This is a genomic window from Pantoea sp. paga (assembly GCF_007558755.1).
Taxonomy (GTDB): domain Bacteria; phylum Pseudomonadota; class Gammaproteobacteria; order Enterobacterales; family Enterobacteriaceae; genus Pantoea; species Pantoea agglomerans.
Map to the genome: position 1 here is coordinate 1 of NZ_VLTF01000008.1, position 115,343 is coordinate 115,343.

A 115,343-nucleotide genomic window follows, 5' to 3' on the forward strand; every position below is an offset into this window, starting at 1 on the left:
TTGTGAAAGAATCGGTGGAGCGGTAGTTCAGTTGGTTAGAATACCTGCCTGTCACGCAGGGGGTCGCGGGTTCGAGCCCCGTCCGTTCCGCCACCCTATTAGGGGCGTAGTTCAATTGGTAGAGCACCGGTCTCCAAAACCGGGTGTTGGGGGTTCGAGTCCCTCCGCCCCTGCCAGAAAACGATCCTTTGCTTCGGCAAAGGATTTTTTTTTGCCTTTAAAAAAGCAAAAAAGAAAAACCAGCTAAATCTAACTGGCCTCTGATCTTCTCTGCTTACTGTCCTGCCTGCAAATTCAGCTGTTTTGCCTGACCAGAATCGGGAATTTAAGTAACTGACGGATATGTGCCTGCTGATCGCTGTTCTGCAACCAGACAGCATAGAGTGGACGAACGGCTACGGGCGTATCCGGAATCACCATCAACTCACTGTACACACTCTGCCAGAAGTCCGGCAGAAATGCGCACGCTCCGGTGGTATGCAGCAGTTCACGGGTAACATGTGCCGACGTGGTGGTTAGTACCGGCACATCATCAGCTCCGGAGAGATAGCTCTGATGCTGATGAAAATCTGCTCCCCATTCCAGCTTAATATAATCATATTTTTCACGCTTCTCGCTCTGCCGGGCGCAGAAAAGAGCCAGTGAAATATGACCAATCTGCTGACTGGTTAATTCATCCATCTTAGGCGCTTCAGTGGTGATCAGCAGATCCAGCTGGCGCTCATGGAGTTGCTTAACCAGCAGATGTCGTTGTGCCACGCGCGCTTCTAAATGCAGGCTCTCCCGATTCTCGTAGAGCGTCTGTAGCCATGGCGTCAGATAAGCCTCCCATAGTGATGCACTGGCACCTATTGAAAGCTCATGGTGCTGCTGAGTGTGTGAGACCTCCTTCTTCGCCATCATCCAGGTGCTCATCAGGCTTTCAGCATAGGGGAGCAGTCGCTCTCCGGCCGCCGTCAGACGTATGTTATTGCGATGCCGTGTAAAAAGGTTAACGCCAAGCTGATTCTCTAACTGACGGATGCGAAAACTGACAGCAGATTGCGTGAGGTAAAGTGCTTCTGCAGCACGCCCGAAATGGCGAGTTCTGCTCACTTCCAGGAAAGTTTTCAGTAATTCCGTATCCACAGCGTTCTCCCAAAAAATGTTTGTCGTATAGATTTAAATGTTTTGTTTTACACTCTGTCAAGCCTATCTAATACTCCGCGCCATTAACAGCACGGCATTAGAAAATCAGGAGCGTGTAACATGGCGGAAAGCTTCTCAACAGAGAATCGTTTCTTTGATAACAAACATTACCCGCGTGGTTTCTCACGCCACGGTGACTTTACTATTAAAGAAGCTCAGCTTCTTGAACGCCACGGTTTTGCCTTTAATGAGCTGGATTTATCAAAGCGTGAGCCTGCAACCGAAGAAGAACGTTTGTTTATTGAAGTGTGTCGTGGCGTGCGTGAGCCGCAAACGGAAGCTGAACGTGTATGGTCTAAGTATATGACCCGCATTAAGCGTCCTAAACGTTTTCATACGCTGTCTGGCGGTAAACCGCAGATGGACACCGTTGAAGACTTCACCGACAGCGACGATTAACAGAGAAGGGGCGAAAGCCCCTTTTTTTATTGCAGGCTGTTATGCAGATGGATCATTAATCGATCTATCGTGCGATAGCTGACAGCTTCCTGCAGATGATGCCGGGTGATGTCTGCTTCCCCAGCCAGATCGGCCAGGGTACGCGCCACTTTTAAAATCCGCTGCCATGCCCGTACAGATAAACCCAGTTTTTCCAGCACTGACTCCAGCCACTCCGCATCCTCTTTAGCCGGCTGACACCAGCGCATAATCTCTGCATTGTTTAAATGCGCATTTATTTTTCCTGCACGAGCCAGCTGAATGTCACGCGCTGCGACCACCCGATGACGAACCTGCTCAGATGCTTCCGCTTTGGTGCGCTGACCGCTGAGCATGCCGCTGGGGAGTAGCGGCACCTCCAGCGAAAGATCAAAACGATCAAGAAAGGGGCCGGATAGCTTACTGAGATAACGCAGCACCTGCTGCGGTGAGCAGCGGTTATGCTGTCCCTGATAGTGTCCGGTTGGGCTTGGATTCATCGCAGCAATCAGCTGAAACCGGGCCGGGTAGGTAACTTTTGCCCGAGCGCGTGAAATAGCGATGACGCCCGACTCTAATGGTTCGCGCAGGGAGTCCAGCACCTTGCGATCAAATTCCGGTAATTCATCCAGAAACAGCACGCCGTTATGCGCCAGGGAGATCTCACCGGGCCGTGGCAGTGAGCCGCCGCCAATCAGAGCATAGAGAGAGGCGCTGTGGTGAGGTGACCTGAAAGGCCGGGTGCGCCACTGTCGGTGCAGGGTATTGCTGTTCACCAGGCTGGCGATTGCCGCGCACTCCAGTGCTTCCTGATCGCTTAAGGAGGGCATGATGCCGGGCAACCGGGTAGCGAGCATGGTTTTACCGGTGCCAGGGGGCCCGATCAGCAACAGGTTGTGCCCGCCAGCTGCAGTGATCTCCAGTGCTCTGCGTCCCTGTTCCTGACCAATGATATCAGCGAGATCGTCAGCAGGTGCATCGCCCTTATGCTCAGGATATTGGGCTGTTGGTAATGTGAGTTCATTGCGCAGAAAGCCGCACACTTCGCTGAGGTGAGAGGCAACCAGCGACGATCCCTGACGGATTAGTCCGGCATCACACTGATTCTCAGTGGAGAGGACCAGCTGTCGTCCAGCCTGAATGGCTACCATGGCCGCGGGAATGGCGCCTTGTACACCGCACAGTGCGCCGTCGAGTGCCAGCTCACCCAGAAACTCATAGTGCGTCAGTTTGTCGGCAGGAAGCTGCTCAGAGGCGACCAGAATGGCAATCGCCATGGGTAAGTCATACCGCCCGCCCTCTTTGGGTAAATCTGCGGGTGCCAGATTGATGGTGACGCGTTTTGCCGGGAAGGCAAAACCGCTGTTGATAATGGCGCTGCGCACCCGCTCACGCGCCTCTTTCACCGTGGTTTCAGGCAGGCCCACCAGCGTTAACGCAGGCAGTCCGTTACTGATGTGTGCCTCGATAGTCACCAGCGGGGCTTCCACTCCCAGCGCTGCCCGGGTCAGAACTTTTGACAATGACATACTCGCTCCTTGTTACCGTCAGTCTGGTGACAGCATCAAAGGAAAGCCAGGGCATCATCAGCACTGTTCGGGTCATCGCACAACCTGTCAGAAGTTTTTGCACGGCCTGTTAAAACGCTGCGTGTCTGCTCGCAAATTCACCAAAACATTATTACGTCAGTAAAGTGATGAATAATTATCATCATGTAATTATTTCTTTTATTACAAATTGATAGGCCGCGATTTAGCGCAACGCGCTAAAAAAACTCTGTAAAAAAAGTTGTATCATGCCCCCTGACTATGATAACTCTGTAGGCATTACTTCGAACAAGCGAAAGAATTGAACAACACATGAAAGCCCTTCTACAAGTGATTAGCCTGGTCGTGATTAGCGTGGTGGTGGTTATTAACCTACCGTGCGGGGCAACGCTTGGAGAAAGAAAGGCTTAAAAATCAAGCCTCGAATCCGAAAAAACCCCCGCACCGAAAGGTCCGGGGGTTTTTTTTCGACCAGAGGAAATATCAGTAAATCCACAAGGAACAAACAATGAACAGTAGCATAAAATTCTGTTGTTCCGGTCAGGACACAGGAGAATAGCGATGACAGGTGCACAGTGGGTAGTTCAGGCTTTACGCGCGCAGGGTGTTGATACCGTATTCGGTTACCCTGGCGGCGCAATCATGCCGGTATACGACGCGCTCTACGATGGCGGCGTGGAACACCTACTGTGTCGTCACGAGCAGGGCGCTGTGATGGCGGCGATCGGTTATGCGCGCTCAACCGGCAAAACCGGCGTCTGTATCGCCACCTCTGGCCCCGGCGCAACTAACCTGATTACCGGTCTGGCAGATGCCATGATGGATTCGGTTCCGGTGGTTGCCGTAACGGGTCAGGTCTCTTCCGCTTTTATTGGTACCGACGCCTTTCAGGAAATCGACGTACTGGGCTTATCGCTGGCCTGCACCAAACACAGCTTCCTGGTCGAATCGCTGGATGAGCTGCCCGCCATCATGGCAGAAGCCTTTGCGCTGGCGCAGTCGGGCCGTCCGGGTCCGGTACTGGTGGACATTCCTAAAGATATTCAGATTGCGCAGGGAGAACCTGCCCCGCATCTGGTTCCGGTAGAAGAGGGAAATGCGCTGCCGCATCATGCGATTCAGGAAGCACGCGCACTGATGGCGCAGGCCAGAAAACCAATGCTCTATGTTGGTGGAGGCGTTGGCCTGGCACAGGCTGTTCCGGCACTGCGCGCGCTGGCAGAAGAGACCGGCATCCCGGCAGTGGCCACCTTAAAGGGGCTGGGCAGTGTAGACCCCCACAGCGAGGTTTATCTCGGCATGCTGGGGATGCACGGTACTAAAGCCGCCAACCTGGCGGTGCAGAGTTGTGACTTACTGATTGCGGTCGGTGCCCGTTTCGATGACCGCGTGACCGGCAAGCTGGACACCTTTGCTCCCCATGCCAGCGTGATTCATATCGATATCGATCCCGCTGAGTTAAACAAATTACGTCGTGCACACGTCTCTCTGCAGGGTGATCTCAACGAACTGCTGCCCGCCCTGAGTCAGCCTCTGCATATCAACGCCTGGCGTGATGAGATGAAAGCGCTTAAGGCCAGTCACCCATGGCGCTACGACCATCCGGGCGAAGCGATCTATGCACCGCTGTTGCTCAAGCAGCTTTCCGATCGCAAACCGGCCAATACCGTAGTGACCACCGACGTCGGTCAGCATCAGATGTGGACGGCGCAGCACATGGCATTCAGCGCGCCGGAGAACTTCATCACCTCCAGCGGCTTAGGCACCATGGGCTTTGGTTTACCCGCCGCCATCGGTGCGCAGGTTGCACGCCCGGAAGATACGGTTATCTGTGTCTCGGGCGATGGCTCCATCATGATGAACATCCAGGAGCTGGGCACCATCAAGCGCGGCAAGCTGCCGGTCAAAATCGTGCTGCTGGATAACCAGCGTCTGGGCATGGTGCGTCAGTGGCAGCAGCTGTTTTTCGATGGCCGCTACAGTGAAACCAATCTGTCCGACAACCCCGACTTCCTCACGCTGGCCAGCGCTTTCAATATTCCCGGCCAGCGCATTACCCGTAAAGATCAGGTCGACGCCGCCCTTGATGCTCTGCTGAACAGCGAAGGTCCTTACTTCCTGCATGTTGCAATTGATGAGCATGAAAACGTCTGGCCACTGGTACCGCCGGGTGCCAGCAATGCAAACATGATGGAGAAAACTGTATGAACCAGCATCAATTGTCTATCGAAGCCCGTTTCCGCCCTGAAATATTGGAGCGCATTTTACGCGTAGTGCGTCACCGCGGTTTTCAGGTCTGTTCTATGAACATGGCTTCAGTCGCCAACGCAGAAAACATTAATATTGAAATGACCGTTGCCAGTCAGCGCTCCGTCGATTTACTGTCTTCGCAGTTAAGCAAATTGATCGACGTTGCATGCGTTCAGATTCAACAACAGACAACACAACAAATCCGCGCTTAGCCGCGAGAGGGAATAACAATGAGCACGAAGAAAGCAGACTTTATTTGGTTCAATGGCGAGATGGTTAAGTGGGAAGAGGCGAAGGTCAGCGTCATGTCCCACGCGTTGCACTACGGTACGTCGGTATTTGAAGGCGTGCGCTGCTACGACTCTCACAAAGGACCGGTTGTGTTCCGCCATCGCGAACACATGCAACGTCTGCACGACTCCGCCAAAATCTATCGCTTCCCGATTAAAAGCAGCGTTGATGAGCTGATGGAAGCGTGCCGCGAAGTCATCCGCGTGAACAAACTGAAAAGTGCTTATATCCGTCCGCTGGCCTTTGTCGGCGATGTGGGCCTGGGCGTGAACCCGCCAGATGGCTTCACCACCGACGTGATCATTGCGGCGTTCCCGTGGGGCGCATACCTGGGCGCTGAAGCCCTTGAAAACGGCATCGATGCCATGGTCTCCTCATGGAACCGCGTAGCACCGAATACCCTGCCAACCGCCGCTAAAGCGGGCGGTAACTATCTCTCCTCACTGCTGGTGGGCAGCGAAGCCCGTCGTCATGGCTATCAGGAAGGCATTGCGCTGGATACCAATGGCCTGATCTCAGAAGGTGCAGGCGAAAACCTGTTTGAAGTCAAAGATGGCGTGCTCTTTACCCCGCCATTTACCTCTTCAGCACTGCCGGGCATCACCCGCGATGCCATCATCACGCTGGCGCGTGATATGGGCATTGAAGTGCGTGAGCAGACCCTGTCGCGTGAATCTCTCTATCTGGCTGACGAAGTCTTTATGTCTGGCACCGCGGCAGAAATTACACCGGTGCGCAGCGTTGACCGCATTCAGGTTGGCGAAGGCAAACGTGGCCCGGTGACCAAACGCATCCAGGAGGCCTTCTTTGGCCTGTTCACCGGCGAAACCGAAGACAAATGGGGCTGGTTAGATCCGGTTAACCCATAATCAGATACAGCGCGGGCGTCATCTGACGTCCGCGAGCTTATTCTTACTGGAGTAAATAGAGTATGCCTAAGTACCGTTCCGCCACCACCACCCACGGCCGCAATATGGCGGGTGCCCGTGCCTTATGGCGCGCGACAGGAATGACCGACGACGATTTTGGCAAGCCGATTATCGCTGTGGTTAACTCATTCACCCAATTTGTGCCGGGCCACGTTCACCTGCGTGATCTTGGTAAACTTGTCGCCGAGCAGATCGAAGCGGCAGGCGGTGTGGCTAAAGAGTTCAACACCATTGCGGTGGATGACGGTATTGCCATGGGTCATGGCGGCATGCTGTATTCACTGCCGTCGCGTGAGCTGATTGCTGACTCGGTCGAGTACATGGTCAACGCCCACTGTGCCGACGCCATGGTCTGCATCTCTAACTGCGACAAAATCACCCCGGGTATGCTGATGGCGTCATTGCGCCTCAATATTCCGGTGATCTTCGTTTCAGGCGGACCGATGGAAGCGGGTAAAACCAAGCTTTCTGACCAGATCATCAAGCTGGATCTGGTGGATGCGATGATTCAGGGTGCCAACCCGAACGTCAGCGATGCCGACAGCGAGCAGATCGAACGCTCTGCCTGTCCGACCTGCGGCTCCTGCTCCGGTATGTTCACCGCCAACTCAATGAACTGCCTGACTGAAGCACTCGGTCTGTCGCAGCCTGGCAACGGTTCACTGCTGGCTACGCACGCCGATCGCAAAGAGCTGTTCATCAATGCCGGTAAGCGCATCGTAAGCCTGACCAAGCGCTATTACGAGCAGGATGATGTCAACATGCTGCCGCGTAACATCGCGAATAAGGCCGCTTTTGAGAATGCCATGATGCTGGATATCGCCATGGGCGGTTCCACCAACACCGTGCTCCACCTGCTGGCAGCCGCACAGGAAGGCGATATCGACTTTAATATCTCCGACATCGATCGCCTGTCACGCAAAGTGCCTCAGCTCTGTAAAGTGGCGCCAAGTACCCCGAAATACCACATGGAAGATGTGCATCGCGCGGGTGGTGTCTTCGCCATTCTCGGCGAGCTGGATCGTGCCGGCCTGTTCGACAGCAGCGCCCGTAATATCCTGCAGCAGACCATGCGTGAAACGCTGGATCAGTACGACATCATGCTGACCAAAGATCAGGCGGTAAAAGATATGTTCCGCGCGGGTCCGGCGGGTATTCGTACCACCCAGGCGTTCTCACAGAACTGCCGCTGGGACACGCTGGATGATGACCGTGCCGAAGGCTGTATCCGTACCCGTGAAAACGCTTACTCGCAGGATGGCGGTCTGGCCGTGCTCTACGGCAACATCGCAGAAGATGGCTGTATCGTAAAAACCGCAGGCGTAGACAAAGAGATCCTGACCTTCACCGGTCCGGCGAAAGTCTATGAAAGCCAGGATGACGCCGTTGAAGCCATTCTGGGCGGCAAAGTCGTCGCGGGCGATGTGGTCGTCATTCGTTACGAAGGACCAAAAGGCGGGCCGGGCATGCAGGAGATGCTCTATCCGACCACTTATCTGAAATCGATGGGGCTGGGCAAAAGCTGTGCGCTGATCACCGATGGTCGTTTCTCTGGCGGTACGTCGGGCCTCTCTATCGGTCACGCCTCGCCTGAAGCAGCTAACGGCGGCACCATTGCGCTGGTCAAAGATGGCGACACCATCGAAATCGATATCCCTAATCGCGGTATCAAACTCGCCGTACCGGATAACGAACTGCACGCCCGCCGTGAAGAGCAGCAGGCACGTGGCGATGCGGCGTATACGCCGGTCAATCGTCAGCGTGAAGTCTCCTTTGCGCTGCGTGCCTACGCATTACTCGCGACCAGTGCTGACAAAGGCGCCGTCCGCGATAAGAGCAAGCTGGGAGGCTAACGATGGCCGAGTCTCAACCGCTACCCGAGGCGCCGTGTGGCGCCGAGTATTTGCGCGCAGTGTTGCGTTCACCGGTGTATGAAGTGGCACAGGTGACGCCGCTGCAGGTTATGGAAAAAATCTCATCGCGTCTCGGCAACACCATTCTGGTGAAGCGGGAAGATCGCCAGCCAGTGCACAGTTTCAAGGTGCGCGGTGCCTACGCGATGATTGCCGGTCTTAACGAAGAGCAGAAAGCGCGCGGCGTGGTGACGGCGTCAGCCGGCAACCATGCGCAGGGCGTGGCGCTCTCCGCCACTAAGCTGGGCATCAAGTCACTGATTGTGATGCCGCTGGCGACGGCAGACATCAAGGTTGATGCGGTGCGCGCATTTGGCGGTGAGGCTTTCCTGTTCGGGGCCAACTTTGACGAGGCGAAAGCCAAAGCGATAGAACTCTCTGAACAGCGCGGCTACACCTTCGTGCCGCCGTTTGACCATCCGGCCGTCATTGCCGGACAGGGCACGCTGGCGATGGAGCTGCTGCAGCAGGATGCGCATCTCGACCGGGTCTTTGTCCCGGTTGGCGGAGGGGGTCTGGCAGCCGGCGTCGCGGTGCTGATCAAGCAGCTGATGCCGCAAATCAAAGTGATCGCGGTGGAGTCAGAAGATTCAGCCTGCCTGAAAGCAGCGCTGGAGGCGGGTCATCCGGTCGATCTGCCGCGCGTCGGGCTGTTTGCCGAAGGGGTGGCGGTGAAACGGATTGGCAGCGAAACCTTCCGGCTCTGTCAGGAATACATCGATGACATCATCACCGTCGACAGCGATGCGATTTGTGCCGCGATGAAAGATCTGTTTGAAGATGTCCGTGCTGTGGCGGAGCCCTCTGGCGCGCTGGCGCTGGCGGGCATGAAAAAGTATATCCAGCAGCACGGGATCAAAGGCGAGCGGCTGGCGCATGTGTTATCCGGGGCCAACGTCAATTTCCACGGCCTGCGTTACGTTTCTGAGCGCTGCGAGCTGGGCGAACAGCGTGAAGCGCTGCTGGCCGTAACGATCCCGGAACAGCAGGGCAGTTTCCTGCGTTTTTGCCAGACGCTGGGTGGACGGTCGATTACCGAGTTCAACTACCGCTACGCCGATGCGGACAAAGCCTGCATCTTTGTTGGCGTACGACTGACGCGCGGCGTAGAAGAGCGCAGCGAGATCATCAGCGAGCTCACCAGCGGCGGTTATCAGGTGGTCGATCTCTCAGATGATGAAATGGCGAAACTGCACGTGCGTTACATGGTGGGCGGACGTCCTTCTAAACCACTGCGTGAACGCCTCTTCAGCTTTGAATTCCCGGAGGCACCTGGCGCGTTGCTGAAGTTCCTGCAAACGCTGGGCACCCACTGGAATATCTCGCTGTTTCATTACCGCAGCCACGGCACCGATTATGGCCGTGTGCTGGCGGCTTTTGAACTCGGTAGCGATGAGCCACGCTTCGAAGAGCATCTCACCGATCTGGGTTACGACTTTCATGACGAAAGCCAGAACCCGGCATTCCGCTTCTTCCTGTCAGGCAGCTGATTACAGCTGGCTCCAGAAAGCACTGATCAGCGGCTCTCCGAGCCGCTTTTTTTGCACGCAGATGCCGAGTTCGAACGGCGCAACCGAGTCAATATTCTCCAGTAGCAGCACGCGGTTACGCACCGGATCCGGGCTGTTTTCCAGTACCACATCCGGTAAAAGTGCAATACCGCAGCCCAGCGCCACCATCGAAACAATCGCCTCATGACCCGAGACCGTGGCGTAAATCACCGGGTTCGGGATGCGCTGGCGGCGGAACCAGAGATCAATACGTCGCCGTGCCGGTCCCTGCACCGGCAGGATAAACGGAATTTTTGACCAGTCGGGCTGCGGCTGCGTTGCCTGGGTGCGAACGGCGCAGGGCAGTGCGGGTGCGATCAGCACCAGCGGGATCAGCCCCAGTGGCATAAAATCAATGCTGGCGGGCAGCGTCTCAGGACGGCCGGCAATGGCCAGATCGGCATCGCCGGAGTGCACTTTTTCCACCGCATCCGCGGCATCGCCGGTATCCAGTTTGATTTCGACCTGTGGATGTTCAGCGCGAAAGCGGTCCAGGATGGGCGGCAGATGACTGTAGGCCGCCGTCACCGAACAGAACAGGCGCAGCTCACCGCTGAGCGACGGGCCGTTAAGATCCATCACATGGCGCAGTTGCTGATACTGCAACAGTGTCTGCTGGGCAAACTGGCGCAGGCGTTCGCCCGCTTCTGTCAGCGTCACGGTGCGGTTATCGCGCAGAAACAGCGCATGGCCGACATCTTCTTCAAGCCGCTGGATCTGGCGTGACAGCGTGGAAGGACTGACGTGCATAGCACGCGCAGTGCGTCCGAAGTGGCAGCTTTCTGCCAGATGAAGAAACAGTTTCAGATCCCGTAAATCCATGTGCGCGTCGCCTCTGGGTGGTGTTGCATTTATTGCAATGTGACGTTGTTAATATATCAATTTAAGCAACAGAATTCCTGTCATATGATGGGGTCATTCGCGGCGCTGCATGACACGCCGTTCCTGAACAAAAAAAGCAAACACAACCTTACCGGAGTACCCATGGCTAACTATTTCAACACATTGAACCTGCGCAACCAGCTGGCGCAATTAGGCAAGTGCCGTTTCATGGCGCGCGATGAATTCGCGGATGGTGCCAGTTTCCTGAAAGGCAAAAAAGTCGTTATCGTTGGCTGTGGTGCGCAGGGCCTGAATCAGGGTCTGAACATGCGTGATTCCGGTCTGGATGTGGCCTATGCACTGCGTGCTGAAGCAATTGCGGAAAAACGCCCTTCATGGCGCAAAGCGACCGATAACGGTTTCAAAGTGGGCACCTACGAAGAACTGATCCCGCAGGCTGATCTGGTGGTTAACCTGACGCCAGACAAGCAGCACTCCGCTGTAGTTCAGGCTGTTCAGCCGCTGATGAAAGATGGCGCTGCCCTGGGCTACTCGCACGGTTTCAACATCGTTGAAGTGGGCGAAAGCATTCGTAAAGACATCACCGTGGTGATGGTGGCACCGAAGTGTCCGGGTACAGAAGTTCGTGAAGAGTACAAACGTGGCTTTGGTGTACCGACGCTGATCGCGGTCCATCCGGAAAACGATCCAAAAGGCGAAGGCATGGCGATTGCCAAAGCCTGGGCAGCAGCAACTGGCGGCGATCGTGCTGGCGTGCTGGAGTCCTCTTTCGTTGCTGAAGTGAAATCTGACCTGATGGGTGAACAGACTATCCTGTGCGGCATGTTGCAGGCTGGTTCACTGCTCTGCTTCGACAAGCTGGTGGCTGAAGGCACCGACCCGGCTTACGCAGAAAAACTGATCCAGTTCGGCTGGGAAACTATCACCGAATCACTGAAGTTTGGCGGCATCACACTGATGATGGATCGCCTCTCTAATCCAGCCAAACTGCGCGCTTATGCGCTGTCAGAGCAGCTGAAAACCATCATGGCGCCGCTGTTCCAGAAACACATGGATGACATCATCTCCGGCGAATTCTCTTCCGGCATGATGGCGGACTGGGCCAACGATGATAAAAACCTGCTGACCTGGCGTGAAGAGACCGGCCAGACCGCTTTCGAAACCGCCTCACAGTATGAAGGCAAAATCGAAGAGCAGGAGTACTACGACAAAGGTGTGGTGATGGTTGCGATGGTTAAAGCGGGCGTTGAGCTGGCGTTTGAAACCATGGTGGACGCCGGCATCATTGAAGAGTCTGCCTACTACGAATCACTGCATGAGCTGCCGCTGATCGCGAACACCATCGCCCGTAAGCGCCTGTATGAAATGAACGTGGTGATCTCCGATACCGCCGAATATGGTAACTACCTGTTCTCCTTCGCCGCGGTGCCGCTGCTGAAAGAGTTCATGACCACGCTTCAGCCAGGCGATCTGGGTAAAGCGGTTGAAGGCACGCAGGTTGATAACGCGCAGCTGCGTGACGTTAACGAAGCGGTTCGCCAGCACCCGATTGAAACCGTTGGCCGCAAGCTGCGTGGCTACATGACCGACATGAAGCGTATCGCTGTCGCGGGCTAATTACCGTCATCACAGTTTTCAGCAAAACAAACCCCGGCTTGCCGGGGTTTTTTGTTGGTGAACAATGGCTGGACGGTTCTCTGTGAGACCGTGCCTGCACAGGCAACACGGTCAGATCGGAAAGGCGCTTAAGCCAATCCCTGGCCGCTCGGCCCGCGCCGTCCCTGGCGCGGGACGCTTTCCTCTTCTGACCGTGTTCCCTGTGCCCTTAAGCTTCTTCATTGCTGTAAGAATTACCCCGCCTCAGGTTTTATACATTTAAACGCGATTCAGCTTTTTCGAACAGACAACTAATCCACTTCAAACGATGGGAGCATACGCCTGTAGCAAAGCATCGCGTGCCATGGACAAAAACGCCGGGAGCCTTTTTGAACAACGCAAAGCGTTGGCCCGTTTACGGGCGCACCTCAGGGATGAGGTGCGTAATCGCCCGCGCTGAGCCTGCCATGGATGGCGTCTTTTGCGTCTTTGCGAAAGGCGTATGCTCCCTGAGCCTGCCCTTTATTCACTAAATCCAACCCATAAAAAAACCCGGCAGCCGCCGGGTTTTCACTGACCTTCATCCAGCCGGATTAAACGTCATACAGCGTCTGATGACGCGTCTCTTTACAGGCGAGCAATGCAATCAGCGTCAGCACGGCCATCGACGCCAGATAAAGTCCCACCGCCTGCAAACCATAATGCGCATTCAGCCAGGTCGCGATATAAGGCGCAACAGAGGCACCCAGAATCGATGAGAGGTTATAAGAGAACGATGCGCCCGTATAACGCACTTCCGTCGGAAACAGCTCCGGCAGCAGGGCGCCCATCGGACCAAAGGTCAGGCCCATAATGCTCAGACCCAGCAACAGAAACGCCATCACCAGCGCCTGCGATCCGGAACCGAGCATCGCCGGGAACAGGAACGAAAACGCGATAATCATCAGCGTAATGGTAATCATCGTCTTGCGGCGACCAAAACGGTCAGCCAGCAAACCGGCAATCGGCACCATCACTCCAAAGCCAATCACCGCCAGCATCAGCATCCACAACATACTATTACGCGGAATACCCAGACCGGCCGGTGCTGCCGTGGTGCCGTAGCTCATCGAATAGACGGTCATGATATAGAACAGTGTATAGGTCGCCAGCATGATAAAGGTGCCGAGAATGGTGGCGGTCAGATGCTTGCTCAGCAGCGCCGCAATGGGCACCCGAACCTGCTTCTTCTCTTTCTGTACTTTGGCAAACACCGGACTCTCATGCAGCGAAACGCGCACATACAGGCCAATCAGCACCAGTACGGCGGAGAGAATAAACGGCACGCGCCAGCCCCACTGCATAAACTGCTCGTCGGTCAACAGCCACGAAAGCAGCAGAAAAGTGCCGTTAGCGAAGAAAAAGCCAATCGGAGCACCCAACTGAGGGAAGGAGCCATAAAGCGCACGTTTCTTCGCCGGGGCATTTTCCGTCGCCAGCAGCGCCGCGCCACCCCATTCACCACCCAGTCCCAGTCCCTGACCAAAACGCGCCAGCGCCAGCAGCAGCGGAGCCATCACGCCGATGGTTTCATAGCCGGGCAGCAGACCAATCACCACGGTAGAGATCCCCATGGTCAGCAGCGAGGCAACCAGCGTGGCTTTGCGACCCACGCGATCGCCAAAGTGACCAAACACGGCGGAGCCAATCGGACGCGCGATAAAGGCGATAGCAAAGGTGGCCAGCGACTGTAGCGTCGCGACCGTGGCATCACCCTGCGGGAAGAAAATGTGCGGGAAAACAATCACCGCAGCAGTGGCATAAATATAAAAGTCGAAGAACTCGATGGCCGTTCCGACCAGCGAGGCAATCACCACTTTACTGCGTGAGTTAACCGGCGTGGGATCCTGCTGTTTGTCGAGCGTGTCTGTGAGGGAGGCTTGCATAACTGTTTCTTATTTGTAAATACAGACAAAGAATCTTACGCATCTGCCAGAGCGCATTCAATGAAGAAAACCCGCGCCGCGTCTGGCTTCAGCGGGCAAAAAGAGGATAATTTCTGAGGTGCGGCTAATGTCGGGTGATACCGGGGTAATCCGGACGATATCTGGCGGGATACTCTACGAAAGGGCTAAATAAAAGTGACCCCTCAGCTATTCATCCTGTTATCTGGTTAAAAAATAGCCGAGAGGTAATATTTTCCGCTGTTGTTAACGGATTACGATGATTTGTGTCGTGACGCGCTGCCCGCTTCAGGCATTTGTGGGTCGTCTTTATATTTGGCAGTGGCGATCCATGCCGCACAGAATAGCGTCAGACGGGCGAAGAAGTAGAAAAACGCCATCAGGCCGAGCACGGAACCAAAGGCCGCACCGGAAGGCGAGGTCGCCAGCTTGGGCAGCGTCAGCGTCATCACAAACTTGATCACCTCAAAACCGATTGCCGCCAGCAGAGTGCCGCGGAACAGCGCTTTCTTACGCGGCTTATGACGCGGCAGGATCCAGAAAATCCACAGGAACAGCAGATAGTTAGCCATAACGGAAATCGAGGTGGCGATAATGGTCAGGGCAGGCCGTAACCAGTCGACACCGTCCAGCCCCAGTGCGCTGACGATCATTGCCTGCGCAGAACCGGCTACCGAGGTCAGCGACAGCGTAATCACCAGCGCCAGCATCAGACCGGTCAGCGACAGGAAATCGCGGATATAGCGCTTCCAGATCTTCTCTTTGTCATCCGGTTTGCGTTCCCACACGTCGCGCGACTGGGCACGAATCGCTTCGCGCAGGTTACCCATCCAGTTAAGACCGGAGTAGAGCGCCAGCAGTAAACCGGTAATACCCACGGTGGCACGCTGCTGAATGGCGGTATTTACCGTATTCTTCAGCGTGGTGGCCAGCGTCGGGTCGCTGATGCTGCTGACGATTTTGTTGATGATATCGGTCAGCAGATCCGGGTTCGATGCCAGCACAAAACCCACGGCGGCAAACGACACCATCAGAATGGGGATCAGCGATAAAAAAGAGAAATAGGTAATGGCCGCGCCAAACTGGCTGCCTAGCCGATCATTAAAGCGGTCAAGGGCGCGAATAAAATGCGCCACTGCCGGGATCGCCTGAAACCAGGCGGCAAAACGCGACACGCGCACTATCGAATGATCAACCGTCTCGTTGCCGGTTTTAATATCGATAAGTGGTTTTTGCGGCTGCGTATCCTGCGGGTTTTCCTGCTTGTCTGTCATAGACCTTCACTGTCCTGTTTATCATTAAAATCAAAGTATAGCCGCTCAGGTGACGTACTCCTGTAACACCTGACTCAGCCACTCCATAAAAACCCGCACGCGACGCGCCACATTGCGCCGGTGCGGATAGAGCAGGTGGATCGGCATCGGTCTGGCGGGAAAGCGATGCAGCACTTCTACCAGCTCGCCTCTTTCCAGTAATGTCTGAATCCCGGCGGCAGGCACCTGAATAATGCCTAACCCCGCCAGACAGGCGGCGCGATAGGTTTCGGTGCTGTTCACGGTGACCACACCGCCGGTGTGAACATAGTGACACTGCCTGCCATCAAAATATTCAAAACCCGGTGAGGCCTGACCCAGTTGCTGGCTGTAATGCACCATCGCATGCTGCGACAGCTCTTCCAGCCGGATCGGCATGCCGAAACGCGAAAGGTAGCCAGGGCTGGCGCAGTTGATCAAGGTATGGGTACCAATTTTTCGCGCAATCAGGCCAGAATCTTTGAGTTCGCCGACGCGGATTACGCAGTCAAACCCTTCCCGGATCACATCCACCTGACGGTCGCTGCTGCTCAGCTCAATCTCTACGCCGGGGTAGTGCTGCAAAAATTCCGGCAGCCGTGGCAGGATAAAACTGGTGGCCATTGCCACAGACATATCAATCCGGAGTTTACCGCTGAGCGAGGCAGGCTCGTGCTGGAACAGGCTGTCCATATCGTCAATCATCGACAATAAATCAAGACAGCGATCGTAATAGACCAACCCGTCCTGGGTTAGTTGCACCCGGCGCGTGGTGCGATGCAGCAAACGTGTTGCCATTTGATTCTCCAGCGCCTGTATCTGCCGCGAAACGCTGCCTTTGGGGACACCTAAACTCTCTGCTGCGCGGGTAAAACTGCCCATTTCGGCCACCCGCACAAACACCTGCATTGCGTGAATTTTGTCCATGTTGTTCACCGATTGTTGTTTTTATTGAAACAGTGATGCGCATTTAACACTGTTTATAGATCAATAATTCGCGAATATCCTTAACCTGTGTTCAATTTTTCAACAGGTGTGAGAGATGAATCAGAAAGTGGCGTTAATTACCGGTGCAAACCGCGGTTTAGGCCGTAATGGTGCGTTAAAACTGGCGGCCAGGGGGACAGACATTATCCTGACTTACCGCAGCCATGCCGATGAGGCGCAGACGGTAGTGAAGGAGATTGAGGCGCTGGGACGACGTGCAGTGGCGCTGGCGCTGGACGTCGGCGAAACCGGTCAGTTCGATCGCTTTGTCGGCCAGGTGAAAGTGGCACTGCAACAGCAGTGGCAGCGTGAGCGCTTTGACTATTTAGTGAACAACGCCGGACACGGACACTACAAGCCATTTACCGACACTACCGAGGCGGAATTTGATGCGCTGGTTAATGTGCATTTCAAAGGGCCTTACTTCCTGACCCAGAAGCTGCTGCCGCTGATCAACGACGGTGGCCGCATCCTGAATATCTCCAGCGGTCTGACCCGGCTGATCTATCCTGGCTCCTCGACCTATGCGTCGATGAAAGGGGCGATGGAAGTACTGACGCGCTACCAGGCGAAGGAGCTGGGCGAACGACGCATTCGCGTCAACATCCTGGCACCTGGCGCGATAGAGACCGACTTTTGCGGTGGCCGGGTACGCGATACTCCCGAGATTAACAATCAGATTGCCGGGCTCACGGCGCTGGGCCGGGTCGGACTGCCGGATGATATCGGCGACGCCATCAGCGCGATCCTCAGTGACGAAACCGGCTGGATCACCGCTCAGCGTATTGAAGCTTCAGGCGGGCAGGGGATTTAACCGCTGGCGGCATCGCGGAAAGCACCCCGCGACGCCGCCGCCTTTTACAGCGTAATGGTGCCATCGATGACGGTTACCGTATTACCGCCAATCCAGATGGTCTCACCATTAAAGGTTACGTTCACCCGACCGGCACGCTGCAGGGCAGTACCCTGACGCACGCGATAGGAGATGGTATGGCCTGCGGCTGCAAAATACCGCGCCAGACAGGCGTTGGCGCTGCCGGTCACCGGATCTTCGGTCAGGCTGCCATTTTCCACCAGCAGGCCACGCACTTCATACTGTTCATGCTCGCCCGAGGGCAAACGGCCAAAGGGCATCACGCCCGAGACACCCGCATGTTTAATCAGACGCTGCAAATCGCTGACATTGGGCTGCAGCGCCAGCACGGCCTCGGCGCTGACCATCGGCACCAGCAGCCAGCGGATACCCATATCCACCACGGTGGGGCTTTGCGTCAGATCGAACGCATCGGTGTTTAAGGCGTTACCCATCAGCGCATCCTGCCATGGCATCAGGGTGGCAGCAGGTGCGGCAAAGGCCAGTTCGCCCGTCTCATTAATCTTCACCGTCACGTTGCCGACACCACACTCCTGAACGATTTCGCCCGGCGTACGGGTTGGCCAGCCCGCCTCCAGCAGCGCGTGTGCGGTGCCCAGCGTTGGGTGACCGGCAAACGGCAGTTCGCCTTCAACGGTAAAAATACGCACCCGGTAGTCCGCCTCTTCATGTTGTGGCGGCAGCACAAAGGTGGTTTCCGACAGGTTAGTCCAGCGGGCAATCGACGCCAGCTGGCTGTCGCTTAACCCCTGAGCATCCATAATCACCGCCAGCGGATTGCCATTAAAGGCTGCTGAGGTAAACACATCGACTTGCTTAAACGCGACCTTCATGGTGACTCCTTGCGATTGGGTTCAGTGCGGCCTTTTCTCTGCCGGATGATTGCTTATAACAGCTAACAGCGTTATCAATAAGTTAAAGAGTTTACCGGAGACTGTGAATGCTAACGATCCTGGGACGCGCCTCCTCAATCAACGTGCGCAAAGTATTATGGCTGTGTGACGAGCTTGACCTTGATTACCAGCGCGAAGAGTGGGGCGATGGATTCCGCTCAACGCACCTGCCCGAATTCATGGCACTCAACCCCAATGCGATGGTGCCGGTACTGAAAGATGATGACTTTGTGATGTGGGAATCCAACGCCATCCTGCGCTATCTGGCGAACGCCTATGGTGGCGAGTGGCTCTATCCTCATCATCCGCAAACGCGTGCGCCTGTCGATCAGTGGATGGACTGGCAGTCCACCGAACTCAACACTTCATGGCGCTACGCATTTATGTCGCTGGTGCGAAATTCACCGGCTCATCAGGATCCACGTCTGCTGGCCGCGGCCAGCAAAGGCTGGGCACATACCATGAGCATTCTCAATCAGCAGCTGGAAAAAACCGGTCGTTACGTTGCCGGGCGTAATTTCACGCTGGCAGACATTCCGATTGGCCTGGCGGTGAACCGCTGGTTTGAAACCCCGCTCGAACACCCTGATTATCCGGCGGTACGCACCTATTACGAACGCCTGACTGAACGCCGCGGCTATACCGTCTGGGGCCGCAACGGCACACCCTGAGTCTCGCCGCATGCGACTCCCGCCAGTTCACAGGCGATTTCGCCCGCGCGTCTGATTGCCCAGCTGTAGCGCGCATCAAACGGATAGCAGCAGGAGAGGCGCAGTGCATGGTTGTAGCGCTCGCTCAGCGAATAGAGCGCGCCGGGCGTGACGCAAATCTGCTCCTGCAGCAGCCGATCAAACATCTCGGTGGTATTTACGCCGCCCGGTAACTCGACCCAGAAGACGAAGCCACCGCGCGGCAGCGTCGCGCGGGTGCCCTCCGGGAAGTAGCGGGCGATCAGTCCCCGCGCCTCATCCAGATTGGCCGCGTAGCGACGACGCAGCGTGCGCAGATGGTGGTCATAACCGCCGGAAGCAAGAAACTCCGCCAGCGTTTCAGAGAGCAGGGCGGATTCTGCCATCGACGACACCGCTTTCAGTCGGGCAATCGCATCATGAAAACGGCCAGCGGCGGTCCAGCCAATACGGAAATCGGGCGCCACAGTTTTGGTGAAGCTGGTGCAGTAGATCACCCAGCCGTCGCGATCAAAGGCTTTTACCGCGGGCGAGAGCGGCCAGTCGAACTGCAACTCGTCATACAGCCCATCTTCTATCAGCGGAACGTGGTAAGTATTCACTAACTTCGCCAGCCGCTTCTTGTTCTCCAGCGACATGCCGCAGCCCAGCGGGTTTTGCGCGCTCGGCATCGCAATCAGCGCCTTAATTCGCTGCTCCTGAAGCAGCATCTCCAGCGCATCCAGCGACAGCCCATGCTGCGGATCGGTGGGGATTTCCAGCGCCTTAAGGCCCAGTGAAGCCAGCAGCGGGAAGAGGAAAAAGTAGGTTGGCGACTCCAGCCCCACGCAGTCGCCGGGCTGCGTAACCGCCCGCAGCGCCAGCTGAAGCGCTTCCATACAGCCGTGGGTCAGGGTGATCTCATCGGCAGTGAGCGTCTGTCCGGCGTGCAGCGCCCGTCGCGCAATCTCCTCCCGTAAGCGCTCACTACCGGGCGGAAGCGCATAGCGCCCAATCATGTTCGGATGACGGCGCAGCAGTGAGGCGGTAATCCGGGCAATACGCGCCGCAGGAAACAGCTCACTATCCTGGGGGCAGGCCAGGGAAATATTGATGTAGTCGGGATGGTTCTGCGCCGCAAACACCTTATCGATCAGGTCGAGCTTGCCGCTGCTGGGGTCGCGTACCCGGGTTTTATGCTGACCATGACGGGTCACGGCGGGCAACACGCCGCGCACGTAATAGCCCGACTGGGGACGCGCCTCAATCAACCCGCGATCTTCCAGCAACTGCCAGGCATTCAGTACCGTATTGACACTGACCTGATGTGACTGGGCGACGCGGCGGATCGCCGGCAGACGTTTGCCGGGTTTCAGCGTGCCCTGATGGATAGCCTCAGCGAAGCTGTCTGCCAGCTGCTGATAGAGCGGCTGATCGGAAGTGGGAGCAAGGGACACAGTAGCCTCCGGATTGGATGGGTACAATTGCTATTAACGGGAACTGTAACCATAACAATAGTGATTTTGTGTCACTGTTACCATCCCTTTTCCCGCCGTAGCATAGAACTCTGTCTGTTTTCAGGAGAGTCACCATGCTCGATCCCTCTTTCTTCAGTTACGTTACCGTCATGTCGATTACGCCAGGCCCGAACAATCTGCTGCTGGCGACCTCAGGCGTCAATTTCGGCATGCGCCGCACGCTGCCGATGGTGTTTGGCATACTGGTAGGTTGTGCGCTGCAAACGGTGATCGCCGGCGTCGCACTGGAGGTCTTACTGCACTGGATGGCGGCGATTCGCCTGCCGCTGACGCTGGCAGGCTGTGCCTATCTGTTGTGGCTGTCATGGAAGATTTTCCGTGCGGCAGCACCTGAAGTGCGCAGCAAGCCGCAGCCCATGACGCTGCTGGGCGGTGCCTGTTTCCAGGCGATCAATCCCAAAGCCTGGCTGATGGCGACCAATGTGGCGCTGTTGTACAGCGCCAGCAGCGGCGTGCTGACGGTGATGATCGGCTTTATGCTGCTGAACCTGCCCTGCATTCTGATCTGGGCTGCGCTGGGCGATCGCCTGCGCAGCCATCTGCAGATTGCCTGGAAGCGTCAGTTATTTAACAGCCTGATGGCGCTGTCGCTGGTGGCGACTACCATCTGGATGCTGACCGACGCCTTGCTGGCCGCTTAATCGGGTGCACCAGGTGCTGTGGCCGACGGCCATTTCCAGTTCTGCACCTCCGGCACATCTTCACCGTGTTCACGCACATAGCGATGATGCTCAGCGATGCGCTCCTGCAGATCGTCCAGCAGCTCAGGATGCGCATCGGCCAGGCCAGGCACGCGCAGAATCGCCTCCTGCGCCAGATGATAGCGGTCAAGCTCGTTCAGCACCGTCATATCAAATGGCGTGGTGGTGGTTCCCTCTTCATTAAAGCCGCGCACATGGAAGTTGCGGTGGTTAGTTCGCGAATAGGTCAGGCGATGTATCAGCGTCGGATAGCCGTGGAAGGCGAAGATCACCGGTTTATCCGGGGTAAACAGCGCGTCGAATTCCGCATCAGATTTGCCATGCGGATGCTGATCCTGCGGCTGCAGCGCCAGAAGATCGACCACGTTCACCACGCGGATACGCAGTTCGGGCAGCATACCGCGCAGCAGATCCACCGCCGCCATCGTCTCCATGGTCGGCACATCACCGGCACAGGCCATCACCACATCCGGCTCCTCATGCTCTGGCGTGGTGCCCGCCCAGCGCCACTCGCCCATGCCCGCTTCACAATGGGTTACCGCACTCGCCATGTCCAGCCACTGCGGCGCAGGCTGCTTGCCCGCCACAATCACATTGATGCGGTCCCAGGTGCGCAGGCAGTGATCGCCAACCCACAGCAGCGTATTGGCATCGGGCGGCAGATAGATGCGCACAATGTCCGCTTTTTTATTGGCAACGTGATCGATAAAGCCCGGATCCTGATGGCTGTAGCCATTGTGATCCTGTCGCCAGACGTGTGAAGAGAGCAGATAGTTCAGCGACGAGATCGGCTTACGCCAGCCCAGTTTACGCGAGACTTTCAGCCACTTGGCGTGCTGGTTAAACATCGAATCGACGATGTGAATAAAAGCTTCATAACAGTTAAACAGCCCGTGGCGGCCGGTCAGCAGATAGCCCTCAAGCCAGCCCTGACACTGATGCTCACTGAGAATTTCCATCACCCGGCCATCACGCGCCAGCTGTTCATCGTAAGGCTCTGTTCGTTCCAGCCAGGTACGGCTGGTCACGTCGAAGACCGGCGTCAGGCGGTTAGAGGCGGTTTCATCCGGGCCAAACAGGCGGAAATTATCGCGGTTGCGCTGGAACAGCACGCTGAGATAACGGCCCAGATGCTCAGTGGCCTGCGCCATCTGTGCGCCTGGCTCGCTGACATCGCAGGCAAACTCCGCGAGTTCAGGCGCATCCAGCTCACGGCGCAACAGGCCGCCATTGGCATAAGGGGAAGACCCCATGCGTTTATCACCTTCCGGTGCCAGCGCCTGCAGTTCCGGCTTTAAGCGACCCTGTTCATCAAACAGGTCGTCTGGCTGATAACTCCGCATCCACGTCTCAAGGATCTGGCGATGACCTTCATCTTCACGACAGGCCGCGACGGGAACCTGATGCGCCCGCCAGAAATCCTCCACTTTCTTGCCGTCGACCGTTTTGGGGCCGGTCCAGCCTTTGGGGCTGCGCAGGATAATCATTGGCCAGCGCGGCACCCCGGTGGTGGCTTTGCCCTGACGCGCCTCGCGCTGATAAGCAGCGATTTTACTGAAAGCACTATCCAGCGCCTCCGCCATCAGCGGATGCATTTTTTCAGGCTCATGCCCGCAGACGAACAGCGGCTCGTAGCCGTAGCCACTGAACAACTGGTGCAAATCTTCATCGCTGCTGCGACCCAGCAGCGTCGGGTTGGCGATTTTGTAGCCATTGAGATGCAGAATCGGCAGGACCGCGCCGTCACGTTCAGGATTCAGGAACTTAATGCCGTGCCAGCTGGAAGCCAGCGGGCCGGTCTCCGCTTCGCCGTCGCCAATCACGCAGGGTACAACCAGTTCGGGATGATCGAAGGCCGCGCCAAACGCATGGGAGAGCGAATAGCCCAACTCACCGCCTTCATTAATCGAGCCAGGCGTTTCCGGTGCCGCGTGACTGGGAATGCCCCCCGGAAAGGAGAACTGTTTGAACAGACGCTGCATGCCTGCCGCATCCTGAGTGATGTGCGGATAAATCTCGCTGTAGCTGCCCTCAAGCCAGGTATTCGCCACCATACCGGGGCCGCCATGTCCTGGTCCGCAGATGTAGATCATATCCAGGTTTTGCTTCCGGATAACACGGTTGAGGTGGGCATAGATAAAATTCAGGCCTGGCGTGGTGCCCCAGTGACCCAGCAGACGCGGTTTAATGTGTTCCGGCCTGAGTGGCTCACGCAACAGCGGGTTATCCATCAGGTAAATTTGTCCGACGGAGAGGTAGTTTGCTGCCCGCCAGTAGCGGTCGAGCAGCGTGAATTCCGGTGAAGCAGGGGAGTAAGACATGCAGTTTCCTCCTGATCGTGCAGCTAAAAGATGCCTTAACCCTAATAGAGAATGCCCGGATCGACCAGGTAACCGGCCAATAAAAAAGGCCCCGCAGTGCGGAGCCTTTTTATCAATGGCGCTGAATTATTTGCCGACGACGAACGCGGTTTCCCGTCCTTCATCGTTTGCCGCCATCGGAGTGACTGGCGAATAGTCGAGCTGCAGAATCCGGCTGGTTTCGGCTAACACTTTCTCTGTCAGCGCCAAGTCGCCGTTCAGCTTACGTCCCCAGGATGGGATCACCGCACGGATTTTGTTCTGCCATTCCGGCGAAGCCATCTGCTCAGGACAGACCTTGTGCAGCAGCTCCAGCATGATCGGTGCCGCCGTAGAGGCGCCAGGCGATGCACCCAGCAGTGCTGAAATCGAGCCATCCTGTGAGGCGACCACTTCGGTGCCCAGGCGTAACACGGCGCCCTCTTTCTCATCTTTTTTGATGATCTGCACACGTTGACCGGCAGTCACTAAGCGCCAGTCCTCCTGCTTCGCCTGCGGCACATAGGCGCGCAGGGCGTCCATCCGGTCGCGATCGCTTTGCAGCACCTGATCCATCAGGTATTTCACCAGATCAAAACTTTTCAGTCCCACTTTCACCATCGGCAGCATATTGCTGCTGTTCAGTGAGGTGAACATATCCATCAGCGAACCCTGCTTCAGGAACTTAGTCGAGAAGGTGGCGAACGGACCAAACAGCAGCACCTGCTTGCCATCCAGCACGCGGGTGTCGACGTGCGGCACGGACATCGGCGGCGCACCGACGCTGGCTTTGCCATAGACCTTGGCCATGTGCTGCGCGACGACCTGCGGATTTTCCGTTACCAGGAATGAACCGCCCACCGGGAAACCAGCGTAACCGTTGGCTTCCGGAATGCCAGCCTTCTGCAACAGCGGTAACGCTGCGCCGCCAGCACCGATAAATATTCTACCCGCCGTCAGTGTGCGACGCGTGCCGCTGTTCAGACACTGCAGCGTCACCTGCCAGCGACCGTCGGCGAGCTGCTTCAGCTCACGCACTTCCTGACGCAGACGCAGCTGGAAATTCGCTTTCTTCTCTAACGAGGCGATCAGCTGACGGGTGATTTCACCGAAGTTCACGTCGGTGCCCATCTCCGTCCAGGTCGCGGCCACTTTCTGGCTGCGGTCACGGCCATTCATCACCAGCGGGATCCAGCGGGCAATCTGCTGCGGATCTTCGGAGTAGGCCATGCCACGGAACAGGGTGCTTTTCTGCAGCGCCTTAAAGCGCTTGCGCAGGAAGTCGACATTGTCGTCACCCCAGACAAAGCTCATGTGCGGCGTGCTGTGAATAAAGCTTTTAGGGTTGCGCAGGTTGCCTTTCTGGACCTGATAAGCCCAGAACTGGCGGGAAATCTGGAACGATTCGTTGATCGTTACCGCTTTAGTGATGTCGATGCTGCCATCCGCCTGCTGAGGCGTATAGTTCAGCTCCGCCAGCGCCGCATGACCGGTGCCCGCGTTATTCCAGCCGTTGGACGACTCTTCGGCCACGCTATCCAGCCGCTCCACCATTTCGATGGACCAGTCTGGCTCTAAATCCTGCAGCCACGCGCCGAGGGTAGCGCTCATCACACCTGCGCCAATCAGCAGCACGTCAACGTCTTTGCGCTCCTGCGCGGTAGTAGTGGTGTCCTTTGCCATGGCACTCATCGCGAGCGCAAGGTTTACAGCTGAATTGCACATGAGGCGACATCTCCTCTTCTGTTGACCTGAAGCCCAACAGTTTCGCAGGCGAAATAGTCACGCTTCTTACGAGCGCGTTGCGCTATTTCTCAAAGGTTAAGTCTCAGGTATAGGGTTAAAGCGGTAATAACGCGTTAACTGCACGTTATGCTTTGTCATCCGAATATAACATTCTCGCATCTTAATTAAACATTTGTTTATTTTTTAAATGCAGAAATGATTCAGCATAAGAATTAATCATCAGGGCTGGCAGCGTATTAGGAGTTTTTTAGTGTGAAGTCAGTGGGTTAACAAAAATAGCATGTTGCTGAAAAGCTCCATGCTGGTGCAACGCCGGAATGGATATGAACCGTGCGGAATTATTTAATTCGCTGAAATTTAGCGATTTATTATGCACTAAGGAATAACGGGAATCGGGAGCAGAGCGCCTGAGAGGCCGCTTGTGTAAAAATAATGTTACATTTTTGTGAGTCTGAAAATGCGTGCACACCGGCGCACGCATCGGATTCACTTATGACAGACTGGCGCTGGCGGGCAACTTTTTCAGACTTATCGCCATGCGGTTGTAGGTGTTCATCAGACCAATCGCGATGTTCAGATCGACAATCTCTTTTTCACTGAAGTGCGCTTTCAGTGCGGTATAGCGGTCGTCTGGCGCACCCTGCTGAGCAATCAGGGTCAGGCATTCAGCCCAGTGCAGGGCAGCCTTCTCTTTATCACTGAACAGCGTACCGGATTCCTGCCAGACCGAGGTCAGTACGATCTTATCCCAGCCCATGCCCGCTTTATTCAGCGCTTTGGTATGTAAATCAATACAGTAGGCACAGCCATTAATCTGCGATATGCGCAGGAACAGCAGTTCCAGTAAAGTGAGCGGCAGATCGGTTTGTGCCAGATAGCTGTATACGCCGCCCAGCGCTTTCATGCCCGCCGGTGCTGCACTGTGAAAATCGATACGTTCGCTCATCTTATTGCCTCATTCAGGGTTGATAAGGCGATTTTCAGCCTTTCAATGGAGCAGATAAAGTGCCAAAAAATGAGAGTCTGACTGGTCCATCGCCGCTTTCCACGCTGACACTGCAGCGCGGCGCGTCACGTGGCCTCAGTGAACAACTGCGTCAGCTGATTGAACAGGCGATTGGTGAAGGACGTTTACAACCTGGCGCGCGTCTGCCTTCCTGTCGCGATCTGGCGGCTCAGCTCGGCGTGGCGCGTGGCACCGTTCGCGCCAGTTACGACATGCTGGTTGATGGTCAGTTTCTGCAGGCCAGAGGCGCGGCGGGTACCTTCGTCAGCCCATTACCGCCGTTAAAACCGGTCAGCGCCGATGCTGAACGCCAGCTGCTGGAAGGTGCAGAGGAGTATGAAGCGCCACCGCTGACCTTCCAGATGGGCATTCCTGCCAGCGATGCATTCCCGGCCAAAGTCTGGCTGCGCATTCTGCAGCGTCAGACGCGCCTGCAGGTCAGCAGACCGGCCAGCTATCCCGATCCCCGCGGCAGCTTAGCGTTGCGGCAGGCGCTGGTGGCCTATCTTGCGGTGGCACGCGGCCTGCGCTGTCAGGCGGACCAGATCATTATTACCAGCGGCTATGCTGGCGCAATGGGACTGATTGGGCTGGCGATGAATTTTCAGGGTAAAACAGCATGGCTGGAAGATCCCGGATTCTGGGTGGCGCGTCGCGCGGTTGAAGCGCTGCGCGTCACGCCGGTTGCCGTGCCGGTTGATTCCGAAGGGTTGCAGGTTGAGGCCGGGATTGCCCGCGCGCCGGATGCCGCTTTTGCGCTGGTCACGCCGGGACAGCAGGCGCCGCTTGGTATGACGATGAGCCTGGCACGCCGGCATGCCCTGCTTAACTGGGCCAGCCGCGCGCAGCGCTGGATTATCGAAGATGACTATCTCGGCGAGCTTCAGCCCGGCAATCGCGCCGCGCCGGCACTGGCCGCGCTCGACAGCCAGGGGCGGGTGTTGCACATCGGCACGTTCAGCAAGACGCTGACGCCGCAACTGCGGCTCGGTTTTATGGTGGTGCCACCCGCGCTGACGGCCCGGTTCGGCGAGGTCTGCGCGTTGCTTTCGCCTGCCTCCTCCGGATTGCTGCATAATGCGGTGGCGGAATTTCTGCGGGATGGCCACTTTATGCGGCATCTGCGGCGGATGAAGCGCGTCTATCATGAGCGGCTGGAACTGATGATCGCGGCGCTGCATCCTCACTTTCCTGACCTGCAACGCGCCGGGCTGGCGGTGATTGTTCGTTTACCCGCCGGTTCACCGGATCAGGTGATTGCGCAGCAGGCGGTGGAGTGGGGCATGGCGCCGTCGCCGCTGTCGATCTGGTATCAGCAGGCGGATCAGCGCGGTGCGGGCCTGCTACTGGGGGCGGCACATCTGCCACGTGAAGGTTATGCGCGCAGTGCCGAACGGCTAAAGGCGCTGGTCGATGCGTATCCTGCTGTCAGCCCCTGAACCAGCGACGCCAGACAAAACGGATAACAAAAAACTCCAGTGCGCCCAGCAGCAAAAACCAGACGCAAAACACCACCGTATAGAGCTGATTCAGGTCCTGCAAATGGAACATCTGCAACAGATGCTGCGCCACCGTCACGCTAAAGGCGGGCGCGGGCAGCAGCAGCGCCGAGAGAAAGCCCAGCAGTAAAATGCCACCAGGCACGATCAACGTTTCAAAAGGGTTATTCATAACCGGTATCCCATATTTATCAGCCCGGCATTTTCCGGTAAACGGCGACACGGTTCAATGGTGGCGCGCTGCTTCGTGCGCATCCGGCATGCTGCATGGCCAGAGAAATGGTCAGAAAACGCTTTGCTACCATCGACTTAGCGCGATTCATAGCGGATGATAAGAGTTATAGCCTTTGCTATACTTAAATCCCTGATTTTACTGTCTTTTTATCTTTGGGTTTGCATGATAGACTGCGCCCACTTTTTCATAACTGAACACTTTGTGTGGTGAATTCAGCGTGAATTGCCGCTTTTTCGCCCCAGGTGAATAAATCATGACCTTTATTGCCACTTTAATTCTTGCGCTGGGCATGTCGATGGACGCGTTTGCTGCTGCTCTGGGCAAAGGTGCCACATTGCATCGTCCCGGTTTTAAAGAAGCGCTGCGTACCGGTCTGATTTTCGGCTCAATTGAAGCGCTGACGCCGCTGATTGGCTGGGCGCTTGGCCTGGCCGCCAGCCGTTACATCATGGCGTGGGATCACTGGGTTGCCTTCATTCTGCTGGCGTTTCTGGGTGGCCGCATGATGATGGAAGGCTTCCGTCAGACTGCCGTCGCAGAGCCCTGTGAAGCCCCGCAAAGCCATGGCTTTATGGTACTGGCTACCACCGCGGTAGCGACCAGCCTCGATGCGCTGGCTGTCGGTGTGGGTCTGGCTTTCCTGCAGGTGAACATCATTACTACCGCGCTGACCATTGGTGCAGCCACTACGGTGATGGCGACGACTGGCGTATTAGTCGGGCGCTTTATTGGTCCGGTCCTGGGCAAATGGGCGGAAGTGCTGGGTGGAGTAGTGCTGATAGCCGTCGGCTCCACCATTCTGTTGCAGCATCTCGGCTACACCGCGTAGGGCTTTTGCACATAAAACCGTCATTTTTGTGATCTGGTTCAAATTTATTTGCTGTTAAAACGCACAGGAGCTATACTTTTTCGGTATATGTTCAACTAAATTTGAATCAGGTGTTCCATGAAACGTATTTTTAAACACGTGTTCCGTGCTTACGTTGAGACGTTCAAACACGTACCGCCGGGTGCCATGTACTAAACACCCCGCAAGAAACCCTCGATAATCGCGGTCAGGGATCGACCTGTGATTATCACCTTTTCTGCTTCTGCTGATTTAAACCCGCGCTTTCGCACTTCTGGTGCATCCTGTTTGTTGCTACCCCTCTCCTTCTGATTGCCGTTATGCGCCACTTTGAGCCAGAAACGGACGTTGCTGCAGTGATCTAATCTGCCCGGGAGATTTCCGGATGCCAGACAAAATGGCGGCATACCTTAAACAGGAAACACGCACTTTTAATGGGTCACGGGAGTGCCTGTGCCGAAGCTAAGATTCACGTTTAACACTGATCATTCTTCCTGAATACTTCAGTAAACCATTCGATAAAGACCCGGACCTTAGGCGGAAGATAGCGTCTGTCAGGGTAGAGTATTGAAACCGGTTTCGTCACTGTCGCATAACCCGATAATACTTCCTTCAGCTGGCCTGTTTCGAGGCAGGGCTTTAATGCCGTATATAATGCGTGAAGCATGCCGAGGCCCGCCACGCCACAGGAAAGAAGTACGTCAGAATTGTTAACTCGTACGCTGCTTCCCGGATGCCGTGAAACAATTTCGCCGTTCATAACGAATTTCCATTCCTGAATGTCCCGACTGTGTTCATTAAAAAAATAAATGGCTTTATGGTCTTTAAGGTCATCAGGCGTTAAAGGAGTGCCATATTTATCCAGATAAGAGGGTGCTGCACAGGTGACCATCTGCAGGCTGCCCATTCTGCGCGAAATAAAATTCGAATCAGCAAGCTCACCGAGACGAATAACACAGTCGACACCCTCTGTAATTAAATTGGTCAGGCGATCTGAAGCGGTTAAGACTATTTCAATTTCAGGATATAAAGCCTGAAACTCGCTTAATTGTGGGATCAGGATACTGTGTGCCAGCGCCAGTGGAACATCAATGCGCAGCTGGCCACGAGGTCGCTGATTTGAAGAGTAAGAAGCCATTATATCGCTGGCATCACTCAGCAGCGTTTTAGCCCGCTGATAAATTTCTTCCCCTTCAACGGTCACACTCAGACTGCGCGTGGTGCGGTGCAATAGCTTAACGCCAAGCTTGTCTTCCAGCTGTTGTACGGACTTACTGACCGCAGGGCGATGCAGCTGCAAGGCGTCAGCGGCCCGGGTGAAACTACGGAATTCAACGACGTGAACAAAAATATCCATCAATTCCAGCATGTTCGAGCGCATCATTTAACTCCGCAAAAAATATTCCTGCCGAAATAGTGTATTGCGGATTATATCCCATTCCGATTGTTTCTCCTGCAGTAACACTGAAGTCCTTTTACATGGCTTTTTACGCCCGCCTGCTTTTTTTATCATCACCCTATTCGATGCATACACATGGGAAATGACAAAATGAAAGCATGGTTACTGAAAGATTTTGGCCTTGAAAACTTAAAGCTTGAAGAGGTGGAAACGCCTGTACCCGGTCCGGGTGAACTTCTGGTTAAAGTTGGCGCGGTGTCTCTGAACTTCAGGGATAAGGCAATAGTAGAGGGCTTCTATGAGCCTCATCTGGTTCCAAAGCCACTGATTCCTGTCTCGGATGCCACGGGCACCGTTGTTGCCACGGGACAGGGTGTATCCCGTTTTAGCACGGGTGATCGCGTTAACTCGCATCTCTATTCACGCTGGTTAGAGGGTGAACCTGCAGCCGATGAGCCAGCATGGTGTATTGGAATGCCGTTACCCGGCGGGCTGGCTGAGTACATGATCATTCATGAGGACAGCGCAGTTAAAGCGCCTGACAGCATGACAGATGAAGAAGCCTCTACACTTCCCATCGCTGCACTTACGGCATGGTACTCGCTAATGGATATCGGCAATCTGCAACCTGGTCAGACCGTGCTCGTACAGGGAACCGGTGGTGTATCGGTCTTCGCTGCTCAGATAGCGCATGCCTATGGTGCACGTGTCATTGCCACCTCCAGTAACGATGCAAACCTTGAGCGCATTAAATTACTGGGAGCCGATGAAGGGATTAACTATAAAAAATACCCTGATTGGGAAAGAAAAGTGCTTGAAATGACTGATGGTAAAGGCGCTGACGTAACGATAGATGTCGCCGGGGGCAATGGCATCAATCAGTCAATTGCTGCGACAAAAGTTGCCGGTACGATTGCTCAGGTAGGATTTCTGACCGGCCAGACAGCACAACTTGATTTGATGCCGTTAATTTTCCGTCAGACAAAGATCCGGGGTATTGCGGTTGCACCACGCTCCTCGTTTGATCGGATGAATCCGTTCCTCAATAAACATAATATTAAACCCGTCATTGAACAGGTTTACAGTTTTAATGAGGCGGTTGAAGCCTTCCGGCACCTCTCCCGTGGTGCATTTGGCAAAATCGTCATCCGAATTAGTGACTGATAACGACATTTTATTCCTCAATTCTGGCAGTTTTTACTGACTGCCAGATACTTTTTAATCCCACTCTCACCGCGTTAAACCCCTTCTCAAAGCGTGCTTATATTCCTTCTGCACATCGTCAAAAGGGCCGCTTTTCGTATCACCACGACCGGCAGCGGTGAGTTACTTTTGCGGGTGGATAAGCCGAAAAGTACAGACAATTTTCGCCGGCAAAAACGCTCCTGTCTTAAAGCGCATCGGCCACAAATTCAATAAATGTCCGTACTTTCGAATTCAGTGCCGAACGTTCGGTGACACAGGCATAGATATTCATCGGGAGGGACTCAATGGTGCTCTCGCCACTGTGACCTGACCAGGACAAAGACCTTAACAGACCGCTGTCTATCAGTGGCTGAGCTACAAAGCTTGCCAGACGGGCAATGCCGCCGCCGTTTACGGCTATTCTGGCGATGATATCAATATCATCGCTGATAAAACTGGGGTTGAGTTTTGCATTAACAGGCTGTCCGTTGACCATAAACGTCCATGGCAGAAACCGTCTGTCGGTGGGATAGCGGAAAACCAGGCAGGCGTGCTGGCTAAGTTCTCCAGGCGTCTGAGGCGTGCCAGCGCGATCAAGGTAAGCGGGAGCCGCACAGAATATAAAGGGTAGCGATGCAATTTTTCTGGCGATCAGTTGATCATTCAGCTGTGCTTCGATGCGGATACTGACATCGACGCCTTCCAGGCGATGATCGACGTTGCGATCGGTACTGATCAGTTCAATATCTATATCGGGGAAGGACGCTTTGAAAGCGGGCATAAGGGGAGCCAGAACATACCGACCAAACGCGGCTGTTGTGGCGATACAAAGTGGCCCCTGCGGTTTGGTTTCATTCGCAGCAGCCTGCGAGGCGAGTTCGATATCATGTGGGATGTGACGGACTTTCTCGAAATAGCGTTTACCGTTTTCCGTTAAGGTCATGCTGCGGGTGGTGCGCGATAGCAGTCGCACGCCCAGATGCGCTTCAAGACGGGAAAGACTCTGGCTGACTGCTGCCGGACTCATACCTTTAGCGCGTGCCGCCGCTGCAATACTGCCGTTTTCCACCACGCGGATAAAAGTGCTAATCAACCCTAACACGTCCATCGCATCCTCAACCGTTTATTCGTCACTTTTACTTAATAATGATTAAAGCATAACCGCTCTACAACCCCCCGCATAAGCTTGTTAAGTTAGCCGCAGTTTCGTCCACTTTTGTTAAACAGGATATTCAGATGACTGATGCTGCAACAAAAAAAACCTTACGAACCCGCCTGCCGGTGCGCACGGCGCCTTACATATTTGCGCTTTATATGGCGATCATCATGGCGTTCCTGATGAGTCTGGTCATCACGTTAGCCGAATTCGGAATGGGGCCTCATTACATGACAAATGTGATGAATGCTTACCAGGTCGCCATGCCAGCGGCTTTCTTTTGCATACTGGTTGTCCGTCATGTTGTTATCCGGCTCGTAGGATTGACCGTTCACGGTCACTGAGACAGTCAGCATGCCCATTACGGGCGCCCGGGTGTGATTTAGCCCGCTTCTCGCTCATCGCGGCAGGCGACGGCTGCGCCAGAATGGTGGCGGGTGGCAAACCTCCAGCATTTCAGATGCAGGGTGGGCAGGTCGTTCAGATACTGACCGGTATCAGGATGAAAGATACCGAAGAGCCGGGCGTACGATATGCAGCAGGTAAAGCTCACAGATGAGGAGGGCGAGGAAACCCCTTCATTGGCCGTGCGGAGAGTTTCACGCGATGTGACATTACTGGCTCTGTTTATTGTTAAGCATCAACGTTAAATCAGCACCGTCGTTATGGCGGTATTAGCCTGCTCCTCTTCGCACACCGCGGAGCCTGAAGCTCTCCCTGAGCAGTCAAAATAAAACAGCCATTCAGCCATCTGAGCGTATAAATGGTTAAAATAAATAAACATATACATTGCTAAATTATTATCGCTATGTCTTAATGCGTCATCGGTTTGGAACACAGACCTTATGAAAGCAGTTTTAGTAAAGTAGTCCTCAGTTCAAGTGTTATCCACAGATATCCTTCTTCGAGAGCCTCCTCCTAAGTGCCCAATAAGTAAATCTCTAACTACAGGCCATCTTCGCCGCTCTTAGTGGCTAATCGATTAAGGAAATATCTATGTCTGACAAAATGACTGGTTTAGTAAAATGGTTTAATTCAGATAAAGGTTTTGGCTTTATCACTCCCGATGACGGCAGCAAAGATGTATTCGTACATTTCTCTGCTATCCAGGGTGATAACTACAAAACGCTTGATGAAGGTCAGAAAGTCTCCTTCACCATTGAAAATGGCGCTAAAGGCCCTGCAGCTGGCAACGTCACAGCGCTGTAAGCCGCGCTCATTATCAGCGACGCCTACAATAGCGATGAAGACATAAGTCTGAGCAGATAAGCTCTGCTGATAATAAAATAAACCCGCCCAGTGCGGGTTTTTTATTGCCTGAAATTCGTATTATCTCTGATCCGTTAACCTGCTCCGTGTTTATTCGTCCACCCCGAAGTTAATCCTCTCTTCATAAGCCCTGCCCGTGATGAAATGTGACGTTAAGCCATCGGGCAAAAGCCATAACGCGCCTTTTGAAATCAGCGATGCTCCCCTGAGGCGTATTACTGATTGCCAGCAAATCATCCATTTCTTTTGCTAACGCTGGATATCGGGCATTGAATGTAAAGCGATACTCCTCGGGTGTTTCAGGCCACTGTTTGTCATGTTCACTGCGAAGAATATTGGTTGCTCTGATTGCCTTTCGTGCAGCAGCACGCTGTAGCTGCAACTTTTTATTTTCGTCAGCAGATAACTGCATTTGAGTTATTAATTTTTCCAGCACCGGCAGGAAGTCGCCATTCACTGCTACCGCGATTTCTTTTGAAGGTTTAAATGACTGGAATCGTTGACTCAGGTCCTCTCCGTAAACGCAGACACAGTGATGTTTGAGCCAGTATCCCCAGCTAAGCAGATTATCTGGATGCACTACCTGTTGTAACAGGCCACAATCAAAATCGATTTTACTGACAACAGGATTATTTTTTTCAAGTTTGCGCTGTATTTCAGTAAGTTGCACTTTAGCCACTTCGCCGGGATCAACGCTAAATATGACTGTCATATCCAGATCGGACTTCCCGATTTTTGCCCGGCCTTCAGCCACACTGCCATACAAATAAAGGCTATGTATAAGCTCAGGAAAACTTTGGATTAGCTTTGCCTCGACCTGTGCAACAATATTCCGGAACTCTGGCTGCAATTTATTGGTTTCTGGCAGGGCAATAAAACCGTTGTGATCGATTGCCATCCTTTCTCCCTTTTAATGGCGTCATTCACCGGATTAATTATATCTCTTATGTCCGCTTCTCGCTCACAGCGTACACACATCATTCACTGCCGTCATTGCCTTCCCGCTTACATCAGACATATCCCCCGCCAGAGTTTATCACCCGCAAAGCCAGCGTCTTCTTAGGCGAAACCCCATACTTTTTCACACCATCATGCGGATAACCCGCCTGCTGTCTGATCCCGACCTACACTGAATTATTCTCCCCAAACCAGGAGCAGCGGATGATCCAGAAGCATCGACGAAAACAGGCAGCGATTGTGGCAGGTGTTGGATTGGGTGTGGCGGCCACGTTATGGGGCATGAAACGCTGGCGGCAGCTTAAGGAGACGCCGCCGGTGTCGCCGCACAGTCATCACGCCGGTCTGGCCGGTTATTATCAGCAGATTGGTGACTGGCGCATGTTTACCCGCGTTACGCCTAATGAGGATCAGGGACTGCCGGTCGTGCTGATCCACGGTCTGGTGATGTCGGGCCGGGCGATGGAGCCACTGGCGCTGGCGCTGGGGCGCGACTATCACGTGCTGGTGCCGGATCTGCCCGGTTTTGGCGCCAGCACACTGCCCCCTTCTGCGCCGATCATGTCGGTGGAGCAGCTGGCGGATGCGCTGTGGCTGTGGCTACAGCATAACGGTTTCCAGCGTGCTATCTGGGTCGGCAATTCGTTTGGCTGCCAGATTCTGGCCGCGCTGGCGGTGAAACATCCACAGGCTGTGGCGGGACTGGTGCTGCAGGGGCCGACGGTCGATCGTCATGCACGCAGTCTGCCGCGTCAGCTCTGGCGCGACTGGCGTAATGGCCGGCTGGAATCACGTCGTCCACCGGGCCCACTGGCCCGAATTGATTACGCCAAAGCGGGCCTGCGGCGCGCTTTCGGTACCATGCGCGCCATGATGCGCGACCGCATAGAGCATCGCCTTACTTACATTAACGCACCCACGTTGCTGCTGCGGGGCTCGCGCGATCCCGTCTGTCCGGCCCGCTGGCTGGATGAACTCGCCGCCCTGATGCCGCGCAGCGAACGAGTGACATTACGCGACGGGACGCACACTTTGCACTACGTCTACCCGTGGAGTTTCTGTCACGCCATCCGCCCGTTCCTGGCACGTATCCAGCAGGAGGATCAACATGAGTAAACCACCAAGAGGGATTGCCCGCTTTGACTCTGCTGCCGCCATGCTGCTTGCGCTGGCCAATGCGCTGCACGACCGCCCCTTTGCCAGCCCCAGCCAGTCACCGACGCTGGATCGCCTGTTACCCTCACTGAACCGGCTACCGACCGGGCTGCGTGAGTGGGGCTATGCGCTGGGCGGCATGGCAGAAGGCATCAGCCTGCGCCAGGCGGGTGAACTGGATGTGGAAGGGATCGCCGAATGGATGGTGAGTGAATACCCGCAACAGGATTATCCGGCGGCCTTTATCGGTTCATCGAACGGTGCACTGGTGCATCTGGCGGCGGCGATGGGTGTACCCTGGCTGCCCCAGACTTTTCTTTGCCCGGTGCGGGCCGCGAATAACGATCCCGATGACGCACAGACCAGCTTTGAGCAGGGCAAAGAGATTGCTGCCGCGCTGCTGGCTGCCTGGCCACGGCTGGCGGTGCACCATATGCAGGACCCGAATCAGGATCGGCTGATGCTCGATCAGATGCGCTACTTCCGGCTGAAACTGCGCGAACTGCCGCTGGCCTTCAACGAATTTCTGATGGGAAGTCTGCCCGCCGGATCAACGCTGTTTATCAATCACTGTACCCGACAGTGGCCGGTAACACGCACCAGCGATCGCTCGTTTTTCCAGTTTGGTGCGCTCGGCGGCGCAACCGAAAAAGAGTACTTACAGGGCGGCCCGCGGGTGGCGGAATATCTGGCACGCTATGGCATCGATCGTGAGCGCTGGACGCCGCCCGCCATTACTGACCACGTGCCGGAAGCGGAGTGGGGACTGGATGGTTATCTGATTTCGCCGCTGAAAAAACTGGCGGAGGCTCAGAACTGGAAGCTGATGGAGATTCGTTACGAAGATCCGGAGGCGATGAGCTATGTGGTGGCAGAGATCTACCGCGACTGGTATCTGGCGGCGGGAATTTTACCGACCCGGCTGACGGTGGACAGCTTCCTGCTGATGGACCCGTGGTGCACCATGCATCAGCACGCCATCCCGTTCTGGCTGGTCTTTTGCACCGAGCCTTCGGCCGCGGCCCTGCAACGCTTCCTGGAAAAACAGCCGCCGTTCCGCAACATCGACATGATGCTCTTTTCTCACGGCACCGACAGTATCGGTCTGGCGGAGATTGATCGCTGGCGGGCGCTGCTCTCCCATGCACGTGATGAAGGCGTATTGATTGGCGTGGATGAGGAACGTTTTCCGCGTGATTTCGCAACGTTTGCCCGCTTCGACTCGGCATTGCGTGAACGGGCACCGCTGTTGCCACCACCACCCGCACTGAGCGCGGAGAAGGTGATGACGGGTATTCAGCGTTATGGTGCAAAACATGGGGTCACCCTGACGGCGCTGACGTAGCAGTCGCGCCGTCAGCCGTGATTATTCGCCGTCGGTGATCGGCTGGCGCACCAGCAGCAGGTAGGCGAGTGCGCCAACCAGCGTCACGCAGGCACAAATCATCAGCGCCATGCTGAACGATTTGGTGGTGTCGAGCACCCAGCCGGTGATGACCGGCGCGAACGAGGCGAAGATAAAGCTGGCGAAGTTCTGGATGCTGCCGACAGACGCTGTCATACGGGCGGTGACGTTGGCGTGGATCAATCCCCAGCACGACGTTCCGGCGAAGTGGATACAGAACAGCGCCATCCCAATCAGCGTTACGGCGCTGGTAGTGTCGGTCGCGCGGGTCACCACGGCGGTAAAGCCGGCGGACAGCAGCATCCCGCTGACGATGCAGACTTTGCGGGTTTTCACCGCGTTAAAGCCGCGACGTACCAGCGAGTCGACCACATAGCCATTCAGCAGCATGCCCGCCGCACCGAACAGGAACGGAATCGCCGCCAGCAGGCCGGTACTTTTAAGATCGAGATGATAGGTCGACTGCAGATAGCCCGGCAGCCAGGCGATATAGAGCCAGGCGGTATAGTTGATGCCGCTGAAGCCAATCATCATGCCCCACATGGTGCGCTGCTTAAACAGGCCGCGCCACTCTTTAAAGCTGATCGGCTCTTTACGCGAGGCAACGCTGCCCGCCTGTAAATAGTGGATCTCTTCAGCGCTCAGGGTATTGTTGTCGCGGTCACGGTAGATCATATACCAACCGATGGCGAGGAACATGCCGAGGATACCGATCGTGACAAACATGCCACGCCAGCCCATCACCAGCATCATCGCCGCCAGAATCGGCGGAGCCACCGACAGTCCAATCATCGAAGCCGCATTGAACATCCCCATCGGCATGCCGCGATCTTTAATGTTGAACCAGTCGTTGATCACTTTCACGCCGCACGGGTTCATCGGTGCTTCACCAATGCCGAGGCCGATGCGCACCAGGATGAATTGGGTAAAGTTATGCACCAGGCCAGAGGCGGCCTGAAACAGCGACCAGATAAACATGCCAATGCCGAGCATAATGCGCGGCCCTTTACGATCCAGCAGCGCGCCGCACGGCAGTTGCGCCAGGCCGTAAGCCAGCGAAAAGGCGGAGAGCAGGAAGCCGATTTCGGTGGCGCTCAGCCCCATCTCCTCGCGGATGGTCATATTCGCGACCGACAGCGAGCTGCGATCCAGATAGTTGATGATGGCGGCGAACAGCAACAACAGCATCGCCGTGATCTGGATCTTGCGGATACGCGGTGAACGCACCACGTCGCTACGCATCGGCACGAAATCCTGGTCTGATGGCGTGTCGCCAGCTGCGCTGTCGCGGCCGGTTACTGAAGTCTTTTCCATTGCACTCTCCCGAAACTGGGTACTTATCGTTATGGTGAGAAGGGGTCTGCGCGCAGCGGCAAAAGGCCGCCGTGACGTTGCAGTCGAGACTAAGAGCAAAGGGTTAAGGATGTTGCAAAGATGTTTCTGAATCGTGCGGGAGCTAATGCTTTGTGGTTTTTAATCGGTTTTTAATTGTACTGACCGATTGAGCGCACCATCGAGGTTTTAGCGGTTGCCAGATGGTTATGTAATGCACAGAGTGCGTCGACATCCTGACGGCCAATCAGCGCGGTCAGAATCGCCATATGCTCCTCCAGCGCCACAATATTTCGCTGCTTGAGGTCGCTCTCATCCCACTGATAATGCGAGTGAAAGATCACAGAGATAATCTCCAGCGACTGATTGAAAAACGGGTTGTTGGCGGCGGATAAAATCAGCGAATGCATCTGACGATCCAGCGCGGCAAAGTGGCGATAGTTGCTGGCGATGGTATCGCGCATCGATCGGTGACGATCCAGCAGATCCCGCGCCTGAACCCAGCGCTCGTCGCCTGCGGGCAGATTCAGGAAGCGGCTCAGGGCGTGGGTTTCCAGCATCTCGCGCAGTTCAAACAGCTTCTCGGCGTAATCCTGGGTGAATTTTTTCATCCGCCACTGGCCGCGTCTGACCGGCTCCAGCAGGTCATAGCGCATAAAGCGCAGCAGGAATTCGCGCACCACCACCGGACTGACTTTCACCTGCTGCGCCAGTTGCAGCTCGCTGAAGGTATCGCCGGGCACCAGCTGCCGCTGATTAATCATATTAAAAAACATCTGCTCAAAGTGGCTGGCCTGCTGCTCAATCGGCGGCGTTAACGCGCTAAAACCGTCATCTTCGCGCGGATCGCGCACGATAACCCAGGTTTGATCCACCTTATCCAGCACGCCGCACTGATGCAGATAGTGCAGGGTGTGGCGCACCGTAGTCCGGCTGATATTGAACATTTCCGCCAGTGCCGCCTGGGGCGGCAGCGGTGAACGAATATGGCGCTGAGCGATGCTTTCCAGCATCTGGTTGATGACGTTCTGGCGTAAATTCTGGCTGCGGCTCATCTCACTCTCCGGTTTTTTATGCATTAAAAACCATTCAAAGCCCAAAAAAATCGCGGTGCTTCACACTTCCCGCAAACGAACACCGCAGCGCGTGCAGGATTCGCCATAACTGCCTGCAGGACAACCGGAGAATCACCATGACAACAATGAAAGCACTGGTCATCGCTGAACCACGTAAGATGGTATGGACCACCCGCGATATCCCCACGCCCGCCGCTGGCGAGGTACTGATTAAAATCCTCACCGCGGGAATCTGCGGCACCGACATCCACGCCTGGTCTGGTAATCAGCCATTCTTCAGCTATCCACGGGTGCTGGGCCATGAAATCTGCGCGGAAGTGGTGGCGCCGGGTCAGGACGCCGCGGGCTTTCAGCCGGGCCAGCGGGTGGCGTTAATGCCCTATATCTCCTGCCTGCGCTGTGACGCCTGCCAGAGCGCCAAGACCAACTGCTGTGAGCAGATCTCAGTGATTGGAGTGCATCAGGATGGCGGGTTCTGCGACTACTTAAGCGTGCCAGTCAGCACGCTGCTGGCGGTGGATGATGTCGCGCCGGAAGCGGCTGCGCTGATTGAGCCCTTTGCCATCAGCGCTCATGCGGTGCGTCGTGCCACAATTGTGGCGGATGAGCAGGTGCTGGTGGTGGGTGCCGGACCGATTGGGCTGGGTGTTGCCGCTATCGCCGCCGCCAGCGGCGCGCAGGTGGTGGTGGCGGATACCAGCGAATTTCGTCGCCAGCATGTTGCTGACCAGCTCGGTCTGACGGCACTGAATCCGGCTGATGAAGCGTTTTACAGCGCGCTGCGCGAGCAGTTTGGTGGCCGTCTGGCGCTGAAGGTGATAGACGCCACCGGCAGCCCGGCGGCGATGAACAATGCGGTCAACCTGATGCGACACGGCGGCACTATCGTTTATGTCGGCCTGCACAAAGGTGATCTGGTGATCCCGGACAGTGAATTCCATAAAAAAGAGACGACCCTGATGGGCAGCCGCAACGCCACCCGTGAAGATTTCGACCGGGTGCGTGCGCTGATGGCCAGCGGCCAGCTGCGCGCCGAAATGATGCTGAATCACCATCTGGCCTTCTCCACGCTGGATGAAACCTTCGAGGCGCAAATCATCAACAACCGCGAGCTGATCAAAGGCGTGATTCATTTCGATCGGTAACGCGGGCAGTCGGTTCGCGTGGTTCAGGGCGCAGTGAGGGTCTGAAAGAAGTGCGCCCGCACCGCATCAGCATCCACGCCAAGCGCGATACGCTGGGCGGGCAGGCCGTTAAAGGGATCCTGGCGGGATGCCAGCGCGCTCAGCTTACGCACCGTCTGACCGCAGGCGATGCCCTCCGTGATCACCCGCAGCGGGCTTTCGGTCAGGGTAAATGCCTGCGGCAGAGTGAGCCACGCCACCGCCAGGGTGTCATGCAACGCCATACCCTCGAATCCCTCTTTCTCCAGGCTGTAAGCCAGGTAAGGGCGACAGATCGCACTCAGCACCGGCTGATTCAGACGCTGAACCTCATCGCCGCTGATCAGCACCTTGTGCGTGACATCCAGCGGGATCACCACCACATTCAGCGCCGAGGCGAGCACCTGATCGGCAGCATGCGGATCTTTCCAGATATTAAATTCGCTGAAGGGCGTCACGTTGCCACTGTGCCCGTCGGTGCCAAATGCGCCACCCATGATCACCAGCTCTTTCACCAGCGGAATAATATCCGGCGCCTGATTAATGGCCGTGGCGATATTGGTCAGCGGACCAATCGCCACCAGGGTGATCTGATGCGGCTGCGCCCGCACGCTGTCGATAATAAACTGCACCGCGCCCGGTGCCTGATCGCTGCAGGCATTATCAAACGCATCGCCCAGCCCATCTTCACCGTGCAGTCTGGCGGGCGCAGAGGGTGGCAGTGCCAGTGGTCGTGAACAGCCGCGATAGACCTCCGCGTTAATCGCCATTTTCCCGCAAAACAGTCGGGCGTTTTTCACCGCCTGACCCACCGCCACGTTGCCGAAGACCGTGGTAATCCCCAGCAGATGCTGCGTCCGCGCCGCATAGGCCAGCGCAAAGGCGTCATCCACGCCGATATCGGTATCAAAAATCAGGGTACGCATAGGGTCTCCGCAACAGGCTGTAAACCGTCAGCATTACTCCGTCTGTGGCGTGCGCGTCAAGGTTTTCAGCCATCATGACTTCACTGTTGCCAGCATGAAACGGCCGTCGTATTATCACCGGCTCAAGGTGATGGCGTGCCACCTTTCCCAACCGCCGGTGGGCTTAACACCGGCTGATGACGCCTGACACTCAATCCTTTCGCGGGAGCTGAGGTGTCAGGCGCAGTTTATCTCTGCCTTTCCCCTCAGCCCGGCGTCAATCTGCAATAAGGAGCAAGACATGTTGAAACCGTTATTGGCTGTGATGATCGGCGGCTCTGCCGGCTGTGTACTGCGCTGGCTTTTTGCAATGCGCTTTAATGCGCTCTTTCCCAATCTGCCGCCGGGCACGCTGCTGGTAAATCTGATCGGCGGTCTGATAATCGGCGGCGCGATGGCCTGGTTTGTTCGCCATCCCGACATCGACCCGATCTGGAAACTGCTGATTGTCACCGGACTCTGCGGCGGGCTGACCACCTTCTCCTCTTTCACTGCGGAATTAATGGGGTTGCTACAATCAGGGAACTATCTCTGGGCGATGACCAGTGCGCTGGTGCATGTGATCGGCTCGCTGCTGATGGCGTTTGCCGGTTTCGCACTGGTCACGATGCTGGGCTGATCCGGCTAAGCGGCGCTTGTCATACTCCTTAAGAGGTAGATACTGTTTCAGGTTTTACGCCCGACCATCCCGCATGAACGGGCGCAGAAGCTGAACGTCACCGATTATTCCGGACGATTAAGGAGCCGAGCAATGCGAACTAACCCCACATTCCTTAACCTGGTGCTGTTAAACGGTGAGCCCGGCCAGAAACTTCAGGCGGCGCGTGACGCCGGTTTCGATCAGGTGGAGATCTGGCGCGAGGATGTCGAGGCGTGCGAGGGTGGCGCGGCGGCACTGGCTGAGATCGCTGCCCGGCAGGGACCTGGCTTTACCAATCTCCAGGTGCTGCGTGATTTTACCGGGGCACCCAGCGCGTTGCGCGGACAGAAGCGCGAAGAGCTGCGCCAGTTTATTCAGATTGCCCAGGCGCTGGGCTGCGACACCATTCAGGCGCCGGCCAGCACCCGCGCGGATTGCTGCGCCGACCAGATTGATGATGACCTGCGCTGGATGGCCTCTGAAGCTGCGCGCTACAACATGCGTATTATGTATGAGCCGATGGCCTGGTGCAGCGTGGATAACACGCTGCCACTGGCGTGGCAGCGATTGCAGCGGCTCGATCAGCCCAATATCGGGCTGGTGGTCGATCTGTTTCATATCTGCGCACTGGGTGGCGACGCCTCACAGCTGGACGGCATTCCGGCCGAACGCATTTATGAAGTGCAGCTGTGTGATATGGCCGCCATGCCTGCGCAGGATAAGCAGAGTCTGATGGCGATGGCGAAGCACCAGCGTCTGCTGCCCGGCGATGGCATTATCGACATTGAACGCTTTGTCGATAAGCTCAAAAGCGCGGGCTATCAGGGACCGGTGGGCATTGAAGTCTTTAATGATGCGCTGAAACGCCTGCCGCCTGAGGTCGCTGCCCGTCATGCCTGGCAGGCATTAAAGCGCTGCTGGGGTTAATCCTGTAAGCACTGCCCGATAAACGCGGCGGCATGCATGGCACCCTGAGCGGAGATGGTGTGGCCGGTGGCGGGTTCAAATCGCGCTTCTACCGGCACTAATGCGGCCCTGAGTCGTGCTGCGGCAGATTCGCTCTCCTGCCACGGGATCACCTCATCGGCCTGGCCGTGGATCAGCAGCGCGGGCAGATGAGGCTGTGGCGTCAGTTCACCGTCAACCGCCAGACGACCAGAAAAGGCGACCACGCCCGCCAGCGGATAACGGCCAGATGCCAGCGCATCCAGCGCCATGATCGATCCCTGTGAAAAGCCGACCAGCACCACATCCTGCCAGCGGTCGGCGAAGCCGTGCTGTGCGATAACGTCGCTGAGGGTCGCGTCAAACGCCGCCCGCGCGGCCCGTACCCGACCTGGCCGGTTCTCTGGCGTCACCTCCTCCAGGCTGAACCACTGCCAGCCAAAACCGGCGGCAAAACGTTCGGGCGCATTGGGTGAGGCAAAAATCACATCCGGCAACAGCGTCGCCCAGTGACGGCCAATCGGTGCCAGATCGTCGCCGTTACTGCCTACGCCATGCAGAAAAATCACCAGTGCTTTTGCCATTATTGCTCCTTTATAGGCCGTATTCACTCAGATCCGGGCCTGCCGGAACGATCCCGTTCGGGTTCAGTGCCTTGATCGAGTAGTAACCCTGTTTGATATGATCGATGTTGACCGTCTCACGCACGCCGGAGACTGACAGCATGCTCTTAAGATAGCGATTCAGCAGCGTATAGTCGCGTATCCGGCGCAGGTTGCATTTGAACAGGCCATGATAGGCGACGTCAAAGCGAATCAGGGTGACGAACAGGCGAATATCGGTTTCAGTCAGCCGTTCACCCAGCAGGAAGGTGCGACCATCGCTGAGCAGGGCTTCCAGTTCGTCGAGCTGGCTGAAGACGTCGTTAAAGGCCTGCTGATAGCTGATTGATGTCGTCGCGAACCCGGCGCGGTAAACGCCGTTATTCAGACGCGGATAGAGGCTCTCATTCAGCGCATCAATCTCAGGGCGCAGCGCGGCGGGATAGAGGTCGATGCGGTTATCGGCCAGATCGCCAAAGCCGCTGTTGAACATACGCACAATGTCAGCGGACTCGTTGCTGACGATGGTGCCGGTTTTCTTGTCCCACAAGACCGGCACGGTGGCCCGACCCGTGTAATCGGGCGCGACGCGGGTATAGATTTCATGCAGGTACTGCGCGTTATTCAGCGTGTCCTGCTGTGCGCCGGGGAAACGGCCAAAGCGCCAGCCCTGGGCACCGAGCTGCGGTTCAACCACCGTCACGCTAATCAGCGACTCCAGCCCTTTGAGCTTGCGGGCAATTAACGCGCGCGACGCCCACGGACAGATCAGCGCCACATAGAGATGGTAGCGATCCGCTTCTGCCGCAAATTCAGTGGAGCCATCGCTGCTGATAAAATGCCGGAAACCGGACGTCTGACGGACAAATCCGCCCTGTTTATCGGTCGACTGCACCGGGTGCCAGTCACTACTCCATTTGCCTTCTACTAACATCGCGCGACTCCTCTGTAATGTGAGAAGCAGCTTAACTGATGACTAAACGGCTGATAATCCGGTCATAAAGACAATCATTTCTTCCATTCTGGAATAAATTACGCGGGCGGAAAACGGGTAAAGTGACTCACCAGGAAGTCGATAAGCAGGCGCGCCCGGTGTGCCAGATGACGGGCGGGCGGATAAACCGCAAACAGGCCAAGCGGTGGCGTGTCGAAATTCTCCAGCAGCCGGACAATCTCACCGCGTTGCAGCGCGGGAGCTGCGATAAAACCGGGCAGCCGCGCAATGCCCAGTCCGGCCATCGCGGCCTGCAGGCAGGCTTCGGTGTTGGCGAAGCGCAGACGCCCGCGGACCGGTACGGTGACAATCTCGCTGCTGCCGTCGCCGCCGGCAAACGGCCAGTGCCAGGGATCGCGAAAATTGGTGTCGATGATGCACTGATGCTGGGGCATCTCGCGCCAGTGCTGCGGCGTGCCAAACTGCTCAAGATAGACCGGTGAGGCGGCGATGCGCACATGCACCTCACCCAGCTTGCGCGCGACCAGGCTGCTGTCGCTGAGGGTGCCGATACGGATCGCCATATCAAAACCTTCATCGACGATGTTGACGGACCGGTCTGAAAAGCTGACATCCAGTTCAATCAGCGGATAGCGCCGGGCAAACGCCACCAGCACCTCAGATAACACCACAGTACCAAAGGAGCCGGGTGCGCTGATTTTCAGCCTGCCGGTAGGCGTGGTGGCACTTTCACGCACGCTGGCATCCAGCGTTTCAAACGCATCGAGCAGGTTTTTGACCCGCTCATAATAGCTGCGCCCGACATCGGTGGGCGACAGGGCGCGCGTGCTGCGTTTAAACAGCTGAACGCCGAGCCGCTGCTCCAGCTTTGAAACCAGCTTGGAAGCCTGACTGCTGCTGGTGCCGAGACGTAACGCCGCCGCAGAAAAGCTGCCGGTTTCCAGCACCGTGACAAACATCCGGTCACAATCGAGTCGATCCATGGCGGTGTCCTGTGGAGATAAAGTCGCAGTATAGAAGCTGTGCTCCGCTGATGCAGCCTTCACTTTGCGTGCCTTAACCCTTTCGCTGGCGCGGAAAACCTGCTTGACTGACTCTCTGCCCGACGTTCTCTGGAGTAATTCATGTCGCTGATTCACCTGACGTCACTGGCGGAGATCCCGGCCGCCGAGTGGGATGCGCTGTTGCCTGATGACCAGCCGTTTTTGCGCCACGCCTTTCTGCTCACGTTAGAACAGAGCGGCAGCGTGCGGTCCGAAGCGGGCTGGCAGCCCGATCATCTGCTGTGGCGGGAGGAGGGCGTGACCCGCGCCGCGCTGCCAGGCTACCGCAAACGCCATTCACAGGGCGAGTACGTCTTTGATCACGCCTGGGCGGATGCCAGCCAGCGCGCCGGGATCCGATACTACCCGAAATGGCTGGGCGCGATACCCTTCAGCCCGGTCAGCGGCGCGCGCCTGCTGGGTGAAACCGCTGCCGCGGCGCAACTGCTGTCGGCCCTGCCTGAGAGCCTGTTACAGCAGGGCTTAAGCGGGGCACATATCAACTTTACCGATGCGCAGGCTAACCAGCTGCTGGCCGATCAGCCCGACTGGCTCTCCCGGCTCGGTTGTCAGTATCACTGGCATAACCGTGGCTACCGCGATTTTCAGGATTTCCTGGATTCGCTGATGTCACGCAAGCGCAAACAGCTGCGTAAAGAGCGTGAGCAGGTGATGCAGAGCGGCTTTGAGTTTGACCGCTACCTGGGCTACCAGCTGCGCGAAGATCAGTGGGATTTTGTCTACACCTGTTACGCCAACACCTATGCGGTGCGCGGTCAGCGTCCCTATCTGACGCGTGACTTTTTCAGCCTGCTGGCGGAACGCATGCCGCAGAATATTGTGGTGGTGATCGCCCGTTTACAGCAGCAACCGGCCGCGATGGCGTTTTATCTGCGGGACAGCAACGCGCTCTACGGCCGCTACTGGGGCTGTCTGGCGGAGTTTGACCGGCTGCACTTTGAAACCTGTTTCTATCAGGGAATGGATTTGGCCCTTGATGAGGGGCTGACGCGGTTTGATGCAGGCGCGCAGGGCGAGCACAAGCTGGTGCGCGGCTTCGAGCCGCAGATTACCCACTCCTGGCACTATCTGCTGCATCCCGGCCTGCGTGATGCGGTCGCTGATTTTCTGGTGCAGGAGCGGGAAGGCGTGCGCGGCTGGGCGGAAGAAGCCCGCGACGCCTTACCCTATCGACGCGGCGATTAATCGATGCCGACAAAACCGCCGGTCTGATGCTGCCACAGCCGGGCATAGAGACCGTTTTGCGCCAGCAGTTCGTGATGGCTGCCCATCTCGGCAATGCCGCCTTTATCCAGCACCACCAGCCGATCCATCTTCGCGATGGTCGACAGGCGGTGCGCGATGGCGATAACGGTTTTGCCCTGCATCAGTGACTCCAGGCTCTCCTGAATCGCCGCTTCCACTTCGGAGTCTAGCGCCGAGGTGGCCTCATCCATGATCAGAACCGGCGCATCCTTCAGCAGCACGCGGGCTATCGCCACACGCTGACGCTGACCGCCCGACAGTTTCACGCCGCGCTCTCCCACGTGGGCATCCAGCCCGGTGCGGCCCAGTGAGTCGGAGAGCAGCGGGATAAACTCATCGGCGCGGGCGCGGTGAATCGCAAGCTGCAGCTCCTCTTCGCTGGCGTCGGGACGACCATAAAGCAGGTTTTCACGGATTGAGCGGTGCAGCAGCGAGGTGTCCTGGGTGATCATGCCAATCTGGCTGCGCAGGCTTTCCTGCGTCACAGCGGCGATATCCTGATCGTCGATCACAATCCGCCCCGCGTTCAGGTCATAGAGGCGCAACAGCAGGTTCACCAGCGTCGATTTACCGGCGCCCGAGGGACCAATCAGCCCAATCTTCTCGCCAGGTTTGATGTCGAGATTAAAGCCGTTAATCACCTGACGGCCACCGCCATAATCGAAGCGCACATCCTCAAAACGGATGTTGCCGCGCGTCACCTTAAGCTGCTTTGCCTGCGGTGCATCCTGCACGCTCAGCGGCTGCGCAATGGTTTTCAGGCCATCCTGTACCGTACCAATATTTTCGAAAATGCCGTTGACCACCCACATGATCCAGCCGGACATATTCACCAGGCGGATCACCAGACCGGTCGCCAGCGCAATTGCCCCGACGCTAATCAGCGACTGGCTCCATAACCACAGCGCCAGCCCGGAGGTCGAGACAATCAGCAGGCCGTTCAGCGCTGACAGCGTCAGATCCATGCTGGTGACCATGCGGCCAGCGTTCTGGGTTTTTTCGGTCTGCTCCTGAATCGCCTCACGCGCATACTGCCGTTCCAGATCGCTGTGAGCGAACAGCTTGATGGTGGCGATGTTGGTATAACCATCAACTATGGTGCCCATCAGTTTAGATCGCGACTCTGAGGAGACCACCGAACGCGCTTTGACGCGCGGCACAAAGAAACGCAGCGAGGCGCTGTAGGCCACCATCCACAGAATCAGCGGGATCATCAGCCGCCAGTCGGCACCGGCAAACAGCACCAGCGAGGTTACCGCGTAGATCAGCACGTGCCAGATGGCATCCACCAGCTGCACCGCAGAATCGCGCAGTGAACTGCCGGTCAGCATAATGCGCTGGGCGATGCGACCCGCGAAATCATTCTGGAAGAAATTGAGGCTCTGGCGCAGCACGTAGTTGTGATTCTGCCAGCGGATCATGCTGGTCATGCTCGGGCTGATGCTCTGATGCACCAGCATGTCGTGCAGGGCGATAAAAATCGGCCGCAGAATCAGCGCCACCGCCCCCATCCACAGCAGTATCGGCCAGTTATCCTGAAACAGGCTGGCGGGCGTGGAGTGATTGACCATATCGATAATGCGGCTCAGATAGCTGAACAGCGACACTTCAATCAGGGCTGACACCAGCCCCACTACCAGCAGTGCCGCGAAACTCGGCCAGACCTGCCTCAGATAGTAGAGGTAAAACGACCAGACCGTTGAGGGGGGCGAGTCGGTGGGCGCGTCATGAAATATATTGATAAAACGCTCAAAACGGCGATACAACATAGCGATACTCTTTCCGTCCGGTAAAGAGCTACAGCTTAGTGCATGAACCCCGTTCGGCTAAAAGGAGAAAATATGGAAATCATTATTCGGGCACGGGAACCGCAGGATGCCGCCGCCTATCAGCGACTCTACAGTCATCCCGATGTTTATCCCTGGACGCTGCAGCTGCCGTTTCCCAGCGTTGCCACCTGGGAGAAAAAAATCGCCAGAATGGATGCCGAAGGGTTTATCGCCTTTGTCGCGGAGATCGAGGGCGTGCTGGCCGGTGAGCTGACGCTGTTTGTGGATAATAAGCCGCGCACCCGCCACTGCATCAGCTTTGGGCTGGGTGTGCATCCCGATTACGCCGGTCGCGGCGTCGGTGAGCGCCTGATCCGCACCGCGCTCGACTATTCCCGTAACTGGCTGGGGATTACGCGTATGGAGCTGGAGGTGTTTCACGACAACGAACGGGCGCTGCGGCTCTATGAGCGGCTGGGCTTTGAGCGTGAAGGATTGATGCGCCAGGCCGCCCTGCGCGACGGTCAGCTGCGCGATGTGGTGATGATGGCGAAACTGCTGCACGGAAAGTCATAACCGGAGCGGCAGCGCTGCCGCTCCGCTTTGCATTACGGATTTTTATTGCTGTATTGCTGCATGTTCTGCTGCGTCACCAGTTCAAACGGGATCCACTGGTGGGAATCGACTTTTTCCCCTTTGATCATCTGCTGCGCCACCTCGACCGATTTTTTGCCCTGGCCTACGGCATCCTGGAACACGGTGACGGCCAGTTTGCCGCTTGCCAGGGCTTTCAGGCCATCCGGCGTGGCATCAATGCCGCCCACCAGAATGGTTTTTTTCGGTTTCGCCTGGGCAATTGCCATGGTTGCGCCAATCGCCATTTCGTCGTTGTTGGCGGCGACAATATCGATCTCTTCCCCGTTCGACAGCCAGTTGAGCATTAAATCCATGCCCTCATTACGCGAATAGTTGGCGGTCTGTTTCAGCACCACTTTCATGTCGGGATACTTTGCCACCACCTGCTCGACATCTTTGGTGCGCTGCAGCGCACCCGCATCGCTGAGGTTACCGATGATAATGGCTACCCTGCCACGATAACCCGCCTGCTTCGCCAGCGCTTCCATCTGCAACGTGCCCGATTCGCGTTCGTCAGAGCCGACAAACACCACACCCGGCGGCAGGGTTTTATCGCCCGGAGTGCGGTTAACGTAGACCAGCGGAATGTGAGCCTGCTGCGCCAGCCTGGTCAGGGCAGGGGTGCTGGCGGAGTCGACCGGATCGACGATAATCGCGTCCACCCCGGAACTGATAAAGCTCTGCACCTGATCGGTCTGACGGCCCACGTCGCCGCGTGCATCTTCAAACTGCGCATCCAGCTGACGCGCTTTGGCCTCTTTCTCGATCGACTGGCGGATAATGGTCAGAAAGTTCTGGTCGAAATAGGCCATTGAGACGCCAATTTTCTCTGCCAGCGCCGACGTGGAAAGAGAGAGCAGACAGAGTATTGCCCATGCACGTTTTTTCATTGCAGACTCCCGAGGTTAACTGAGTGGAATAGATTTTTCATTTATTATAAAAATGGACAAAGATTATCATTTGCAGCTTATGGACAGTCGCCGGGTTTGACAACCGACCCTTTTCACTCTTGCTAGCGCTGACACACTTTGCCGTAAAATCGCCGCGTCATAGCTGCCAGCGCCGATGAAATCCTCGACGTGGCGCACACTCTGCGGCAGGCAGCCGCGGCTTTTTGCGCTTTTGTGCAGCATCGCACTGGCCTTTGTGATGGTTGCCAGAAAACCGTTGAATCGGGCCTGACGATCTCAACATCCGCACAATGATCCATAGTTAGCCTCCTATCTATATTTCCTTAAGCGGGAAATCTCAGCGTTATTCCTGAAAAAAACCTCGTGGCGCAACCTGCCGCTTTTTAAGGAATTCAGCTCATGCTTAAAGACCAAACGACTCACCGGACGTCTCATGTGCGCATCTGGATCCTCTGCCTGATCCTCTTTCTGTCGGTTGTGGCTTATGCCGACCGTTCGATCCTCTCGATCTCCGGATCGGCGATCAAAGAGGAGTTCGGCCTGTCAGCGATCCAGCTGGGATTGATCCTCTCTGCTTTCAGCTGGGCCTATGTCATCGGTCAGATCCCCGGCGGGCTGTTTCTTGACCGCTTCGGGGCAAAAAAAGTGTATGGCGTCACGCTGGCGCTCTGGTCAGTCTCGACGCTGGCGATGGGATTCGTTGGCGAGTTCTCCAGCGGCATGACCGGCGCATTGATGCTGATGTTTGGTCTGCGTTTTATGCTGGGATTGATAGAGGCACCCAGCTTTCCCGCCAATGCGCGCGTGGTGATTATGTGGTTCCCTGGCGCAGAGCGGGGACGGGCTTCATCGCTGTTCAGCTCGGCGCAATATTTTGCCGTCGCCATCTTCTCGCCGCTGTCAGGCTGGCTGGTGTCACGCTTTGGCTGGGAGTGGCCGTTCTTTGTGCTGGGCGGCATCGGCCTGCTGGCGGTGTTTGTCTGGGCTGCCTGGATGCGGGAGCCACGCAATCACCCTGGCGTGTCCGAAAGTGAACTGCGCCACATCGTTGACGGTGGTGCGCTGGTGGATATCGACTCGGCGCAGACGCTGAAAGCGCGGCCACCGGTCAGTAAAGCGATGTTCAGAAAGCTGCTCACTAATCGCATGCTCTGGTGCGCCTATCTCGGTCAGTACTGCATCATCGCGCTCAGCTACTTCTTTATTACCTGGTTTCCGATCTATCTGGTGCAGGCGCGCGGCATGAACATCATGGAGGCGGGCTTCGCCACCGTTGCCCCGGCGCTGTTTGGTTTTCTGGGCGGGATCAGCGGCGGCTACCTGTCAGACAAGTTAATCGCCCGGGGCTGGAGCGTCTCCTGGGCGCGTAAAACGCCCTATATCGTCGGCATGCTGATGGCGTCCAGTCTGGTGCTGGCGGCGATCATTCCGGGCAATAGCGGCATTATCGCCATTATGTCCTTCGCCTTTTTCGGTAAAGGCATAGCGGCCGGTGCAGGCACCTGGACGGTGATCAGCGACACCGCACCCAAAGAGGCGGTGGGCCTGGCCGGCTCCATTTTTAACGGCATCGGCAATATTGCCGGTTTCACCACGCCGCTGCTATTCGGCATCATCGTCGGTCTGACCGGCAGCTACAGCATCGGGCTGGCGTTTGTGGCGGCACACTGCGTGGTAGCGGCCCTGCTGTTCCTGCTGGTGATGGGACCGATTGAACGCGTTGGTGAAGAGAGCGATCGCCCGGCATCCTATAACAATCAGGAGAAAGAAGATGGCATTAAAGCAATGTAATGTGCTGATCAAAGGGAAGTTTCTGCCGCCGCAGCTGATAGAGAACATTGAAAAGACGTTTACCGCGTTCCGGCTGTGGGAGGCGGAAGATGAGGCAGCCTTTCTGGCTGAGCAGGGCGCAGATATCGACATGCTGGTCACCAGCGGCAACGCGGTGATGGGCGCACCGGCCGCGCTGATCGCCGCGTTGCCAAACCTGAAAGCCATCTGCAGTAACGGCGTCGGTTATGACAGCATTGATACGGAAGCCGCCCGGTCGCGCGGCATTGTGGTGACCAACACGCCAGAAGTGCTCAATGATTGCGTCGCCGATCTGGGGATGGCGCTGCTGCTGGATGTGGCGCGCCGCATCAGCGAAGCCGATCGCTTCACACGCGCCGGTCACTGGTTGCAGGGCCGCTTTCCGCTGAGCAGCAAAATCGGTGGCAAGGTGTGCGGTATCGTCGGGCTGGGCAATATCGGTCAGGCGGTGGCAAGGCGCGCGCAGGCGTTTGATATGGCGATTCACTATTACAACCCGCGTTCACGCCCCGATGTGCCCTACACCCGTCATGAGAGCCTGGTGGCGCTGGCGCAGCAGGCCGATTTCCTGGTGCTGACCCTGCCGGGCGGTGCCGCGACGCGCCACATTATCAATGCGGAAGTGCTGCAGGCGCTGGGACCACAGGGCTATCTGATTAACATTGCGCGCGGCAGCGTGGTGGATCAGCAGGCGCTGGTGGATGCGCTGGAAACCGGGCAGATCGCCGGTGCCGGGCTGGATGTGTTTGAACAGGAGCCGCAGGTGCCTGACGCACTGCGCCAGCGCGACAATGTAGTGATTACGCCGCATATCGCCAGCAGCACCCGCGAAACCATGGCGGCGATGGCTGACCTGGTCTTTGAGAATATGCTGGCATTTGCCCGTGGTGAGCCGGTGCTGACCCGGGTAGTGTAACCACCGCGGCGTCTTAACTCCCTGCTGAAACAGGGGCGAGGCAGGACGCCTCTCCTCTGACCACTCACCAGACCCTCACCTTCGCACAAAACAGCCTGAAGAAAATTTGTCCGGCTGCCGATATCACCTTACCACCCGCTGATATTAAGGAGTGATAGCGTGATAAAGCTGATTACCATTGATGAATTGCGCCCAGGGATGTTTATCCACAAGCTGGAGGTCTGGTGGATAAAAGACCAGCGCATTCATAATGAGATGCTGATCACCGATCCCCGACAAATTGCCATGCTTCGCACTGAAGGGATCCGCCAGCTCTGGATCGACCTCGATCGATCGGTGCAGGCGCCGATCGCCTCCACGGTCGCGAAGAGAACCATTGGCCGCACCCCGTTTTTCCAGGAACTGGATCAGGCACAGCAGATCTTTTTGCAGGGCAAACCGAAAGTGCTGGCAATGTTCAACGAAGCGCGGCTGGGTAACGGCCTGAAGCTCGATTATATGATGGACCTGGTGGATGAAATCGCCGGATCGATCACGCGTGAACCCTCCGCCATGCTGAGTGTGGCGCGCCTGAAAAATCATGATGATTACACCTACCTGCACTCCATGGCGGTCTGCGGGCTGATGATTGCGCTGGGTAAAAAACTCGGGCTGGATGAGCAGGAACTGCGTCGGGTGGGCATGGGCGGTTTACTGCATGATGTCGGCAAAGCGGCCGTGCCGCTGGCGATCCTGAACAAAGCGGGCAAGCTGACTGAAGAGGAGTTCAGGGTGATGCGTGAGCATCCGGTGGTCGGTGCGCAGATGCTGATAGAAGCTGACGCCGATGACGATCTGCTCGATATCACCCTGCATCATCATGAAAAATATGATGGCAGCGGCTATCCGCACCGCCTGAAAGGCGAGGCGATTTCGTTCTACGCCCGCATGGCGGCGGTGTGTGATGTCTATGATGCCGTGACCTCGACCCGCTCCTATCGCAACGGCTGGACACCTGCTGAAGCGATGCACCAGATGCTGAGCTGGCGCGGCCATTTCGACCCTGCCTTGCTGCACACCTTCGTGCGGACCATCGGCATCTATCCGGTGGGCTCGCTGGTGCGTCTGGCTTCCGGCCGGGTGGCGCTGGTGGTGAAAGCGGGCGAAAAATCGCTGATGCGTCCCTGCGTACATGTCTTCTGGTCGCTGCACGCCCAGCGTGAAGTGAAACCGGAAGAGCTCGACCTCGGCGACAGCTTCTGCACCGACAGCATTGTGGGCGCAGAGGACAGCACGCTGTGGGGTAACGTCGATCTCAATCGTATCTGGGCGCTGGAAGTCGCCTGATTTTTCGCCATTTTTACACTATTTTTACGCCCGCCCGCTGCATTTTAACCCCTTCTTTATACGCCTCCGCGCAAGCTAAGCCATAAATCCAATCCTCTGGAGGTTCCTGTGAGCGTGGGCGTAATAACCGGCATTGTGCTGGTGGTGTTGTTACTGGGCTATCTGATCTATGCCCTGTTAAATGCGGAGGCCTTCTGATGGCGGCCAATGCTTTTTTACTCATCGCATTTTATCTGCTGCTGCTGATGGTGCTGGCGCAGCCGCTCGGACGGGGTCTGGCGTCGTTAGTGGCTGACAAGCCGGTGTTTGCCCGCCTGGAGGCGCCGCTGTGGCGACTGCTGGACGCGCAACAATCGGACATGCGCTGGCCGCACTACCTGCTGGCGATTCTGCTGTTTAATGCGCTGGGTTTCGTGGTGCTGCTGGCAATATTGCTGATGCAGGGCGCGCTGCCGCTGAATCCGCAGCAGCTGCCTGGCCTGAGCTGGCATCTGGCGCTGAACACCGCCGTGAGCTTCGTCACCAACACCAACTGGCAATCCTACAGCGGCGAAAGCACCCTGAGCTATTTCAGTCAGATGGTGGGCCTGACGGTGCAGAATTTCCTCTCAGCCGCGACCGGTATCGCCGTGGCATTTGCGCTGATCCGTGGCTTCGCTAATCGCAGCTCTGCGACCCTGGGTAACGCCTGGCGCGACCTGACGCGCATCACGCTCTATGTCTTACTGCCCATCAGCCTGCTGATGGCGCTGTTCTTTGTCAGCCAGGGCAGCATCCAGAACTTCGCGCCTTATCACAGTTTCTCCACGCTGGAAGGCGTGCAGCAGACGCTGTCGATGGGGCCGGTGGCGTCGCAGGAAGCGATCAAAATGCTGGGCACCAACGGTGGCGGCTTCTTTAACGCCAACTCCTCCCATCCATTTGAAAACCCGACGGTGCTGACTAACCTGGTGCAGATGCTGAGCATCTTCCTGATCCCGGCGGCGCTCTGCTTCGCGTTTGGCGAAAGCGTGCGTGACCGTCGTCAGGGACACATGCTGCTGTGGGCGATGACGCTGATGTTTGTCGCGGCGGTATCGGTCGTCATGTGGGCCGAACTGCAGGGCAACCCGCACTTCCTCCAGCTGGGTGCTGACAGCGCCATCAACATGGAAGGTAAAGAGACGCGCTTTGGCATTCTTAACAGCAGCCTGTTCGCGGTTATCACTACCGCCGCCTCCTGCGGTGCGGTGAATGCCATGCACGACTCCTTTACCGCGCTGGGCGGCATGGTGCCGATGTGGCTGATGCAACTGGGCGAAGTGGTGTTTGGCGGCGTCGGTGCCGGTCTCTACGGCATGCTGCTGTTTGTGCTGCTGGCGGTGTTTATCGCCGGGCTGATGATCGGTCGTACCCCGGAATTCCTCGGTAAAAAAATCGATGTGTGGGAGATGAAGATGACCGCGCTGGCGATTCTGGTCACACCGGCGCTGGTGCTGATCGGTACTGCACTGGCGATGATGACCGACGCCGGACGCAGTGCCATGGCCAATCCCGGCATTCACGGCTTCAGCGAAGTGCTCTACGCGGTCTCCTCGGCGGCCAACAACAACGGCAGCGCCTTTGCCGGACTGAGTGCTAACACGCCGTTCTGGAACCTGCTACTGGCTGCCTGCATGCTGCTGGGCCGCTTCGGCATCATCATTCCGGTGATGGCGATTGCCGGTGCGATGGCGGTGAAAAAAGTGCAACCGGTGGGTAACGGCACGCTGCCAACCCACGGTCCGCTCTTTATCGGACTGCTGATCGGCACGGTGCTGCTGGTGGGTGCACTGACCTTTATTCCTGCTCTGGCGCTGGGCCCGGTGGCTGAGCATCTGCAACTTGTTCAGGGACAATCCTCATGAGTCGTCAACAACAGGCGTTATTTGACGCAGCATTGCTGCGTACCTCGGCCTGGGATGCAGTGAAAAAGCTCGATCCCCGGGTGCAGTTCCGTAACCCGGTGATGTTTGTGGTCTACCTCGGCAGCATTCTGACCTCGCTGCTGGCGCTGGCGATGCTGACCGGCCGGATCAGCGGCAGCGCCAGCTTTACCGGTGCGATTGCGGTCTGGCTCTGGTTCACCGTGCTGTTCGCCAACCTGGCGGAGGCGCTGGCAGAAGGGCGCAGTAAGGCCCAGGCCAGCAGCCTGAAAGGGGTGAAAAAAACCAGCTTTGCCAAAAAACTCTCAGCGGCGCGCTATGGCGCCGAGTGGCAGCAGGTCAGTGCCGATGAGCTGCGCAAAGGCGATGCCGTGCTGGTGGAAGCGGGCGACATCATCCCCTGCGACGGTGAAGTGATGGAGGGCGGTGCCTCGGTGGATGAGAGCGCCATTACCGGTGAGTCTGCACCTGTGATCCGCGAGTCGGGCGGTGACTTCGCCTCCGTCACCGGCGGTACCCGCATTCTCTCTGACTGGCTGGTGATCACCTGTAGCGCCAACCCGGGCGAAACCTTCCTTGACCGGATGATCGCCATGGTGGAAGGCGCGAAACGCCGTAAAACCCCGAATGAGATCGCCCTGACCATCCTGCTGGTGTCACTGACCATCGTGTTCCTGCTGGCGACCGTGACACTCTGGCCGTTCTCGGCATGGGGCGGAACGCCGGTCAGCATCACGGTACTGGTTGCGCTGCTGGTCTGTCTGATCCCGACCACCATCGGCGGCTTACTGTCGGCGATTGGCGTGGCGGGGATGAGCCGGATGCTGGGTGCTAACGTCATTGCGACCAGCGGGCGTGCGGTAGAAGCCGCGGGCGATGTGGATGTGCTGATGCTGGACAAAACCGGCACCATCACGCTGGGTAACCGTCAGGCGACCCAGTTCCTGCCCGCGCCGGGCGTCAGTGAAGAGCAACTGGCCGACGCCGCACAGCTCGCCTCGCTGGCCGATGAGACGCCGGAAGGGCGCAGCATCGTGGTGCTGGCGAAACAGCGATTTAATCTGCGTGAGCGCGATCTCAGCAGCATGGGTGCCAGCTTTATTCCGTTCTCTGCGCAGACCCGCATGAGCGGCGTGAACGTGCAGGATCGACTGATCCGCAAAGGCGCGGTCGATGCGGTACGACGCCACATCGAAGCGAACCATGGCCGTTTCCCGGCCGAGGTCAATGCGCAGGTGGAAGAGGTGGCACGCAGTGGCGGCACGCCGCTGGTGGTGTCAGAGGGCGCGAACGTGCTGGGCGTGGTGGCGCTGAAAGATATCGTCAAAGGCGGCATCAAAGAGCGCTTTGCCGAACTGCGCAAAATGGGTATCAAAACGGTGATGATCACCGGCGATAACCCGCTGACGGCCGCAGCGATTGCAGCGGAAGCGGGCGTGGATGACTTCCTGTCAGAGGCCACGCCGGAAGCCAAGCTGGCGCTGATCCGCCAGTATCAGGCGGAAGGACGTTTAGTGGCGATGACCGGCGACGGCACCAACGATGCGCCTGCACTGGCGCAGGCGGATGTGGCGGTAGCGATGAACTCCGGTACCCAGGCGGCGAAAGAAGCGGGCAACATGGTCGATCTCGACTCGAACCCGACCAAGCTGCTTGAAGTGGTGCACATTGGTAAACAGATGCTGATGACGCGCGGTTCGCTGACCACCTTCAGTATCGCCAACGACGTGGCGAAATATTTCGCCATCATTCCGGCGGCGTTTGCGGCGACCTATCCGCAGCTCAACATGCTTAACGTGATGCACCTGCACTCGCCAGCCAGTGCGATTCTGTCGGCGGTGATCTTTAACGCTCTGGTGATTGTCTTCCTGATCCCGCTGGCCCTGAAAGGCGTCAGCTACCGCCCACTGAGCGCTGCTGCGCTGCTGCGCCGCAACCTGCTGATTTACGGTCTGGGTGGCCTGCTGGTGCCGTTTGTCGGCATCAAAGCGATCGATCTGCTGTTAGTGTTTTCAGGCATGGCCTGAGGAGAGAAAAATGAGTCAGTTACGTCCGGCAATTTTACTGTTGTTGCTGCTTACGCTTGTTACCGGCGTGGTTTATCCTTTGCTCACCACCGGTCTGGCGCAGTGGCTGTTTCCGTCCCAGTCCAGCGGCTCGCTGCTGGAGGAGGATGGCGTGGCGCGCGGATCGGCGCTGATTGGCCAGAACTTTACCCAGCCCAACTATTTCTGGGGCCGCCCTTCAGCCAGTGGCGATAAACCTTATAATCCGCTGGCCTCTGGGGGCAGCAATCTGGCCGCCAGCAACCCGGCGCTGGACAAAGCGGTAGCCGATCGCGTCGCTGCGCTGCGGGCCGCCAATCCGCAGGCACCGGCCGCCGTCCCGGTTGAACTGGTCACCGCTTCAGCCAGCGGGCTGGATCCGGATATTTCGCCACAGGCCGCCCTTTGGCAGGCCCCGCGTATCGCCGCCAGCCGCCAGTTGCCGTTGCCGCAGGTCGAGGCGCTGATTGATAAGATGACGCATCGTCCGCTGCTGCCATTCCTCGGCACACCGACCCTCAACGTGTTGCAGCTGAATATGGCGCTCAACGAACTGTAATGGTGTAAAGGAAGCGATGAACCACGAACCCCAGCGTCCCGATCCCGACGCGCTGCTGCAGGCTAATCGCGAAAGTCATCGCGGGCAGCTGAAAATTTACTTTGGTGCCTGTGCTGGCGTGGGTAAAACCTACGCCATGCTGCAGGAGGCACAGCGGCTGCGTGCGCAGGGTCTGGATGTCTTAATCGGCGTGGTAGAGACCCATGACCGGCCGGAAACCGCACAGCTGCTGACAGGGTTAACTCTGCTGCCGCGTCGCGCAACCGGCCGCTCGCGTCATGCGGAGTTTGATCTTGATGCCGCGCTGGCTCGCCATCCGGCGGTGATCCTGATGGATGAGCTGGCGCACACCAACGTGCAGGGCTCGCGCCATCCCAAGCGCTGGCAGGATATTGAGGAGCTGCTGGAAGCGGGCATCGATGTACTGACCACCGTTAACGTGCAACATCTTGAGAGCCTCAACGATGTGGTGGGCGGCGTCACCGGCATTCAGGTGCGCGAAACCGTGCCCGATCCCTTTTTCGACAGCGCCGACGAAGTGGTGCTGGTCGATCTGCCGCCCGACGATCTGCGGCAGCGGCTGAAAGAGGGCAAAGTCTATATTGGCGACCGCGCGGAACGCGCTATCGAAAACTTTTTCCGCAAAGGTAACCTGTTCGCCCTGCGTGAGCTGGCCCTGCGTCGCACCGCCGATCGGGTGGATGATCAGATGCGCGCCTGGCGCGATCAGCAGGGACGGGAGCGCGTCTGGCACACCCGCGACGCCATTCTGCTCTGCATTGGCGACGACAGCGGCAGTGAAAAGCTGGTGCGCACCGCCGCCCGTCTGGCGGCGCGGCTCGGCAGTGAATGGCACGCGGTCTATGTCGAAACACCCCGGCTGCACCGGCTGCCGGAAGCGCGGCGACGGGCGATTCTGCGCACATTACAGCTGGCGCAGGAGCTGGGCGCGGAAACCGCGACCCTCTCTGAGCCGGATGAAGCCGAAGCGGTACTGGGTTACGCCCGCGCGCACAATCTGGGCAAAATTGTCACGGGTCGTCGCCCGCTGCGTCGCTGGCGGCGTGACAGTTTTGCCGAACGGCTCGGCCAGCTGGGGCCGGATCTCGACCTGCTGGTGGTGGCGCTGGATGAGCCGCTGAAGGATGCGCCGCATCCGCTGCCGGATGGCCGCGTCACCAGCGAAAAATGGCGTATTCAGCTGCGCGGCGTAATGATGGCGCTGGTGCTCTGTATCCTTGTAACCGCCGCCGGACAGTCGGTACTGATCGGTTTCGATCCCGCCAACTGCGTAATGATCTATCTTCTGGCGGTAGTGATCGTGGCGCTGCGCTATGGTCGCTGGCCGTCGGTGATCGCCACGGTGATGAATATCGTCGCCTTTGACCTCTTCTTTGTTGCCCCCACCGGCACGGTGGCGGTCTCCGATCTGCAATATCTGGTCACCTTTGGCGTGATGCTGGCGGTGGGCGTAATCGTCGGCAATCTCACGGCAGGCGTGCGTTATCAGGCGCGGGTGGCGCGCTACCGCGAGCAGCGGGCGCGCCAGCTCTATGAGATGGCGAAATCGCTGGGCAGTGCGTTAACGCCGCAGGATATTGCCGCCACCAGCCAGCGGGTGCTGGATGCCACGTTACAGGCACGCTGCCTGCTGCTGCTGCCGGATGAGCAGGGCGAACTGCAACCGGTGGGCGATGCGTTACCAGCCAGCGAGCCGGATCGCGCGATTGCTAAATGGAGTTACAGCAAAGGCCAGCCTGCGGGTGCGGGCACCGATACCTTACCGGCGGTGCCTTATCAGATCCTGCCGCTGAAAAGTGGCGCACACTGCCGGGGTTTGCTGGTGGTGGAGCCGCAGAACCTCCGTCAGCTGATGATCCCCGAGCAGCAGCGGCTGGTGGAAACCTTTACGGTGCTGATTGCTAACGCACTGGAGCGGATGGCGCTGTCGCATAGCGAGGCGGCGTCCCGGCTCTCGGCGGAGCGTGAACAGCTGCGCAATGCGCTGCTGTCGGCGCTGTCTCACGACCTGCGCACCCCACTGACCGTGCTGTTTGGTCAGGCGGAAATGCTGATGCTCGACCTGGCCAGCGACAACTCAAAATATGTGCCGCAGGCCAGTCAGATCCGCGAGCAGACGCTGAGCACCATCCGGCTGGTGAGCAATATGCTGGATATGGCGCGCATTCAGTCGGGCGGCCTCAACCTGCGTGAGGAGTGGCTGGCGCTGGAAGAGGTGGTCGGCGGGGCGCTGAGCAGCATGGCACCGTCGCTGAAAGGGCATGAGGTCCGGCTCGATCTGCCGGACAACATCGTGCTGATCAAAGGCGACAGCACGCTGCTGGAGCGGGTCTTCACCAACCTGATTGAGAACAGTCTGAAGTATGCCGGTAACAGCGCACCACGTGGTATTCGCGCCTGGCGTGCGGCATCACGGCTGGAGATCTCGGTCTGGGATAGCGGACCGGGCATTGCCGAAGACGATTTAAGCCGGATATTCGATAAATTCTGGCGGGGCGACAAAGAGTCGGCGGTGCCGGGCGTCGGGCTGGGTCTGGCAATCTGTAAAACCATTATCGAGAGCCACGGCGGTCAGATCTGGGCAGAGAACAGGGCCGAAGGCGGCGCGGCATTTCGTCTCTCGCTGCCACTGCCGCCGGTCCCTGAAATTTCTGACGAAGGGCTGAAATAACTTCACAGTTGATCGGTTATACTTCCGGACCTGTTTGATTATTCGTGGGATTGTATGGAACGTTTTACCGAAAACCTGATGTATGCATCGCGCTGGTTGCTGGCCCCGGTTTACATTGGACTTTCGCTGGGATTGCTGGCGCTGACCATTAAATTTTTCCAGGAAATTTTCCACCTGCTGCCCAACATTTTCAGCATTGCGGAAAACGATCTGATCCTGCTGCTGCTGTCGCTGGTGGATATGACGCTGGTTGGCGGCCTGCTTGTGATGGTGATGCTGTCGGGTTATGAGAACTTCATCTCTAAGCTCGATATCGACGAAGATAAAGAGAAGCTGAGCTGGCTGGGCAAGATGGACTCCGGCTCGCTGAAAAACAAAGTCGCCGCCTCCATTGTCGCCATCTCCTCGATTCACCTGCTGCGGGTATTTATGGAAGCGCGCAACGTCGAAAACGACAAGCTGATGTGGTACGTGATTATCCACCTGACCTTTGTGCTCTCCGCCTTTGTGATGGGCTGGCTGGATCAGATGTCGCGCAGCGATAAAAAACCGAAGTAACCTCTCTGGCGGCCCGCTGAGGCGGGCGCCTGCTTTACCCTTTCCGCTCTGTTCTCCCTGAACGACCCGCTGGCTGTGAGGCCGGACGCGTGCCCGCCAGCTGCGGCATCACCTCTTTGATCATGGCAAAAAAGTGTTGCAGCCTGGCCGGGTAGTAACTCGCCCAGGGATAGGTCAGCCACACCGGCAGCGGCGGTGCCTGCCATGCGGGCATCAGCTGAACCAGGCTGCCATCCGCCAGATCTTCCTGCACTGCCCATGACGAGACAATCGCGGCTCCCATCCCAGCCAGTGCCGCTTTGCGCACCGCATATAAACTGTCGCTGCTCAGCCGGGGCGTAATCGCCAGGTTTACCGGCTGGCCGTCGTCAATCTTCTGCAACGCCACTTCGTTACGGTAAAAACTGGTCAGCGCCAGCCACGGCAGATCGCGCAGCTGTTCAACCCGTGCTATCGGCGGCTGCTGCGCCAGCAGGTGCGGGGCGGCCACCACAATACGCGGCACTTCTGCCAGCAGTATCGCCACCACCGAAGGATCGGTTGGCGCGCCGACCTGAATGGCACAGTCCACATTCTCTGCCATAAAGTCGGGCGTGCGGTCATTCAGCATCCACTCAATATTGAGCCGGGGATAACGGTGCAGATAGTCCACCAGCGGGGCGATCAGCTGATCCTGACCAAAGGCGTGTGGGGCGCGAACCCGCAGCGTACCGACCGGGTCATCGCTGGCCCCGGTCAGCTCATCTTCCAGCGCATGCCAGGTCGCCAGCAGCTGCCGCGCCTGGGCGTAGCAGCGCTCGCCATCATCGGTAAGCTTCAGCGCATGGGTGGTGCGCAGGATAAGCTTGAGGCCCAGCCGCTGCTCCAGGGTCTGCAATCGGCGGCTGACGGTGGGTTGCGTCGTGCCGAGCTGCGCGGCGGCGGCGGATAAGCTGCCGCTCTCGACAATACGGATAAACGTCTGCATCAGATCGATGCGATCGCTGCTGTTTGGGTTATTCATACGCACCACGCATAACGGTTTTGCCTGATATCAGTCTACCGCGTATAACCGCAATGCGCTTTAATGGCAGGACGAAATGATGAGGATTACAGCATGTCAGCCATACAGACCCAGACCCAAAATGAACCGCTCTCTGCGCCGCTGGTGTTTACCCTGGCCGCCGGTGCCGGACTCAGCGTCGCGTCGATTTACTACAGCCAGCCGATGCTGGATATCATCAGCAAGCAGTTTAACGCCAGCATCGGCGCGGTCGGCATGGTGCCCATGCTGACCCAGGCGGGCTATGCGCTGGGTATTCTGCTGCTGGCTCCGCTGGGCGATCGCCATGATCGGCGCACCATTATCTTTATCAAAGGCTTAATGCTGGTGGCGGCGCTGCTGCTGTGTGGTTTTTCCGGTGGACTCAGCGCGCTGCTGATTGCCAGTTTTATCACCGGCCTGACCGCCACCGTGGCGCAGGATATTGTGCCCGCTTCGGCGGCGCTGGCCCCGGAACGCAGCCGGGGTAAAACAGTCGGCACGGTGATGACCGGGCTGCTGGTTGGGATCCTGCTGTCGCGGGTGGTCAGCGGAGTGGTGGCGGAGTATTTCGGCTGGCGCACCATGTACATGATCGCCGCACTGGCGGTGCTGCTGATTACGCTGACGCTGTGGCGGGTACTGCCGCGTTTCGCGCCAGGCACCTCGGTGAGCTATCCGCGCCTGTTGCTGTCGCTGGTGCACCTGTGGCGTCACCATCAGACGCTACGTCGTGCCGCACTGGCTCAGGGGCTGCTGTCAGTGGGCTTTAGCGCCTTCTGGTCGACGCTGGCGTTAATGCTCAGCGACCGCTTTCATCTGGACAGTGCCGTGGCCGGGGCGTTTGGTTTAGCCGGTGCGGCGGGCGCCATGGCGGCACCGCTGGCGGGAAGTTTTGCTGACCGCATCGGTCCGGCAAGGGTCACGCAGGCTGGCGCCGCGCTGGTAACGATCTCCTTTGCGCTGATGTTTCTGCTGCCGCTGCTGCCGATGCCGGCCCAGCTGGCGCTGATTGTCCTCTGTACCATCGGCTTCGATTTAGGGGTGCAGGCCACGCTGGTGGCGCATCAGACGCTGGTCTATGGCCTGGCGCCGGAAGCGCGCAGTCGCCTGAATGCGCTGCTGTTTACCGTGGTGTTTATCGGTATGGCCACCGGTGCGGCGCTGGGAAGTCTGGCGCTGGCACACTGGGGCTGGAATGGCGTGGTTGCGCTCTCGACTTTAGCCGGTGCAGCCGCGCTGGCGGTCCGCTTCGCCAGTCGTCACCTGAAAAACTGACACCTCGCCCGTCAAAAAATGTGCCAGGCTTATTCATAAACCCGAAATAATCTGGAGTGTTATGAACTTTTTAGCCTGGACAGCAGCGACGGGCGGCCTCCTGCTGCTGATGTCGCTGGCTTCCGGTTGGATTCACCGGGGGCCAGTCACCTCATTTGGTCTGTTCCTTATCGCGGGCATGCTGTGCGGCCCGTGGGGATTTGATGTTATCCACATCGATATCGTCACCCATTCCGAAGCCGTGGCGCACATCACTGAAATCACCATGGCTGCCTCACTGTTCATCACCGGCCTCAAGCTGCGTCAGCCGCTGCAAAACAACTGCTGGCAAACCGGGCTGAAACTGGCTTTTCCTGCCATGCTGCTGACCGTGGCCGCGATGACCCTGCTGTCGCACTTCCTGGTGGGATTAGACTGGCCGATTGCGCTGGCGTTTGGTGCCATTGTCGCGCCGACCGATCCGGTGCTGGCGAGCTTAATCTCGGTCAACGATGCGCAGGATGATGACTCGCTGCGCGTGGCGATCTCCAGTGAAGCGGGCATGAATGATGGTTCCGCGCTGCCGCTGCTGATGCTGGCGCTGCTGCTGTTTAATGGCGAAAGCCTGAACGTGGCAATGCTGGGGCACTGGGGTGCGGTAGAGGTGCTCTGGGCAATTGGCGGCGGTCTGATCATCGGTTTCGTGCTGGGGCAGTTAATTGGCCTGCTGGCGACCCGACTGCGCAATGCTAATGGCGATGTGGCGCCCAATGATTTCCTGGCGCTGGCGCTGATTGCGCTGAGTTATTCACTGGTGGAGTGGCTGGGTGCCTCCGGCTTCCTGGCTGCCTTCGCCGCCGGGCTGGGATTACGCCGTGCTGAGATGGGCGTGTTCCGTCGCCATCAGCCGGACGATCTCTCTGACGACGAGCGCGTGCTGCCCTCTGAAGCACTGGTGAACCCTAACAAACGCCTGGCGCATCAGGGCGACAACAATATGGTGAAGTCGATCGGGTTTGTAGTAGGCGACGCCCTCTCTTTTGGCGATACTATTGAACGTTTACTGGCGGCTGGCATGATGGTGGTGCTGGGCGTCACGCTGGCGCAGCACTGGAACATCTACGGCGTGCTGATCGGCCTGGTGCTGTTTGTGGTGGTGCGGCCACTGGCCGTCTGGCTGGTGACGCTGCGCGCCGGGCTGCCGCTGGGGCAGCGTTTGCTGATTGGCTGGCTGGGCATCCGCGGCATTGGCAGCCTGAACTATATCGCCTATGCCTGGACGCACGGCATGCAAGGCCCGCAGATGGAAATTATGACCAATATGGCGCTAACGCTGGTGGTCTGCAGCGTGGTGGTCCACGGCACCACCGTGTCACCGTTGCTGAACTGGCGTCAGAAACGCCTTGAAGCCCTTCAGCGTAAGGTTTAACCCGAACTAACAGGAGTTAAGAATGAAAGTAACTCAGATAGTGCTGCTGAGCATGCTCACCACCGGCAGTGCGCTGGCGGCGGACGAGGCTGACACTGAGCAGAATGTCTATGCCAGTCAGCTGTGTCACATTGTCAGCGGCGAGAAAAAGGTCGCCAGCGCGGATCAATATGTCGAACAGATGAAGTCGACTGTGGCGCGCAGTCAGTCGCCGTCGGCGATGAATCAGCCCGAGTTTGATGAAGAGTCCGCGCGTGAAGTGGCCAGTGCCTGGCTGCAGCTGGGTGATGATGAGCGTGCCAAACTGCGCGTCAACGAACAGCAGTGTGAGCAGGCCGTGATGGCGCAGTTCCAGCAGGAAGATTAACCGCATCGGATTAAATAAAAACGCGCCTGCCGGGCTAATGCTGATCAGTTAAGATTAGATTCGTAAAGGCTGTCACGGTCAAACGTGGCAGCTTTTTTTATGTGCGAGCGAGCCGCAAGTGCGGGCCAGCGCACCTCTGCTGCTGTCGGGCCGTCCTCGCGCCGCTCACGCGGTACCTTCGGCTTTGACGTCGTGCCGACGAACCGTTCGGGGATCGGCCCTCCCTGGCCGGCCCCGAATTGTCCACGCTTCCCGGCGTGGACTTCTGGCCCACCGTCACGCCTCAGCGCTGCGGATAGCCCTTTCAGCAGCAGAGGCGCTCAGGCCTCCACTCTCGTGCCCTTTTTAACAATACACACTGAAGTTTCAGAGCAGGCTGGTGCCGGGCAGGGGCAGGCAATCCGCAGCGCTGAACAGAATGAGTCTGCCAGGAGAGCCCGCAGGACGCGGGCGAAAGGCGGGGCGGCACAGGATGTGCCATCCCCGGCGGTCCGTCAGGCAGAGGAATGAAGTGAAGGAACCGCGCAGCGGCGCGAGGACCGCCAGCCCCTGCCCGCCACCAGACTGCGTTATCACCTGTCGCTTAACTGACAGGCATTACGCCTGCCGGGCGCGTTTTTTTATGGCTTTTCAGGGGCCATTGCGTACATAATCGCCAGCCATGGCACCCGACTTGCATCTGTTAATTCTATTGCAGCCTGCCGCAACGGTTTGCTCACTCTTCTGGTATCACATAACAGGCATTATGATTACGCGTCGACGCTTTATTCTCGGCACGGGAGCGCTCGGGCTCTCCATGACCACTGGCAAAATATTTGCCCGCGATGACATTATTCCCCTCTGGCCGGACGATCCGCCCGGCGGCGGCGGCCCATCGGGCCAGTTGCATATTAACAGCACCGGTTCCTGGTCAAATATCGTCAGCCCGGCGATTCAGCGTTTCAAACCGGAAAATCCGAATGGTGAAGCGGTATTAATTGCAGCGGGTGGCGGTTATCGCTGGATCGGCATGGGACGCGAAGCCTGGCCGGTCGCGCGCTGGCTCAATGCCAATGGCTATACCGCCTATGTGCTCAGCTACCGGCTGCCGCATGAGAAGTGGCAGGCGGGGCGGCTGGCACCGCTGCAGGATGCGCAGCGCGCCATCCGGCTGGTGCGATCCTTTGAGCGCAAGGTGCATGTGCTGGGCTTCTCGGCAGGTGGGCATCTGCTGGGCCTGGCGGCGGCGCGACCGGACTTTGAGTCCTATCCGGCCATCGATCCGCTGGATGAAGTGGTGCCCAAAGTCGACAGCGTGGGCCTGATCTATCCGGTTATCACCCTGGAAGCCCCTTATCAGCACACCAATACCCATCTGATGATGGTTGGCAAAAATGCCACGCCGCAGGATGAGGCGAACTGGTCAGTGCAGAACTACGTGACCCGGCAATATCCGCCGACGTTTCTGGCGCAGGCCGAGGACGATCACACCTCAAATCCATTTAATACCGAGCTGATGCGCGACACCTGTCGCCGTAATCGTGTGCCGGTTGAACTGATTCAGATCAGCAAAGGCGGCCATGGCTTTGGTCTTGGCAAGGCGGGCACGCCAGCGGCATTATGGGATCAGGCTTATGTTCGCTGGCTGGATCGCGTGAGCTGAGTTGCACTGGCGCGGTGCACGACTGCACCGGGGGATCCGTTTTCGCCTGCCTGGCGAGAGGTCACCAGATCGAAGGTGGCCCTTTGTCCCGGACCCGGTTAACGCTGCGCTCTCTGTTATCTTAAATCACCCAAATCCAAATCCAAATCCAAATCAAAATCCAAATCCAAATCCAGACCCAGACCCAGACTCTCAATATTGATATCAACGGACTATGCTGTCAGGTCAGGGCGCATTAATAACTCATTCCTATTTATCATGTTAACGAGGGTGTATGGAGCTAAGGGGCACTCACGCTTATTTCTGACTCTGTATACCATGAGATGACAATCCCGTGCTGTTAGTACGGCACAAAATAGCTAAATAAGGAGTCTTTAATAATTATCTTAATAAACATACGGATCTGATTGTTTCTCGGGTAAAGAACATTCCGATCTCATATCTTTTGCCTCTGCTTTCCCGCCATGACTTCGCTTTTTCACCGATATATTGCCAGTTGATACAGATCAAAAATTGGACAGAAATATCATCTCCTATGGATTATAAAAAAACTAATGAAAGCGTTGTAGCGGGCGTGTTCGGATGACGCAATCGTCTTTCAATCCAAAGCGATTCTTCTTTTAAGCTTTATTTTGGCTGATTATGCTACAGATGGTCGTGATAAAACCCGTAAGTTTTGAACTAAAATAAAAATTCCACTTTATTGTCTTCGTTAACTTTAGATGATTTCATAACGGCTACGCATAAGATGAGGTAAATCAGACAACAATTTATCCTGGTTATTTTATTGGTGGCCTCTGATATATCTAAGAAATATTTAAGGTTTTTTTCTGGTGGTGATAAGCAACAACATCTTATTGCATTCTGTAGGATGAATATTAAGGTCAGTCTGCTTCTCCGCCAGAACAAACTTATTTTATTATGACTTTTTCTTAACGATGTGGCGAGGTGGATAGCTTTGATTTTAACACACAACAAAGGGATATATGCGTGACGATCATCCAGACATCGCTATAACAGACCAGGATCAATGCAAAGGCGTGGCCAGGGCTCATTAAAAAGTGATGTATCAATAATGAAGTGATCTTTTTTAAATACCTGAATAAAAGTTACTATCTTTTTTTCATCATTGTTCTGGAGAACATCATGCTACCGGGTAATGAAGTAAATTTTATTGGCTACCTTATTGAAGGGAAGGTGGTTTATTTACACAAGACAAAGCGACTAATTTGTCTGAATGGGTATGGTGAAGATATCATCCTGAGAAAAACCATGTCGCACGTATTAGAGTATCTTTTTGAAAATGCCACCATTGATGTTGTCACGGATTCTGAACTGATGGAGAACGTCTGGGATAGACATGGACTGAGTTCTTCTACGCAGCGGGTCTGGCAGGTTATGTCTAATTTAAAGTCGAAGCTCTTTTTTCTGGGTTTAAGTGATGATGTGATCCTGAGAGTTTCGAAGAAAGGCTATCTTCTCAAAAGCGACAGTGTGGAGAGGTTATTTAGCAGTCGTGTCACTTCAGGTATTCATTAAACACAGAGATAAATACACTAACGACAATCCTGTGAAAATGGACGCCGGGCCTGTGAATATAATCGGTAGTCATTAAATAATTTTATCCATAAATGGATTTAATTACTGTCGGTTCTGTTTTCCGCGGTTAATCAACCTGGCTGTTACTGGGTGTAGAAAATATGAAGAGAAGCGCAGGATTTACATTTCGCGTCAGCGGGCGCATTGATTTTTCCGTTGGGCACAGTTGCAAAAAAAACTGGCCTTAATGGCCAGTTTTTCACAATAGTATTCTGTTTGGGGAATTAACGCATCGTCACGAACTCTTCGGAAGCGGTCGGATGGATTGCCACGGTATTATCGAAGTCCTTTTTAGTGGCACCCATTTTCAGTGCCACGGCGAAGCCCTGTAACATCTCATCCATGCCAAATCCGATACCGTGAATGCCGACAATTTTCTCATCTGCACCGACACAGACCAGCTTCATGCGGCACGGCTGACGATGCTGGGTTACCGCAGTGTACATGGCGGTAAACGACGATTTATAGACCTTCACCTGATCATCACCATACTGTTCGCGCGCCTGCGGCTCGGTCAGTCCCACGGTGCCAATTGGCGGATGGCTGAAGACGACGGTTGGCACGTTGCTGTAATCCAGATGCTCGTCCGGTTTGTTGTTAAACAGACGCTCAGAGAGGCGACGGCCTGCCGCGACCGCGACCGGCGTCAGCTCAACCGCACCGGTGTTGTCGCCCACGGCGTAGATGCCTGACACACTGGTGTTCTGGAATTTATCGACTTTGATATAGCCCTTGTCGTCCAGCGCGACGCCAGCGGCGTCAATATTCAGGGCATCGTTGGCGGGCTCACGGCCAATCGCCCAGACCAGGCAATCCACGTTATATTCGCTGCCGTTTTCCAGCTGCAGCGTCAGGCTACCATCGCCGTTTTTAATCACGGCTTTAGGGATGGATTCGGTGTGCAACGCCGGGCCTTCGGTGTTCATCACTTCGACCAGCGTCTCGGTGAGTAGCGGATCGAAGTTGCGCAGCGGCGCGTGTTTACGGACGAACAGGTGGGTTTCTGAACCCAGCGCATTCACCACGCCCGCCAGCTCAACGGCGATGTAGCCTGCGCCGATGACCGCTGTGCGTTTTGGCAGCGCATCCAGCTCAAAGAAACCGTCGGAATCAATGCCGTACTCCGCACCCGGAATAGAAGGGTGGACCGGACGACCGCCGGTGGCGATCAGAATATGGTTAGCGGTGATAATCTCGCCGTTGACTTCAACGCTGTGCGCATCGACAAAGCGGGCAAAGCCTTTAATCACTTCGACTTTGTTTTTACCCAGCACGTTGTCATAGGAGTTGTGGATGCGATCGATGTAGGCGCTGCGGTTTTTCACCAGCGTGGCCCAGTCGAAGCGATTTACGGTGGTGTCGAAGCCATAATCGGGCCCGTAGAGATGGATCGCTTCGGCGATTTGCGCGGCATGCCACATGATTTTCTTCGGCACGCAGCCCACGTTCACGCAGGTGCCGCCCAGCTCTTTCGCTTCAATCAGGGCGCATTTCTGGCCATACATAGCCGCACGGTTAATTGAGGCGATGCCGCCACTGCCGCCGCCAATGGCGAGATAGTCGAAATGTCGGGTCATTGAAGTATCCATCCGGTTGCATAAAAAATTGGGGTTGAGTGTAACGCTGCGGGTCGAAATGACGCAAAGTTTGCGCCTATGATTGTAATAGGGTTCTGTTTTTTCACTCGCTTACAGGGAAGCATACCATGCACCTTACTTTTCTTGGCACCGGCGGCGGTGCTCCCAGCCTGCAACGTAACGTCACATCTATTGCTTTTACCCGCGCGCTGAGTGGTGAAACCTGGCTGTTCGACTGCGGGGAAGGGACACAATTACAGTTTATGCGCTCCAGCCTCAAACCGGGCAAGCTGGATAAGATTTTTATCACCCATCTGCATGGCGATCATATCTTCGGGCTGCCGGGATTACTCACCAGCCGGTCAATGGCCGGGCTGACCACACCGATGACGGTCTATGGCCCCAGAGGATTAAAAACCTTTGTTGAGACGGCGCTGTCGATCAGCGGTTCCTACACCGACTACCCGCTGACCATCGTTGAGATTGAGGCGGGCTGGACGCTGGACGACGGTGAGTTTCGTATCAGCGCCTGGCCGCTGAGCCATCCGGTAGAGTGTTTTGGTTATCGCATTGAACAGTATGACAAACCCGGCCTGCTGGATGCCGCGCGGCTGAAAGCGGAAGGGGTGCCACGCGGCCCGTGGTTTCAGCAACTGAAGCAGGGTGATTGCGTGACGCTGGAAGATGGGCGGGTAATCAACGGTGTTGACTATCTTGGCCCCGCAACACCCGGCAAAACGCTGGCCATCTTTGGCGATACGGCACCTACTGAAGTCGCGCTGCAACTGGCGGCCAATGTTGACCTGATGGTACATGAAACCACGCTGGAGGCAGCGATGGTGGAAAAAGCCAACGGGCGCGGGCACTCCACCACACTGCAGGCCGCCGAAGTGGCAAAACGCGCCGGGGCAAAACGGCTGATCGCCACCCATTTCAGTTCACGCTATCTGGCAAAAGACATGAGCCGCCTGCTGGCGGAGTGCCAGACGATTTTTCCCTGCACCGAGCTGGCCTGGGATCTGGCGGTTTTTAACCTCTAATGATGCAGTGCGGGATAAGTGAAAAACAGCAGATGGGTCAGGTTAAGGCCAAAATGCAGGGCGGTCGCCAGCCATAAGCGGCCGCTCCAGTGCCACGCCAGCCCATATAACAGCCCGGCCAGGGTGGCGAATATCACCAGCAACAGGCCGCCGCTCAGATGCACCAGACCAAACAGCAGCGCGCTCAGTAACAGCGCCGGGATGCCGCCCACTACCTGCTTTAATCGCTGCTGCAGATAGCCACGAAACAGGGCCTCTTCCGCTAGCGAAACAAAGAACAGGTTGGCGAGCATAAATGGGCCCAGCCAGTCCGGCGTATGTCGCTCCAACGCTAATCCGCCCAATAATAGCGCGCAGTACAGCAGCAGCGGAATGGCGGCGATCAGCGCCAGTGCGACGGGTAGCCGATAGCGTGGTGGCGTGGCAGGCGCGCGAAACAGCGTCGGCAGGCAGGCCAGCAGTACAAAAGGAATAAGCGCTTTATCGAAGTTAAACCCGAAACTGAAAGGCACGCTGCGCGGTCCGGCCTGCACATTCTCTGCCTTAAGGGGGTTGTTAAAGCCTGGAAAAAGATGGAGGAGCAACCCGATGGCGATCAGCACCAGCAGCGCTTCGGTCACTATTTGTCGTCGATGATGGTCACGGTCATAAATACGGAGTGTCACCACAGCAGCGGTGCCGGTAAATAGCAGCAGCGCCGGCCACGCTAACACGTCCTGATAAAAACCCAGCAGTGTGGCGAGCGCCAGTAATAATAATGCCAGCCGTCGGGCCGGTTGCAGCGCGGCCAGCGCGCCAGCCAGTATGATCCACATGGTAAAGACCTGGTACAACGCCGCAGCACCGGTAGTGAGCGGCGTAGAAGACAAAGAGAGTTATTCGGGTACGATCTGGTTAACCGCGTAGTGGCCGGTACCCGCAGGAACCAGTTTCTGGTGCAGCCACGGCAGCAGGGTGTTCATCTGCTGGGCCAGCTTCCACGGCGGGTTAATCACAATCATGCCGGAGGCGGTCATGCCGCGCTGATCGCTGTCCGGACGTGCCGCCAGTTCGATCTGCAGGATATTGCGAATGCCGGTCGCTTCCAGGTCGCGCAGCATATGTTTGATCTGCTGGCGTAAAACCACCGGATACCACAACGCAAAGACGCCGGTGCCAAAACGTTTATGGCCTTCCTGAATCCCTTTCACCACTGCCTGGTAGTCGCTTTTCATCTCATACGGCGGATCGATCAGCACCAGACCGCGACGTGACGGCGGTGGCAGTTTCGATTTTAACTGCTGATAACCGTCGGCACGATCGACGCGGGCGCGGTTATCTTTGCTGAATTCGTTACGCAGCAGCGGATAGTCGCTGGAGTGCAGCTCAGTGAGTTGCAGTTTGTCATCTTCACGCAGCAGATGGCGGGCAATCAGCGGCGACCCCGGGTAGTAGCGCAGCGTGCCGCTACGGTTCAGCGCACGAATCGCATCAAAATAGGGTTGCAGCAATTCCGGCGCATCGGGCTGCTGCCAGATACGTGAGATGCCTTCCAGATATTCACCGGTACGCTCGGCGTGCTCGCCGCTCAACTGGTAGCGACCTGCGCCCGCATGGGTATCCAGGTAGAAAAACGGTTTCTCTTTCTCTTTCAGCGCCGTGATGATCAGACTCAGAACGGTGTGCTTCAGCACGTCGGCGTGGTTGCCAGCATGGAAGCTATGGCGATAACTCAGCATTGTTTATCCTGTTGAATGTATAAGGTTTTAATTGATGGAAAATCAATTTATACCAATTATTACCTCACGTATTACCCACAGAACGACGCACAGCAACCGACGCAGGAAAAGCATGAGAATCCGCGATTATATCAGGGATGACCTGTTGATGTGCCAGAAGCGTGATAACAAATCGGGATTACCGCAAGCCGCTCAGGGCGGGGTGTCTGGTTCCCGGCACGCAGTCACGGAAAGCGACCGCAAATCTTCCCCGACGCGCCAGCCAGCATTACGTGCATGAGATAAAAGCGTGCATCTTCCGTGCTGCTATTCGCGCGTTTCTTCCCCACCTCATCCTGGCTGCCATTGATTTTCGCTACACTAAGCCGCATGTTACTTAGATTGCGTTGCGTGACCCGCTGCGCCCCATACATCTATAAAGGACTGCGCTATGACCAATCCGCTACTGACATCTTTTACGCTCCCTCCTTTTTCTGCCATCAAGCCTGAACATGTGGTGCCTGCCGTGACGGAAGTGCTGAGCCACTGTCGCGCAGAAGTCGAAAAAGTCGTGGCGCAGGGTGCGCCGTATACCTGGGATAATCTGGTTCAGCCACTGGCGGAAACCGACGATCGCCTGAGCCGTATCTTCTCACCGGTCAGCCACCTCAATGCGGTAAAAAACAGCCCGGAGCTGCGTGAAGCCTATGAGCAGACGCTGCCGCTGCTCTCTGAATACAGTACCTGGGTTGGTCAGCACGAAGGTCTCTATCAGGCGTATCGCAACCTCAAAGAGGGCGAGCAATACGCTGCTCTGGATCTGGCGCAGAAGAAAGCGGTCGATAATGCCCTGCGTGATTTCGAACTCTCCGGTATTGGCCTGCCAAAAGATAAACAGCAGCGCTACGGCGAAATCGCTGCGCGCCTCTCTGAACTGGGCTCGGCTTACAGCAACAACGTGCTCGATGCCACCATGGGCTGGAGCAAGCTGATTACCGATGAAAGCGAGCTGGCCGGTATGCCGGAAAGCGCGATGGCGGCGGCGAAAGCACAGGCTGAAGCCAAAGAGCAGGAAGGCTGGCTGCTGACGCTGGATATCCCAAGCTACCTGCCGGTTATGACCTACTGCGACAACGCCGCGCTGCGTGAAGAGATGTATCGCGCCTATGCGACACGCGCCTCCGATCAGGGTCCGAACGCCGGTAAGTGGGATAACGGCCCAATCATGGCGGAAGAACTGGCGCTGCGTCACGAGCTGGCACAGCTGCTGGGCTTCGACTCCTACGCCGATAAATCGCTGGCGACCAAAATGGCGCAAAGCCCGTCCCAGGTAATCGACTTCCTTAATGACCTGGCGGAACGCGCCCGTCCGCAGGGTGAAAAAGAGCTGGAGCAGCTGCGCGCCTTTGCCCGGAAAGAGCACGGCGTGACCGAGCTTAATCCGTGGGATCTCACCTATTACGGTGAAAAGCAGAAGCAGCACCTTTACACCATCAGCGATGAGCAACTGCGCCCTTACTTCCCGGAAGAGCGTGCGGTCGCCGGTCTGTTTGAAGTGGTGAAACGCATTTACGGCATTACGGCGAAGCAGCGTAACGACGTTGAGGTTTACCATCCTGACGTGAAGTTCTTCGATCTGTTCGATGAAACCGGCGAACTGCGCGGCAGCTTCTATCTCGATCTCTACGCCCGCGAACACAAGCGTGGCGGTGCCTGGATGGATGACTGCGTCGGCCAGATGCGTAAAGCCGATGGCAGCCTGCAGAAGCCGGTTGCCTACCTGACCTGTAACTTTAACCGTCCGGTGAAAGGCAAACCTGCGCTCTTCACCCATGACGAAGTGATCACCCTGTTCCATGAGTTTGGTCACGGCCTGCATCACATGCTGACCCGCATTGAAGCGCCTGGTGTCTCCGGTATCAGCGGTGTGCCATGGGATGCAGTGGAACTGCCAAGCCAGTTCATGGAGAACTGGTGCTGGGAACCGGATGCGCTGGCCTTTATCTCGGGCCACTTTGAAACCGGCGAACCGCTGCCGAAAGAGCTGCTGGATAAAATGCTGGCGGCGAAGAACTATCAGGCTGCGCTGTTTATCCTGCGTCAGCTGGAGTTCGGCCTGTTCGATTTCCGCCTGCATACCGAGTTTAATCCGGAGAAAGGCGCACAGATTCTGGAAACCCTGCGCGAAGTGAAAAGCCGCGTGGCCGTGGTTCCGGGTCCGGAATGGGGCCGTTTCCCGCATGCCTTCAGCCACATCTTTGCGGGTGGCTATGCGGCGGGTTACTACAGCTATCTGTGGGCAGACGTGCTGGCGGCGGATGCTTACTCCCGCTTCGAGGAAGAGGGCATCTTCAACCGTGAAACCGGTCAGTCCTTCCTGGATAACATCCTGACGCGTGGCGGTTCAGAAGAGCCGATGGAGCTGTTCAAACGCTTCCGTGGCCGTGAACCGAAGCTCGATGCGATGCTGGAACATTACGGCATTCAGGGATAAGTCGGTTCGTGAAAATCTGTTTGCTCGATGAGTCAGGCGCCGGAGATGGCGCCTTATCACGTTTAGCGCAGCGCTGGCAGCTGGAGCACGATGAAGACGCACTGCTGGCGCTGGTGCAGACCCCGACGCACCTTGAACTGCGCAAGCGTGATGAGCCAAAGCTGGGCGGCATTTTTGTTGATTTCGTCACTGGCGCGATGGCGCATCGCCGTCGCTTTGGCGGTGGACGCGGCGAAGCCGTCGCCAAAGCGGTCGGCATCAAAGGGGGTTATCTGCCGGATGTGGTTGATGCCACCGCCGGGCTGGGACGTGATGCATTTGTGCTGGCGGCGCTGGGCTGCCGGGTGCGAATGCTGGAGCGTCATCCTGTTGTCGCTGCGCTGCTGGAAGATGGATTGCAGCGCGGGTATCAGGATGCGGAAATTGGCCCCTGGCTGCGCGATCGTCTGACGCTGATTCATGCTGCCAGCGCGCAGGCGCTGGGAGATATCACGCCGCCGCCAGATGTGGTCTATCTCGATCCGATGTATCCCCATCGCCAGAAAAGTGCGCTGGTGAAAAAGGAGATGCGGGTATTTCAGTCGCTGGTGGGACCGGATGAAGATGCTGACGCATTACTGGAACCCGCCCGCCGACTGGCGAAGAAACGCATCGTGGTAAAACGGCCAGACTATGCACCGCCGCTGGCGGGTGTTGTGACGCAGGCGGCCGTGGTAACCAAAAGCCATCGCTTTGATATTTACCCACCGCTGGTCGGGACTGTATAGCCAGTAACGGTGCGGTGTGATGCGGTTGCTTCCGGTCCTGATAACCGGCCTGCCGGTTATCAGGCATCATTCAGCGCTTTGCGAAAAATCGTCTGAAGCAAACGGCTGATGATATTACGTTAAATAAAAAAGCATGCCTGAAATATTTCAGACATGCTTTAATTATCCGTATGCATTTTATCGCGTCAATACGGTAGCGCTGACTCTGTATCAGGCAACTAATTTAGTCAGGAAGCCTGAAAATACGCTCAGAATGTTTTTGGCAAAGTCCAGACCGATGGCTTTGTAGGTAAGACCCAGGGTTTCGCCCAAATCAGTGCTTTCCTTGATTGATGCGACGGTGGTGTCGAATAAGCCCGAAACTTCAGTCAGTGCGTTATTGACGTCACCCAGGAATTCAGTCAGGCCTGCGCCGCTAACTGCAGCAATCTCTGTCTGGTTAATTTCTCTCATTTTTAATATCCTTATTGGTTTCTTAAAATCATAATGAACGCTATTTATTTTGCATTATCTGTTGCGGACGCAGCAGATAAGCAGGCGAAAGATAACGGATGAATTAAACTTTTCCTATAGTAAAAATTTGATAAGTTGCGTTTTGCTATCAGTGATTTTTTTCACAATGAAATCATTAGATGAGTCAGTAATGTAGCGATGATTTTGATTTTATGTAGGTAATTTTAGAGTGCAGTTTTATAAGCGGCATTTTATCTGGTATCCGAAGTCAGAGAGCAGTCGTTTATTTGGATTGCATTACTATGGCGAATATCCAGGTAAAAATAATTTAATAAAGATGCATTCGGACGGCGTCAGTGAAGAATTAAAAGGTTAATTATCGGCGCTGAGACTCTCCTGCATCGACGCCGCAAATAAAAAGCCGGCTCTACGCCGGCTTTAATCATTTATACGGCGAAATTACGCCTCGTCTTCATCGCGCAGCGGCACAATCAGCATGTCGATATGCACGGTGTTGATCAGCTGACGGGCTGAGGACATCAGCTTGCTCCAGAAATCCTGATGATGACCACATACCACCAGGTCAACGTCATATTTTCTGATCGCGTCAACCAGTACCTGGCCGAGGTCGCCACTGCCGCTCAGCGTCTCACTGATCGGGTAGCCCGCCGCATCTGACAACCCTTTCAGCGCCGCATGTGTCTCTTCAGAGATACGCTTCTGCATATCCCCTAAGTTGACATCAATCAGGCCGGTGTAGAGGTCGGAGTAATTGACATCAACATGAATCAGGGAAATTCTGGCATCGTACGGACGAGCCAGCGAGACGGCCTTATCCACCAGCAACTGGCTTTCGGGAGAAAGGTCTACTGCAATCAGGATATGTTTATAAGCCATGATAAAACTCCTTTCACGAGATTAAGGATGGCATCCGGTGTTCCTGCCGCGTCACAGCTTAGCGAAATCCCTTGCGCGAGCGGGCGATGAGCGCCACCAAAGTGTCTACCTGCGTTGCAGGTGATGATGTTGTTATGTTCTCAGTATAGCCTTCTCTCACTGTAAATGCTGCCGTTGCCGCCTGGCTTATGAATAAGATCAAGGCTATGACAGATTTACTCGCGCTGAACGAAAATCATCGTTGGAAAAAATGTAAAGATTTCTCCTACACTGAAAAAAGGCGGTCCGATTCGCAGCCGCTCAGGGGGTCGAAAAACTTTGCATTCCGGTGATTCAGTGGCTGGTTATTTCTGCAGGTGGACTCAGTGTCTGACGCTGGGCCTGTTGCTGCGATTCCAGCCGGGAGGGGGAGAATATGATCAGCACTATTGCGCTTTTTTGGGCTCTTTGTGTGGTGTGTATCGTGAATATGGCGCGCTATTTTTCATCTCTGCGCGCACTGCTGGCGGTATTACGCGGTTGTGATCCGCTGCTGTATCAGTATGTCGATGGGGCGGGTTTTTTCACCTCTCATGGTCAGCCAAGCAAGCAGGTGCGGCTGGTCACTTATATCTGGGCAAAGCGCTATCTTGATCATCACGACGATGAGTTTATCCGGCGCTGCGAGCGGGTGCGGGGGCAGTTTATGCTGACCAGTGCGCTGTGTGGACTGGTGGTCATCAGTCTGGTGGCGCTGGCGATCTGGCATTAAAAAAGAGCGACTTGCGTCGTAATGCCAGTCAGTTAAGCGACAGGTGATAACGCAGTCTGGTGCCGGGCAGGGGCTGGCGGTCCTCGCGCCGCTGCGCGGTTCCTTCACTTCATTCCTCTGCCTGACGGACCGCCGGGGATGGCACATCCTGTGCCGCCCCGCCTTTCGCCCGCGTCCTGCGGGCTCTCCTGGCAGACTCATTCTGTTCAGCGCTGCGGATTGCCTGCTCCTGCCCGGCGCTGGCCCGCACTGCGGCTCCCTCGCCCATAAAAAAAGCTGCCACGTTTGACCGTGACAGCCTTTACAAATCTGATCTTAACTGACCAGCATTACGACTTGCGTCGCCCTTTTTTTAGCTGGCATCACACCAGTTTTAAGGCAATCCAGTAGAGCGAACCTGACAGCAGAATACAGACCGGCAGGGTGAAGATCCACGCCATGGCGATGTTCTTGATGGTCCGGCTCTGCAGCCCGCCACCGTCGACCAGCATGGTACCGGCAACCGATGAAGAGAGGATATGCGTGGTGGAGACGGGCATGCCGGTATAGCTGGCGACGCCAATCGACAGCGCTGCTGTCACCTGTGCTGACATTCCCTGTGCATAGGTCATGCCTTTTTTACCAATCTTCTCACCAATGGTGGTGGCAACACGACGCCAGCCAATCATGGTGCCGATGCCCAGCGCCAGCGCGACGGCCACAATAATCCAGATAGGCGCATACTCGATGGTGCCAAGCAGGTCGCTTTTCAGCTTATTGAGGAAGCGTTTGTCATCTGGCGAGGTTTCCTGCAGACGAGCCGCTTTATCGGCGGTATCGGAGATACACAGCAGCAGACGACGCATCTGACCGCGCTGATCAACTGTCAGCTGATCGTAGCTCTGCAGGTTATTCAGCAACACCTGCGCACCCTGTACCGCCTGCAATGCGCGCGCGCTGTCACAGTGGAACTCCTGCGGGCTGCTTGCTGGCACTTCTTCCGGTGTTGGCAGCTTAGGCGGTGCCATCTGGATGATGTGGGTCAGCGAGGCGTTATGCTGCTGATAATACTGCTCCAGGTGATTGACCGCATCGCGGGTTCGCGTGATGTCGTAACCGGAGGCATTCATATTCACCACGAAACCAGCAGGTGCCACGCCAATCAGGACCAGCATGATCAGGCCGATCCCTTTCTGACCGTCGTTTGCACCGTGCGAGTAACTCACGCCAATTGCCGAAACAATCAGGGCGATACGGGTCCAGAACGGCGGCTTTTTCTTGCCATCGATCTTCTCACGGTCAGCAGGCGTCATATGAATACGCGCACGCTTTTTGGTATTGCTCCAGTAGCGACGCAGTATAAAGATTAAGCCGCCCGCCATCACCAGACCGACAATCGGCGACAGGATCAGAGAAAGGAAGATGTTCAGCACTTTCGGGATGTTGAGCGCATCAACTACCGAGGTTCCGCTCATCAGGGCGTTGGTCAGACCGATACCGATAATGGCGCCGATCAGCGTATGGGAGCTGGAGGCCGGCAGACCGAGATACCAGGTGCCGAGGTTCCAGATAATCGCCGCCAGCAGCATAGAAAACACCATGGCGAGACCGTGAGCCGATCCAACATTTAACAACAGATCGGTGGGAAGCATATGAACAATAGCGTAAGCGACACTCAATCCACCGAGCAGCACGCCAAGGAAGTTAAATACACCCGCCATGACCACAGCAAGCTGGGCACGCATGGCACGCGTATAGATGACCGTCGCAACTGCGTTGGCCGTGTCGTGGAAACCGTTGATCGCTTCGTAAAACAATACAAACAGCAGGGCAAGAACCAATAACAGGCTAGTACTGAGGTCTAGACCAGCAAACAGATGTAGCATAAACGTTACGCCATTTTTGGAGGACATGAACGCGGCGCATTATCCGCGACAACGTGCTGTATGGGAAAGGAAAATATAGCGCTAATTTAACCTTTCGATGTAAGGCGTAAGGGTAACTCAGAGAAAAAGGGTTAGATATTAGACAGATACAATATGACACATTTGCGGCATTTTTTTGACGCTGGCGTCTCAGTGAGCAGATCACTACAATCTGCGCCTTTCCAGTTAAGTGAGCGAGTCGTAGTGGAACAGTTTGACGTTATCATCATTGGTGCCGGTGCCGCAGGGCTGTTCTGCGCCGCCCAGGCCGGGCAGCGGGGACGCCGCGTGTTACTGCTGGATAACGGCAAAAAGCCGGGACGTAAAATTCTGATGTCTGGCGGTGGCCGCTGCAACTTCACCAATCTCTACACCGAACCGGCGGCGTATCTGTCGCACAATCCTCATTTCTGTAAATCGGCGCTGGCGCGTTATACCCAGTGGGATTTTATCGATCTGGTTAACCACCACGGGATCGCCTGGCACGAAAAAACCCTGGGCCAGCTCTTCTGCGACGACTCCGCCCAGCAAATTGTCGATCTGCTGCTGGCTGAATGTGACAAGGGCAATGTCACCCTGCGGCTGCGCAGTGAAGTGCTCAGCGTGGCGCGCGATGAAAGCGGTTATACACTGCAACTTAACGGCAGCACGGTTCAGGCGGAGAAGCTGGTCATCGCCAGCGGCGGTCTGTCGATGCCTGGCCTGGGCGCCACGCCGTTTGGCTATAAAATAGCGGAGCAGTTCGGGCTGAGCGTCTTTCCGACGCGGGCGGCGCTGGTGCCCTTTACCCTGCACAAGCCGCTGCTGGAGCAGTTGCAGACGCTGTCAGGCGTCGCGCTGGAGACCACTATCGATGCGCAGGATGGCACCCGCTTCAAAGAGGCAATGCTGTTTACTCACCGCGGCCTCTCCGGCCCGGCGGTGTTACAAATCTCCAGCTACTGGCTACCCGGAGAATTCGTCACCATCGATCTGTCACCTGCCACGCCGCTTGAGGCGTTTCTGACGGCGCAGCGTGAAGCACATCCGAATCTCAGCCTGAAGAACAGCCTGGCGAAAATCCTGCCGAAGCGCCTGGTGGAAGTATTGCAGGCGCTGAAGGTGGTGCCGGATATCACCCTGAAGCAGCTCAACAGTAAACAGCAAACCGAGCTGGCGCAGACGCTGCACGCCTGGCGCATTCAGCCAAACGGTACCGAGGGATATCGAACTGCTGAAGTGACGCTGGGTGGCGTGGATACCACACAGCTCTCCTCGAAAACGATGGAGGCGCGTGCGGTGCCGGGACTTTACTTTATTGGTGAAGTGGCTGATGTCACCGGCTGGCTGGGCGGCTATAACTTCCAGTGGGCGTGGAGTTCCGCCTGGGCCTGCGCCCAGGCGTTGTAAGGCGTTTACCAGCGCTGATGCACGTGTGGTGCGATCTTCTCCTGATAGATCTGCTTCAGCGCCGCCATCGTATCTGCAGAGAGCGCATCGACATCGCTGGCGCGGGCATTGGCTTCAGCCTGTTCGCGGTTTTTCGCGCCAGGGATCACCACGCTGACATCTTCGTTCATCAGTATCCAGCGCAGGGCAAACATCGCCATGGTGGTGTCGCCAGTGACAAAGCGGCGAATCTCTTCAACCGCCTCCAGCGCCACCTCATAAGGCACGCCGGAAAAGGTCTCGCCCTTATCGAACGCTTCGCCATTACGGTTAAAGGTGCGGTGGTCGTCAGCAGCAAACACGCTGTCGGCACGCATTTTACCGGTCAGCAGGCCCGACGCCAGCGGTACACGGGCGATGATCGCCACATCACGGCGTTTCGCTTCACGCAGCAGCAGTTCAGCCGGACGCTGGCGGAAAATGTTGTAGATCAGCTGAATTGACGAGACGTTTGGAAATTCCAGTGCCTTCAGCCCTTCTTCCACTTTCTCAACGGAGACACCGTAGTGACGGATTTTTCCGGCAGCGACCATCTCATCCATCACCGCAAAGACGTCCGGGTTGTAGTAGACCTCGGTCGGCGGGCAATGCAGCTGCACTAAATCCAGCGTGTCGGTTTGCAGGTTCTCGCGTGAACGATCAATAAAGGCGTTGAGGTTTTCAGCATTGTAACCTTCAGCCACGTGTGGCGAGAGGCGACGGCCCAGCTTGGTTGCCACAAACGGACGTTCACCGCCGCGCTGATTCAGCACCTCTGCGATGATTTTTTCGGAACGGCCATCGCCGTAGACATCGGCGGTATCAATAAAGGTAATGCCCGCATCCAGCGCAGCATTCAGCGCGGCTTTGGCATCCTCCATGCTCACTTCCCCCCAGGTTCCGCCAATGGCCCATGCGCCAAAGCCAATTTCGGAGACGCGCTGACCGGTACGGCCTAGTGTTCGTAGTTTCATGCAAACATTCCTCGATGCGTTTCAGACAGGGTGACAGAAAGCGGCTAACCAATGAGCTTAGCGCTTCCTGGCAGAGAGGCGATGTGACGTCGTTGCAGACCTGCACGGTAAAAATGCGATGCTGCTACGCCATGCTGCTGGTTACGTTGAAGATTTCAGCGGAAAACGGCACGGGCAAAGCCACTACCGCTTCGCTAATTAATTGATTTTAAGAAATTTCACCCGAAATTAAACAGGCGAGAGTGTGGATTCGGTCACATACTTCAATTTTCAGGCCAATAAGTGGATCGCCATGTTTAAATTTGTTAAGTCGGTCTTTGCCAGTCCCGAGAAGTTTTTGCAGATCATGACCCGTCAGGATATCAACGACTCAATCGCTGAAGGTGAGCGCATCATTATTGATGAAAACGGCAATATCTCGGTCAACACGCTGAGCGAGGAAGTCCATGAAGATTTTGCCCGCCACGTGAATACGTTAAAGGGAGTGTGAGGTGGGTACCGCAATATTTATGGTGTTGATGGTCAGTGGTTACTGGTACACCAGCCGTGATTTGAACAGCCGCTTTAAAATCCGTCGTTCGTCGGGCTGGGATGTCTATTTCCTGGTCGCGCTTTACGGTTGTATTTTCGTCCTGCAGGGTGTGTTCGCGACCGGCATCGTCTGGTTACTGCTGCTCTGTATCTCCGGCATCGCCAACGCTGTCCAGATGATCCCCGGCGTTCATCTGAAGTGGCAGGTGGAGTTTATGAACTGGAGCTTCCTGGGCATCCAGGCTCCGGTGGTGATCATGCTCGCCTTTGCCATTCTGCTCTGTCTCTATCGCTCAAACTGGGCAGGCAGCGCAAGACTGAACGTCTCCGGTCGTAAAGACCTCTATCAGCGACTGTCACGCTCCAATGGCGTGGAGCAATTATTGTTTCAGTGTATGGAAGAGGGCGAACTGGCGTGGATTACGCTGAAGTCGCGCCGCATCTACATCGGCATGGTTCATGCTTCAACCTTTGAATATGAGAGCACCAAAAACATCGTGCTGATCCCGATGCTGAGCGGATATCGCGACAGCAAGACGCTGAAGCTGGCGGTGGAACATAACTACAGCAAATGGTACGCCGAGCATGGCATCACGCTCGACTCGAAACCCAAAGATGCGATGTCGTTCCGTAAAGTGATCATGGTTGACCAGATTGAGAGTCTGTCACTGTTCGATCCGGCCAGCGCCACGGCGCTTTCAATGGGGCATCCGCAGGAAGTGGAGAAGAGTCAGGGTAATGAAGATGGCGACAGCCCGGATGATGAAAGCCGGGATACCGCGGGTTAATCGAGCCCAATCTGTTTCCCTTAATGACAGGCTTCATCAGGGGAAACAGATTCCACCTCACACCATATTTTCCGCCGTAAACAGCCGAAACGCCACTTTGCCCGCCTGATAGACATCCGGCTGATAGCCGGTTTCGAGATGACTCAGCATCAGATCAATCGCTAAACGGGCATGCTGCTGAGCATGCTGATCCAGGGTAAAGGCCACTTCATCGTTCAGCAGTAGCTGGCGGGTGACATCATAAAGCTCATGGGTAATGTAGGTGCATTTACCCAGTAACTGGTGGGCGCGCAGGGTGTCGCTGACATCACTATTCCCCATGCCGGTGTTATAGACCCCTGCAATCGCCTGCGACGGACGCAGATGGCGGGCCAGCTCACTGCGGATGGTCTCCCGCTGATCCTGACCCGACAGCACTTCACGCAGATGACGCTGCGGCGCGCGTTGCTCCATGGCCTCACGGAATCCCGCGATACGCTGACGATGGGCGCGGTAATCAAAACGGCCACTGACCATCATAATGTCGCCGGGCTGATTCACTGTCTTACTCATCAGCAGTCCGGCTGTGCGTCCCGCCTGATACTGGTCGATGCCGACATGACACAAGCGGTCGGCATCGGGCAGATCGGTGACGATGGTGATCACCGGCACATTGCGGCTGCGGCACAGCGCCAGTGCCCGATAGATGGGCGGCGAGTCATGCGCAAAAACAATGATGCCGTCGCGGTTGCTGCTGCGGGCGATAATGCTTTGCGCCAGCTGCTCAGGCTGCGCTTCGGCCACCAGGGTTTTGTGCAGTTTCAGGCGGCGATAGCCAAGCTGACTGGCAACCTCACTGAAATGGGTGGTGAGCTGCTGAAAAAAGGATGAGCCGTTATTGCTGAGGAACACCTCAATCTGCCACGGATGCTGGTACTCCTCTGGCAGCAGACGCTTCAGCCCCACTTCGCGTGCGGCTTTCAGGACTTTACGGCTGGTCTCCAGGGAGACGCCGCCGCGCTCATTCAGCACCCTATCGACCGTCGCAATCCCGACGCCTGCCATTTTTGCCACCACCTCTAAGGTGAGCTTTTTCATTCAGACTCCATGCGAAAATGGCAAATTGACTGCTGCCTGCCAGACTGTTTATCTCTTCTAACCGGTTAAAAGTAAAAGATAAAGCGATTTAATGATGGAAAGCCATCAACAGCGCTACGCCGTGGGGTTTTACCTGCAGTGCGGTCGCCCGACTAAACAGCACAACTGGCCGCTGCCTGGGCGGATTTACCGTTAAGCTTGTGACGAGACAATCAACGAGGAATAAATATGGCTCAGCAAAAAGAGGTTCTGATTATTGGTGCTTCACGCGGTATCGGTCTGGCGGTGGCGCAGGCCTTTGCCGGTGAGGGCTGGCAGGTTACGGCCACGCATCGCAGTGGCATCCCGGAGCAGGGTAACCGGTCAGACATTCACTGGCATTCGCTGGATATGACTCACTCATCAGCGGTTCAACAGTTTGCCAGCCAGCTCAGTGGCAAATCGTTCGATGCGATTCTGATTAACGCCGGAATTTCCGGGCCTGCGCACCAGAAGGTGTCACAGAGTGACGATCAGGCGCTGGCGCAGCTGTTCCTGACCAATGCGATCGCCCCGGTTCGCAGTGCAGAGATCCTGTTGCCGCTGCTGAAACAGGAAGGCGTGCTGGCGCTGACCTCATCCCAGCTCGGCAGCCTGAATGAAAATCCGGAGGCGCAGATGCCGATTTACTCGGCCAGCAAAGCCGCACTGAATATGCTGAGCCGCACGCTGACTCCGGCAGTGGAAGCGCAGAGCGGGACGCTGCTGACGCTGCATCCCGGTTGGGTGAAAACGGATATGGGCGGCGAGAGTGCGCCCCTGACGGCAGAAGAGAGTGCCGCCGGTATCGTCCAGCAGCTGATCCAGTGGCGCGGTCGCGGTGGTCATCACTACGTCGATTACGCCGGCCAGCAACTGCAGTGGTAGCCTGAAGCGGGGCGGTTACGCCCCGATGTCACGCAGCGCTTTACCCTTCATCAGATTGCGTTCAATGTGCTCCAGCGTCACATGTTTGGTCTCGGGTACCAGCATCAGCGTCAGCACGATAAACACCAGGTTGAGCGCGCCGTAGAACCAGAAGGTGTTAGCATTACCCAGCTGATCCAGCATGGTCAGGAAGGTGGCGCCAACAATCATATTGCCGACCCAGTTAGTGGTGGTTGAGGCGGTAATGCCGAAATCACGCCCTTTCAGCGGCTGAATCTCTGAACAGAGCAGCCAGATCACCGGTCCGGCCGCCATCGCAAAGCCGACGATAAACATCAGCAGCATCGCGACAGCAAAGTATTTGCGGAAATCTGTTTCAACGCCGATATGCAACAGCGTTCCCAGCACGCCCATGCCAACCGCCATCACCAGAAAACTGGTGGTCAGCATCGGCTTGCGACCCCAGCGATCGACAAAGAAGATCGCAATCAGCGTGGCCAGCATATTGACCAGCCCGACAATCACCGTGCCCCACATCTGCTCGCTGGTGCTGGAGAAGCCGGCGATGTTGAAGATTTTAGGCGCGTAATACATCACCACATTCATGCCGGTAAACTGCTGCATAACCTGTAGCAACATACCCAGCCACACCGCGCGGCGGAAATTGCCATTAGAACGGAACAGCGACCAGCCGCGCTGCTTCACCTGCAGGCTTTCCCGGATCTCTTCCAGCTCCTCCCGGGCCTGTTCGCTGCTGTTACGCAGCCGATCCAGCACCCGCTGCGCCTCGTTAAAGCGTCCGTGCGCCGCCAGCCAGCGCGGACTGTTGGGCAGAAACAGCACGCCGATAAACAGGATCACCGCCGGAATGGCGATCACACCGAGCATCCCGCGCCAGTTACCGCTGTAGCTGAACGCGGTGTCGGAGAGATAGGCCACGACAATGCCGGTGGTCAGCATCAGCTGGTACATCGAAATCATTGAGCCACGAATACGTTCAGGCGCAATCTCCGCCAGATAGAGTGGCGCGGTGTAAGAGGCGATTCCCACCGCCAGACCCAGCATCACGCGGGCACAGACCAGCGACTCCACATCCGGTGAGAAGGCCGACCACAGCGAGCCAATGACAAACAGCGTCGCGCCCGCCAGCATACTTTTCTTCCGCCCCAGCTTTGATGACATCCAGCCTGCCGCCAGTGCGCCCAGCGCCGCGCCAAACATCATCGAACTCACTACCCACTCCTGCTGATGGTTAGTGATCTGCAAATCCTTCGCCAGAAACGGTAAGGCACCTGCAATGACGCCGATATCCAGACCAAACAGCAAGCCAGACAGCGCAGCCATAAAACAGACGAACCAGGTAAAGCGGTTCTGTTGATTTCCCGATTTTTTTGCCGCGACCATGCGAGTCTCCTTGCGGGGGGTTAGTGTCAATATTGTTAATGTTATGTAAACATAGCTGATGCTAGTGTGGGGGCGATCACACTTCCGGCTATCACCGGTGTCACACAGCTTTGCCGCGATAAGAAAGCAACAGAGATCAGCGGGTTGGTTCAGGAAAGGAAAACCGCGGCCGGGGCACGATTACACAAAACAGGGTGCGTCAGGTCAGGTTTTGCAACTGCCCGCCTGCGGCATTACACTGCCGCTTTACTGCTATTGATTGAAGGTGCTTATGTCTGAACCTTTCCAGCGTCAGCCGCTGCCTCTGCCGGGCGGTCATAAAAAAGTCCTGCTGCACTCCTGTTGCGCACCCTGCTCGGGTGAGGTGATGGAAGCGATGCTGGCATCCGGCATTGAATACACGATCTATTTCTACAACCCGAATATTCATCCGCTCAAAGAGTATGAGTTGCGTAAAGAGGAGAATATTCGCTTTGCTGAAAAATTTGGTGTGCCGTTTATTGATGCGGACTATGACCGGGATAACTGGTTTGAGCGGGCGCGCGGTTTGGAGTGGTCACCGGAACGGGGTGAACGCTGCACCATGTGCTTTGATATGCGCTTTGAACGTACGGCACTCTATGCCCATGAGAACGGCTTTCCGGTGATGACCAGTTGCCTGGGGATTTCGCGCTGGAAAGATATGAAGCAGATTAACAGCTGCGGAGTCCGCGCAGCGGCGGCGTATCCGGATCTGATGTACTGGGATTTTAACTGGCGTAAAGGCGGTGGATCGTCGCGCATGATTGAAATCAGCAAGCGCGAGAGTTTCTATCAGCAGGAATATTGTGGCTGTGTCTATTCACTGCGCGACACCAATCGTCATCGCGTCACCCAGGGACGTGAGCGTATTCAGATTGGTGTGCAATATTATCAGCCGGATGAATCCTGATTAACCTATATCGCGGAAAGCGTCTGCCGGCGCATATCCGCGCGCTGAGCGCGTAACAGGCCGGACTGTTACGCCACAGCTCTGCTTTATGCTTTCCGCCCGACCGTAACTGCACAGCGCACAGGGATCATCAACGTCGTCCAGCTGCTGCTTTGCCTCGTCCTTCATCAGACGTTTACGGCAGACGCTCGGCGTGCAGCCCATAATCTGCTTAAAAGATCGGGTAAAAGATTGCTGGCTTTCAAAATGGTATTTCAGCGCCAGGCTGATGATGGGCGTGCGGCTGTTTTTTAAATCATGAACACTGGCGTTAAGCTTTTTCTTACGAATATATCGCGCCAGAGTTTCATTATGATAACGGGCAAAAAGTTTCTGTAAATACCACTTAGAGTAACCCGCTTTTTCTGCAATATCATCAACGCTTAAACGCTGATCCAGATTATTATTAATCCACTCAGTGATAGAGACGATCACGCTTTCGTTATATTTATTTTCGTTCATAGAACCCCCTGTTTGATTTAAGAAGATTCTAAAATATTTATCTTAATGTGCTTATTCTTTGCGTAAAGATTTTTCAGGATTTTAATCGTTATCTCTGAAGATATTCATTTGAGGGGCTGTTATTAATAAAAAAGATGAATTGTGATTAATCTGTTGGTAATTGTGGGTGAATGAATAGGTGATTCCGCGGGACAGTAATCAAAACGAGGTGTGGGTCCGCAGCCAGACTCACGGTTTACCCTGCCGGAGTCTCTGTAATCATGGCTATAGCACGGCACATCAATAGATTTTTGGCTGTGACATGCCAGGCTTACGGCTCACCTTTAACCTGGAGACCCCCCGGATGAGCCCGACATACGCGCTGAAAAAACCGCTTGCCGCCTTGCTCACCTCGCTGGCGTTATTTGCTCATGCACCTGCCAGTGCCGCTGGTGTGTATGGCGAACAGCTGGAAGGATTTCAATACCCCTATCCATTGCAGCATTTTGATTTTCAATCCCAGCAGCAACCGCTGCGTATGGGCTATATGGATGTGAAACCGGCGCAACGGGCCAACGGCGAAACCGTGGTGCTGATGCACGGTAAAAACTTCTGTGGCGCGACCTGGGAAGCGACCATTCGCGCACTCAGTCAGCAGGGATATCGCGTGATCGCGCCCGACCAGATTGGCTTCTGCAGCTCGACCAAGCCAGCCAGTTACCAGTACAGTTTTCAGCAGCTGGCAGATAACACCCATCAGCTGCTCGCCCGGCTGGGTGTGAAGAAGGCGGTGATTATGGGTCACTCCACTGGCGGGATGCTGGCAACACGTTATGCGCTGATGTACCCGGAACAGACACAGAAGCTGGTGCTGGTTAACCCGATCGGGCTGGAGGACTGGAAAGCCAAAGGCGCACCGTGGCGATCCGTGGATCAGTGGTATCAGCGCGAACTCAAACTCAGCGCAGAGGGCATTAAGAAGTATGAGCAGCAGACCTACTATGTCGGTCGCTGGAAACCCGAATATGACAAGTGGGTTGATATGCTGGCCGGACTCAACAGTGGGCCGGGCCACGAGAAGGTGGCGTGGAACTCCGCCTTAATCTACGACATGATCTTCACGCAGCCCGTATTTTATGAATTCGGCGATCTGAAAGTGCCCACCACGCTGATGATCGGCACCTCAGACACGACTGCCATCGGCAGTGATATCGCCCCGGCAGAGGTGAAAGCCCGGCTGGGTGATTACGCGGTACTGGGGAAAGAGGTCGCAAAACGCATTCCGGGGGCGCGCTTAATCGAATTCCCCGGTATGGGACACGCGCCGCAAATGGAAGAACCGGCAAAATTTAACCAGACGCTGCTCGACGATCTGGCGCGTCCCTGAACCGTCAGGCGCTGCGGCGCCTGACCTTAGATCGCCACGCGTTTCTGCTTTTTACTGAGGTACATCTGCTCATCGCTGTCGTGCAGCAACTGCTCCAGCGATTGCGGATGCGCCGCGTCAAACTCTACGACGCCGGACGAGAATTGCAGGCGATAACGGCGGTTCAGACTGATTGATTGCTGTTGCAGATAATGGTCAAACTGCATGAGCAGCGCTTCGCTCTGCTGCTGCTGCAGACCATTAAACAGCACCACAAACTCATCGCCGCCCAGACGGGCAAACAGATCCGAATGCTTGAACACCACTTTCATCGCATCGGCAAAGTCCATCAGCGCGCGGTCGCCTTCGCGGTGGCCCAGCGTGTCATTAATCTGCTTAAATTTGTCGAGATCGAGAAAGGTCAGACAGGCGGGCCGTTTTTTCAGCCGGCACTCGTTCAGCACCATCTGTCCCAGCGTCATAAAGCCGCGACGATTAGTGATCTGCGTCAGTTCATCACAGGTGGCAGTCTGAAAGGCGACCAGTTCCGCTTCGGCCATGGCGGCCAGGTCGCGCATCGTGGCCTGATCCTCTTCATTAAACTGACGCGGTTCACGACCAATGATACAGAGGGTACCCATTTTAGCGCCGCCCGGTGCCCGCAGCGGACAGCCGGCATAAAAGCGGATATGCGGTTCGCCGGTAACCAGCGGATTATCATAAAAACGTTCATCTTCTGCGGCATCTTCAACGATCATGATCTCATCCTGCAGGATGGCATGACCGCAAAAGGAGATGTCGCGGGGTGATCCTGCGGGTTCATAGCCCTGAGCGGATTTAAACCACTGATGGTCAGCTTCCAGCAGGCTGACTAACGCGATAGGAACGTCATACAGGCGGCGCGCCAGACGGGTTAAACGATCGAAACGCTCTTCCGCTGGCGTGTTCATTATGTTCAGCGCACGCAACTGCGATAAACGTTGTGCCTCGTCGGCAGCGATTTCAGGTGCTTTCATCACAGAGCCCTTTGTTTTTTAGCTCAAGCCAGGTTCTGGTGTTTGCCTTACGGCGAAGAAGAAGAGCGTGACATAGCCATCACGCTCTTTATAAGGAGGGGATCAGAGCACTTTTTGTTCGGCGAGATCAAGGGCGAAATAGCTGAAAATCAGGTCTGCACCGGCACGTTTAATCGCACCGAGGCTTTCCAGCACCACATTGCGTTCATCAATGGCACCGGCCTGAGCGGCAAATTTGATCATCGCGTATTCACCACTCACCTGATAAGCCGCCAGCGGCAATTCGGTACGTTCACGGATATCACGCAGGATATCCAGATAGGCACCTGCCGGTTTCACCATCAGTGAATCCGCGCCTTGCGCCGCGTCGAGCAGCGATTCACGGATCGCTTCACGGCGATTCATCGGGTTCATCTGGTAGGTTTTACGGTCGCCTTTCAGCGCCGTTCCGGCCGCTTCACGGAACGGGCCGTAAAACGAGGAGGCGAATTTGGTGGAGTAGGACATGATGGCGGTCTGAGTGAAGCCCGCCGCGTCCAGTGCCCGGCGAATCGCCTCAACCTGACCATCCATCGCCGCTGACGGGGCGATGAAATCCGCACCGGCTGCGGCGGCAACGACGGCCTGCTTACCCAGGTTTTCCAGGGTTGCATCGTTATCGACGCCGTGATCACACAACACGCCACAGTGGCCGTGGCTGGTGTATTCACAGAAGCAGGTGTCAGACATCACGATCATTTCTGGCACGGTCTCTTTGCAGATGCGGGACATACGTGCCACCAGACCGTTTTCGTTCCAGGCATCGCTGCCGGTGGCATCGGTGTGGTGCGAAATACCGAAGGTCATCACCGAGCGGATACCCGCTTTGGCTATGCGCTCAATTTCATAGGCGAGACGTTTTTCCGGAATACGCATCACGCCAGGCATCGCCTGAATCGCTTTGTAATCGTCGACTTCTTCTTCAACAAAGATGGGCAGAGCCAGATCGTTCAGGCTCAGGGAGGACTCCTGGAACATTTCACGCATTGAGGCGCTGGCGCGCAATCTTCTTGGGCGCTGGATAAGGGAATAATCAGACATTTTCATTCTTACGCAGGTGAAAAAAGTGACAACAGTTTACTCCCTTTGACCGCGAGGGATGAAGGTTTGTGTGCGGTAAGAGAGGGGGAAAAGAACTCTCCCGCCGGGCGGCGGGAGAGCAGAACGATTACTCGTTGATATCCGGATGCTGCTGCACCAGGTTTTTACGTTTCGCTTCCAGGCGGGAGATCTCTTCGTCGATATCTTCGATTTTGTGCTCGATGTTATCGTGATGTTCCTGCAGGATTTCGCGCGCTTCTTCCATATCAGAAGCCGCCGGTGTCGCGCCTTTCAGGGGCTTGTTGGCAGTTTCTTTCATGTACAGCCCGGTAATCAGACCAATCACTGCCACCACCATCAGATAGTAGGCTGGCATGTAGAGGTTATTGGTCGTTTCTACCAGCCAGGCGGCCAGCGTTGGCGTCAGACCGGCAACCAGTACCGAGATGTTAAACGCACTGGCCAGCGCACTGTAGCGGATGTGCGTTGGGAACATCGCAGGCAGTGAAGAGGCCATCACGCCAGTAAAGGCGTTGAGGATTACCGCCAGCAGCAGCAGACCACCAAAAATCAGTCCCAGTACGCCACTGTTGATCATCATAAAGGCGGGAATCGCGAAGATCATCAGGGCGATACTGCCGATGATAACAAACGGACGACGGCCGAAACGGTCACTCATCATGCCGATCATCGGCTGGACAAACAGCATACCGATCATGATGGCGATGATAATCATCACACCGTGATCTTCGCTGTAGTGCAGGTTATGTGACAGGTAGCTCGGCATGTACGTCAGCAACATGTAGTAGGTGACGTTAGTGGCGATAACCAGACCGACACAGGAGAGCAGGCTGCGCCAGTGTTTGGTCGCAATCTCTTTAAACGATACCTGTGGACCATCCTGCAGGCCTTCGCGGTCGCCCTGTTCCAGTTTGTCCACGTGCTGCTGGAATGCCGGAGTCTCTTCCAGCGCATGACGCAGGTAAAGACCGATAATTCCCAGCGGCAGCGCGACGAAGAACGGCAGACGCCAGCCCCACTCAAGGAAACTCTCTTCTCCGATAATGGAGGAAATCAGCACCACCAGGCCCGCACCGAGCACGAAGCCCGCAATCGAACCAAAGTCGAGCCAGCTTCCCATAAAGCCGCGTTTACGGTCAGGCGAATATTCGGCCACAAAGATTGAGGCACCGGTATATTCACCGCCCACCGAGAAGCCCTGAGCCATCTTCGCTAACAGCAGCAGAACAGGTGCCCAGATGCCGATGGAGGCGTAGGACGGTATCAGGCCGATACAGAAAGTACTGACCGACATGATGATGATGGTGATGGAGAGAATTTTCTGACGACCATATTTGTCGCCAAGCATACCGAAGAACAGTCCACCCAGCGGGCGAATCAGGAAAGGAACAGAGAAAGTGGCGAGCGCCGCAATCATCTGAACGCCCGGCGAAACATCCGGGAAAAAGACTTTACCCAGCGCATAGGCCACAAAGCCGTAAACACCGAAGTCGAACCACTCCATCGCGTTGCCCAGAGAGGCCGCGGTGATGGCTTTACGTAAACGGGTATCATCGATGATAGTCACATCATCGATCCCAATTGGTTTTACACGCTTCCTACGCAATTTCATAGAATTACCCTGTATTGGAACACGAAAGTCCTCAACGGCGCGAGCCGGGTGTGAGTCGTTCAGACCGCTGCGTTGAGAAATTTAAGCATAGCCGTAAATAAGCACTGTTTATGCGCCGGCAGACACAATAATTACTGTTGTGATTATTGCGAACAGCGACAGAGTATACCGTTTTTGTGTGATATCTGTCATGTTTGGGCTACATCCGGCCTGTTTTTACAACAAATAGAGCTGTTTGCAACCGCAAAAAAATTATCACTGAGCGTGACGACCGCCGTTTTTTTCAGCAAATCAGGGGTAAAGAAGGGAAGTTACGGGCCAGGCTGGTACCGGAAGCGGCTATCCGCTGTGCATCACAGGGCGGAGAGCAGAAAGATGAGTGAATGTGGCTCGACTGGCGGTTCAGCTGCCATCTTCTCTGGTTCAGACGTCGGGTTCCTGCCGGGTCTGAAGAGCCGGCTCCCGTTCAATCGGCTGTTCGCCCCGATCGGTCAGCCAGGCAACCAGCGCCGTGTTGTCCATCGGGCGGGCATAATAATAGCCCTGGATATAGACCACACCGCGCCGTTGCAGATAGCTGAACTGTAAGGCGGTCTCAACGCCTTCTCCCAGCACTTCAAGCTCAAGCTCATGGCTGAGCTGGATAATCGCGTCCAGCACCGGCGTTCTGCCTTCAAGGGATTCAATCGCGTTGATAAAGCCGCGATCGATTTTCAGATAATCTATCGTGAAGGTCTGTAAATAGCTCAGCGAACAGTGACCGGTACCAAAATCATCAATCGCGACCTTCATGCCGCAACCACGTAACTGCTCCAGCTTGCGTGCCACCTCCGCGCCATCTTTGATCAGGCTGCGTTCGGTCAGCTCCAGGGTTATCAGGAACTGCTTATCTTTGATCCGTTCGGCAAACTGCAGCATATCGTCGACAAAGTCAGGATGCTGCAGATGATCCGCCGCCACGTTAATGGCCAGGTGGAAATGGGGCTCAACCTGCCACGCCTGCACATCCTCTGCAATTAATTCGAGCAGATGGCGGGTCAGCGGCACAATCATGCCTTCCGCTTCTGCTGCGCCGATAAAAATATCTGGCCGCACGCCTTTACCGTCGGGCGTTGTCCAGCGCAGCAGAGCTTCAGCGCCGCTGCAGCGTTGCAGCCGGTTGTCATAGACCGGCTGATAGTGCGCCCTGAACTGGCCGCTGGTGATGGCCCGGCGAATCTCATCGCGCCATGAAATACGCCGTTTCAGCCAGTTCGCCATCAGCATCATCAGCAGAATAGAGAAGATAGCGGCCATCGGCATGATGATAAACATCACCTGACGCCAGGCCGAGATCAGTTCAGAGGGTGAGGCAATGAGGGTGACAGAGAGCGGATAGCGGTGGGAGAGAGCCTGATAAATCATGGGTTCAAACCAGCTGGACGCGGCGATGTGCGGATCGCCAAACGAGATCGGCGCGCCGCCGCTGAACGTCATGCTGAAATGATAGAGATGGCTGCTGCTGATCGCGCGCATAAAATCGATCAGATACTGGCCATCGATCACTGCCCAGAATCCCTCGCCATCGGGCAGATCGCGCATAAAAATCACTGCCGGCCGATCCGGTACGCCCGTTGTTCCGGCAATTGACAGACTCCACCAGGCTTTTCCGGTAACCGGCGCGTCGCGCATGATCATATCTTTCAGCAGGCCTGGGCGTGAACCATACACCGACGAACAGGCGATGTGATCCTGCTCCATTTTACCAATCGCGCGGAAATAGGGGTTTAGCGAGCCAATGCGCTGCAGCTGGTTTTCAATCTGGCTGCAGGGCTGATGATGAAACTGGCGCAGCACAGTAATCATATCCCAGGCGCTGTCGCTCATTCTTTCAGCCTGAGATAGCAGCGTATTCGCCGCGGTTACCTGCTGCTGATGCACGGTGTGGCGCGCATCCAGGGCGGTGAAAAAAATGCCAATAATCAGAGGCAGCACGCCGGAAATAATAATCACCAGCCTGGCGTAGTCGCGTTTTCGTTTCAGTAGCGGCACCGCTGAATCCTCTGAGTATTATTGGTGTTATGCGGAGGTGCTGATCAGTGGCGCAGCATAGCATCTCTCCGGGCGGTGCAGATTAGCGTTTTTGCGATCAGGAGAACTGACTAAGGTCAATTATCGACCAGACATTGCATTTTTTGACAGGTTGTTTGGTTTTCATTGCTATGCAGCAAAACAATCAGGTGAAAACGGGTGGCAGGCAGGGCAGAAGGCCGATCCGCCGCAGCGGCCAGGAGAGACCCTGGCCCGTCACAGGGCGGGCGCAGGGCAGGACGTTTTACTTAATCGGCAAAATAGATCTGTTTCAGTGCTACTTCAACGCCGCGCAGTTCGGCAAGGCCTTTCAGGCGGCCAATGGCGGAATAACCGGGATTGGTGCGCTTATGCAGATCGTCCAGCATCTGATGGCCGTGATCGGGACGCATGGGAATCGCCCGCAGGTTGCCCGCCCGACGGCGGCGCTGCTCTTCTGCCAGAATAACCTTGATCACGCCGACCATATCGACGTCGCCCGCCAGATGCGCCGCTTCATGGAAGCTGGCCGGGTTTGCCTCGCGTTTCGTGGCGCGCAGATGGATAAAGTTAATGCGGTCGGCATAGGTTTCCGCCATCTCAACCAGCGCGTTGTCGGCACGCACGCCATAGGAGCCGGTACAGAAACAGAAACCGTTGTGCAGACTATCCACGGTTTCTTTCAGCCACTGCATATCTTCCTGCGTAGAAATAATGCGCGGCAGACCCAGAATAGGACGTGGTGGGTCATCCGGATGCACCGCCAGTTTAATGCCCGTTTCCTCCGCAACCGGCACGATGGCGCGCAGGAAGGTCGCCATATGCTCGCGCAGTTTCGCTTTGTCGATGCCGTCATACTGCGACAGCTGCGCCTGAAACTGCTCCAGGGTGTAACCCTCTTCGGCGCCTGGCAGACCGGCGATAATATTGCGCACCAGGGTGCTTTTCTCTTCTGCGCTCATGGCGGCAAAGCGCTGAGCGGCGGCCTGCTGCTCGGCAGCGCTGTAATCCTGTTCCGCTGCCGGACGCTGCAACAGATAAAGCTCGAAGGCCGCAAAAGCGTCGGCGTCGAAGCGCAGCGCTTTTGCGCCATCCGGCAGCGTCCAGGCTAGGTCGGTTCGCGTCCAGTCCAGCACCGGCATGAAGTTGTAGCAGACGGTATCAATGCCGCAGGCAGCCAGATTGCGTATCGACTGCTGATAATTGGCGATATAGCGAAGGTAGTCACCACGCTGGGTTTTAATCGCCTCATGGACCGGGATGCTCTCTACCACCGACCAGACCAGACCTTTTTCCGCCAGCAGTGCCTGACGCGCTTTAATCTCCTCAACCGGCCATACCTCGCCGTTAGGGATATGGTGCAGCGCCGTCACAATGCCGGTCGCGCCCGCCTGACGCGCATCATCCAGTGAGACCGGGTCGTTGGGGCCGTACCATCGCCATGTATGTTCCATTCTTACTCCTCAACTGTGATGTGGCCTAGTGGTCAGGCCGCTGGACCAAGAGTATGATAGTGGACAAAACAGGGCCGTGATCCGGATCGCAGCATGACAAACTGCATCGGTGAAGAGATCGCTTTTAAGTGCAATCAGAGGAGAGGGTGATGACGCTGCCAGTAATAAAAACCGAGCGCCTGTACCGTCAGATCGCCAACGTCATCATGGCCGGTATCACGCGCGGTGACTTTGTGGCAGGTGGGTTGCTGCCACCGGAGCGCGAGCTGGCAAAACAGCTGGGTGTCAGTCGTTCATCAGTGCGTGAAGCATTGATTGCGCTGGAGATGACCGGCTGGGTCGATATCCGCACTGGCAACGGTGTTTACGTCGCCCATCCGCTGCCGCAGGCTGCGGTTCCGCAGGAGAGTGAAACCTGCAGTCTGCAGGATCTGTTGCAGGCGCGTGAAGCTTTTGAGGGGATGCTGGCGGGATTTGCCGCACGTAACGGCACCACTATTCAGCGGGCGGCACTGCTGGCGCTGACCGCTGAACTGCAGCAGTACAATGAAAACGACGCGGCCTTTCTGGAGCAGGACAAGCGCTTCCATCTGCTGATCAGTGAGATGAGCGGCAATGATGTGTTACGCGACCTGCTGGAGCAGTTATGGAACCGGCGCCACAGCCCGCATGTGCAGCGACTGGAGCGCCATTATGCAGATAACAGCTTCGCGCAGGAGATGAACGCTGACCATCAGCAGATCGCCAATGCGATTGTGGCGGGCGATGAAGTGGCTGCACGTCAGGCGATGGAGAGCCATCTGCAGCATGTGCAGCAGCGGCTACTTGGTTAATGCCCGCGCCCGCTTAGGTCGTCCGGTGCCCAGCATAATCGCCAGACGGCTGCCGCCTGGCGTGGTCTCCATCAGAATTTTAGTAATGCTGGTGAGCGGCACCGAGAGCAGCATGCCGACCGGACCGAGCAGCCAGCCCCAGAATACCAGCGACAGAAACACCACCAGTGTCGATAAGCCAAGACCGCGCCCCATCAGGCGCGGCTCCAGCATATTGCCAAACACCATATGAATCGCGGTAAACAGCGCCGCCACCATCGCGGCATCAAACAGGCTGTTCAGTAACAACGCCTGCAGGAAGGGCGGGATACCGGCGATAATCGGGCCGATATTGGGAATAAAGTTGAGGATAAACGCTACGACACCCCATAACAGCGCAAACTTCACATCCAGCAGATAGAGACTCAGCCAGACCGCGATGCCGGTTATCAGACTCACCAGGGTTTTCAACGCCAGATAGTGCGTGACGCCTTTCAGCGCTTTATGCAATCCGGCGATGCGAATTTTCGGATTCACCAGCGCGTTGCGCATTTTATAGGGCAGGTGATGGACCTCAAACAGCATAAACACCACGGTCAGCACCAGCAGCACGGTATTGGTCATCGCGCCGGAAAAGCCGCTCAGCGCCACGGTAGCCAGGTTCATCATGGTATTAGGATCGAAACGCTGTACCAGCGCATCGGTTGAAATATTAAGATGAAAGCCCGCCGCCAGATGTTGCAGCACCGTCATTTTCTGCTCCATGGTGGCGCGCAGTTGCGGATAGAGATCGGAAAACTCGCTCATGGAGCTGGCAATAATGGCACCCAGTAGCACGAGAGCGCAGAAAATCACCGTGATCACCAGCCCAATCGCCAGCCCACGGCGGAAGCCACGACGCATCAGCATCGTCACCAGCGGATTCAGCACAATGGCAAAGAACGCCGCCAGCAGCAGCGGAACCAGAATATCGGACGCTGCCCGAACCCCGGCGAGGATAATGACCAGCATCGCCAGTTTTATCAGAATATTTTGTCCGATCTTTTCCCGTTGCAGCTCGCTCATTCTCTCTCTCATAACGTAATTTGGCTGTTGAAAGTGTAGCTGAAACAAAATTAACAATCTGATTTATCAGAGAAACGGTAAAGCGCGGCGGCAGGTGGATGATGTCATCAACGCCATAGCACTCAGCTATCGCGTCAGAGCCGCAAGTCCCCATTGTTCCGGTGTTTACCCGGCTTTCTGCTGCACGTCCGGGCAGGGGCAGCCATCCGATAACCGTGTCATTAAGATGCGCCAGTGGTGAAAGCGGGTATAGTTAAAGGATAAACCTTATCATTCAGCCAAATACGAGCGCGAGGACTCATGCCTGAACAGCCTTCAGCGGAACCGAACACCCCATCCGGAAACCTGCACATCTCTCTGCTGATCCTCTCTATCGTGGCCTACAACTTTGCCAGCTATCTCACTATCGGTCTGCCGCTGGCGGTATTGCCAGGATGGGTGCATGACCAGCTGGGCTTCAGCGCATTCTGGGCGGGCCTGGTGATCAGCCTGCAATATGTGGCGACGCTGCTGAGCCGCCCACACGCCGGACGCTATGCCGATCTCTGGGGGCCAAAGAAAGTGGTGGTGACCGGCCTGGTGGGCTGTCTGATCAGCGGGCTGTGTATTCTGCTGGCGGCGCTCATCGAATCACCGCTGTTAAGCCTGACGCTGCTCTGCGTGGGCCGCTTGATTCTGGGCGTGGGCCAGAGTTTTACCGGCACCGGCACCTCGTTGTGGGGTGTGTCGCGGGTGGGTTCGCTGCACATTGGCCGGGTCATCTCCTGGAACGGTATCGTCACTTATGGCGCGATGGCGATTGGCGCACCGCTCGGCGTGGTGATATTCCGGGCGGGTGGCCTGCTGTGGCTGTCGCTGGTCATTGTTGCTATCTGCGTGGTGGGCATCGTCTGCGCGGTGCCGCGTCCGGCCGTAAAAGCCAGCCGGGCCAGACCCCTGCCGTTTCGTGCGGTGCTGGGGAAAATCGCCGGTTTTGGTGCGATTCTGGCGATGGGTTCGGCGGGTTTTGGTGTCATCGCCACCTTTATTACCCTGTTCTATCAGGATAAAGGCTGGGAAGGGGCCGCCTTTGCGCTCTCCCTGTTCAGCGGCGCTTTTGTCGGAGCGCGTTTGCTGTTCCCGAATGCGATTAACCGCCACGGCGGTCTGCGGGTCGCCAGCATCTGTCTGGCGGTTGAAGCCGCCGGACTGTTTCTGGTCGCCGCAGCGGGTGATCCCTGGATGGCAAAAGCGGGCGCATTTCTGACCGGTGCCGGGTTCTCGCTGGTATTCCCGGCGCTGGGCGTGGTGGCGGTAAAAGTGGTGCCGCAGCAGAATCAGGGCAGCGCGCTGGCGACCTACACCGCCTTTATGGATCTGTCGCTGGGGATAACCGGGCCACTTGCCGGATTCATCATGACTTATGCGGGGGTCTCACGCGTCTACCTGCTCACGGCGCTGCTGGTCTGCGTCGCTTTTTTCTGCACGCTGCGCATGCAGCGGCGTCAGGCGGTGTTGCCGGCAGCAGACGATTCTTCAGGATAAAAAAATGGCCCAGCAGCGGGCCAGAACGTCTTTTCAGACACAGATAAACCGATTAATGGTGCGCGCAAAGCGCAGAACAGGATTCAGGCCTGCAGCAGTTCAATACTGTTGCGAATCTGGCGTTCAATCTCCGCAGGGGGCCAGTTGCTGAGCTGACTGGAGAAGGGCTCAAAGGCATAAACGCCCTTATAGCCGAGCATCTCCAGCCGCTTCACCTGTACCACGCTCTTCAGTACATCGTTATCACTCAGCATGATGCGTTCTTCATCGGTCAGTTCGGCGATCGGGCGACGATCTTCCACGCCCGAAAGGTGCACCAGACCGATCTGGTTAACATCAATGCCTGCTGGAAACTCCAGTTCAGCCTGCTCATAAAGATGATGATGAAAGGTATCCAGCAACAACTTAAAGGGCACGTCCGCCGCGGCGATCAATTGCTGCGCGTGTACCACCGAACGCAGCGAGCTGACCGGAAAACCCAGCGGCTCCACCAGCCCCTGAATGCCATAGTGGGCAAAGCGCGGAGCCAGCTGCTGCATCGCCGCCTGAGTCTGCTGAGGCGACACGGCAATCCCCTCATTCAGCGGACACATGACCAGCGCCTTTGCACCAATCTGTTGTGCTGTCTGTAACAGTGCTTCGGCCCGGGCCAGTAGCGCGTCATCAATGCGGTTAAACGGATAGAGCGCATTAATGGTGATGATATCAATATGATACCTGTCGGTCAGAGCGCGCAGCTGATCGGTGCTGAGATCGTCAGTGACGCTGCCGCCCGGCATGTCATTACGCAGTTCAACCTTGCTCAGCCCCAGGCGCTGAACCAGCTGAAAAAATGCCTCCAGCGAGAGCCGGGGCGCAATTTTGCGGTTAATACAGAAACGGGTTGGATCGATGGCCATGCGCTGACTCCGGGACAGGAGGATGATGCGACCAAAGAGAACATTTATTTCATTAATAGTGAATAATGAAACACAAATTATTAGATCAGCCTCGCATTAATTTCATATTCCGTTTCAGCCGGATGCATAAAGGCTGGATCGACTTCGCAGTAAAACGCCCAAACCACTCCCAGGCTATTACCCTGCTACGCTAAGGCTGGCCGCTATTAGTGGCCTCCCGTCATCGTAATGCCGCGAGAGACTGAGTGGCGGGAAAAATGCGATCTGTGCCGCTAAAATCAAATTTTCCAAAAATAACCATTTGAAAAATTTGTTCCACTGTAATAGCTTCATAGCACGCTTTCAGGTTTGCCTGGTCAGGCAGTGTGGCAGGTCGCATGGTCCGTCTGCAGGGAACTTAACCATCTAAAGAGGCAACATCATGACAATCATAGGTAACTTTATTGGCGGTAAAACCACTTTCAGCGCCAGCAACGAAACCATTCCTGTTTACGATCCGGCAACCGGCAAAGTGGTACGTGAACTGACGCAAAGTACCGCTGATGAAGTGGCCCAGGCGATTGGTGTCGCGCATGACGCTTTTGCCGCCTGGTCGAAAACCTCGCCGCTGCGTCGCGCCCGCGTTCTGTTCAACTTTAAAGCCCTGATGGAGAAGCACCGTGACGAGCTGGCGGCGCTGATTGTCTCTGAGCACGGCAAAGTCTGGTCTGATGCGCTGGGTGAACTGACACGTGGCATCGAAGTGATTGAGTTTGCCTGCGGGATCCCCCATCTGCTCAAAGGCGAATATTCCCCGAACGTCGGCAGCGGCGTTGACAGCTACTCGCTGATGCAACCGGTCGGCGTCGTGGCGGGCATTACGCCGTTTAACTTCCCGGCGATGGTGCCGCTGTGGATGTTCCCGATAGCCCTGGCCTGCGGTAACACCTTTGTGCTGAAGCCACCGGCTCTGGATCCTTCCGCGGCAGTGCGTATGGCTGAACTGCTGACCGAAGCGGGCCTGCCCGATGGCGTATTCAACGTGGTGCACAGTTCTAATGAAGATGCTGAGCAGCTCTATAAAGATCCGCGTATTGCCGCGGTGAGCTTCGTCGGTTCTTCAGGCGTGGCTGAGCATATCTATAAAACCGCCAGCGCCCACGGCAAGCGGGTACAGGCGTTTGGCGCGGCGAAAAACCACGCTATCGTTATGCCGGATGCCGACCTGGATGCCACCGTCAACGCCATTATGGGCGGTGCGTTTGGCTCTGCTGGTGAACGCTGCATGGCGCTGCCGGTTGTGGTCGCCGTGGGCGATGATACCGCCGACAAGCTGATCGCCCGTCTGACTCCGCTGGTGAACGCGCTGCGTATCGGCCCTGGCATTAATCAGGGCGCTGATGAAAATGAGATGGGACCGGTCGTTTCGGCGGCGCACCAGAAGAAAGTGCTGGGCTACATCGACAAAGGCGAGCAGGAAGGCGCGAAGCTGGTGGTCGATGGTCGTAACGTGCAGGTTGCAGGTCACGCCGAAGGTTACTACGTCGGCGGCACGCTGTTTGATCATGTCACCTCTGAGATGGTGATCTGGCGCGAAGAGATTTTCGGGCCGGTGCTGAGCATCATGCGCGCACCGGACTACGACAGTGCACTGCAACTGGTTAACAGCCATGAATTCGGCAACGGCAGCGCGATTTTCACCAGCAACGGTCACACCGCACGTGAGTTTGTGCAGAACGTTGAAGCGGGTATGGTCGGTGTCAACGTGCCGGTTCCGGTGCCGATGGCGTTCCACAGCTTCGGCGGCTGGAAGCGTTCAGTGTTTGGCGCGCTCAATGTTCATGGGCCGGATGGCGTGCGTTTCTATACCCGCATGAAAACGGCCACCGTACGCTGGCCATCCGGTCAGCAGACCGTGTCTGAATTCAGTATGCCAACCTTAGGCTGATTCATTTCAACGCTGATCCCGGTGCGCGACCGGCAGGATAATCTGCCGGTCGCTTTGTTCGCTGGCATCACGCCCGCGAGCCCACCGCAGCGTCAATCGTGACAGAGAGGAGTATCAGGATGTCTTTACTGTCGAAAGCACAAGCCCCTGACGCGCAGGGTCGTATTCAGCATGTGACGCCTGAGCGCGCCGGCTGGCGTTATGTGGGATTTGATGCCTATTTGCTGAAGAAAGGGGAAACCCTGCGCCTCAGTAGTGGTGATAAAGAGCTATGTCTGGTGCTGGTGGCCGGGCTGGCCTCGGTAAAAACCCGCCATGCTGAGTTTCCCGGTATCGGTCAGCGCATGTCGCCTTTTGAGCGCGTACCGCCTTATTCCGTTTATGTGCCGCATGATGATGAAGTTGAGGTTTACGCTGACAGCGATCTTGAGCTGGCGGTCTGTAATGCGCCCGGTCAGGGGAATCTGCCTGCGCGCCTGATTGCACCAGCCGATGTCGGCGTTGAGCATCGCGGAAAAGGGCGCAACCAGCGCCTGGTTCACAATATCCTGCCTGACAATGAACCGGCTGATAGCCTGCTGGTGGTGGAAGTCTATACCAACGAGGGCGATACCAGCTCTTATCCCAGCCACAAGCACGACCAGGAGGAGAGTGAAAACGAAACCTACCTGGAAGAGACCTACTATCACCGTTTCGATCCGGAACCTGGCTTTGCCATGCAGCGCGTTTACACCGACGACCGTTTCCTGGATGTCTGTATGGCACCTTATAATCGCGACGTGGTGATGGTACCGCGCGGCTATCATCCGGTAGCGACGCTGGCGGGATACAATAACTACTATCTGAACGTGATGGCGGGGCCGGTGCGGCTGTGGAAATTTACCTGGGAAAAAGACCACGCCTGGGTGAACAGCGACAGCTATCCGCGGAAAGCGTAAGTCTTCGCTGAAAAATAAACAGTAATCACGGTTTATAACCCGCGTTCGTATCAGTAAAAAGGGCAGCCTGTCGCGCTGCCCTTTTTTGTGTGTGGAACTCAGCTGGTCTTTGCGTTGTTCAGTGCCAGCGAAACCGCCAGCGTCTGTGCCAGGCAGAGTGAGGCGACCTGCGAACGGAAGCCATCGACCTGCGCTTCACGTACCACAAAGCAGACATCGCTGAAGGCGGCCAGCGGACTGACCTGACTGTCGGTAATGGCAATCTGATGCGCACCGCGTTTGGCACCCATTTCAACCACCTCGACCGCTTCACGTGCATAAGGCGAGTAGCTGATCGCAATCACCACATCTTTCGGGTTTACCAGGCTGAGCTGCTCGGTAAACATCCCGCCCAGGCCATCAATCAGGAAAGCGCGGCGCTCCAGATGACGCAGCGCGTAGACCAGGTAGGAGGCGACGCTGAAAGAGCGGCGCAGTCCGATGACATAGATATTCTCAGCTTCATTCAGCAGCTTCACCGCTTTGTTCAGCTGCTCAGGATTAACCTGCATCGCCAGCTGCTGCAGCGCCTGGCTGTTAACCATGGTAAAGACGTTGAGGATTTCCGCCGGACTTTCAGGCGCACTGGCGCTGTCATCCGTTGAGGTCTGGCGAAACAGGCGAGCGCGCTCGGTATAGTTGACCGTCTCTTCCATCAGGTGCTGACGAAAAACCTGTTTCATTTCGTTGAAGCCGCTGAAGCCAAAAGCATTCGCAAAGCGGATCAGCGTGGACGGTGGCACATCGGCCTGCTGAGCAATCGAGGCGACGGTATCGAAAGCAATACTGTTACTGTTATCAAGGATGTAGCGCGCAACCTGTTTAAGACGCTTGCTCAGCGTTTCGTAGCGGCGACGAATATCGTCCTGCAAGAGAGAAAGTTGGGTGGGATTATTGTTCATCACTTCTGCCCGTATAATTAGAATAATGGCTGCATAATGAGCGCTATATTACCAGATGGATGGAAAATTTCATTTCTTTGCGTCAACGATGCAGTTTATTTCATGGCTTTATGAAATGGTTCACAGATTAGCCTCAGCACCCGAGGCGCGCCTCTGCACAGGTCATAACAGGATGAAAACCGGCGTGGAAAGTAAGTGAGGGGAAGAGGGATGCGAGTAAAAACGCCATCCCGGGTGTGATGGCGTGAGATTGTTGAAAAGTGTGTCCCTTCCAGCTGTAAGACTGTGCAGGCTCAGGTAACACGGTCAGATCGGAAAGTCGCTAAAGCCATCCCTGGCCGCTCGGCCCGCGCCGTCCCTGGCGCGGGACGCTTTCCTCCTCTGACCGTGTTACCTGCGCATTGAGCTTATTCGTTGCGGCAACGTTCACCCTGCTTTGAATGAGTCAGCAGTCTGAGGCTATCCTGGTTGAGACAGCCTCTGGCAGAGCAGCAAATCAGGCGCGGGCAGCGCGCCAGTACTCAATCAGTCGCAGATAGTTGCCTTTAACCGTCTCAATCAACGCCTGATCGTCCAGCTCCCCCTGTAACCACTGGCGGGAAGGCTGACCAAAGATAGTGCGGCCTACCGCAAAACCTTTCACCCAGGGCGCTTTGGCCGCCGCGGCGAAGCCCGCTTTAAGCTTCTCTTCGGGCGCATCCAGACCGAGTAACAGAATGCCGCGACAGTGGGGATCCTGCTGCTCAATCAGACCGCTAATCGCCTGCCAGCTTTCCGCCGACAGCGGTGGCAGTTTCCACCAGTCAGGCTGGATGCCCAGACTGTAGAAATGGCTCAACATATCAAAGTAATACGCTTCGCTCTTATCCGGGTTGTTGTCGGGCAGAATCACTTCCAGCAGCAGCTCATGACCGCTTTTGTTACAGCCGTTCCAGACGTCGAGCACCAGATCATCCTGCTCTTTACGCAGTTCAGCGCTGTCATGCGGATGATAGAAGACCAGACATTTCACCACGTGTTCGGCAGGCCAGTCGATCAGCTGCGAGCCGATGTTGCCATGCTCCAGGCGCAGCGGACGCGAGCTCGGCAGCTCAATCGGGCGGCCAATCCACCAGTTCTTACCGGTGATGGCGTTCAGCGCCTTCTGACCGTAGGTTGTATCCGCCAGAATCCCGCTTTTATTCTCTAATCCTGCCTCTCTGGCAGCCTGCTGAGCAGCTTCCAGCAGCAGCAGTTTCAGTTCCGGAATGCGGCTCTCATCAACGCCCGCTTCCTGCGCCATATCCGCCAGCTGTTTGCGGTGGTCAAAGGCGAAGACATTCAGCTCCGGCCACTGCTGCTTGCGGGTAGTCACGCGGTGCAGATGGTTCAGACGGCTGTCGAGATCGGGACGTTTGACCTCTTTGTCACGACTCAGGAAATCATCCAGTTCCGCTTTGGTTGGCATGGCGGGCGCACAACCGTGGCGTGATACCACCAGCGCTCCGCAGGCGTTGGCGTAACGGCAAGCCTGAGTCCAGCCCTCATCATTCAGCCAGCCGCGCAGCAGGCCAGACATAAAGGCATCGCCCGCGCCCAGCACGTTGAGAACCTCGACGCGAACGCCCGTGTGCAGCTCTGTCTGTTCCCAGCTATCCGGGATCTCACCTTCAAACACCACGCAACCCAGCGGACCACGTTTGCAGACCAGCGTCGCCTGACTCGCCTGACGCACGTTTTTCAGCGCGGTCAGGGTGTCGGTACTGCCACCGGCAATATGAAACTCCTCTTCGGTGCCGACGATCAAATCGAAATAGTGCACCACTTCCTGTAACTGCTGCGTGACCTGTGACGACTCAATGAAACGCGTTTCACCGTCACCCAGAGAGGTCAGTCCCCACAACACCGGGCGGTAATCGATATCCAGCGCCGTGCGCAGGCCGTTGCGGCGGGCGATATCCAGCGCTTTCAGCACCGCTTCGCGGGTCTGAGGATGGGACAAGTGCGTGCCGGTAACCGCCACGGCGCGCGCAGAGGTAATAAAGGCTTCGTCGATATCGTCCGGAACCAGACCCATATCGGCGCAGTTATCGCGGTAGAAAATCAGCGGAAAAGTCTCTTCATCTTTAATGCCGAGGATCACCAGTCCGGTCAGACGCTGCGGATCGGTGATTAGCGCATCGGTGTTACAGCCTACGCGCTGCAACTCTTCACGCAGAAAGCGACCATTATGCTCATCTCCCACCCGCGCCAGCATCGCCGATTTCAGCCCCTGAATCGCGGTGCCATAGGCGACGTTGCCCGACGAGCCGCCCAGATATTTAGCAAAGGAGGTGACATCTTCCAGTCGCGCCCCGATTTGCTGGCCATAAAAATCAACGGCGATGCGCCCGATACAAATCACATCAAGCGGTTTCTGTTGTGTACTCATACCTGTGGTTTCCTTCTGTGATTAGCAGCGCTGGCGGGCGTAAAGACCGACACCAGTTTCGCTCTGCTTCCGGGTCTGTAGGTGTCTGACTGGCTATGAGGGGAGTATGAGGAATAAAAATTCCATATTCAATACGAAATGAAATATCCATCGCAATTTTGTGAACCAGGTAAAACTCCTGATTGCCGCCCGCCTGCGCGACCTCTGCCAGCGTGATGTGCGGTATGTCAGGGTTGTGAAGGGGATCGCAGGAATCCTCATGCCAGTCAGGCAAGCTGCTGCATTGAAATGAATTTTTTCAACAGGCACCACTCTCTGTTAAACGTTCCAGATTTCCCCACTGTAATCGCCCGCCAGACCTGTTGCCGTCATTAAATTTGATCTCACTCGCAAAATGAAATGTTTCTTCTGTAATCGTGTTTTATGAAAAATATATTTGTTTATAATCGCCTCACGTTTCAGTTATTCAGGTCGCCTTTTCCGCCGATGACAACGCCTGGCGTGCTGTCGCGGAAGTCGGGGTCCACCAGCATGTAAGGAAGAATATGGGCACTATCAGACTGACCACGGCACAGGCGCTGGTTAAATTTCTTGATAATCAATTCATTGATGTCGATGGCGTTGAGACGAAGTTCGTAAAAGGCATCTTCGCCATTTTCGGACATGGCAACGTGCTGGGGCTGGGCCAGGCGCTGGAACAGGATAGCGGCGATCTGGTGGTTTATCAGGGCCGTAATGAGCAGGGCATGGCTCATGCTGCCACCGGCTTTGCGCGCCAGTCGCTGCGCCGCCAGATTATCGCCTGCAGTTCATCTGTGGGGCCTGGTGCGGCCAATATGATCACCGCCGCGGCGACCGCGACCGCCAACCGCATTCCTCTGCTGCTGCTGCCAGGCGATGTCTTCGCCACCCGCCAGCCCGATCCGGTGCTGCAACAGATTGAGCAGAGCTACGATCTCAGCATCAGCACCAACGATGCCTTCCGCGCCGTCAGCAAATACTGGGATCGCGTCAGCCGCCCGGAACAGCTGATGTCCGCCTGTATCAACGCCATGCGCGTACTGACCGATCCGGCAGAAACCGGCGCGGTCACGCTGTCGCTGCCGCAGGATGTGCAGGGCGAAGCCTGGGATTACCCGGACTACTTCTTCCAGAAACGGGTGCACCGTCTGGATCGCCGCCTGCCGGTGGCGGCGCAGCTGGCAGATGCCCTGACGCTAATTAACCGTAAGCGCAAGCCGATGATTATCTGCGGCGGCGGAGTGAAATACTCCGAAGCGGGCGAGGCGCTGCGCCAGTTTGCCGAGCGCTATCAGATTCCCTTTGCGGAGACGCAGGCGGGCAAAGGCACGCTGGTCTCTGACCATCCGCTGAATGTCGGCGGCGTGGGCGAAACCGGCTGTCTGGCGGCTAACCTGCTGGCGAAAGAGGCCGATTTAGTGATCGGCATCGGCACCCGCTATACCGACTTCACTACCGCTTCGAAATGGATTTTCCAGCATCCCGATGTCAGCTTCCTGAACATCAACGTCAGTAACTTCGACAGCTACAAGCTCGATGGCGTGCAGCTGCTGGCCGATGCCCGCGAAGGGCTCACCGCGCTCACCGCCGGGCTGGCCTCGCAGCACTACAGCAACGACTGGGGCAACCAGATTGAGCAGGCGCAGAGTCAGCTGCTGAAAGAGACGCAGCGTGTCTACCAGGTGGAATATCACGATGGCGACTTTGTGCCGGAGATTGCGGATCATCTCGACCGCGAAGCGGTGTTCGCCGAGTTTAACCGCCTGACCCAGTCGCTGCTGACACAAAGCAGCGTGCTCGGCACCCTGAATGAGCAACTGCCAAAAGACGCAGTGGTAGTGGCAGCGGCGGGCAGTCTGCCGGGCGACCTGCAGCGCGTCTGGCGCACCAAAGATTACAACGCCTATCACGTTGAATATGGCTACTCCTGCATGGGTTATGAAGTGAATGCCGCGCTGGGTGTGAAGCTGGCGCAGCCGCAGCGCGAGATCTATGCGCTGGTCGGTGATGGCTCCTTTATGATGCTGCACTCAGAGCTGGTCACCTCGATTCAGGAAGGGGCGAAGATCAACGTGGTACTGCTGGATAACATGACCAACGGCTGCATCAATAACCTGCAGATGGAACACGGCATGGACAGCTTTACCACCGAGTTCCGGTTCCGTAATGCGGAAGGCGGCAAGCTGGACGGCGGCTTTATCCCGGTCGATTTTGCCGCTATCGCCGCCGGTTATGGCTGCAAAACCTATCGTGTGACCACGCTGGAGCAGCTCAAGGCGGCGCTGGAAGATGCCCGCACGCAGACGGTTTCCACCCTTATCGACATCAAAGTGCTGCCAAAAACCATGATCCACAAATATTTCAGCTGGTGGCACGTCGGCGTGGCGCAGGCCTCGAAGACCGAACGTTCTCAGGCGGTGGCGGACAAGCTCAACAGCCATCTGGATCAGGCGCGAAAATATTAATTTCAGGGCCGTGCCGCGGCCCGTTTTGCTCTTCTCCGTACGAACCCTACACAGGTGTAATTATGACTTTGAAACTTGGCGTCATCGGTACAGGTGCAATTGGTCAGGAACATATTCGCCGCTGCAGCCATGTGCTGCAGGGTGCACAGGTGGTTGCCGTCTCTGACATTAATGTCGAAGGCGCGCGTGCCGCACTGCAACGCCTGAATATTGAGGCGGAGGTATTCGAAAATGGACACGACGTGATTCAGTCTCCGAATGTTGATGCGGTGCTGGTCACCTCATGGGATCCGACCCATGAAGAGTTCACCTTAGCGGCGATTGCCGCCGGTAAACCGGTGTTCTGTGAGAAGCCGCTGGCGATGAGCGCTGAGGGCTGCCGCCGGGTCGTGGATGCAGAGATTCAGGCGGGTAAACGCCTGGTGCAGGTCGGCTTTATGCGTCCCTACGATGCGGGCTATCGTGCACTGAAAAAAGTGATCACCGATGGCGATATCGGTGAGCCGCTGATGCTGCACTGCGCGCACCGCAACCCGACCGTGCCGGAGAACTACACCACGCCGATGGCGATCACCAACACCCTGATCCACGAGCTGGATGTGCTGCGCTGGCTGACAAACGATGACTATAAAACGGTGCAGGTGGTCTTCCCGCGCGTCACCTCGAAGTCACACAGTCAACTGAAAGATCCGCAGATCGTGCTGTTCGAAACCCAGAAAGGGGTTCGCATCGACGTCGAGATCTTCGTTAACTGCGCTTACGGCTATGACATCCAGTGTGAAGTGGTGGGTGAAGAGGGGATTGCCCGCCTGCCAGAGCCCTCTTCGGTGCAGCTGCGCAAAGAGGCCCGCCTGTCGAACACCATTCTGGTGGACTGGAAAGATCGCTTTATCGAGGCGTATGACGTTGAGCTGCAGGCGTTTATCAACGACATCAAAGCGGGCCAGTTGACCGGTCCTTCTGCCTGGGATGGCTTTGCCGCCTCAGTCGCCGCCGATGCCTGTATCAAAGCGCAGAACAGTGGTGCGATTGAGCCGGTAGAGATGCCGCCACGTCCTGCTTTCTATAACTGATTTAGCTGTCTATGCGGCATGGCCGCTCTCCGCCTGGGAATAAGATAATGAACAAAGAGAATGTAAAACTGGCGATCGCCCCGATCGGCTGGACCAACGATGACATGCCGGATCTCGGCAGTGAGAATACCTTCCAGCAAACCGTCAGTGAGATGGCGCTGGCTGGCTTTACCGGCAGCGAAGTAGGCAGCAAATATCCCCGCGATCCGGCGATCCTGAAACCGATGCTCGACATTCGCGGCATTGAAATCTGCAACGCCTGGTTCAGCACCTTTTTCGCCAACGGCGACAAACAGAAAACCATCGAACAGTTCATCGAGCATATGAACTTCCTGCATGCGATGGGCGCGCGGGTGATCGGCTGTTCTGAGCAGAGTAAAAGTATTCAGGGCACCGGGCTTGCGGTGTTTGAAGAAAAAGCCATTTTCAGCGATGAAGAGTGGCAGTTAACCGCGGAAGGCTACAACGAACTGGCCCGCATCGCGGCGGAAAAGGGGATGCGCGTGACGCTGCATCACCACATGGGCACCGGCATTCAGACTACTGAAGAGATTGACCGGTTTATGGAAATGACCGACGAGCAGGTCGGTTTGCTCTATGACACCGGGCACGTCTACTACTCCGAAGGCTCCCAGCAGAAGATGCTGGCGGTACTGGAGAAATATCTGCCGCGCATCTTCCACGTTCATCTTAAGGATGTGCGTGATGAGGTGGTCGCCGAGGTACGTGAGAACCATCTTTCGTTCCTGGAAGGAGTGAAAAAGGGCACCTTTACCGTACCGGGCGATGGCGTGATCGACTTCAGACCGGTGTTCAAAATCCTGGATGATTACGGCTATAAAGGCTGGATGGTGGTTGAGGCGGAGCAGGATCCGGCACTGGCCAATCCGTTTGAATATGCGGTGAAAGCGCGGAAATATATTCGCGAGAATGCAGGTTTATAAAAAGCCCTTCTGACCGAAGGCTGGCTTCCCCGTGCAGGGAAGCCAGCCGTCTGGTTTACTTCAGCGTAATGCTTTTCACGATGTTGTCAGCATCGCTCTGCGCCTGCTGCTGATTATCACCTGGCAGCGTAATCTGCAGCGTCACCAGTTTGCCATCCACTTTCGCCAGAACCACTGAAGACCATGATGTCTGGTTGTTGGCAGAAATCACCGTATCCAGCTGCTGCGCGGGCTGATCTTTCAGCGTCACAGATTTGTTCGACACCACCTGCAACTGCGGATCGCGGTTACGCTGCTGCTGTTCCATACGCTGCGACAGCACATCCAGACCATCATTGGTCGGGTCACCGGCAATCACAATAATGGCGCGGGCACCGGTTTCATCAGCATAAACGTGCATGTTAGTGGTCTGCGAACCCAGTTTACCGCTTTTATCGGACATGCCTGGTGGCAGCGAGAAGCTCAGTTTGCCATCCATCAGCGTGACGGTTTGCGTCGACTGACTGGCGCTGACGCCGTTGTCATTCGCCGCTTCATCTTTCTTCTGGTCACAGGCCGCTAAGCCGAGTACCAGTAAACCCATTCCTACATATTTCACCAGGTTGCGCATCAGAATCCCTTTTTAAGTTTCCAGTCAGGCATTAATACAACAGGAATCAGGTTGCAAACGCAACCTGATGATTGTCAGAAGATCTTAGCGGATAGTGGTGGAAACCGTATGGGCGCTTAGCCGAAATTTACCTGGCGGGCGGTCTGGCGTTCAGCCATACGCTTCAGCGCTGCGTTGAGCAGTACACCGTAGGCGGGCAGGAAGAAGACCATGCAAATCAGCACTTTGAAGCTGTAATCCACCAGGGCAATCTCAACCCAGTGCTGCGCCATAAACGCATCGGGGCTTTTATAGAAGGCGATAAAGAAGAAGGCCAGCGTATCGCTGACATTCCCCAGGAACATGGCGCAGCCCGGCGCAATCCACCACTGTGGCAGGCGACGCAGACGGTTGAACACGTGAACGTCGAGAATCTGACCCAGCGCGTAAGCCATAAAGCTGGCGCAGGCGATACGGGCAACAAACAGATTCATCACTTCCAGTGCCTGCCAGCCCTGCCATTCACCCTGATAGAACAACGCCGAGACACTGTAAGAGATAAACAGTGCCGGGATCATCACGGCCAGAATAATGCGTCGGGCCAGCGGTGCGCCAAAAATACGCACGGTGAGATCGGTCGCCAGGAAGATAAACGGGAAGCTGAATGCACCCCAGGTGGTGTGGAAGCCAAACACTGAAATGGGCAGCTGAACCAGATAGTTACTTGAAGTGATCACCAGCAGGTGAAATAGCGATAACCAGAAAAGCGCATGCATGCGCTGACGCGAAGAAAATGCGAGCATATTCAACCTTTTTAATGTTGGGGTGAGGGAACCCATTGCGGGACGCCGTTCGGGCAGCGCCTGGCAGTTTTATGAGCAAAAAGCGGCGGCATCTTACCGCGTTGTGCTTTTTATGCAATGGTTAATTTTAGCGCAATCGTTATCGCCTTGCTTCACCGCCAGCACGCGCTAGAATGAGCGCCCCTTACCTGAACCGAGTTGATTATGA

At 56.3% G+C, this 115,343-nt stretch carries 101 protein-coding genes, 2 tRNA genes and 1 riboswitch (1 of these 104 running past the window's edge); of the genes, 58 read left to right on the plus strand and 45 right to left on the minus strand.

The features are described 5' to 3' along the window. The first annotated feature begins 16 nt into the window (after window positions 1-16). Both FOV68_RS18315 and FOV68_RS18320 read left to right on the plus strand, forming a co-directional pair. Window positions 17-93, plus strand: a tRNA-Asp gene (locus FOV68_RS18315). A 7-nt stretch (window positions 94-100) separates the two neighbouring features. Next, window positions 101-176: transfer RNA gene (locus FOV68_RS18320), tRNA-Trp, on the plus strand. Between the two features lie 118 nt (window positions 177-294). On the opposite strand, the gene hdfR is transcribed toward FOV68_RS18320, so the two are convergent. Next, complete coding sequence (gene hdfR / locus FOV68_RS18325; RefSeq protein ID WP_010253571.1) at window positions 295-1,128, minus strand: HTH-type transcriptional regulator HdfR; 834 nt, start codon at window positions 1,126-1,128, stop codon at window positions 295-297. 120 nt (window positions 1,129-1,248) lie between these two features. Here hdfR and FOV68_RS18330 point away from each other — a divergent pair, with 120 nt between their 5' ends. Further along, complete coding sequence (locus tag FOV68_RS18330) at window positions 1,249-1,587, plus strand: DUF413 domain-containing protein (RefSeq protein ID WP_010253568.1); 339 nt, start codon at window positions 1,249-1,251, stop codon at window positions 1,585-1,587. 26 nt (window positions 1,588-1,613) lie between these two features. On the opposite strand, the gene FOV68_RS18335 is transcribed toward FOV68_RS18330, so the two are convergent. Beyond that, complete coding sequence (locus FOV68_RS18335; RefSeq protein WP_039389704.1) at window positions 1,614-3,134, minus strand: YifB family Mg chelatase-like AAA ATPase; 1,521 nt, start codon at window positions 3,132-3,134, stop codon at window positions 1,614-1,616. Between the two features lie 330 nt (window positions 3,135-3,464). Here FOV68_RS18335 and ilvL point away from each other — a divergent pair, with 330 nt between their 5' ends. The 6 genes from ilvL to ilvA all read left to right on the plus strand — a co-directional run bounded on the left by ilvL (window position 3,465) and on the right by ilvA (window position 10,025). Continuing rightward, window positions 3,465-3,563: an ilv operon leader peptide gene (gene ilvL, locus FOV68_RS18340; protein ID WP_072101316.1), complete on the plus strand. Its 99-nt coding sequence runs from the start codon at window positions 3,465-3,467 to the stop codon at window positions 3,561-3,563. Window positions 3,564-3,713: 150 nt separating this feature from the next. Next, on the plus strand, window positions 3,714-5,360 hold the full coding sequence (ilvG, locus tag FOV68_RS18345) for an acetolactate synthase 2 catalytic subunit (protein ID WP_143991318.1): 1,647 nt from the start codon (window positions 3,714-3,716) through the stop codon (window positions 5,358-5,360). After that, the gene (gene ilvM, locus FOV68_RS18350; protein ID WP_008926359.1) at window positions 5,357-5,614 is read left to right on the plus strand and encodes an acetolactate synthase 2 small subunit; all 258 of its coding nucleotides are present in this window, start codon (window positions 5,357-5,359) and stop codon (window positions 5,612-5,614) included. The genes ilvG and ilvM overlap by 4 nt, the downstream gene beginning before the upstream one ends. A gap of 18 nt (window positions 5,615-5,632) precedes the next feature. Further along, window positions 5,633-6,562 carry a branched-chain amino acid transaminase gene (locus FOV68_RS18355; RefSeq protein ID WP_010253558.1) on the plus strand — a complete coding sequence of 310 codons (930 nt, stop codon included), beginning with the start codon at window positions 5,633-5,635 and terminating at the stop codon, window positions 6,560-6,562. A 62-nt stretch (window positions 6,563-6,624) separates the two neighbouring features. Then, window positions 6,625-8,475, plus strand: coding sequence for a dihydroxy-acid dehydratase (gene ilvD, locus FOV68_RS18360; RefSeq protein WP_010253556.1), 1,851 nt, complete (start codon window positions 6,625-6,627; stop codon window positions 8,473-8,475). A gap of 2 nt (window positions 8,476-8,477) precedes the next feature. After that, the gene (gene ilvA / locus FOV68_RS18365; RefSeq protein ID WP_031593765.1) at window positions 8,478-10,025 is read left to right on the plus strand and encodes a threonine ammonia-lyase, biosynthetic; all 1,548 of its coding nucleotides are present in this window, start codon (window positions 8,478-8,480) and stop codon (window positions 10,023-10,025) included. Here ilvA and ilvY read toward each other — a convergent pair whose 3' ends face one another. Beyond that, entirely contained in the window at window positions 10,026-10,907 is an 882-nt protein-coding gene (gene ilvY, locus FOV68_RS18370; RefSeq protein ID WP_008926355.1) for an HTH-type transcriptional activator IlvY, read from the minus strand. A gap of 162 nt (window positions 10,908-11,069) precedes the next feature. Between ilvY and ilvC the strand changes: the two genes are divergently transcribed. Continuing rightward, a complete protein-coding gene (gene ilvC, locus FOV68_RS18375) occupies window positions 11,070-12,545 on the plus strand; it encodes a ketol-acid reductoisomerase (protein WP_010253551.1) in 1,476 nt (491 codons plus the stop codon). Window positions 12,546-13,117: 572 nt separating this feature from the next. Here ilvC and FOV68_RS18380 read toward each other — a convergent pair. The 3 genes from FOV68_RS18380 to FOV68_RS18390 all read right to left on the minus strand — a co-directional run bounded on the left by FOV68_RS18380 (window position 13,118) and on the right by FOV68_RS18390 (window position 16,686). Next, window positions 13,118-14,449, minus strand: coding sequence for an MFS transporter (locus FOV68_RS18380; protein WP_083070528.1), 1,332 nt, complete (start codon window positions 14,447-14,449; stop codon window positions 13,118-13,120). A 272-nt stretch (window positions 14,450-14,721) separates the two neighbouring features. Then, on the minus strand, window positions 14,722-15,741 hold the full coding sequence (yhjD, locus tag FOV68_RS18385; protein WP_064704076.1) for an inner membrane protein YhjD: 1,020 nt from the start codon (window positions 15,739-15,741) through the stop codon (window positions 14,722-14,724). Window positions 15,742-15,786: 45 nt separating this feature from the next. Beyond that, a complete protein-coding gene (locus tag FOV68_RS18390) occupies window positions 15,787-16,686 on the minus strand; it encodes a LysR family transcriptional regulator (protein ID WP_010253546.1) in 900 nt (299 codons plus the stop codon). A gap of 115 nt (window positions 16,687-16,801) precedes the next feature. Here FOV68_RS18390 and FOV68_RS18395 point away from each other — a divergent pair, with 115 nt between their 5' ends. Beyond that, on the plus strand, window positions 16,802-17,560 hold the full coding sequence (locus FOV68_RS18395) for an SDR family NAD(P)-dependent oxidoreductase (protein ID WP_143991319.1): 759 nt from the start codon (window positions 16,802-16,804) through the stop codon (window positions 17,558-17,560). Between the two features lie 44 nt (window positions 17,561-17,604). Here FOV68_RS18395 and FOV68_RS18400 read toward each other — a convergent pair whose 3' ends face one another. Further along, the gene (locus tag FOV68_RS18400; RefSeq protein ID WP_143991320.1) at window positions 17,605-18,453 is read right to left on the minus strand and encodes a PhzF family phenazine biosynthesis protein; all 849 of its coding nucleotides are present in this window, start codon (window positions 18,451-18,453) and stop codon (window positions 17,605-17,607) included. Window positions 18,454-18,560: 107 nt separating this feature from the next. Between FOV68_RS18400 and FOV68_RS18405 the strand changes: the two genes are divergently transcribed. After that, entirely contained in the window at window positions 18,561-19,184 is a 624-nt protein-coding gene (locus tag FOV68_RS18405; RefSeq protein ID WP_064704078.1) for a glutathione S-transferase family protein, read from the plus strand. Here the strand turns inward: FOV68_RS18405 and FOV68_RS18410 are convergent. Continuing rightward, a complete protein-coding gene (locus FOV68_RS18410; protein WP_039389689.1) occupies window positions 19,151-20,638 on the minus strand; it encodes a PLP-dependent aminotransferase family protein in 1,488 nt (495 codons plus the stop codon). The two genes, FOV68_RS18405 and FOV68_RS18410, sit on opposite strands and share 34 nt — an antisense overlap. 134 nt (window positions 20,639-20,772) lie before the next feature. On the opposite strand from FOV68_RS18410, the gene FOV68_RS18415 reads away from it, so the two are divergent. After that, window positions 20,773-21,360 carry a LysE family translocator gene (locus FOV68_RS18415; RefSeq protein WP_031593770.1) on the plus strand — a complete coding sequence of 196 codons (588 nt, stop codon included), beginning with the start codon at window positions 20,773-20,775 and terminating at the stop codon, window positions 21,358-21,360. Here FOV68_RS18415 and FOV68_RS18420 read toward each other — a convergent pair. The 3 genes from FOV68_RS18420 to FOV68_RS18430 all read right to left on the minus strand — a co-directional run bounded on the left by FOV68_RS18420 (window position 21,357) and on the right by FOV68_RS18430 (window position 26,451). Continuing rightward, entirely contained in the window at window positions 21,357-23,741 is a 2,385-nt protein-coding gene (locus FOV68_RS18420; protein ID WP_137230668.1) for a phosphoketolase, read from the minus strand. The two genes, FOV68_RS18415 and FOV68_RS18420, sit on opposite strands and share 4 nt — an antisense overlap. A gap of 126 nt (window positions 23,742-23,867) precedes the next feature. Beyond that, window positions 23,868-25,484 carry a malate dehydrogenase (quinone) gene (mqo, locus tag FOV68_RS18425; RefSeq protein ID WP_143991321.1) on the minus strand — a complete coding sequence of 539 codons (1,617 nt, stop codon included), beginning with the start codon at window positions 25,482-25,484 and terminating at the stop codon, window positions 23,868-23,870. A 511-nt stretch (window positions 25,485-25,995) separates the two neighbouring features. Beyond that, complete coding sequence (locus tag FOV68_RS18430; RefSeq protein WP_039389685.1) at window positions 25,996-26,451, minus strand: carboxymuconolactone decarboxylase family protein; 456 nt, start codon at window positions 26,449-26,451, stop codon at window positions 25,996-25,998. Window positions 26,452-26,510: 59 nt separating this feature from the next. Between FOV68_RS18430 and FOV68_RS18435 the strand changes: the two genes are divergently transcribed. Continuing rightward, on the plus strand, window positions 26,511-27,950 hold the full coding sequence (locus FOV68_RS18435; RefSeq protein ID WP_143991322.1) for a PLP-dependent aminotransferase family protein: 1,440 nt from the start codon (window positions 26,511-26,513) through the stop codon (window positions 27,948-27,950). On the opposite strand, the gene FOV68_RS18440 is transcribed toward FOV68_RS18435, so the two are convergent. Next, entirely contained in the window at window positions 27,940-28,182 is a 243-nt protein-coding gene (locus tag FOV68_RS18440; protein WP_010253517.1) for a DUF1158 domain-containing protein, read from the minus strand. The two genes, FOV68_RS18435 and FOV68_RS18440, sit on opposite strands and share 11 nt — an antisense overlap. A 316-nt stretch (window positions 28,183-28,498) precedes the next feature. Between FOV68_RS18440 and mntP the strand changes: the two genes are divergently transcribed. Together mntP and azuC are read left to right on the plus strand one after the other, a co-directional pair. Beyond that, entirely contained in the window at window positions 28,499-29,074 is a 576-nt protein-coding gene (gene mntP / locus FOV68_RS18445; RefSeq protein ID WP_031593031.1) for a manganese efflux pump MntP, read from the plus strand. A gap of 117 nt (window positions 29,075-29,191) precedes the next feature. After that, window positions 29,192-29,269, plus strand: a complete 78-nt coding sequence (gene azuC / locus FOV68_RS24605; protein ID WP_111534772.1) for a stress response protein AzuC — start codon at window positions 29,192-29,194, stop codon at window positions 29,267-29,269. 298 nt (window positions 29,270-29,567) lie between these two features. Here the strand turns inward: azuC and FOV68_RS18455 are convergent, their stop codons facing one another. Continuing rightward, complete coding sequence (locus tag FOV68_RS18455) at window positions 29,568-30,473, minus strand: LysR family transcriptional regulator (protein WP_143991379.1); 906 nt, start codon at window positions 30,471-30,473, stop codon at window positions 29,568-29,570. Window positions 30,474-30,641: 168 nt separating this feature from the next. Between FOV68_RS18455 and FOV68_RS18460 the strand changes: the two genes are divergently transcribed. Next, window positions 30,642-31,655: an NAD(P)-dependent alcohol dehydrogenase gene (locus tag FOV68_RS18460; RefSeq protein ID WP_143991323.1), complete on the plus strand. Its 1,014-nt coding sequence runs from the start codon at window positions 30,642-30,644 to the stop codon at window positions 31,653-31,655. A gap of 226 nt (window positions 31,656-31,881) precedes the next feature. Here FOV68_RS18460 and FOV68_RS18465 read toward each other — a convergent pair whose 3' ends face one another. After that, window positions 31,882-32,784 carry a LysR family transcriptional regulator gene (locus FOV68_RS18465; RefSeq protein ID WP_143991324.1) on the minus strand — a complete coding sequence of 301 codons (903 nt, stop codon included), beginning with the start codon at window positions 32,782-32,784 and terminating at the stop codon, window positions 31,882-31,884. A gap of 128 nt (window positions 32,785-32,912) precedes the next feature. On the opposite strand from FOV68_RS18465, the gene FOV68_RS18470 reads away from it, so the two are divergent. After that, entirely contained in the window at window positions 32,913-33,176 is a 264-nt protein-coding gene (locus FOV68_RS18470) for a DUF2798 domain-containing protein (RefSeq protein WP_143991325.1), read from the plus strand. 652 nt (window positions 33,177-33,828) lie between these two features. After that, complete coding sequence (cspA, locus tag FOV68_RS18475; RefSeq protein ID WP_031593036.1) at window positions 33,829-34,041, plus strand: RNA chaperone/antiterminator CspA; 213 nt, start codon at window positions 33,829-33,831, stop codon at window positions 34,039-34,041. A 181-nt stretch (window positions 34,042-34,222) separates the two neighbouring features. Here cspA and FOV68_RS18480 read toward each other — a convergent pair whose 3' ends face one another. Continuing rightward, window positions 34,223-34,999: a nucleotidyltransferase domain-containing protein gene (locus FOV68_RS18480; protein WP_143991326.1), complete on the minus strand. Its 777-nt coding sequence runs from the start codon at window positions 34,997-34,999 to the stop codon at window positions 34,223-34,225. Window positions 35,000-35,262: 263 nt separating this feature from the next. Here FOV68_RS18480 and FOV68_RS18485 point away from each other — a divergent pair, with 263 nt between their 5' ends. Beyond that, the gene (locus tag FOV68_RS18485) at window positions 35,263-36,174 is read left to right on the plus strand and encodes an alpha/beta fold hydrolase (RefSeq protein WP_031593038.1); all 912 of its coding nucleotides are present in this window, start codon (window positions 35,263-35,265) and stop codon (window positions 36,172-36,174) included. Continuing rightward, window positions 36,167-37,558: a hypothetical protein gene (locus FOV68_RS18490; protein WP_143991327.1), complete on the plus strand. Its 1,392-nt coding sequence runs from the start codon at window positions 36,167-36,169 to the stop codon at window positions 37,556-37,558. Before FOV68_RS18485 ends, FOV68_RS18490 begins: the two co-directional genes overlap by 8 nt. A gap of 21 nt (window positions 37,559-37,579) precedes the next feature. Here the strand turns inward: FOV68_RS18490 and FOV68_RS18495 are convergent, their stop codons facing one another. Both FOV68_RS18495 and FOV68_RS18500 read right to left on the minus strand, forming a co-directional pair. Continuing rightward, window positions 37,580-38,932: an MFS transporter gene (locus FOV68_RS18495; RefSeq protein ID WP_010671480.1), complete on the minus strand. Its 1,353-nt coding sequence runs from the start codon at window positions 38,930-38,932 to the stop codon at window positions 37,580-37,582. Between the two features lie 170 nt (window positions 38,933-39,102). After that, complete coding sequence (locus FOV68_RS18500; protein ID WP_143991328.1) at window positions 39,103-40,005, minus strand: GntR family transcriptional regulator; 903 nt, start codon at window positions 40,003-40,005, stop codon at window positions 39,103-39,105. A gap of 137 nt (window positions 40,006-40,142) precedes the next feature. Between FOV68_RS18500 and FOV68_RS18505 the strand changes: the two genes are divergently transcribed. Beyond that, window positions 40,143-41,171, plus strand: coding sequence for a zinc-binding alcohol dehydrogenase family protein (locus FOV68_RS18505; RefSeq protein WP_143991329.1), 1,029 nt, complete (start codon window positions 40,143-40,145; stop codon window positions 41,169-41,171). A gap of 23 nt (window positions 41,172-41,194) precedes the next feature. Here the strand turns inward: FOV68_RS18505 and FOV68_RS18510 are convergent, their stop codons facing one another. Continuing rightward, entirely contained in the window at window positions 41,195-42,115 is a 921-nt protein-coding gene (locus FOV68_RS18510) for a nucleoside hydrolase (RefSeq protein WP_010253478.1), read from the minus strand. A 117-nt stretch (window positions 42,116-42,232) separates the two neighbouring features. Then, window positions 42,233-42,308: riboswitch (Fluoride riboswitch) on the plus strand. Window positions 42,309-42,395: 87 nt separating this feature from the next. On the opposite strand from FOV68_RS18510, the gene crcB reads away from it, so the two are divergent. Next, the gene (gene crcB, locus FOV68_RS18515; protein WP_069025493.1) at window positions 42,396-42,773 is read left to right on the plus strand and encodes a fluoride efflux transporter CrcB; all 378 of its coding nucleotides are present in this window, start codon (window positions 42,396-42,398) and stop codon (window positions 42,771-42,773) included. A 132-nt stretch (window positions 42,774-42,905) separates the two neighbouring features. Next, entirely contained in the window at window positions 42,906-43,721 is an 816-nt protein-coding gene (locus FOV68_RS18520; RefSeq protein WP_143991330.1) for a sugar phosphate isomerase/epimerase, read from the plus strand. Here the strand turns inward: FOV68_RS18520 and FOV68_RS18525 are convergent. The 3 genes from FOV68_RS18525 to FOV68_RS18535 form a co-directional block, all read right to left on the minus strand. After that, entirely contained in the window at window positions 43,718-44,323 is a 606-nt protein-coding gene (locus tag FOV68_RS18525) for an alpha/beta hydrolase (RefSeq protein WP_010253470.1), read from the minus strand. The two genes, FOV68_RS18520 and FOV68_RS18525, sit on opposite strands and share 4 nt — an antisense overlap. Window positions 44,324-44,333: 10 nt before the next feature. Continuing rightward, window positions 44,334-45,275 (minus strand): glutathione S-transferase family protein, encoded by a 942-nt coding sequence (locus FOV68_RS18530; protein WP_083070513.1) that lies wholly within the window; start codon window positions 45,273-45,275, stop codon window positions 44,334-44,336. A gap of 98 nt (window positions 45,276-45,373) precedes the next feature. Further along, window positions 45,374-46,279, minus strand: a complete 906-nt coding sequence (locus FOV68_RS18535; protein ID WP_029519661.1) for a LysR family transcriptional regulator — start codon at window positions 46,277-46,279, stop codon at window positions 45,374-45,376. A gap of 141 nt (window positions 46,280-46,420) precedes the next feature. On the opposite strand from FOV68_RS18535, the gene FOV68_RS18540 reads away from it, so the two are divergent. Then, window positions 46,421-47,545, plus strand: a complete 1,125-nt coding sequence (locus tag FOV68_RS18540; RefSeq protein ID WP_033780931.1) for a GNAT family N-acetyltransferase — start codon at window positions 46,421-46,423, stop codon at window positions 47,543-47,545. On the opposite strand, the gene FOV68_RS18545 is transcribed toward FOV68_RS18540, so the two are convergent. After that, entirely contained in the window at window positions 47,542-49,374 is a 1,833-nt protein-coding gene (locus FOV68_RS18545) for an ABC transporter ATP-binding protein (protein WP_143991331.1), read from the minus strand. The two genes, FOV68_RS18540 and FOV68_RS18545, sit on opposite strands and share 4 nt — an antisense overlap. 72 nt (window positions 49,375-49,446) lie before the next feature. On the opposite strand from FOV68_RS18545, the gene FOV68_RS18550 reads away from it, so the two are divergent. After that, window positions 49,447-49,950 (plus strand): GNAT family N-acetyltransferase, encoded by a 504-nt coding sequence (locus FOV68_RS18550; RefSeq protein WP_143991332.1) that lies wholly within the window; start codon window positions 49,447-49,449, stop codon window positions 49,948-49,950. 32 nt (window positions 49,951-49,982) lie between these two features. Here the strand turns inward: FOV68_RS18550 and FOV68_RS18555 are convergent, their stop codons facing one another. After that, window positions 49,983-50,900 (minus strand): sugar ABC transporter substrate-binding protein, encoded by a 918-nt coding sequence (locus FOV68_RS18555; protein WP_010253455.1) that lies wholly within the window; start codon window positions 50,898-50,900, stop codon window positions 49,983-49,985. Between the two features lie 420 nt (window positions 50,901-51,320). Between FOV68_RS18555 and FOV68_RS18560 the strand changes: the two genes are divergently transcribed. The 9 genes from FOV68_RS18560 to FOV68_RS18600 all read left to right on the plus strand — a co-directional run bounded on the left by FOV68_RS18560 (window position 51,321) and on the right by FOV68_RS18600 (window position 62,733). After that, complete coding sequence (locus FOV68_RS18560) at window positions 51,321-52,712, plus strand: MFS transporter (protein WP_010253452.1); 1,392 nt, start codon at window positions 51,321-51,323, stop codon at window positions 52,710-52,712. Further along, window positions 52,693-53,649, plus strand: a complete 957-nt coding sequence (locus FOV68_RS18565) for a 2-hydroxyacid dehydrogenase (RefSeq protein WP_143991333.1) — start codon at window positions 52,693-52,695, stop codon at window positions 53,647-53,649. The genes FOV68_RS18560 and FOV68_RS18565 overlap by 20 nt, the downstream gene beginning before the upstream one ends. Before the next feature lie 159 nt (window positions 53,650-53,808). Then, window positions 53,809-54,975: an HD-GYP domain-containing protein gene (locus tag FOV68_RS18570; RefSeq protein ID WP_031593053.1), complete on the plus strand. Its 1,167-nt coding sequence runs from the start codon at window positions 53,809-53,811 to the stop codon at window positions 54,973-54,975. A 108-nt stretch (window positions 54,976-55,083) separates the two neighbouring features. Next, on the plus strand, window positions 55,084-55,173 hold the full coding sequence (gene kdpF, locus FOV68_RS18575) for a K(+)-transporting ATPase subunit F (protein ID WP_010253443.1): 90 nt from the start codon (window positions 55,084-55,086) through the stop codon (window positions 55,171-55,173). After that, window positions 55,173-56,861: a potassium-transporting ATPase subunit KdpA gene (kdpA, locus tag FOV68_RS18580; RefSeq protein WP_143991334.1), complete on the plus strand. Its 1,689-nt coding sequence runs from the start codon at window positions 55,173-55,175 to the stop codon at window positions 56,859-56,861. The genes kdpF and kdpA overlap by 1 nt, the downstream gene beginning before the upstream one ends. After that, complete coding sequence (kdpB, locus tag FOV68_RS18585) at window positions 56,858-58,906, plus strand: potassium-transporting ATPase subunit KdpB (RefSeq protein WP_010671495.1); 2,049 nt, start codon at window positions 56,858-56,860, stop codon at window positions 58,904-58,906. The genes kdpA and kdpB overlap by 4 nt, the downstream gene beginning before the upstream one ends. A 10-nt stretch (window positions 58,907-58,916) precedes the next feature. Further along, on the plus strand, window positions 58,917-59,483 hold the full coding sequence (kdpC, locus tag FOV68_RS18590; RefSeq protein ID WP_010253435.1) for a potassium-transporting ATPase subunit KdpC: 567 nt from the start codon (window positions 58,917-58,919) through the stop codon (window positions 59,481-59,483). A gap of 16 nt (window positions 59,484-59,499) precedes the next feature. After that, the gene (gene kdpD / locus FOV68_RS18595) at window positions 59,500-62,175 is read left to right on the plus strand and encodes a two-component system sensor histidine kinase KdpD (protein ID WP_143991335.1); all 2,676 of its coding nucleotides are present in this window, start codon (window positions 59,500-59,502) and stop codon (window positions 62,173-62,175) included. Between the two features lie 54 nt (window positions 62,176-62,229). After that, entirely contained in the window at window positions 62,230-62,733 is a 504-nt protein-coding gene (locus FOV68_RS18600) for a TIGR00645 family protein (protein ID WP_010253431.1), read from the plus strand. A 34-nt stretch (window positions 62,734-62,767) separates the two neighbouring features. On the opposite strand, the gene FOV68_RS18605 is transcribed toward FOV68_RS18600, so the two are convergent. Further along, entirely contained in the window at window positions 62,768-63,736 is a 969-nt protein-coding gene (locus tag FOV68_RS18605) for a LysR family transcriptional regulator (protein ID WP_031593056.1), read from the minus strand. A gap of 93 nt (window positions 63,737-63,829) precedes the next feature. Here FOV68_RS18605 and FOV68_RS18610 point away from each other — a divergent pair, with 93 nt between their 5' ends. From FOV68_RS18610 to FOV68_RS18635, 5 genes are all read left to right on the plus strand, one after another. Then, the gene (locus FOV68_RS18610; RefSeq protein ID WP_039388028.1) at window positions 63,830-65,032 is read left to right on the plus strand and encodes an MFS transporter; all 1,203 of its coding nucleotides are present in this window, start codon (window positions 63,830-63,832) and stop codon (window positions 65,030-65,032) included. A 61-nt stretch (window positions 65,033-65,093) separates the two neighbouring features. Continuing rightward, window positions 65,094-66,440, plus strand: coding sequence for a sodium:proton antiporter (locus tag FOV68_RS18615; protein WP_031593058.1), 1,347 nt, complete (start codon window positions 65,094-65,096; stop codon window positions 66,438-66,440). A 22-nt stretch (window positions 66,441-66,462) separates the two neighbouring features. After that, entirely contained in the window at window positions 66,463-66,807 is a 345-nt protein-coding gene (locus FOV68_RS18620; protein WP_143991336.1) for a hypothetical protein, read from the plus strand. Between the two features lie 745 nt (window positions 66,808-67,552). Next, on the plus strand, window positions 67,553-68,449 hold the full coding sequence (locus tag FOV68_RS18630) for an alpha/beta hydrolase (RefSeq protein WP_022623984.1): 897 nt from the start codon (window positions 67,553-67,555) through the stop codon (window positions 68,447-68,449). 1,146 nt (window positions 68,450-69,595) lie between these two features. Continuing rightward, complete coding sequence (locus FOV68_RS18635; RefSeq protein ID WP_230873567.1) at window positions 69,596-69,988, plus strand: helix-turn-helix domain-containing protein; 393 nt, start codon at window positions 69,596-69,598, stop codon at window positions 69,986-69,988. 284 nt (window positions 69,989-70,272) lie between these two features. On the opposite strand, the gene gorA is transcribed toward FOV68_RS18635, so the two are convergent. Continuing rightward, window positions 70,273-71,625, minus strand: coding sequence for a glutathione-disulfide reductase (gene gorA, locus FOV68_RS18640; RefSeq protein WP_039388020.1), 1,353 nt, complete (start codon window positions 71,623-71,625; stop codon window positions 70,273-70,275). Between the two features lie 128 nt (window positions 71,626-71,753). Between gorA and rnz the strand changes: the two genes are divergently transcribed. Further along, on the plus strand, window positions 71,754-72,665 hold the full coding sequence (rnz, locus tag FOV68_RS18645; RefSeq protein WP_143991337.1) for a ribonuclease Z: 912 nt from the start codon (window positions 71,754-71,756) through the stop codon (window positions 72,663-72,665). Here the strand turns inward: rnz and FOV68_RS18650 are convergent. Then, window positions 72,662-73,480, minus strand: coding sequence for a CPBP family intramembrane glutamic endopeptidase (locus tag FOV68_RS18650; protein WP_143991380.1), 819 nt, complete (start codon window positions 73,478-73,480; stop codon window positions 72,662-72,664). The genes rnz and FOV68_RS18650 overlap by 4 nt on opposite strands. 60 nt (window positions 73,481-73,540) lie before the next feature. Continuing rightward, on the minus strand, window positions 73,541-74,383 hold the full coding sequence (locus tag FOV68_RS18655; RefSeq protein ID WP_069025485.1) for a 23S rRNA (adenine(2030)-N(6))-methyltransferase RlmJ: 843 nt from the start codon (window positions 74,381-74,383) through the stop codon (window positions 73,541-73,543). A 430-nt stretch (window positions 74,384-74,813) separates the two neighbouring features. On the opposite strand from FOV68_RS18655, the gene prlC reads away from it, so the two are divergent. Continuing rightward, window positions 74,814-76,856 (plus strand): oligopeptidase A, encoded by a 2,043-nt coding sequence (gene prlC, locus FOV68_RS18660; protein ID WP_064704107.1) that lies wholly within the window; start codon window positions 74,814-74,816, stop codon window positions 76,854-76,856. Window positions 76,857-76,864: 8 nt separating this feature from the next. Next, window positions 76,865-77,623 (plus strand): 16S rRNA (guanine(1516)-N(2))-methyltransferase RsmJ, encoded by a 759-nt coding sequence (rsmJ, locus tag FOV68_RS18665; RefSeq protein ID WP_143991338.1) that lies wholly within the window; start codon window positions 76,865-76,867, stop codon window positions 77,621-77,623. Between the two features lie 210 nt (window positions 77,624-77,833). On the opposite strand, the gene FOV68_RS18670 is transcribed toward rsmJ, so the two are convergent. Together FOV68_RS18670 and uspA are read right to left on the minus strand one after the other, a co-directional pair. Then, window positions 77,834-78,076 carry a hypothetical protein gene (locus tag FOV68_RS18670; protein ID WP_031593470.1) on the minus strand — a complete coding sequence of 81 codons (243 nt, stop codon included), beginning with the start codon at window positions 78,074-78,076 and terminating at the stop codon, window positions 77,834-77,836. Between the two features lie 459 nt (window positions 78,077-78,535). Next, window positions 78,536-78,973 carry a universal stress protein UspA gene (gene uspA, locus FOV68_RS18675; protein WP_010253396.1) on the minus strand — a complete coding sequence of 146 codons (438 nt, stop codon included), beginning with the start codon at window positions 78,971-78,973 and terminating at the stop codon, window positions 78,536-78,538. A gap of 415 nt (window positions 78,974-79,388) precedes the next feature. Here uspA and uspB point away from each other — a divergent pair, with 415 nt between their 5' ends. After that, window positions 79,389-79,724, plus strand: coding sequence for a universal stress protein UspB (gene uspB, locus FOV68_RS18680; RefSeq protein WP_010253393.1), 336 nt, complete (start codon window positions 79,389-79,391; stop codon window positions 79,722-79,724). A 362-nt stretch (window positions 79,725-80,086) separates the two neighbouring features. Here uspB and pitA read toward each other — a convergent pair whose 3' ends face one another. After that, entirely contained in the window at window positions 80,087-81,589 is a 1,503-nt protein-coding gene (gene pitA / locus FOV68_RS18690; RefSeq protein WP_031292107.1) for an inorganic phosphate transporter PitA, read from the minus strand. A 243-nt stretch (window positions 81,590-81,832) separates the two neighbouring features. On the opposite strand from pitA, the gene FOV68_RS18695 reads away from it, so the two are divergent. Continuing rightward, window positions 81,833-83,017 (plus strand): NAD(P)/FAD-dependent oxidoreductase, encoded by a 1,185-nt coding sequence (locus FOV68_RS18695; protein WP_143991381.1) that lies wholly within the window; start codon window positions 81,833-81,835, stop codon window positions 83,015-83,017. Window positions 83,018-83,022: 5 nt separating this feature from the next. On the opposite strand, the gene FOV68_RS18700 is transcribed toward FOV68_RS18695, so the two are convergent. Next, window positions 83,023-84,009, minus strand: coding sequence for an aldo/keto reductase (locus tag FOV68_RS18700; protein ID WP_010253389.1), 987 nt, complete (start codon window positions 84,007-84,009; stop codon window positions 83,023-83,025). Between the two features lie 292 nt (window positions 84,010-84,301). Between FOV68_RS18700 and FOV68_RS18705 the strand changes: the two genes are divergently transcribed. Together FOV68_RS18705 and FOV68_RS18710 are read left to right on the plus strand one after the other, a co-directional pair. Further along, the gene (locus FOV68_RS18705; protein ID WP_013359382.1) at window positions 84,302-84,499 is read left to right on the plus strand and encodes a hypothetical protein; all 198 of its coding nucleotides are present in this window, start codon (window positions 84,302-84,304) and stop codon (window positions 84,497-84,499) included. Window position 84,500: 1 nt separating this feature from the next. Then, window positions 84,501-85,328 (plus strand): hypothetical protein, encoded by an 828-nt coding sequence (locus tag FOV68_RS18710; protein WP_031593467.1) that lies wholly within the window; start codon window positions 84,501-84,503, stop codon window positions 85,326-85,328. A 57-nt stretch (window positions 85,329-85,385) separates the two neighbouring features. Here FOV68_RS18710 and FOV68_RS18715 read toward each other — a convergent pair whose 3' ends face one another. Beyond that, the gene (locus tag FOV68_RS18715; RefSeq protein WP_031593466.1) at window positions 85,386-86,405 is read right to left on the minus strand and encodes a LacI family DNA-binding transcriptional regulator; all 1,020 of its coding nucleotides are present in this window, start codon (window positions 86,403-86,405) and stop codon (window positions 85,386-85,388) included. A 228-nt stretch (window positions 86,406-86,633) separates the two neighbouring features. Here FOV68_RS18715 and FOV68_RS18720 point away from each other — a divergent pair, with 228 nt between their 5' ends. Next, entirely contained in the window at window positions 86,634-87,311 is a 678-nt protein-coding gene (locus FOV68_RS18720; RefSeq protein ID WP_143991339.1) for an SDR family oxidoreductase, read from the plus strand. A gap of 15 nt (window positions 87,312-87,326) precedes the next feature. Here the strand turns inward: FOV68_RS18720 and FOV68_RS18725 are convergent, their stop codons facing one another. Further along, window positions 87,327-88,715, minus strand: coding sequence for a sugar porter family MFS transporter (locus FOV68_RS18725; RefSeq protein WP_010253379.1), 1,389 nt, complete (start codon window positions 88,713-88,715; stop codon window positions 87,327-87,329). Between the two features lie 271 nt (window positions 88,716-88,986). On the opposite strand from FOV68_RS18725, the gene FOV68_RS18730 reads away from it, so the two are divergent. Then, window positions 88,987-89,646 (plus strand): epoxyqueuosine reductase QueH, encoded by a 660-nt coding sequence (locus FOV68_RS18730; RefSeq protein WP_022623997.1) that lies wholly within the window; start codon window positions 88,987-88,989, stop codon window positions 89,644-89,646. Here FOV68_RS18730 and FOV68_RS18735 read toward each other — a convergent pair whose 3' ends face one another. Further along, the gene (locus FOV68_RS18735; RefSeq protein WP_083070501.1) at window positions 89,647-90,147 is read right to left on the minus strand and encodes a helix-turn-helix domain-containing protein; all 501 of its coding nucleotides are present in this window, start codon (window positions 90,145-90,147) and stop codon (window positions 89,647-89,649) included. Between the two features lie 343 nt (window positions 90,148-90,490). Between FOV68_RS18735 and FOV68_RS18740 the strand changes: the two genes are divergently transcribed. Continuing rightward, a complete protein-coding gene (locus FOV68_RS18740; protein WP_143991340.1) occupies window positions 90,491-91,513 on the plus strand; it encodes an alpha/beta fold hydrolase in 1,023 nt (340 codons plus the stop codon). Window positions 91,514-91,539: 26 nt separating this feature from the next. Here the strand turns inward: FOV68_RS18740 and FOV68_RS18745 are convergent, their stop codons facing one another. The 5 genes from FOV68_RS18745 to uxuA form a co-directional block, all read right to left on the minus strand. Further along, a complete protein-coding gene (locus FOV68_RS18745) occupies window positions 91,540-92,508 on the minus strand; it encodes a diguanylate cyclase (protein ID WP_143991341.1) in 969 nt (322 codons plus the stop codon). 102 nt (window positions 92,509-92,610) lie between these two features. Continuing rightward, window positions 92,611-93,588 (minus strand): porphobilinogen synthase, encoded by a 978-nt coding sequence (gene hemB, locus FOV68_RS18750; protein ID WP_031594159.1) that lies wholly within the window; start codon window positions 93,586-93,588, stop codon window positions 92,611-92,613. Between the two features lie 127 nt (window positions 93,589-93,715). Further along, window positions 93,716-95,221, minus strand: a complete 1,506-nt coding sequence (gene proP / locus FOV68_RS18755) for a glycine betaine/L-proline transporter ProP (RefSeq protein ID WP_031594158.1) — start codon at window positions 95,219-95,221, stop codon at window positions 93,716-93,718. A gap of 423 nt (window positions 95,222-95,644) precedes the next feature. Further along, a complete protein-coding gene (locus FOV68_RS18760; RefSeq protein ID WP_143991342.1) occupies window positions 95,645-97,252 on the minus strand; it encodes an EAL domain-containing protein in 1,608 nt (535 codons plus the stop codon). Window positions 97,253-97,539: 287 nt separating this feature from the next. Further along, a complete protein-coding gene (uxuA, locus tag FOV68_RS18765; protein WP_143991343.1) occupies window positions 97,540-98,724 on the minus strand; it encodes a mannonate dehydratase in 1,185 nt (394 codons plus the stop codon). A 149-nt stretch (window positions 98,725-98,873) separates the two neighbouring features. On the opposite strand from uxuA, the gene FOV68_RS18770 reads away from it, so the two are divergent. After that, window positions 98,874-99,557, plus strand: coding sequence for a FadR/GntR family transcriptional regulator (locus FOV68_RS18770; protein ID WP_143991344.1), 684 nt, complete (start codon window positions 98,874-98,876; stop codon window positions 99,555-99,557). On the opposite strand, the gene FOV68_RS18775 is transcribed toward FOV68_RS18770, so the two are convergent. Further along, complete coding sequence (locus tag FOV68_RS18775; RefSeq protein WP_010253354.1) at window positions 99,546-100,601, minus strand: AI-2E family transporter; 1,056 nt, start codon at window positions 100,599-100,601, stop codon at window positions 99,546-99,548. The two genes, FOV68_RS18770 and FOV68_RS18775, sit on opposite strands and share 12 nt — an antisense overlap. A gap of 300 nt (window positions 100,602-100,901) precedes the next feature. Between FOV68_RS18775 and FOV68_RS18780 the strand changes: the two genes are divergently transcribed. Next, complete coding sequence (locus FOV68_RS18780; RefSeq protein ID WP_143991345.1) at window positions 100,902-102,125, plus strand: MFS transporter; 1,224 nt, start codon at window positions 100,902-100,904, stop codon at window positions 102,123-102,125. A gap of 83 nt (window positions 102,126-102,208) precedes the next feature. Here the strand turns inward: FOV68_RS18780 and FOV68_RS18785 are convergent, their stop codons facing one another. Next, entirely contained in the window at window positions 102,209-103,024 is an 816-nt protein-coding gene (locus FOV68_RS18785; RefSeq protein WP_143991346.1) for a TIM barrel protein, read from the minus strand. 421 nt (window positions 103,025-103,445) lie between these two features. Here FOV68_RS18785 and FOV68_RS18790 point away from each other — a divergent pair, with 421 nt between their 5' ends. Next, window positions 103,446-104,951 carry a CoA-acylating methylmalonate-semialdehyde dehydrogenase gene (locus FOV68_RS18790; protein WP_010671520.1) on the plus strand — a complete coding sequence of 502 codons (1,506 nt, stop codon included), beginning with the start codon at window positions 103,446-103,448 and terminating at the stop codon, window positions 104,949-104,951. 119 nt (window positions 104,952-105,070) lie between these two features. After that, window positions 105,071-105,889 (plus strand): 5-deoxy-glucuronate isomerase, encoded by an 819-nt coding sequence (gene iolB, locus FOV68_RS18795; protein ID WP_143991347.1) that lies wholly within the window; start codon window positions 105,071-105,073, stop codon window positions 105,887-105,889. Window positions 105,890-105,987: 98 nt separating this feature from the next. Here the strand turns inward: iolB and FOV68_RS18800 are convergent, their stop codons facing one another. Both FOV68_RS18800 and iolC read right to left on the minus strand, forming a co-directional pair. Next, the gene (locus tag FOV68_RS18800; protein WP_010253340.1) at window positions 105,988-106,830 is read right to left on the minus strand and encodes a MurR/RpiR family transcriptional regulator; all 843 of its coding nucleotides are present in this window, start codon (window positions 106,828-106,830) and stop codon (window positions 105,988-105,990) included. A 496-nt stretch (window positions 106,831-107,326) separates the two neighbouring features. After that, window positions 107,327-109,240: a 5-dehydro-2-deoxygluconokinase gene (iolC, locus tag FOV68_RS18805; RefSeq protein WP_143991348.1), complete on the minus strand. Its 1,914-nt coding sequence runs from the start codon at window positions 109,238-109,240 to the stop codon at window positions 107,327-107,329. 545 nt (window positions 109,241-109,785) lie between these two features. Between iolC and iolD the strand changes: the two genes are divergently transcribed. The 3 genes from iolD to iolE all read left to right on the plus strand — a co-directional run bounded on the left by iolD (window position 109,786) and on the right by iolE (window position 113,743). Beyond that, window positions 109,786-111,726, plus strand: coding sequence for a 3D-(3,5/4)-trihydroxycyclohexane-1,2-dione acylhydrolase (decyclizing) (iolD, locus tag FOV68_RS18810; protein WP_143991349.1), 1,941 nt, complete (start codon window positions 109,786-109,788; stop codon window positions 111,724-111,726). Between the two features lie 62 nt (window positions 111,727-111,788). Next, complete coding sequence (locus FOV68_RS18815) at window positions 111,789-112,799, plus strand: Gfo/Idh/MocA family protein (RefSeq protein ID WP_033780961.1); 1,011 nt, start codon at window positions 111,789-111,791, stop codon at window positions 112,797-112,799. Window positions 112,800-112,846: 47 nt separating this feature from the next. Next, a complete protein-coding gene (gene iolE / locus FOV68_RS18820) occupies window positions 112,847-113,743 on the plus strand; it encodes a myo-inosose-2 dehydratase (protein WP_010253335.1) in 897 nt (298 codons plus the stop codon). A 55-nt stretch (window positions 113,744-113,798) separates the two neighbouring features. Here the strand turns inward: iolE and FOV68_RS18825 are convergent, their stop codons facing one another. Together FOV68_RS18825 and FOV68_RS18830 are read right to left on the minus strand one after the other, a co-directional pair. Then, window positions 113,799-114,353, minus strand: a complete 555-nt coding sequence (locus tag FOV68_RS18825; RefSeq protein WP_143991350.1) for a DcrB family lipoprotein — start codon at window positions 114,351-114,353, stop codon at window positions 113,799-113,801. Window positions 114,354-114,469: 116 nt separating this feature from the next. After that, complete coding sequence (locus FOV68_RS18830; RefSeq protein WP_143991351.1) at window positions 114,470-115,135, minus strand: 7-cyano-7-deazaguanine/7-aminomethyl-7-deazaguanine transporter; 666 nt, start codon at window positions 115,133-115,135, stop codon at window positions 114,470-114,472. A 204-nt stretch (window positions 115,136-115,339) separates the two neighbouring features. On the opposite strand from FOV68_RS18830, the gene tusA reads away from it, so the two are divergent. After that, window positions 115,340-115,343 carry the beginning of a sulfurtransferase TusA gene (tusA, locus tag FOV68_RS18835; RefSeq protein ID WP_010253330.1) on the plus strand. 248 nt of this gene lie beyond the right edge of the window, so the window shows 4 of its 252 coding nt (coding positions 1-4); it begins with the start codon at window positions 115,340-115,342; its stop codon lies off the right edge, out of view.

Excerpts from the sequence above, each read along its gene's own strand:
- FOV68_RS18330 (WP_010253568.1), top strand. The coding sequence starts at position 1,249 with ATGGCGGAAAGCTTCTCAACAGAGAATCGTTTCTTTGATAACAAACAT.
- FOV68_RS18335 (WP_039389704.1), bottom strand. The coding sequence starts at position 3,134 with ATGTCATTGTCAAAAGTTCTGACCCGGGCAGCGCTGGGAGTGGAAGCC.
- ilvL (WP_072101316.1), top strand. The coding sequence starts at position 3,465 with ATGAAAGCCCTTCTACAAGTGATTAGCCTGGTCGTGATTAGCGTGGTG.
- ilvG (WP_143991318.1), top strand. The coding sequence starts at position 3,714 with ATGACAGGTGCACAGTGGGTAGTTCAGGCTTTACGCGCGCAGGGTGTT.
- ilvM (WP_008926359.1), top strand. The coding sequence starts at position 5,357 with ATGAACCAGCATCAATTGTCTATCGAAGCCCGTTTCCGCCCTGAAATA.
- FOV68_RS18355 (WP_010253558.1), top strand. The coding sequence starts at position 5,633 with ATGAGCACGAAGAAAGCAGACTTTATTTGGTTCAATGGCGAGATGGTT.
- ilvD (WP_010253556.1), top strand. The coding sequence starts at position 6,625 with ATGCCTAAGTACCGTTCCGCCACCACCACCCACGGCCGCAATATGGCG.
- ilvA (WP_031593765.1), top strand. The coding sequence starts at position 8,478 with ATGGCCGAGTCTCAACCGCTACCCGAGGCGCCGTGTGGCGCCGAGTAT.
- ilvY (WP_008926355.1), bottom strand. The coding sequence starts at position 10,907 with ATGGATTTACGGGATCTGAAACTGTTTCTTCATCTGGCAGAAAGCTGC.
- ilvC (WP_010253551.1), top strand. The coding sequence starts at position 11,070 with ATGGCTAACTATTTCAACACATTGAACCTGCGCAACCAGCTGGCGCAA.
- FOV68_RS18380 (WP_083070528.1), bottom strand. The coding sequence starts at position 14,449 with ATGCAAGCCTCCCTCACAGACACGCTCGACAAACAGCAGGATCCCACG.
- yhjD (WP_064704076.1), bottom strand. The coding sequence starts at position 15,741 with ATGACAGACAAGCAGGAAAACCCGCAGGATACGCAGCCGCAAAAACCA.
- FOV68_RS18390 (WP_010253546.1), bottom strand. The coding sequence starts at position 16,686 with ATGGACAAAATTCACGCAATGCAGGTGTTTGTGCGGGTGGCCGAAATG.
- FOV68_RS18395 (WP_143991319.1), top strand. The coding sequence starts at position 16,802 with ATGAATCAGAAAGTGGCGTTAATTACCGGTGCAAACCGCGGTTTAGGC.
- FOV68_RS18400 (WP_143991320.1), bottom strand. The coding sequence starts at position 18,453 with ATGAAGGTCGCGTTTAAGCAAGTCGATGTGTTTACCTCAGCAGCCTTT.
- FOV68_RS18405 (WP_064704078.1), top strand. The coding sequence starts at position 18,561 with ATGCTAACGATCCTGGGACGCGCCTCCTCAATCAACGTGCGCAAAGTA.
- FOV68_RS18415 (WP_031593770.1), top strand. The coding sequence starts at position 20,773 with ATGCTCGATCCCTCTTTCTTCAGTTACGTTACCGTCATGTCGATTACG.
- FOV68_RS18420 (WP_137230668.1), bottom strand. The coding sequence starts at position 23,741 with ATGTCTTACTCCCCTGCTTCACCGGAATTCACGCTGCTCGACCGCTAC.
- mqo (WP_143991321.1), bottom strand. The coding sequence starts at position 25,484 with ATGTGCAATTCAGCTGTAAACCTTGCGCTCGCGATGAGTGCCATGGCA.
- FOV68_RS18430 (WP_039389685.1), bottom strand. The coding sequence starts at position 26,451 with ATGAGCGAACGTATCGATTTTCACAGTGCAGCACCGGCGGGCATGAAA.
- FOV68_RS18440 (WP_010253517.1), bottom strand. The coding sequence starts at position 28,182 with ATGAATAACCCTTTTGAAACGTTGATCGTGCCTGGTGGCATTTTACTG.
- mntP (WP_031593031.1), top strand. The coding sequence starts at position 28,499 with ATGACCTTTATTGCCACTTTAATTCTTGCGCTGGGCATGTCGATGGAC.
- azuC (WP_111534772.1), top strand. The coding sequence starts at position 29,192 with ATGAAACGTATTTTTAAACACGTGTTCCGTGCTTACGTTGAGACGTTC.
- FOV68_RS18455 (WP_143991379.1), bottom strand. The coding sequence starts at position 30,473 with ATGCGCTCGAACATGCTGGAATTGATGGATATTTTTGTTCACGTCGTT.
- FOV68_RS18460 (WP_143991323.1), top strand. The coding sequence starts at position 30,642 with ATGAAAGCATGGTTACTGAAAGATTTTGGCCTTGAAAACTTAAAGCTT.
- FOV68_RS18465 (WP_143991324.1), bottom strand. The coding sequence starts at position 32,784 with ATGGACGTGTTAGGGTTGATTAGCACTTTTATCCGCGTGGTGGAAAAC.
- FOV68_RS18470 (WP_143991325.1), top strand. The coding sequence starts at position 32,913 with ATGACTGATGCTGCAACAAAAAAAACCTTACGAACCCGCCTGCCGGTG.
- cspA (WP_031593036.1), top strand. The coding sequence starts at position 33,829 with ATGTCTGACAAAATGACTGGTTTAGTAAAATGGTTTAATTCAGATAAA.
- FOV68_RS18480 (WP_143991326.1), bottom strand. The coding sequence starts at position 34,999 with ATGGCAATCGATCACAACGGTTTTATTGCCCTGCCAGAAACCAATAAA.
- FOV68_RS18485 (WP_031593038.1), top strand. The coding sequence starts at position 35,263 with ATGATCCAGAAGCATCGACGAAAACAGGCAGCGATTGTGGCAGGTGTT.
- FOV68_RS18490 (WP_143991327.1), top strand. The coding sequence starts at position 36,167 with ATGAGTAAACCACCAAGAGGGATTGCCCGCTTTGACTCTGCTGCCGCC.
- FOV68_RS18495 (WP_010671480.1), bottom strand. The coding sequence starts at position 38,932 with ATGGAAAAGACTTCAGTAACCGGCCGCGACAGCGCAGCTGGCGACACG.
- FOV68_RS18500 (WP_143991328.1), bottom strand. The coding sequence starts at position 40,005 with ATGAGCCGCAGCCAGAATTTACGCCAGAACGTCATCAACCAGATGCTG.
- FOV68_RS18505 (WP_143991329.1), top strand. The coding sequence starts at position 40,143 with ATGACAACAATGAAAGCACTGGTCATCGCTGAACCACGTAAGATGGTA.
- FOV68_RS18510 (WP_010253478.1), bottom strand. The coding sequence starts at position 42,115 with ATGCGTACCCTGATTTTTGATACCGATATCGGCGTGGATGACGCCTTT.
- crcB (WP_069025493.1), top strand. The coding sequence starts at position 42,396 with ATGTTGAAACCGTTATTGGCTGTGATGATCGGCGGCTCTGCCGGCTGT.
- FOV68_RS18520 (WP_143991330.1), top strand. The coding sequence starts at position 42,906 with ATGCGAACTAACCCCACATTCCTTAACCTGGTGCTGTTAAACGGTGAG.
- FOV68_RS18525 (WP_010253470.1), bottom strand. The coding sequence starts at position 44,323 with ATGGCAAAAGCACTGGTGATTTTTCTGCATGGCGTAGGCAGTAACGGC.
- FOV68_RS18530 (WP_083070513.1), bottom strand. The coding sequence starts at position 45,275 with ATGTTAGTAGAAGGCAAATGGAGTAGTGACTGGCACCCGGTGCAGTCG.
- FOV68_RS18535 (WP_029519661.1), bottom strand. The coding sequence starts at position 46,279 with ATGGATCGACTCGATTGTGACCGGATGTTTGTCACGGTGCTGGAAACC.
- FOV68_RS18540 (WP_033780931.1), top strand. The coding sequence starts at position 46,421 with ATGTCGCTGATTCACCTGACGTCACTGGCGGAGATCCCGGCCGCCGAG.
- FOV68_RS18545 (WP_143991331.1), bottom strand. The coding sequence starts at position 49,374 with ATGTTGTATCGCCGTTTTGAGCGTTTTATCAATATATTTCATGACGCG.
- FOV68_RS18550 (WP_143991332.1), top strand. The coding sequence starts at position 49,447 with ATGGAAATCATTATTCGGGCACGGGAACCGCAGGATGCCGCCGCCTAT.
- FOV68_RS18555 (WP_010253455.1), bottom strand. The coding sequence starts at position 50,900 with ATGAAAAAACGTGCATGGGCAATACTCTGTCTGCTCTCTCTTTCCACG.
- FOV68_RS18560 (WP_010253452.1), top strand. The coding sequence starts at position 51,321 with ATGCTTAAAGACCAAACGACTCACCGGACGTCTCATGTGCGCATCTGG.
- FOV68_RS18565 (WP_143991333.1), top strand. The coding sequence starts at position 52,693 with ATGGCATTAAAGCAATGTAATGTGCTGATCAAAGGGAAGTTTCTGCCG.
- kdpA (WP_143991334.1), top strand. The coding sequence starts at position 55,173 with ATGGCGGCCAATGCTTTTTTACTCATCGCATTTTATCTGCTGCTGCTG.
- kdpB (WP_010671495.1), top strand. The coding sequence starts at position 56,858 with ATGAGTCGTCAACAACAGGCGTTATTTGACGCAGCATTGCTGCGTACC.
- kdpC (WP_010253435.1), top strand. The coding sequence starts at position 58,917 with ATGAGTCAGTTACGTCCGGCAATTTTACTGTTGTTGCTGCTTACGCTT.
- kdpD (WP_143991335.1), top strand. The coding sequence starts at position 59,500 with ATGAACCACGAACCCCAGCGTCCCGATCCCGACGCGCTGCTGCAGGCT.
- FOV68_RS18600 (WP_010253431.1), top strand. The coding sequence starts at position 62,230 with ATGGAACGTTTTACCGAAAACCTGATGTATGCATCGCGCTGGTTGCTG.
- FOV68_RS18605 (WP_031593056.1), bottom strand. The coding sequence starts at position 63,736 with ATGAATAACCCAAACAGCAGCGATCGCATCGATCTGATGCAGACGTTT.
- FOV68_RS18610 (WP_039388028.1), top strand. The coding sequence starts at position 63,830 with ATGTCAGCCATACAGACCCAGACCCAAAATGAACCGCTCTCTGCGCCG.
- FOV68_RS18615 (WP_031593058.1), top strand. The coding sequence starts at position 65,094 with ATGAACTTTTTAGCCTGGACAGCAGCGACGGGCGGCCTCCTGCTGCTG.
- FOV68_RS18620 (WP_143991336.1), top strand. The coding sequence starts at position 66,463 with ATGAAAGTAACTCAGATAGTGCTGCTGAGCATGCTCACCACCGGCAGT.
- FOV68_RS18630 (WP_022623984.1), top strand. The coding sequence starts at position 67,553 with ATGATTACGCGTCGACGCTTTATTCTCGGCACGGGAGCGCTCGGGCTC.
- FOV68_RS18635 (WP_230873567.1), top strand. The coding sequence starts at position 69,596 with ATGCTACCGGGTAATGAAGTAAATTTTATTGGCTACCTTATTGAAGGG.
- gorA (WP_039388020.1), bottom strand. The coding sequence starts at position 71,625 with ATGACCCGACATTTCGACTATCTCGCCATTGGCGGCGGCAGTGGCGGC.
- rnz (WP_143991337.1), top strand. The coding sequence starts at position 71,754 with ATGCACCTTACTTTTCTTGGCACCGGCGGCGGTGCTCCCAGCCTGCAA.
- FOV68_RS18650 (WP_143991380.1), bottom strand. The coding sequence starts at position 73,480 with ATGTGGATCATACTGGCTGGCGCGCTGGCCGCGCTGCAACCGGCCCGA.
- FOV68_RS18655 (WP_069025485.1), bottom strand. The coding sequence starts at position 74,383 with ATGCTGAGTTATCGCCATAGCTTCCATGCTGGCAACCACGCCGACGTG.
- prlC (WP_064704107.1), top strand. The coding sequence starts at position 74,814 with ATGACCAATCCGCTACTGACATCTTTTACGCTCCCTCCTTTTTCTGCC.
- FOV68_RS18670 (WP_031593470.1), bottom strand. The coding sequence starts at position 78,076 with ATGAGAGAAATTAACCAGACAGAGATTGCTGCAGTTAGCGGCGCAGGC.
- uspA (WP_010253396.1), bottom strand. The coding sequence starts at position 78,973 with ATGGCTTATAAACATATCCTGATTGCAGTAGACCTTTCTCCCGAAAGC.
- uspB (WP_010253393.1), top strand. The coding sequence starts at position 79,389 with ATGATCAGCACTATTGCGCTTTTTTGGGCTCTTTGTGTGGTGTGTATC.
- pitA (WP_031292107.1), bottom strand. The coding sequence starts at position 81,589 with ATGCTACATCTGTTTGCTGGTCTAGACCTCAGTACTAGCCTGTTATTG.
- FOV68_RS18700 (WP_010253389.1), bottom strand. The coding sequence starts at position 84,009 with ATGAAACTACGAACACTAGGCCGTACCGGTCAGCGCGTCTCCGAAATT.
- FOV68_RS18705 (WP_013359382.1), top strand. The coding sequence starts at position 84,302 with ATGTTTAAATTTGTTAAGTCGGTCTTTGCCAGTCCCGAGAAGTTTTTG.
- FOV68_RS18715 (WP_031593466.1), bottom strand. The coding sequence starts at position 86,405 with ATGAAAAAGCTCACCTTAGAGGTGGTGGCAAAAATGGCAGGCGTCGGG.
- FOV68_RS18720 (WP_143991339.1), top strand. The coding sequence starts at position 86,634 with ATGGCTCAGCAAAAAGAGGTTCTGATTATTGGTGCTTCACGCGGTATC.
- FOV68_RS18725 (WP_010253379.1), bottom strand. The coding sequence starts at position 88,715 with ATGGTCGCGGCAAAAAAATCGGGAAATCAACAGAACCGCTTTACCTGG.
- FOV68_RS18730 (WP_022623997.1), top strand. The coding sequence starts at position 88,987 with ATGTCTGAACCTTTCCAGCGTCAGCCGCTGCCTCTGCCGGGCGGTCAT.
- FOV68_RS18735 (WP_083070501.1), bottom strand. The coding sequence starts at position 90,147 with ATGAACGAAAATAAATATAACGAAAGCGTGATCGTCTCTATCACTGAG.
- FOV68_RS18740 (WP_143991340.1), top strand. The coding sequence starts at position 90,491 with ATGAGCCCGACATACGCGCTGAAAAAACCGCTTGCCGCCTTGCTCACC.
- FOV68_RS18745 (WP_143991341.1), bottom strand. The coding sequence starts at position 92,508 with ATGAAAGCACCTGAAATCGCTGCCGACGAGGCACAACGTTTATCGCAG.
- hemB (WP_031594159.1), bottom strand. The coding sequence starts at position 93,588 with ATGTCTGATTATTCCCTTATCCAGCGCCCAAGAAGATTGCGCGCCAGC.
- proP (WP_031594158.1), bottom strand. The coding sequence starts at position 95,221 with ATGAAATTGCGTAGGAAGCGTGTAAAACCAATTGGGATCGATGATGTG.
- uxuA (WP_143991343.1), bottom strand. The coding sequence starts at position 98,724 with ATGGAACATACATGGCGATGGTACGGCCCCAACGACCCGGTCTCACTG.
- FOV68_RS18770 (WP_143991344.1), top strand. The coding sequence starts at position 98,874 with ATGACGCTGCCAGTAATAAAAACCGAGCGCCTGTACCGTCAGATCGCC.
- FOV68_RS18775 (WP_010253354.1), bottom strand. The coding sequence starts at position 100,601 with ATGAGCGAGCTGCAACGGGAAAAGATCGGACAAAATATTCTGATAAAA.
- FOV68_RS18780 (WP_143991345.1), top strand. The coding sequence starts at position 100,902 with ATGCCTGAACAGCCTTCAGCGGAACCGAACACCCCATCCGGAAACCTG.
- FOV68_RS18785 (WP_143991346.1), bottom strand. The coding sequence starts at position 103,024 with ATGGCCATCGATCCAACCCGTTTCTGTATTAACCGCAAAATTGCGCCC.
- FOV68_RS18790 (WP_010671520.1), top strand. The coding sequence starts at position 103,446 with ATGACAATCATAGGTAACTTTATTGGCGGTAAAACCACTTTCAGCGCC.
- iolB (WP_143991347.1), top strand. The coding sequence starts at position 105,071 with ATGTCTTTACTGTCGAAAGCACAAGCCCCTGACGCGCAGGGTCGTATT.
- FOV68_RS18800 (WP_010253340.1), bottom strand. The coding sequence starts at position 106,830 with ATGAACAATAATCCCACCCAACTTTCTCTCTTGCAGGACGATATTCGT.
- iolC (WP_143991348.1), bottom strand. The coding sequence starts at position 109,240 with ATGAGTACACAACAGAAACCGCTTGATGTGATTTGTATCGGGCGCATC.
- iolD (WP_143991349.1), top strand. The coding sequence starts at position 109,786 with ATGGGCACTATCAGACTGACCACGGCACAGGCGCTGGTTAAATTTCTT.
- FOV68_RS18815 (WP_033780961.1), top strand. The coding sequence starts at position 111,789 with ATGACTTTGAAACTTGGCGTCATCGGTACAGGTGCAATTGGTCAGGAA.
- iolE (WP_010253335.1), top strand. The coding sequence starts at position 112,847 with ATGAACAAAGAGAATGTAAAACTGGCGATCGCCCCGATCGGCTGGACC.
- FOV68_RS18825 (WP_143991350.1), bottom strand. The coding sequence starts at position 114,353 with ATGCGCAACCTGGTGAAATATGTAGGAATGGGTTTACTGGTACTCGGC.
- FOV68_RS18830 (WP_143991351.1), bottom strand. The coding sequence starts at position 115,135 with ATGCTCGCATTTTCTTCGCGTCAGCGCATGCATGCGCTTTTCTGGTTA.